Origin of the sequence: Bacillus sp. FSL M8-0350 (assembly GCF_038593345.1) — a bacterium.
Classification (GTDB): domain Bacteria; phylum Bacillota; class Bacilli; order Bacillales; family Bacillaceae; genus Bacillus; species Bacillus safensis.
In genome coordinates, this window is sequence record NZ_CP151985.1 from 629656 (window position 1) to 744998 (window position 115343).

At 41.6% G+C, this 115343-nt stretch carries 111 protein-coding genes, 2 pseudogenes, 2 riboswitches and 1 other annotated feature (1 of these 116 running past the window's edge); of the genes and pseudogenes, 72 read left to right on the forward strand and 41 right to left on the reverse strand.

Going from position 1 to position 115343, the window contains the following annotated elements; genetic code table 11:
- Nucleotides 1–549, forward strand: the end of a protein-coding gene (gene guaA / locus NSS80_RS03175; RefSeq protein ID WP_024424487.1) for a glutamine-hydrolyzing GMP synthase. It extends 993 nt beyond the left edge of the window; the window shows 549 of its 1542 coding nt (coding positions 994–1542); the start codon falls outside the window, past its left edge; its stop codon occupies nt 547–549.
- 55 nt (nt 550–604) lie between these two features.
- Here the strand turns inward: guaA and NSS80_RS03180 are convergent, their stop codons facing one another.
- The 4 genes from NSS80_RS03180 to NSS80_RS03195 form a co-directional block, all read right to left on the reverse strand.
- The gene (locus NSS80_RS03180) at nt 605–1114 is read right to left on the reverse strand and encodes a YbaK/EbsC family protein (RefSeq protein WP_317222170.1); all 510 of its coding nucleotides are present in this window, start codon (nt 1112–1114) and stop codon (nt 605–607) included.
- 100 nt (nt 1115–1214) lie between these two features.
- Complete coding sequence (locus NSS80_RS03185; protein ID WP_317222169.1) at nt 1215–2270, reverse strand: AraC family transcriptional regulator; 1056 nt, start codon at nt 2268–2270, stop codon at nt 1215–1217.
- A complete protein-coding gene (locus tag NSS80_RS03190) occupies nt 2271–3932 on the reverse strand; it encodes a 2-isopropylmalate synthase (protein ID WP_317222168.1) in 1662 nt (553 codons plus the stop codon).
- Nucleotides 3933–3989: 57 nt separating this feature from the next.
- Nucleotides 3990–4255, reverse strand: a binding site (T-box leader).
- A gap of 219 nt (nt 4256–4474) precedes the next feature.
- Complete coding sequence (locus tag NSS80_RS03195) at nt 4475–5362, reverse strand: helix-turn-helix domain-containing protein (protein WP_317222167.1); 888 nt, start codon at nt 5360–5362, stop codon at nt 4475–4477.
- Nucleotides 5363–5466: 104 nt separating this feature from the next.
- Between NSS80_RS03195 and NSS80_RS03200 the strand changes: the two are divergent.
- A pseudogene (locus NSS80_RS03200) lies at nt 5467–5655 on the forward strand (GMP synthase (glutamine-hydrolyzing)); the annotation flags it as partial.
- Nucleotides 5656–6467: 812 nt separating this feature from the next.
- On the opposite strand, the gene NSS80_RS03205 reads toward NSS80_RS03200, so the two are convergent.
- From NSS80_RS03205 to NSS80_RS03225, 5 genes are all read right to left on the reverse strand, one after another.
- On the reverse strand, nt 6468–6677 hold the full coding sequence (locus NSS80_RS03205) for a hypothetical protein (protein WP_342498409.1): 210 nt from the start codon (nt 6675–6677) through the stop codon (nt 6468–6470).
- 72 nt (nt 6678–6749) lie between these two features.
- Complete coding sequence (locus NSS80_RS03210; protein ID WP_024424493.1) at nt 6750–7220, reverse strand: hypothetical protein; 471 nt, start codon at nt 7218–7220, stop codon at nt 6750–6752.
- Complete coding sequence (locus NSS80_RS03215; RefSeq protein WP_024424494.1) at nt 7196–8044, reverse strand: SAR2788 family putative toxin; 849 nt, start codon at nt 8042–8044, stop codon at nt 7196–7198. Before NSS80_RS03215 ends, NSS80_RS03210 begins: the two co-directional genes overlap by 25 nt.
- Nucleotide 8045: 1 nt before the next feature.
- The gene (locus NSS80_RS03220) at nt 8046–8975 is read right to left on the reverse strand and encodes a S8 family serine peptidase (protein ID WP_024424495.1); all 930 of its coding nucleotides are present in this window, start codon (nt 8973–8975) and stop codon (nt 8046–8048) included.
- Nucleotides 8976–9723: 748 nt separating this feature from the next.
- Nucleotides 9724–10290 (reverse strand): GNAT family N-acetyltransferase, encoded by a 567-nt coding sequence (locus NSS80_RS03225; RefSeq protein WP_029707591.1) that lies wholly within the window; start codon nt 10288–10290, stop codon nt 9724–9726.
- A gap of 141 nt (nt 10291–10431) precedes the next feature.
- On the opposite strand from NSS80_RS03225, the gene NSS80_RS03230 reads away from it, so the two are divergent.
- Complete coding sequence (locus NSS80_RS03230) at nt 10432–10752, forward strand: hypothetical protein (RefSeq protein WP_342498410.1); 321 nt, start codon at nt 10432–10434, stop codon at nt 10750–10752.
- 294 nt (nt 10753–11046) lie between these two features.
- On the opposite strand, the gene NSS80_RS03235 is transcribed toward NSS80_RS03230, so the two are convergent.
- Entirely contained in the window at nt 11047–11220 is a 174-nt protein-coding gene (locus tag NSS80_RS03235; RefSeq protein ID WP_061418171.1) for a hypothetical protein, read from the reverse strand.
- A gap of 57 nt (nt 11221–11277) precedes the next feature.
- Nucleotides 11278–12462 carry an MFS transporter gene (locus tag NSS80_RS03240; RefSeq protein ID WP_342498411.1) on the reverse strand — a complete coding sequence of 395 codons (1185 nt, stop codon included), beginning with the start codon at nt 12460–12462 and terminating at the stop codon, nt 11278–11280.
- Nucleotides 12463–12562: 100 nt separating this feature from the next.
- On the opposite strand from NSS80_RS03240, the gene NSS80_RS03245 reads away from it, so the two are divergent.
- From NSS80_RS03245 to ablB, 21 genes are all read left to right on the forward strand, one after another.
- Nucleotides 12563–13459 (forward strand): LysR family transcriptional regulator, encoded by an 897-nt coding sequence (locus NSS80_RS03245; RefSeq protein ID WP_317222165.1) that lies wholly within the window; start codon nt 12563–12565, stop codon nt 13457–13459.
- A 115-nt stretch (nt 13460–13574) separates the two neighbouring features.
- Nucleotides 13575–13676, forward strand: a riboswitch (purine riboswitch).
- A 144-nt stretch (nt 13677–13820) separates the two neighbouring features.
- Entirely contained in the window at nt 13821–15146 is a 1326-nt protein-coding gene (locus NSS80_RS03250) for an NCS2 family permease (protein WP_024424502.1), read from the forward strand.
- 209 nt (nt 15147–15355) lie between these two features.
- Entirely contained in the window at nt 15356–15517 is a 162-nt protein-coding gene (locus NSS80_RS03255) for a hypothetical protein (protein ID WP_162860200.1), read from the forward strand.
- An 11-nt stretch (nt 15518–15528) separates the two neighbouring features.
- A complete protein-coding gene (locus NSS80_RS03260) occupies nt 15529–15708 on the forward strand; it encodes a YezD family protein (protein ID WP_024424503.1) in 180 nt (59 codons plus the stop codon).
- A 222-nt stretch (nt 15709–15930) separates the two neighbouring features.
- Nucleotides 15931–16722: a hypothetical protein gene (locus NSS80_RS03265; protein ID WP_317222164.1), complete on the forward strand. Its 792-nt coding sequence runs from the start codon at nt 15931–15933 to the stop codon at nt 16720–16722.
- A 204-nt stretch (nt 16723–16926) separates the two neighbouring features.
- A complete protein-coding gene (locus NSS80_RS03270) occupies nt 16927–17481 on the forward strand; it encodes a DUF2179 domain-containing protein (protein WP_024424505.1) in 555 nt (184 codons plus the stop codon).
- Nucleotides 17478–17678 (forward strand): NETI motif-containing protein, encoded by a 201-nt coding sequence (locus NSS80_RS03275; RefSeq protein WP_012009137.1) that lies wholly within the window; start codon nt 17478–17480, stop codon nt 17676–17678. The genes NSS80_RS03270 and NSS80_RS03275 overlap by 4 nt, the downstream gene beginning before the upstream one ends.
- A 79-nt stretch (nt 17679–17757) precedes the next feature.
- Nucleotides 17758–17859, forward strand: a riboswitch (purine riboswitch).
- 169 nt (nt 17860–18028) lie between these two features.
- Nucleotides 18029–18517 carry a 5-(carboxyamino)imidazole ribonucleotide mutase gene (gene purE, locus NSS80_RS03280; protein WP_024424506.1) on the forward strand — a complete coding sequence of 163 codons (489 nt, stop codon included), beginning with the start codon at nt 18029–18031 and terminating at the stop codon, nt 18515–18517.
- A complete protein-coding gene (gene purK / locus NSS80_RS03285; protein WP_317222163.1) occupies nt 18510–19652 on the forward strand; it encodes a 5-(carboxyamino)imidazole ribonucleotide synthase in 1143 nt (380 codons plus the stop codon). Before purE ends, purK begins: the two co-directional genes overlap by 8 nt.
- Nucleotides 19649–20944: an adenylosuccinate lyase gene (purB, locus tag NSS80_RS03290; protein ID WP_008355754.1), complete on the forward strand. Its 1296-nt coding sequence runs from the start codon at nt 19649–19651 to the stop codon at nt 20942–20944. Before purK ends, purB begins: the two co-directional genes overlap by 4 nt.
- A gap of 72 nt (nt 20945–21016) precedes the next feature.
- Entirely contained in the window at nt 21017–21739 is a 723-nt protein-coding gene (purC, locus tag NSS80_RS03295) for a phosphoribosylaminoimidazolesuccinocarboxamide synthase (protein WP_106051973.1), read from the forward strand.
- On the forward strand, nt 21732–21986 hold the full coding sequence (gene purS / locus NSS80_RS03300; protein ID WP_003214349.1) for a phosphoribosylformylglycinamidine synthase subunit PurS: 255 nt from the start codon (nt 21732–21734) through the stop codon (nt 21984–21986). The genes purC and purS overlap by 8 nt, the downstream gene beginning before the upstream one ends.
- Nucleotides 21983–22666, forward strand: a complete 684-nt coding sequence (gene purQ, locus NSS80_RS03305) for a phosphoribosylformylglycinamidine synthase subunit PurQ (RefSeq protein ID WP_024424510.1) — start codon at nt 21983–21985, stop codon at nt 22664–22666. The genes purS and purQ overlap by 4 nt, the downstream gene beginning before the upstream one ends.
- Nucleotides 22650–24881, forward strand: a complete 2232-nt coding sequence (purL, locus tag NSS80_RS03310) for a phosphoribosylformylglycinamidine synthase subunit PurL (protein ID WP_025092621.1) — start codon at nt 22650–22652, stop codon at nt 24879–24881. Before purQ ends, purL begins: the two co-directional genes overlap by 17 nt.
- Nucleotides 24857–26287, forward strand: coding sequence for an amidophosphoribosyltransferase (gene purF / locus NSS80_RS03315; protein WP_024424615.1), 1431 nt, complete (start codon nt 24857–24859; stop codon nt 26285–26287). Before purL ends, purF begins: the two co-directional genes overlap by 25 nt.
- Nucleotides 26288–26383: 96 nt before the next feature.
- On the forward strand, nt 26384–27424 hold the full coding sequence (gene purM / locus NSS80_RS03320; RefSeq protein ID WP_024424511.1) for a phosphoribosylformylglycinamidine cyclo-ligase: 1041 nt from the start codon (nt 26384–26386) through the stop codon (nt 27422–27424).
- Complete coding sequence (gene purN, locus NSS80_RS03325; RefSeq protein ID WP_234107623.1) at nt 27421–27990, forward strand: phosphoribosylglycinamide formyltransferase; 570 nt, start codon at nt 27421–27423, stop codon at nt 27988–27990. Before purM ends, purN begins: the two co-directional genes overlap by 4 nt.
- A 15-nt stretch (nt 27991–28005) precedes the next feature.
- The gene (gene purH, locus NSS80_RS03330) at nt 28006–29544 is read left to right on the forward strand and encodes a bifunctional phosphoribosylaminoimidazolecarboxamide formyltransferase/IMP cyclohydrolase (protein WP_342498412.1); all 1539 of its coding nucleotides are present in this window, start codon (nt 28006–28008) and stop codon (nt 29542–29544) included.
- 12 nt (nt 29545–29556) lie between these two features.
- A complete protein-coding gene (purD, locus tag NSS80_RS03335; RefSeq protein ID WP_342498413.1) occupies nt 29557–30831 on the forward strand; it encodes a phosphoribosylamine--glycine ligase in 1275 nt (424 codons plus the stop codon).
- A gap of 111 nt (nt 30832–30942) precedes the next feature.
- Complete coding sequence (locus tag NSS80_RS03340; RefSeq protein ID WP_342498414.1) at nt 30943–31071, forward strand: hypothetical protein; 129 nt, start codon at nt 30943–30945, stop codon at nt 31069–31071.
- Nucleotides 31072–31157: 86 nt separating this feature from the next.
- Entirely contained in the window at nt 31158–32003 is an 846-nt protein-coding gene (gene ablB, locus NSS80_RS03345; RefSeq protein ID WP_342498415.1) for a putative beta-lysine N-acetyltransferase, read from the forward strand.
- Here the strand turns inward: ablB and NSS80_RS03350 are convergent.
- Complete coding sequence (locus tag NSS80_RS03350; protein WP_342498416.1) at nt 31998–33656, reverse strand: PucR family transcriptional regulator ligand-binding domain-containing protein; 1659 nt, start codon at nt 33654–33656, stop codon at nt 31998–32000. The two genes, ablB and NSS80_RS03350, sit on opposite strands and share 6 nt — an antisense overlap.
- Before the next feature lie 191 nt (nt 33657–33847).
- On the opposite strand from NSS80_RS03350, the gene NSS80_RS03355 reads away from it, so the two are divergent.
- From NSS80_RS03355 to NSS80_RS03370, 4 genes are read left to right on the forward strand one after another with little or no spacing between them, the layout of a single operon-like run.
- Nucleotides 33848–35212 (forward strand): aspartate aminotransferase family protein, encoded by a 1365-nt coding sequence (locus NSS80_RS03355; RefSeq protein ID WP_317222161.1) that lies wholly within the window; start codon nt 33848–33850, stop codon nt 35210–35212.
- 9 nt (nt 35213–35221) lie between these two features.
- On the forward strand, nt 35222–35911 hold the full coding sequence (locus tag NSS80_RS03360; RefSeq protein ID WP_317222160.1) for a CoA transferase subunit A: 690 nt from the start codon (nt 35222–35224) through the stop codon (nt 35909–35911).
- Entirely contained in the window at nt 35887–36552 is a 666-nt protein-coding gene (locus tag NSS80_RS03365; RefSeq protein WP_317222159.1) for a 3-oxoacid CoA-transferase subunit B, read from the forward strand. The genes NSS80_RS03360 and NSS80_RS03365 overlap by 25 nt, the downstream gene beginning before the upstream one ends.
- A gap of 14 nt (nt 36553–36566) precedes the next feature.
- Nucleotides 36567–37832, forward strand: coding sequence for a peptidase (locus NSS80_RS03370; protein ID WP_317222158.1), 1266 nt, complete (start codon nt 36567–36569; stop codon nt 37830–37832).
- A gap of 32 nt (nt 37833–37864) precedes the next feature.
- Here NSS80_RS03370 and NSS80_RS03375 read toward each other — a convergent pair whose 3' ends face one another.
- On the reverse strand, nt 37865–38086 hold the full coding sequence (locus NSS80_RS03375) for a DUF2892 domain-containing protein (RefSeq protein WP_024424522.1): 222 nt from the start codon (nt 38084–38086) through the stop codon (nt 37865–37867).
- Nucleotides 38087–38211: 125 nt separating this feature from the next.
- Between NSS80_RS03375 and NSS80_RS03380 the strand changes: the two genes are divergently transcribed.
- Together NSS80_RS03380 and NSS80_RS03385 are read left to right on the forward strand one after the other, a co-directional pair.
- Complete coding sequence (locus NSS80_RS03380; protein ID WP_024426688.1) at nt 38212–39954, forward strand: adenine deaminase C-terminal domain-containing protein; 1743 nt, start codon at nt 38212–38214, stop codon at nt 39952–39954.
- 560 nt (nt 39955–40514) lie between these two features.
- The gene (locus NSS80_RS03385) at nt 40515–40829 is read left to right on the forward strand and encodes a YerC/YecD family TrpR-related protein (RefSeq protein ID WP_024424524.1); all 315 of its coding nucleotides are present in this window, start codon (nt 40515–40517) and stop codon (nt 40827–40829) included.
- A gap of 251 nt (nt 40830–41080) precedes the next feature.
- Here the strand turns inward: NSS80_RS03385 and NSS80_RS03390 are convergent, their stop codons facing one another.
- The gene (locus NSS80_RS03390) at nt 41081–42661 is read right to left on the reverse strand and encodes an FMN-binding glutamate synthase family protein (protein WP_041116087.1); all 1581 of its coding nucleotides are present in this window, start codon (nt 42659–42661) and stop codon (nt 41081–41083) included.
- Between the two features lie 139 nt (nt 42662–42800).
- On the opposite strand from NSS80_RS03390, the gene NSS80_RS03395 reads away from it, so the two are divergent.
- Entirely contained in the window at nt 42801–43031 is a 231-nt protein-coding gene (locus tag NSS80_RS03395; RefSeq protein ID WP_017366762.1) for a hypothetical protein, read from the forward strand.
- A gap of 23 nt (nt 43032–43054) precedes the next feature.
- Here the strand turns inward: NSS80_RS03395 and NSS80_RS03400 are convergent, their stop codons facing one another.
- The gene (locus NSS80_RS03400; RefSeq protein WP_041116088.1) at nt 43055–43420 is read right to left on the reverse strand and encodes a DUF2283 domain-containing protein; all 366 of its coding nucleotides are present in this window, start codon (nt 43418–43420) and stop codon (nt 43055–43057) included.
- Nucleotides 43421–43693: 273 nt separating this feature from the next.
- Here NSS80_RS03400 and NSS80_RS03405 point away from each other — a divergent pair, with 273 nt between their 5' ends.
- From NSS80_RS03405 to NSS80_RS03425, 5 genes are all read left to right on the forward strand, one after another.
- Nucleotides 43694–44386, forward strand: a complete 693-nt coding sequence (locus tag NSS80_RS03405; RefSeq protein ID WP_041108669.1) for a heptaprenylglyceryl phosphate synthase — start codon at nt 43694–43696, stop codon at nt 44384–44386.
- A gap of 57 nt (nt 44387–44443) precedes the next feature.
- Nucleotides 44444–46666: a DNA helicase PcrA gene (gene pcrA / locus NSS80_RS03410; protein WP_041116090.1), complete on the forward strand. Its 2223-nt coding sequence runs from the start codon at nt 44444–44446 to the stop codon at nt 46664–46666.
- 40 nt (nt 46667–46706) lie between these two features.
- Nucleotides 46707–48713, forward strand: coding sequence for an NAD-dependent DNA ligase LigA (gene ligA / locus NSS80_RS03415; RefSeq protein ID WP_041116092.1), 2007 nt, complete (start codon nt 46707–46709; stop codon nt 48711–48713).
- A gap of 42 nt (nt 48714–48755) precedes the next feature.
- Nucleotides 48756–49925, forward strand: a complete 1170-nt coding sequence (locus NSS80_RS03420; RefSeq protein ID WP_241770673.1) for a CamS family sex pheromone protein — start codon at nt 48756–48758, stop codon at nt 49923–49925.
- A gap of 127 nt (nt 49926–50052) precedes the next feature.
- Nucleotides 50053–51060 (forward strand): phosphotransferase, encoded by a 1008-nt coding sequence (locus tag NSS80_RS03425; RefSeq protein ID WP_034282815.1) that lies wholly within the window; start codon nt 50053–50055, stop codon nt 51058–51060.
- A 43-nt stretch (nt 51061–51103) separates the two neighbouring features.
- On the opposite strand, the gene NSS80_RS03430 is transcribed toward NSS80_RS03425, so the two are convergent.
- The gene (locus NSS80_RS03430) at nt 51104–51802 is read right to left on the reverse strand and encodes an MgtC/SapB family protein (protein ID WP_169510856.1); all 699 of its coding nucleotides are present in this window, start codon (nt 51800–51802) and stop codon (nt 51104–51106) included.
- A gap of 161 nt (nt 51803–51963) precedes the next feature.
- Nucleotides 51964–53445: a sodium/proline symporter PutP gene (gene putP, locus NSS80_RS03435; RefSeq protein ID WP_034282812.1), complete on the reverse strand. Its 1482-nt coding sequence runs from the start codon at nt 53443–53445 to the stop codon at nt 51964–51966.
- Between the two features lie 422 nt (nt 53446–53867).
- On the opposite strand from putP, the gene gatC reads away from it, so the two are divergent.
- Genes gatC through gatB form a run of 3 tightly spaced genes read left to right on the forward strand, consistent with a single transcriptional unit; the run spans nt 53868 to nt 57074 of the window.
- A complete protein-coding gene (gatC, locus tag NSS80_RS03440) occupies nt 53868–54158 on the forward strand; it encodes an Asp-tRNA(Asn)/Glu-tRNA(Gln) amidotransferase subunit GatC (RefSeq protein WP_024424549.1) in 291 nt (96 codons plus the stop codon).
- A 14-nt stretch (nt 54159–54172) separates the two neighbouring features.
- On the forward strand, nt 54173–55630 hold the full coding sequence (gatA, locus tag NSS80_RS03445; RefSeq protein WP_041116096.1) for an Asp-tRNA(Asn)/Glu-tRNA(Gln) amidotransferase subunit GatA: 1458 nt from the start codon (nt 54173–54175) through the stop codon (nt 55628–55630).
- Nucleotides 55631–55643: 13 nt separating this feature from the next.
- Nucleotides 55644–57074: an Asp-tRNA(Asn)/Glu-tRNA(Gln) amidotransferase subunit GatB gene (gatB, locus tag NSS80_RS03450; RefSeq protein ID WP_024424551.1), complete on the forward strand. Its 1431-nt coding sequence runs from the start codon at nt 55644–55646 to the stop codon at nt 57072–57074.
- Between the two features lie 179 nt (nt 57075–57253).
- Here gatB and NSS80_RS03455 read toward each other — a convergent pair whose 3' ends face one another.
- Nucleotides 57254–58099, reverse strand: coding sequence for a TetR/AcrR family transcriptional regulator (locus tag NSS80_RS03455; RefSeq protein WP_034282806.1), 846 nt, complete (start codon nt 58097–58099; stop codon nt 57254–57256).
- A gap of 131 nt (nt 58100–58230) precedes the next feature.
- On the opposite strand from NSS80_RS03455, the gene NSS80_RS03460 reads away from it, so the two are divergent.
- Nucleotides 58231–61449 (forward strand): efflux RND transporter permease subunit, encoded by a 3219-nt coding sequence (locus NSS80_RS03460; RefSeq protein ID WP_041116098.1) that lies wholly within the window; start codon nt 58231–58233, stop codon nt 61447–61449.
- Nucleotides 61450–61479: 30 nt separating this feature from the next.
- Here NSS80_RS03460 and NSS80_RS03465 read toward each other — a convergent pair whose 3' ends face one another.
- Nucleotides 61480–62433, reverse strand: a complete 954-nt coding sequence (locus tag NSS80_RS03465; protein ID WP_024426675.1) for a nucleoside hydrolase — start codon at nt 62431–62433, stop codon at nt 61480–61482.
- A gap of 182 nt (nt 62434–62615) precedes the next feature.
- On the opposite strand from NSS80_RS03465, the gene NSS80_RS03470 reads away from it, so the two are divergent.
- Both NSS80_RS03470 and rlmD read left to right on the forward strand, forming a co-directional pair.
- Entirely contained in the window at nt 62616–63524 is a 909-nt protein-coding gene (locus NSS80_RS03470; RefSeq protein ID WP_024424554.1) for a diacylglycerol kinase, read from the forward strand.
- A 61-nt stretch (nt 63525–63585) separates the two neighbouring features.
- Nucleotides 63586–64965 carry a 23S rRNA (uracil(1939)-C(5))-methyltransferase RlmD gene (gene rlmD / locus NSS80_RS03475; RefSeq protein ID WP_041116287.1) on the forward strand — a complete coding sequence of 460 codons (1380 nt, stop codon included), beginning with the start codon at nt 63586–63588 and terminating at the stop codon, nt 64963–64965.
- Between the two features lie 225 nt (nt 64966–65190).
- On the opposite strand, the gene NSS80_RS03480 is transcribed toward rlmD, so the two are convergent.
- Together NSS80_RS03480 and NSS80_RS03485 are read right to left on the reverse strand one after the other, a co-directional pair.
- A complete protein-coding gene (locus tag NSS80_RS03480; RefSeq protein WP_317222156.1) occupies nt 65191–65763 on the reverse strand; it encodes a hypothetical protein in 573 nt (190 codons plus the stop codon).
- Between the two features lie 55 nt (nt 65764–65818).
- A complete protein-coding gene (locus tag NSS80_RS03485; RefSeq protein WP_041116102.1) occupies nt 65819–66301 on the reverse strand; it encodes a hypothetical protein in 483 nt (160 codons plus the stop codon).
- Nucleotides 66302–66661: 360 nt separating this feature from the next.
- Here NSS80_RS03485 and NSS80_RS03490 point away from each other — a divergent pair, with 360 nt between their 5' ends.
- Together NSS80_RS03490 and NSS80_RS03495 are read left to right on the forward strand one after the other, a co-directional pair.
- Nucleotides 66662–67795, forward strand: coding sequence for a RapH N-terminal domain-containing protein (locus NSS80_RS03490; RefSeq protein ID WP_041116103.1), 1134 nt, complete (start codon nt 66662–66664; stop codon nt 67793–67795).
- The gene (locus NSS80_RS03495; RefSeq protein WP_255816864.1) at nt 67785–67916 is read left to right on the forward strand and encodes a hypothetical protein; all 132 of its coding nucleotides are present in this window, start codon (nt 67785–67787) and stop codon (nt 67914–67916) included. Before NSS80_RS03490 ends, NSS80_RS03495 begins: the two co-directional genes overlap by 11 nt.
- Nucleotides 67917–67967: 51 nt before the next feature.
- Here the strand turns inward: NSS80_RS03495 and NSS80_RS03500 are convergent, their stop codons facing one another.
- Nucleotides 67968–68123, reverse strand: a complete 156-nt coding sequence (locus NSS80_RS03500; protein ID WP_080769795.1) for an Arm DNA-binding domain-containing protein — start codon at nt 68121–68123, stop codon at nt 67968–67970.
- Between the two features lie 68 nt (nt 68124–68191).
- Nucleotides 68192–68380 carry a hypothetical protein gene (locus tag NSS80_RS03505; protein WP_041116104.1) on the reverse strand — a complete coding sequence of 63 codons (189 nt, stop codon included), beginning with the start codon at nt 68378–68380 and terminating at the stop codon, nt 68192–68194.
- Between the two features lie 457 nt (nt 68381–68837).
- Here NSS80_RS03505 and NSS80_RS03510 point away from each other — a divergent pair, with 457 nt between their 5' ends.
- Nucleotides 68838–69812, forward strand: a complete 975-nt coding sequence (locus NSS80_RS03510) for a tRNA-dihydrouridine synthase (protein ID WP_041116108.1) — start codon at nt 68838–68840, stop codon at nt 69810–69812.
- Nucleotides 69813–69921: 109 nt separating this feature from the next.
- Nucleotides 69922–70371, forward strand: a pseudogene (locus NSS80_RS03515) (SMI1/KNR4 family protein); the annotation flags it as partial.
- 135 nt (nt 70372–70506) lie between these two features.
- Here NSS80_RS03515 and NSS80_RS03520 read toward each other — a convergent pair.
- A complete protein-coding gene (locus NSS80_RS03520; protein ID WP_034623071.1) occupies nt 70507–71271 on the reverse strand; it encodes a MurR/RpiR family transcriptional regulator in 765 nt (254 codons plus the stop codon).
- A 148-nt stretch (nt 71272–71419) separates the two neighbouring features.
- On the opposite strand from NSS80_RS03520, the gene NSS80_RS03525 reads away from it, so the two are divergent.
- On the forward strand, nt 71420–73009 hold the full coding sequence (locus NSS80_RS03525; RefSeq protein WP_277722323.1) for an alpha-glucoside-specific PTS transporter subunit IIBC: 1590 nt from the start codon (nt 71420–71422) through the stop codon (nt 73007–73009).
- 17 nt (nt 73010–73026) lie between these two features.
- Complete coding sequence (locus NSS80_RS03530) at nt 73027–74352, forward strand: 6-phospho-alpha-glucosidase (RefSeq protein WP_025092656.1); 1326 nt, start codon at nt 73027–73029, stop codon at nt 74350–74352.
- 104 nt (nt 74353–74456) lie between these two features.
- Here the strand turns inward: NSS80_RS03530 and NSS80_RS03535 are convergent, their stop codons facing one another.
- Nucleotides 74457–74828, reverse strand: a complete 372-nt coding sequence (locus NSS80_RS03535; RefSeq protein WP_024426669.1) for a hypothetical protein — start codon at nt 74826–74828, stop codon at nt 74457–74459.
- A 184-nt stretch (nt 74829–75012) separates the two neighbouring features.
- Here NSS80_RS03535 and NSS80_RS03540 point away from each other — a divergent pair, with 184 nt between their 5' ends.
- Nucleotides 75013–75450 (forward strand): Rrf2 family transcriptional regulator, encoded by a 438-nt coding sequence (locus NSS80_RS03540; protein WP_024426668.1) that lies wholly within the window; start codon nt 75013–75015, stop codon nt 75448–75450.
- A gap of 65 nt (nt 75451–75515) precedes the next feature.
- The gene (locus NSS80_RS03545) at nt 75516–76427 is read left to right on the forward strand and encodes an NAD(P)/FAD-dependent oxidoreductase (RefSeq protein ID WP_034623079.1); all 912 of its coding nucleotides are present in this window, start codon (nt 75516–75518) and stop codon (nt 76425–76427) included.
- Nucleotides 76428–76437: 10 nt separating this feature from the next.
- Here NSS80_RS03545 and NSS80_RS03550 read toward each other — a convergent pair whose 3' ends face one another.
- The gene (locus NSS80_RS03550) at nt 76438–76638 is read right to left on the reverse strand and encodes a hypothetical protein (RefSeq protein WP_125587232.1); all 201 of its coding nucleotides are present in this window, start codon (nt 76636–76638) and stop codon (nt 76438–76440) included.
- Nucleotides 76639–76751: 113 nt separating this feature from the next.
- Between NSS80_RS03550 and NSS80_RS03555 the strand changes: the two genes are divergently transcribed.
- Complete coding sequence (locus NSS80_RS03555; protein WP_024426666.1) at nt 76752–77399, forward strand: DUF3885 domain-containing protein; 648 nt, start codon at nt 76752–76754, stop codon at nt 77397–77399.
- Nucleotides 77400–77432: 33 nt separating this feature from the next.
- On the opposite strand, the gene NSS80_RS03560 is transcribed toward NSS80_RS03555, so the two are convergent.
- Nucleotides 77433–78761 carry a 6-phospho-beta-glucosidase gene (locus NSS80_RS03560; RefSeq protein ID WP_024424565.1) on the reverse strand — a complete coding sequence of 443 codons (1329 nt, stop codon included), beginning with the start codon at nt 78759–78761 and terminating at the stop codon, nt 77433–77435.
- 197 nt (nt 78762–78958) lie between these two features.
- Here NSS80_RS03560 and NSS80_RS03565 point away from each other — a divergent pair, with 197 nt between their 5' ends.
- Nucleotides 78959–79690: a MurR/RpiR family transcriptional regulator gene (locus tag NSS80_RS03565; RefSeq protein ID WP_342498417.1), complete on the forward strand. Its 732-nt coding sequence runs from the start codon at nt 78959–78961 to the stop codon at nt 79688–79690.
- A 17-nt stretch (nt 79691–79707) separates the two neighbouring features.
- Here the strand turns inward: NSS80_RS03565 and NSS80_RS03570 are convergent, their stop codons facing one another.
- Nucleotides 79708–80907 carry an MFS transporter gene (locus NSS80_RS03570; RefSeq protein WP_046314073.1) on the reverse strand — a complete coding sequence of 400 codons (1200 nt, stop codon included), beginning with the start codon at nt 80905–80907 and terminating at the stop codon, nt 79708–79710.
- 145 nt (nt 80908–81052) lie between these two features.
- Here NSS80_RS03570 and NSS80_RS03575 point away from each other — a divergent pair, with 145 nt between their 5' ends.
- Nucleotides 81053–81532, forward strand: coding sequence for a YbaK/EbsC family protein (locus NSS80_RS03575; protein WP_034282772.1), 480 nt, complete (start codon nt 81053–81055; stop codon nt 81530–81532).
- Between the two features lie 34 nt (nt 81533–81566).
- On the opposite strand, the gene NSS80_RS03580 is transcribed toward NSS80_RS03575, so the two are convergent.
- Entirely contained in the window at nt 81567–82475 is a 909-nt protein-coding gene (locus tag NSS80_RS03580; protein ID WP_024424569.1) for a LysR family transcriptional regulator, read from the reverse strand.
- Nucleotides 82476–82579: 104 nt separating this feature from the next.
- Between NSS80_RS03580 and NSS80_RS03585 the strand changes: the two genes are divergently transcribed.
- Nucleotides 82580–83785 carry an MFS transporter gene (locus tag NSS80_RS03585; protein ID WP_342498418.1) on the forward strand — a complete coding sequence of 402 codons (1206 nt, stop codon included), beginning with the start codon at nt 82580–82582 and terminating at the stop codon, nt 83783–83785.
- A 59-nt stretch (nt 83786–83844) separates the two neighbouring features.
- Here NSS80_RS03585 and NSS80_RS03590 read toward each other — a convergent pair whose 3' ends face one another.
- Together NSS80_RS03590 and NSS80_RS03595 are read right to left on the reverse strand one after the other, a co-directional pair.
- Nucleotides 83845–84924, reverse strand: a complete 1080-nt coding sequence (locus tag NSS80_RS03590) for a DUF3900 domain-containing protein (RefSeq protein WP_034282768.1) — start codon at nt 84922–84924, stop codon at nt 83845–83847.
- A gap of 200 nt (nt 84925–85124) precedes the next feature.
- Entirely contained in the window at nt 85125–85274 is a 150-nt protein-coding gene (locus NSS80_RS03595; protein ID WP_072367870.1) for a DUF1540 domain-containing protein, read from the reverse strand.
- 356 nt (nt 85275–85630) lie between these two features.
- On the opposite strand from NSS80_RS03595, the gene rfbF reads away from it, so the two are divergent.
- The 5 genes from rfbF to NSS80_RS03620 are packed head-to-tail and all read left to right on the forward strand — an operon-like array spanning nt 85631 to nt 90412.
- On the forward strand, nt 85631–86395 hold the full coding sequence (gene rfbF / locus NSS80_RS03600) for a glucose-1-phosphate cytidylyltransferase (RefSeq protein WP_034282763.1): 765 nt from the start codon (nt 85631–85633) through the stop codon (nt 86393–86395).
- Nucleotides 86396–86399: 4 nt separating this feature from the next.
- Nucleotides 86400–87371 carry a GDP-mannose 4,6-dehydratase gene (locus NSS80_RS03605; protein ID WP_041116129.1) on the forward strand — a complete coding sequence of 324 codons (972 nt, stop codon included), beginning with the start codon at nt 86400–86402 and terminating at the stop codon, nt 87369–87371.
- Between the two features lie 12 nt (nt 87372–87383).
- Nucleotides 87384–88295, forward strand: a complete 912-nt coding sequence (locus NSS80_RS03610) for a putative nucleotide-diphospho-sugar transferase (RefSeq protein WP_024426658.1) — start codon at nt 87384–87386, stop codon at nt 88293–88295.
- Nucleotides 88292–89482 (forward strand): glycosyltransferase family 2 protein, encoded by a 1191-nt coding sequence (locus NSS80_RS03615; RefSeq protein ID WP_041116131.1) that lies wholly within the window; start codon nt 88292–88294, stop codon nt 89480–89482. Before NSS80_RS03610 ends, NSS80_RS03615 begins: the two co-directional genes overlap by 4 nt.
- The gene (locus tag NSS80_RS03620) at nt 89483–90412 is read left to right on the forward strand and encodes a putative nucleotide-diphospho-sugar transferase (protein WP_065215104.1); all 930 of its coding nucleotides are present in this window, start codon (nt 89483–89485) and stop codon (nt 90410–90412) included.
- Between the two features lie 31 nt (nt 90413–90443).
- Here NSS80_RS03620 and NSS80_RS03625 read toward each other — a convergent pair whose 3' ends face one another.
- Both NSS80_RS03625 and NSS80_RS03630 read right to left on the reverse strand, forming a co-directional pair.
- On the reverse strand, nt 90444–91682 hold the full coding sequence (locus tag NSS80_RS03625; protein ID WP_326135390.1) for an MFS transporter: 1239 nt from the start codon (nt 91680–91682) through the stop codon (nt 90444–90446).
- Between the two features lie 147 nt (nt 91683–91829).
- Nucleotides 91830–93869 (reverse strand): penicillin-binding transpeptidase domain-containing protein, encoded by a 2040-nt coding sequence (locus NSS80_RS03630; RefSeq protein ID WP_342498419.1) that lies wholly within the window; start codon nt 93867–93869, stop codon nt 91830–91832.
- 238 nt (nt 93870–94107) lie between these two features.
- Between NSS80_RS03630 and NSS80_RS03635 the strand changes: the two genes are divergently transcribed.
- On the forward strand, nt 94108–95553 hold the full coding sequence (locus tag NSS80_RS03635; protein ID WP_342498420.1) for a DASS family sodium-coupled anion symporter: 1446 nt from the start codon (nt 94108–94110) through the stop codon (nt 95551–95553).
- Between the two features lie 5 nt (nt 95554–95558).
- Here the strand turns inward: NSS80_RS03635 and NSS80_RS03640 are convergent, their stop codons facing one another.
- Nucleotides 95559–95906, reverse strand: a complete 348-nt coding sequence (locus NSS80_RS03640; RefSeq protein ID WP_046314051.1) for a hypothetical protein — start codon at nt 95904–95906, stop codon at nt 95559–95561.
- A 92-nt stretch (nt 95907–95998) separates the two neighbouring features.
- Between NSS80_RS03640 and NSS80_RS03645 the strand changes: the two genes are divergently transcribed.
- Nucleotides 95999–96226: a hypothetical protein gene (locus NSS80_RS03645; RefSeq protein ID WP_039177063.1), complete on the forward strand. Its 228-nt coding sequence runs from the start codon at nt 95999–96001 to the stop codon at nt 96224–96226.
- Here NSS80_RS03645 and NSS80_RS03650 read toward each other — a convergent pair.
- Nucleotides 96207–96686, reverse strand: coding sequence for an Hsp20/alpha crystallin family protein (locus NSS80_RS03650; RefSeq protein WP_024424582.1), 480 nt, complete (start codon nt 96684–96686; stop codon nt 96207–96209). The two genes, NSS80_RS03645 and NSS80_RS03650, sit on opposite strands and share 20 nt — an antisense overlap.
- Before the next feature lie 65 nt (nt 96687–96751).
- Here NSS80_RS03650 and NSS80_RS03655 point away from each other — a divergent pair, with 65 nt between their 5' ends.
- Both NSS80_RS03655 and NSS80_RS03660 read left to right on the forward strand, forming a co-directional pair.
- Nucleotides 96752–97009, forward strand: a complete 258-nt coding sequence (locus NSS80_RS03655) for a hypothetical protein (RefSeq protein ID WP_003213975.1) — start codon at nt 96752–96754, stop codon at nt 97007–97009.
- Nucleotides 97010–97015: 6 nt separating this feature from the next.
- On the forward strand, nt 97016–97249 hold the full coding sequence (locus NSS80_RS03660) for a hypothetical protein (RefSeq protein WP_008344178.1): 234 nt from the start codon (nt 97016–97018) through the stop codon (nt 97247–97249).
- A 36-nt stretch (nt 97250–97285) separates the two neighbouring features.
- Here the strand turns inward: NSS80_RS03660 and NSS80_RS03665 are convergent, their stop codons facing one another.
- Together NSS80_RS03665 and NSS80_RS03670 are read right to left on the reverse strand one after the other, a co-directional pair.
- Nucleotides 97286–98677 carry an amino acid permease gene (locus tag NSS80_RS03665; protein WP_025092665.1) on the reverse strand — a complete coding sequence of 464 codons (1392 nt, stop codon included), beginning with the start codon at nt 98675–98677 and terminating at the stop codon, nt 97286–97288.
- Nucleotides 98678–98857: 180 nt separating this feature from the next.
- On the reverse strand, nt 98858–99931 hold the full coding sequence (locus NSS80_RS03670) for a glycosyltransferase family 2 protein (RefSeq protein WP_024426649.1): 1074 nt from the start codon (nt 99929–99931) through the stop codon (nt 98858–98860).
- Nucleotides 99932–100063: 132 nt separating this feature from the next.
- Here NSS80_RS03670 and NSS80_RS03675 point away from each other — a divergent pair, with 132 nt between their 5' ends.
- A complete protein-coding gene (locus tag NSS80_RS03675; protein ID WP_070326792.1) occupies nt 100064–101947 on the forward strand; it encodes an ABC-F family ATP-binding cassette domain-containing protein in 1884 nt (627 codons plus the stop codon).
- A gap of 31 nt (nt 101948–101978) precedes the next feature.
- On the opposite strand, the gene folE2 is transcribed toward NSS80_RS03675, so the two are convergent.
- Nucleotides 101979–102875 (reverse strand): GTP cyclohydrolase FolE2, encoded by an 897-nt coding sequence (folE2, locus tag NSS80_RS03680; RefSeq protein ID WP_317222139.1) that lies wholly within the window; start codon nt 102873–102875, stop codon nt 101979–101981.
- A gap of 143 nt (nt 102876–103018) precedes the next feature.
- Here folE2 and NSS80_RS03685 point away from each other — a divergent pair, with 143 nt between their 5' ends.
- On the forward strand, nt 103019–103444 hold the full coding sequence (locus tag NSS80_RS03685; protein WP_024424586.1) for a MerR family transcriptional regulator: 426 nt from the start codon (nt 103019–103021) through the stop codon (nt 103442–103444).
- Nucleotides 103445–103500: 56 nt separating this feature from the next.
- The gene (locus tag NSS80_RS03690) at nt 103501–104691 is read left to right on the forward strand and encodes an MFS transporter (RefSeq protein ID WP_317222138.1); all 1191 of its coding nucleotides are present in this window, start codon (nt 103501–103503) and stop codon (nt 104689–104691) included.
- A gap of 228 nt (nt 104692–104919) precedes the next feature.
- On the opposite strand, the gene NSS80_RS03695 is transcribed toward NSS80_RS03690, so the two are convergent.
- Nucleotides 104920–106473, reverse strand: a complete 1554-nt coding sequence (locus NSS80_RS03695; RefSeq protein WP_024426645.1) for an ABC-F family ATP-binding cassette domain-containing protein — start codon at nt 106471–106473, stop codon at nt 104920–104922.
- 152 nt (nt 106474–106625) lie between these two features.
- On the opposite strand from NSS80_RS03695, the gene NSS80_RS03700 reads away from it, so the two are divergent.
- Nucleotides 106626–107768, forward strand: a complete 1143-nt coding sequence (locus tag NSS80_RS03700) for a DEAD/DEAH box helicase (RefSeq protein WP_024426644.1) — start codon at nt 106626–106628, stop codon at nt 107766–107768.
- Nucleotides 107769–107803: 35 nt separating this feature from the next.
- On the opposite strand, the gene NSS80_RS03705 is transcribed toward NSS80_RS03700, so the two are convergent.
- Nucleotides 107804–108808, reverse strand: a complete 1005-nt coding sequence (locus tag NSS80_RS03705; protein ID WP_034282733.1) for an NADP-dependent oxidoreductase — start codon at nt 108806–108808, stop codon at nt 107804–107806.
- 120 nt (nt 108809–108928) lie between these two features.
- Entirely contained in the window at nt 108929–109306 is a 378-nt protein-coding gene (locus NSS80_RS03710) for a YfmB family protein (RefSeq protein WP_024426642.1), read from the reverse strand.
- A gap of 221 nt (nt 109307–109527) precedes the next feature.
- On the opposite strand from NSS80_RS03710, the gene NSS80_RS03715 reads away from it, so the two are divergent.
- The 5 genes from NSS80_RS03715 (at nt 109528) to NSS80_RS03735 (ending at nt 115096) form a co-directional block, all read left to right on the forward strand.
- On the forward strand, nt 109528–109875 hold the full coding sequence (locus tag NSS80_RS03715; protein WP_024424592.1) for a general stress protein: 348 nt from the start codon (nt 109528–109530) through the stop codon (nt 109873–109875).
- A 959-nt stretch (nt 109876–110834) separates the two neighbouring features.
- The gene (locus NSS80_RS03720) at nt 110835–111491 is read left to right on the forward strand and encodes a methyltransferase domain-containing protein (RefSeq protein ID WP_317222136.1); all 657 of its coding nucleotides are present in this window, start codon (nt 110835–110837) and stop codon (nt 111489–111491) included.
- Nucleotides 111492–111772: 281 nt separating this feature from the next.
- Nucleotides 111773–112498: a GTP cyclohydrolase II gene (locus NSS80_RS03725; protein ID WP_024424596.1), complete on the forward strand. Its 726-nt coding sequence runs from the start codon at nt 111773–111775 to the stop codon at nt 112496–112498.
- A 32-nt stretch (nt 112499–112530) separates the two neighbouring features.
- Entirely contained in the window at nt 112531–113334 is an 804-nt protein-coding gene (locus tag NSS80_RS03730) for an SUMF1/EgtB/PvdO family nonheme iron enzyme (RefSeq protein WP_024424597.1), read from the forward strand.
- Between the two features lie 4 nt (nt 113335–113338).
- Entirely contained in the window at nt 113339–115096 is a 1758-nt protein-coding gene (locus tag NSS80_RS03735) for a WD40 repeat domain-containing protein (protein ID WP_317222134.1), read from the forward strand.
- Nucleotides 115097–115343 lie beyond the last annotated feature (247 nt).

A 115343-nucleotide genomic window follows, 5' to 3' on the forward strand; every position in this document is an offset into this window, starting at 1 on the left:
ATCATTGAGAGCGGAACAGCAACGGCACAAACAATCAAATCTCACCACAACGTAGGCGGTCTTCCAGAAGACATGCAGTTCGAATTGATTGAGCCACTCAATACGCTATTCAAGGATGAAGTCCGTGCCCTAGGTTCAGAGCTTGGCATTCCTGATGACATTGTCTGGAGACAGCCATTCCCAGGTCCAGGACTAGGTATCCGTGTACTAGGTGAAATTTCTGAAGAAAAACTAGAAATCGTCCGTGAATCGGATGCGATTCTACGCGAAGAAATTGCCAACTTCGGCCTTGAGCGCGACATCTGGCAATACTTCACCGTTCTCCCAGACATCCGCAGCGTAGGTGTTATGGGTGACGCAAGAACATACGACTACACAATCGGTATCCGTGCTGTTACATCTATTGATGGTATGACGAGTGACTGGGCAAGAATCCCTTGGGACGTGCTAGAAAAGATCTCAACTCGTATCGTGAATGAAGTGAAGCATATTAACCGTGTGGTGTATGATATTACGAGTAAGCCGCCTGCTACGATTGAGTGGGAATAATTGTAAAAGAGCTAAAAACCTTTGCGTATCAAGGGTTTCTAGCTCTTTTTTATTTTTAGCTGCACTTTTCCCTTCCGTCTTCATGTGTTAATGAATCATTCCATCCCTTACACACATCAATCCATTGTGAATAACCGGAGTATTTTTCTAATTGTTTTATTGTGAGTTCAATCGCACTGTTACTGCTCCCGCAGGCTGGATAGACTGTCTCAAAACGTTTGAGTGAAATATCTAAATAAACAGAAACGCCATTCTTTATAGCAAAAGGACATACTCCGCCAATTTCATGACCGACCAAGTCAACGACCTCATGAGGAGAAAGCATTTTAGCTTTTGTTTTAAAATATTCCTTGAATTTTTTGTTATCAACTTTTGCATCGCCAGAGGTCACAATTAAAATAGCTTGTCCATTTACTAGAAAGGATAGTGTTTTTGCGATTCTTTCAGGTTCGCAGCCCAATGCAGAAGCAGCCAAGTCTACGGTTGCACTAGATACTGAAAATTCTTGAATTCGAGTATCCATATCATATTGTTTAAAATAATCTTTTACTTGTTTGATGGACATGAGGATTTCTCCTTTTTATTTGTATTGATTTGAATTTTTCTCGTTTTTAAAATTGTACTTTTAAAGTACAATCTCTCCAAGTATTAATACAATAGAGTCATTATCTATTATTTAAACGATATTGATGTGGTGTTAGGTGATACTTTCTCTTAAATAAACGAATGAAATGCTCTACATTTTGATAACCAACGGCTGCCGCAATATGATCTACTTGTGAATTGCTGCCAGTGAGAATTTCGCAGGCTTTTTCCAATCTTATTTCTTGTCGAATCTCACGAAATGATTTGCCAAGCTTACGAGCTATATATTTTGACAGATAAGATTGTGAAAGGTTAAATTCCTCTGCCATCTCCTGGATGGTTATATGCTCACAACATTGCTGAATATATTGGAGCATTTCAATAATACGTATATCACGATATTGTTTGACCTGATTTACGTTCATATGACTTGGTTTGAATCTTAATAAAAGACATAATAATATCTCAAACAAATTATTCATAATCAACTGGTAACTAGGAAACTGATTATAATTTTCTGTAAATAGTTGAAGAGAGCAGTCTAGCAAATGTTTATCCAAGTGACTATGGAAAATAAGAATATTTTTATTTTCTTTTATATACAATGCATTCAAAAAGAATTCCGAAATGACATTATTTCCTTTTAACATTTTAAAAAACACTTTTTGAAAAGTACTCTTACGGATCATGATTTGCATGGCGATTGTATTCTCCATTACAATTGGCTTGTGTAGGGTGTCAGGTGGAATAAAGGCAATATCTCCTGATTTTAAAGTCATTTTTTTGTCTTCCACTTCTAAACACATCTCATTTTCCAGAACATAGATCATCTCAAAGAAATCATGGATAGCCGACAATTGAGGCATAAAACGGCTATACTTTCTCACTTCGATATCTTTCTCCTGACCTAACCACATGGTATCTTCCTTTTCAAATTCGTTCTGCCCATTTTGCAAAAATTCTTCTAAATATATTTGCTTATGCATTAAATTGTATTTATCATAATCCTTCAAAAATAATTGCAATGATTGATTGTCATGCTTTTTCTGTTGGTATTGTTGATAAAAGATTTCTTGCTCGTTATATTCTCTTAAATATTGCATCACTTCATGTTTTTCAAGTTTATCTTTTTCCATCTACATCCAAACCTCTAGTTTATTTACTGCAACCACCAGGGCCTTCACTGTTGCTTCTATAATATCTTTATCAATTCCAGCACCCCAATGCATGTTTCCTTGATATGAAATTCCAATTTGTGCACAGGCTTTTGCTTGAGAATCCTTGCCCAAAGAATTCTGTTCATAGACTTCTAAAACATATTCGAGATGAAAATATGCTTTTAACGCATTACTGATTGCATCTAAACTTCCAGTGCCAGTTCCTTGTATTTCAATTCGTTGATGATCTCTCAGCAAAGTTAAGGTAACTTCCTGCTTTTCTCCTTTATGAAATTGATAATCAAGCAGCTGGAAATGAGGGTGAAAATCAACATACTGTTCTTTAAAAACATGATATATTTCTTCGACAGACAATTCCCTACTTGTCTGATCAGATACTTTCTTCGCTGCATATCCCATGGCTTCATTCATTTGATAAGGAAGTTGAATGCCATAATTTGTTTCTAGTATATAGCCTATGCCGCCTTTTCCAGACTGGCTGTTGATTCGAATCACATCCGTTTGATAATTCCTCCCCAAGTCAACTGGATCTACTGGGATATACGGAACGTCCCATTTATCAACTTTATTTTCTTTTCTATATTTCATACCTTTAGATATCGCATCTTGATGTGAACCAGAGAATGCGGTGAAAACCATCTCCCCAGAATAGGGCTGCCTCTCAGGAACAGTGATTTTTGTTAGTTTTTCATATTTTTTACGAATAGCTTCTAGGTTATTGAAATTCAATTTTGGATCATAACCTTGTGAATACATATTCATCGCCAAGGTAATCAAGTCTACGTTCCCTGTACGTTCACCGATACCAAATAATGTACCTTCGACTCTTTCTGCGCCAGCCAGAACACCAAATTCTGCATCACTCACCCCAGAGCCGCGGTCATTATGAGGATGAACAGATAATGTCACACTGTCTCGGTAAGACAGATTTTTGTGTATATACTCAATCTGACTTGCAAAGATATGAGGCATTGAATATTCAACTGTTGTCGGAATATTGATGATTGCTTTATGAGTTGGTGTCGGTTTCCAAATATCTAAAACACTATTACAAATATCTAACGCATAATCAACTTCTGTTCCTGGAAAGCTTTCTGGACTATATTGAAAATAAATATCACTATTTGTTTTTTCGGCAAGTTCTTTTACTAAAATAGCTCCATCAATGGCAATTTGTTTAATTTCATCTTTTGTTTTCTTAAATACCTGTCTGCGCTGCGCTTCTGAAGTCGAATTATATAAATGAACAATCGCTTTCGGTACTCCCTTAATGGCTTCGAAGGTTCGGCGGATAATATGCTCTCTCGCTTGTGTGATCACCATAATCGTGACATCGTCTGGAATCATATGATGATCAATCAGTGTCCGTAATAGCCTAAATTCCGTATCAGAAGCAGCTGGAAATGCGATCTCAATTTCTTTAAAACCTATCTCTACTAATAACTGAAACATTTCCAATTTTTCTTCTAAGTTCATAGGAATAGGTAATGCTTGATTACCATCCCGCAAGTCCACACTGCACCATATCGGAGCACTTTCTAATGTTTCTTTCTTCACCCAATCATACGTAAGGTTCGGTGGCAAAAAGTATTTCTTTTCGTATTTTTTGTGGTTAAACATCATCGATTCCTCCTAGAAAATAGAATATAAAAAAAGCCTATCATCTCCAATATTTACCTTGGAGACGAAAGACTTCTGCTTACGCGGTACCACCCCTGTTTCATGATAACCATACATTATCATGCCCTTATTCGGATACAGATTGTTTGATCTGATATCCTTCCCATATAACGGTGGGGGGGCCGTCCTTAACTACATTGATACTTTTCATTTCACTAAGGCTACTCTAAGGTGAGTTCCCTGCCATTTTGTTGTTGCTTCTCATCAACCAGCAACTTTCTGAAAACATTTCGGCAAGTACTATTCCTTATCATCGCATTCTCATTTTTCTGATTTTTTCTATTATACCAAGTCTACAAAAAAGAGATAGTGATAGGGATATCTTTTTTAATTGATTTTTTTTGTTCTATGGGTGCTTATCTTTAATCCTCTTCACCAAATAAAAATCCAAGGCCACAAATAAAGGTGAGTGAATTCATAGCGAACAATAAAATCGCACCAATTTTTTTCATGGCAATGAACCTCCTCTTAAATTCAGTCTGCTAGCCTTCAAAATTTAAATTCACTGGTTCATCCTCTAAATGATCCACAGTATTTTGTTCTGTCACTGGCACACTTTCATCTACAATTTTAAAACTAAGTTCGTCCATCCAAATGTGACCTTGTCCATGTAGTAATATGCCAAACGCAATGACTTCACTTTTGACTGGAACATCCAATACTACACTAAAATGATTCCAGCCGTTTGTTCCTGTAATGGGGCGGTTCATCATGTTGTCAAACGCAAGAACTTCACCTGAAGAATGGTCAATCCTCATCCATAAACCAGCTGAACCTTTCACATCTTCGCTTTTGACAAAAGCAGAAAATTGAAGGCGATCTCCTCGGTAACGATCAGACTTAATTTGCTGCATTAAGGTCGCGAATCCTCGTGCTTTTTCATCCTTTGATTTCAGGTAAGCTGAGGTAGTACCACTGTGTACAATTCTGTCATCCAAACCTGTTTCATAATCAGATGGTGTTTCTCCCGTCATAATCCAGCCAGTAGGTGTGTTCTTATTTGCAGCCATATTCGTTTCCTCCTTATCAATGACATTCCTTAGTAATCTCCGATAACGTGCGGGTGACATGTCATATATCTTCTTAAAGGCTCTAGTGAAGGATTCCTGTGAACCAAAACGATACTGCAATGCGATATCAATCGCCCTCTGGTCCGTATGAATTAAATCCTTCGCCGCTTGGGTCATTCGACGTTCCCGTATATAGTCAACAACTGACTTCTTAATCACTTTTTTGAACATACGGTGAAAGTGAAACCTAGAATAACCAGCGTGTTTCGCTAGAGTTTGAAGCGGTAAATCATCTTTCAGATGCTGTTCAATATAATTCAATGTTTCTTGAATCGTTTTCTCATGTTCTTGATAGGACAACCGAGCACCTCCTTGCCTTACGAGTTTAGTATAGCGGAAATGCTCTTTAGGAAACTTGACTTTTTGTGCTGTGTTGCAATTATAGAATGGACCTTATAGTCCTAGGTTCAGGACTGGGTATCCGTGTACTGGGTGGAGTTTCTGAAGAAAATCTAGAAATCATCCGGGAATAAGATTTAATTCTACTCGAAGAAATTTCCATCTTAGGCTTTGAGTGAGACATCTGACAATATTTTGAGGTTCTCCCAGAAATCCACAACAAAGGTGCCATGGATGACGCCAGAATATACGACTAAACAATTGGTATCGGTGCTATCACTTTGATTAATTACAGTTTCAGCAGAACTGCAAAAAATATTTAATTAGATAAATGTAGGTTGAGGGATATTGAAGGAAAATCAGATGTGAAGGGGATACAATGAATGAACAACTTAAAATTATTATTGATCTCATAATTAAAGCAGATAATACAATTGAAAAGAATATCATATTCGAAAAATTTTTTAATAAATCAGATCATATAAAAATATTCAAATATTAATGAAAGTTTTAAAAATAGGGAAATTAACGGTTATAAAATATTTCTCCTGACTATACAAAAATGTGGATTCTTGATAGTAATTATATTGGAGGGGATTACCGAAAATAAAAGTTGGTAAAGTTGTACATTTTGATTTGAATATTTTGACGTATTTAAACAGGTTATTAAATGATTATAGACAAAATATTCAGAAGAATGAATTTCTCGATTATCTAAATTTTTTTAAAAATAATCAATTCAATTATAATATTACTACTGCATTAATGGAACGCTCAATGTCCGATATAAGTGGTGTTGATAAGAATATTTGGAGGGTACTCTAAAAAAACTGTTGAGCCCATTTTAAATACAGTTTGGGATATTTACCATGTAAGATTAATAGAACAATCTTTTTTTATAGATAATAGTAATAAGGAAGAGATATTTTTATCATAATTTCAGTTCAAGAGATGATGCTTTTAATGAGTTATCTAAAATAAATCAAATAAAGGTTTTTGTAATTAATGATGGAAGACCGCTTGCAATTCGAGATATAGGTATAAAAGATATTTGTAACGACGAATTTTACAATGAGCTTTCATTCTTCATTTTTATTGCTATTTTTGGGCATTCTTCTCTGTTTTGATTTATTAGCCATATCGATCCTACAAATATAGACATCCCAAACATCTTTAAAATAAAACTTGTCAAAAATGTATATCCTTCGATTTCAATACCTAGCATAATTGTGACTATTATGATTCCTATAAAACCAGCTAAGAAATATAAAATCAAAAATACACCTCCTCTAAAAACATCCTACTAAAACATTGAAAAGAACCCCTAACCAGGAGTTCCTTTCTCTATTCAATATTTTCTTAATGGGATATTTCCAATAAAGTTTTTTAGTGAAATTTTATAATGTTGTTCAATGTCACGTCCAAGGTTTTCATGTAATACCTTCATTTGTTCAATTATATAATTAAGATCGAATACATTATATAACTGTTGAGTTTCCCAAATAGTGGTGAGTCGAGCCTTATTATCAAATGGTATTACTGAAATAATGGGGTCGTCTTCCTCATACTCCATTGTGTAATATCTATACTCTGTAACTTTGTTTTTTTTCTTTATCTTTTTAATCCAGTCGTGCAAAGATGCATAAAATTCTAATAAGGCGATATTTTCTTCAAAATATACTTCGCCATTTATAACTATTTTAAACTCTCCCTCTACTCTTAGAGCTGTTGATGGATCTTTCTTCATGTTCTTTGGAATATCTTTCTCATCAGATGTGAACATATAATCAAATTCTACTTGATTGGATAAGCTGTCCATATTTTACCATCCCAACCTATAACTATTTTTATTTTTGTCTCACCTTTTGTTCCGATTTTCTTTTTCAGATTTGCAGTGATGACAAAGGATAGTTTTTTATTATTGTTTATAGTAAACGAAACATTTTTAGATTGTAAAGCTTCTTTTATCCATTTATTTACTGTGCTCTTGCTTTTGGTATCAAATTTTCTGTATCTACCTTTTGCATTACTAAGATGTTTGTTGCTAACAGAAAACTTAGAAACTTTTTTTATACCTTGTTTAATTACCTGTTTTTTAAAAGTTTTTATTATTAGCTTCTTTCCGTATTTTTTAATAGCATATTGAATACCAAACCTAGAAACAATTCCAACTATTATTGCTGGAACAATTGATGACTGAGCTTCTATGGTGCTAACTTTATACTCTTTTCCTGTTTCATCATCCACAAAGGTTGCTGTAAAATCATTTCCTTCAATCTCTTCAATTAACACGTTGAATTTGTTAGTTTCTTTTTCCCCATTTTCTAACTCTGTAATACCATCAACTGTGATTTCACCTGTCTCATGATTAATTTTCATGTCAGTTTGGACATTCATACTCTCAGCTTCAAGCTGAGTAGATATATTAACTTCATCTAGGCTTTCCTTAACTTCCATTAACATATCTTGTTCTAGCTCTATCCCCAATTCTTTTTCAACATTCACTTCATATTCTTTACTAGCATTCTCTTCTATTCTTAAAGCATCAGAATCAATTTCGCCTGATTTTGCACTTGCAAATTCAGGAACAACTCCACACAAAAACAATGTTAACACAAGAATTTTTATTAAAACCTTTTTCAATCTAATTCTCTCCCTTGTTACAAATAATCATCCCATTGCCATACTCTCTGTCATAACCTAGCTTTCCAAGATCAACTGTATTTTTCTTGAGTGTTTGATGAACATTCTCTTTAGATTTGTATTTTTTAGAATACAAACAGCCTATAGCACCTGTTGCAAACGCAGTTGCAAAGGATGTACCTTTTACCTTTGTATATCCTCCGTGTATATCAGTTGTTTTAATATTTACTCCAGGCGCAGAAAAGTCAATTTTTCCTTTTGCTGAAATTGGATCAATTTTTAGTTTTTCGTTAAGTGAGGATATCGATAAGACGCCTTCATATTTTGCAGGGTATTCAACAGTTAGACCTAATGTATTTCCAGAAGCAGCTGTAATTGTTATATTGTTATCTAAAGCAATTTTTATAACATTTCGTAATTCATCGTAGTCTTTTCCAAATCCGAAACTTATATTAATTATGTCTACCTTTTGCTCAATACACCATTTAATCCCTTTGACAACATCTTCAACTTTTCCTTTGCCATTTTTATTTAGTACCTTGACATCATAAATAATGGGATTCTGTGAAATACCTTTTATTTCTTCACCAGTTGCAGCGATTATTCCGGCAATTGCTGTACCATGACCATAATCATCTTCGATAGATTTTTTTGGTTTAATAGCATTGTACTCATAAAAAGTTAAATCTTTAAACTCTTTATGTGACTTATTAATACCGCTATCAAGGATAGCAATTTTGACATAATTCTTATGATTATTAGGTTTTTCATGACCTATAACTTTATATCCCCATAGCAGGTCTTTTTCCTTCTCTGTCTTGTATGATTTACTATTATCCTCAGAAACATCGCCAGATAGTCCCCAACATAATACAATTGCAAGAATCACTAGGCACGAAACAAATAGTAATAAGGCTTTTGACTTTTTCATTCAAGCTTCCTTCTCACATGCAGTATTTAGAATTAATACAGAATATACCTCCCTTCCCTTTTTACGAAATACAAGAATATATTAACCTATATTTATTTTGATGTAAATGTTATTTAAGGTAATATATCCTTATATATTTAAAATTTCCCATGCGTGTACTACTGTAAATATGCCAGTTCTTCTTCTTGACTCGTTTACTTAATAATTATCTATGATTTTTTGATTAAAAATGTTTTGCCACTGCCAACTATGACCTGATAACACAATGAGTTTATTCATTACTTGTTGTAACCTCACTCCAACTCCACATGTCCAACGTTCTCCAAAATTGAAAGCGAAACAAGTAAACGTAAAAATAATGTCACTAAAATAGATTTTGAAAATGAAAAATCTAAATTAATCAGTGAAATTGCAAATGGACAAAAGCTCTTTTTTTGGAATATGAATTATTCCAACTAAAACAGATTAAAGAATAGGCTATTTTTATTTGAATCTTGTACTTAGAAAAGAAAAGTAAGTGAAATAGTGTAATTACTTAAGTGTGGATCTGCATTTTGTTCAAAAATTTTTACTATTACTGATACTATAATTATAGAAAGGGTGTTGAATATTGCTGGAATTGTAAGTAAATTAGAAGGGTTACCATGCAAAGAAACTCTAGTCATAAACTTGACTAGAGGTTTCTTACTGGGTAATTGTGCAATTTTAATTCATTCACTTTAACGCTTCTGTTTAAAAATCATTCAGTTTATTTGAAATCCCTCTTCAAAATCGAATAAATAAACACATCATCAAACCCATTCTGACCAAGATCATACTCCCTTAATAAACCCTCTCGAACAAAATCAACATTCTCCAATAATTGAACAGAGGACGTATTTGCTGGATCAATAATCGCTTCAATCCGATTCAGATACATTTCCTGAAACCCATATCGTAACACCGCAGCAATTGCTTCGCTCATGATGCCTTTTCTCCAATGATCGTGGTGTAATTCATAGCCGATTTCCGTGCGGCAGTGCTGTTTTTCTAGATTGAGAAAGCCGCAGCTGCCGATGATCGCAGGATCATCTTTTAGAGAAATGCCCCAGCGGATGCCTGTTTGTTCTTTGAAGATGTCGTGATACCACTTGATTTCTCCTTTTGTGTCTTCAATCGTTTCATGAGCATCAATGCCCATGTAGCGGCACACGGTTTCATTGGATAAGTAGATGTGCATATCCTCAGCGTCTTCGATTGTTGCTTGTTTTAAGATTAGTCTTTCGGTATGTATGGTTGGAAATGATTGCGGGAATATCAGTTTATGTCTATACATATTTTTCTCCTCGTGCAATTTTATTTAAATTATACCTGTACTGGTCGATTTTGTGTAATGCTTTGGTATAATATGTGAGAATGTGATTGCGGGGATAATTCACAAACAGAATTCGATTAAAAGCAAAAGAGGATAATTGAAATGGGTATTTTTCTAATTATGATCGTCATCGTGATGATCATCGTATCTTTAGCGATCTATTTGTTTAAAAAGGGAATCATCCATTCTAAAGTGTTAGTGATTGTAGGTTCTGTTTTAGGAGGAACCGCACTATTTGTTTGGGTGGCTATGTTTTTTAATTTTCACTCTGTATCTTTAACAAATGAATCGCTAGGTCATTTTAAGATTGGTGAAAAATTTGAGAGAGATCATACTTTTGTGGAGAATACTCAATTCTCCCATCCTAAACAGAGGGTCTATATGGAAAAAGAAAATCAAGATTTTGTAGTATCAGTTGATTAACATCATCGAGTTACATCTATTTACAATCAGTCAAAACAGAAAAAACTCAAAACATCTAAGGGAATCACTATTGGAGACGATTATTCATCTGTGCTACAAACATATGGAGATCAATTCAAGAAGCTCTGGTTTGTCGAAGGGTATAGCAAAGGTATACAATATCAAGATCAATCAAACGGTATCATTCTGGAGTTCTTTTTCAATGACAATAAACTAGCACTCATTGAACTTCGTAGTAAGCGGAAATAAAAAAGTAGAAAGTAAAAACAAGCATTTCAATTGAAATGCTTGTTTTTATGTTTCTTTTCCATAACATGTCTTACAATAAAAAACCCCTTCATTCCTGAGCCAAGCCTTTACCTCTGTCATTCCTCGTCTCTTTGGATAGACCAGCTTGACGTACACTTCTTCGTTTCCTTCTATCTTTTTCTGACAGCTAGTACACGTGGGTTCTTCGAATAGAAACAAGTAAAAAACTCCTTTTTAACTCAGTTTCTTCCATCATACCAAAAATTGAAATGTTTTCTATGGGTTTTCCGGTGTCTTTCGTTGGGCACGTTCGTGTAAATAAAAAGAATACCGAATCAACATCAACGCCACAAAACTAGCTAATCCGCCAATCCAGCTTAAGTTCGTGACATTTGTATACTGTATAATCACACCGCCCATTGACGATCCAAGCATCATGCCGATGTTCATAATCGCTGTATTAAAGCTTAGCACGGTTTCTGATGCTTGGGGTTTAAGGGAGATCAGATAAAATTGCTTTGCTGGTGTTGTTGTCCATGTGGCGATGCCCCAAATGGCGAGTGTGATCAAGACGCTAATTGTTGAGAATTGCGTAAAGAATAAGGCAAAGAGAGCGAACATCTGGATCATGATGCTGATCGAAATGGTTCGGTTTGGTCCCCATTGATCGACGGCGAAGCCGCCAAAGCGTGAGCCAATAAAAGCAGAAATGCCTAAGACGAGCAAGGCCATGCTTGTCATTTCAATTGAAAAGCCGGCGGTCTGTCGTAATAAAGGAGAGATATAAGCAAAGACCATCGTGTAGCCTAAGATCCAAAAGACCGTCGTGGCTAAGCCGCTGATCACTCTGCGGTCTTGAAGAATGTGTAATTGCTGCTTTAATGGCAGATGTGAATGTCCCTCTATGCGTGGCAGCAATTGATAAAGAAGCAAGAAGAGACAAGCAGTACCTAGTGCAATGATGAGAAAAATATAGTGCCAATCCACATGACCTGATAGAAATGTCCCAATAGGCACACCAAGTACGAGTGAAACGGTGAATCCAGTGATGACAGTTGCCATTGCACTTCCCTTTTTTTCTGGCGGGGCGATCTGCGCTGCATAATTCGTGGCGACGACAATATATAAACCGCCGCTCATGGCCATGATGACACGAGATAGCAGGAGCAGCACAAAATGATGGCTGAAAAAGGCGAGCATATTGCCTAAAATAAACACAAAAATAGCTGATAACAAAACCTTTTTTCGGTTCAGCTTCGACGTTGCCATGACTAAAAAGAGAGCGCCCACTGCATAAAAAAGAGAATAGACGGTGATGAGCTGTCCGGCAGCAGGAATGGAGATGTGTAAATCAACAGCAATGATATCTAGAATGCCTGACACGACGAATTCTGACGTGCCTGTGACAAATGAACCGACAGCTAAAAGAATGATCAATAGCTGATGAGATGTGTTTTTCATTTTGAACCCTTCCTTCATGTTGATACGTTGTCTTTAGTTTAAATTCCGTGCTAACATAAGTAAAATTGATGTTTTTCATGAAGGAGATGAGTAAATACTCATGAGCTTTGTTCGCTTTGATATTATCGCAAAAGTTGTGGAGCTTGGCAGTTTTACAGCAGCAGCTGAAGCATTAAATATGACGCAGTCAGCTGTGAGTCATGCAGTGGCGAATTTAGAGTCAGAGTGGGGTGTGTCTTTATTCATTCGTGACCGAAAAAAGGGTATTATGCTGACGGACATTGGTCAAACGCTTCTCCCGCATATTAGAGAAGTGTTAAATAGAGTGGAGAAAATCCAGCAAGAAATTGCGTTAACGAAAAATATTGAAACAGGTATGATTCGTATCGGCACATTTGCCAGTGCCTCTGCTTGTTTATTGCCTAAACTGCTTGTGAGCTATCAGAAAAAACATCCAAAAATTGAATTTAAATTTTATGAGGGAACGTATGAAGAAATATTGGAGTGGCTGGATTCTGGCATCATTGATGTTGGATTTGTTGTAAAAGGTCATGCGGATGAAGCCTTTGATTTACGGCCGCTTATGAAAGATGAGATGGTCGTCGCCTATCACCCAAATCATCGATATGAACAGCAGCCCATTGTAGATATAACAGATTTGGCAGATGAACCATTTATTATGCCGACTGGCATGTATCAATCACATGTAGAGGACATTTTTTCAGAGGCGCAAATGAAGCCAGCTGTTTTATTTGAAGTTCATGATTGTACGACCATTGCCCGTATGGTCGGGGAAGGACTTGGCGTCACAATAGGCCCTGAGTTGTTTTTAAAAACGCAGCAGCTTGTGCATATTCGCCAGCTGAATGTCTCTCATCATCGTGAGGTTGCGCTCGCCTGTCCTTCGCTCTCTCAAGCTTCGCCGGCAGTGAAAGAGTTTTTCCATGTAGCCGAAGCGGTTTTTGCAAAAGAGAAGGATTTGGGGAAGGGTGTATAAAGAACTAGATGTGAATTTCCAAATTCGTGTAATAAGACGAATGAAGCGGACATTTCTTTGAAAAATGTTCGCTTTTCGTATTGTGTTTTAAAAATGAAGTTGGTACAATAGACACAGAAATCAAATAGATAGAAGTCGTATAATCGCGGGGATATGGCCCGCAAGTTTCTACCAAGCTACCGTAAATGGCTTGACTACGTCAATTCACACTCGTTTGATATAAATCATGCATTGTTCTTGTTTTATGTCACAGTCTGAATTCACATATGTAGTCAAGCGTCCCAAAATTGTTGGGGCGTTTTTTATTTGACTAGTGAATGGGGCAGGCTAAAGCAAAAGGACATGAAGGGAGTCAGTTGGCTTGAAACAGTTTTTTCAGTTTGATGAATTAGGTACGAATTACCGCAGAGAAATCATCGGTGGTTTAACCACATTTTTGTCGATGGCTTACATTCTGTTTGTTAATCCGATCACACTTGCATTAGTGTCTGTGCCGGATTTTCCAGATAAATTACGAATTGATCAGGGGGCAGTCTTTACAGCGACGGCGTTAGCTTCTGCTGCAGGGTGTATTCTGATGGGATTGATCGCCAGGTATCCGATTGCGATTGCACCCGGTATGGGTCTGAATGCGTTCTTCGCCTTTTCGGTTGTACTTGGCATGGGCATCAAATGGGAAGCTGCACTTTCAGGTGTGTTTGTTTCAGGATTGATTTTCGTTGCTCTTTCTTTAACAGGTTTCCGTGAAAAAATCATCAATGCCATTCCGGCTGAGCTGAAGCTGGCAGTTGGTGCGGGTATTGGTTTGTTCATTACGTTTGTCGGTCTTCAAGGCTCTGGCATTATCGCCAATAATGATAATACGCTCGTTTCGCTTGGAAATATTCATAGTGGTCCGGTTCTGTTAACGGTGTTTGGTATCGTTGTGACGGTCATTTTAATGGTACTTCGAGTGAATGCAGGTGTCTTCATTGGGATGCTTGTGACAGCTATTGCAGGGATGATTTTTGGTCTTGTGCCAGTACCATCTCAAATTGTGGGAAGTATTCCAAGCTTGTCTCCAACCTTTGGTCAAGCCTTGATTCACTTACCAGAAATTTTCTCTATTCAAATGCTTGTCGTGATTTTAACGTTCTTATTCGTTGGGTTCTTTGATACAGCTGGTACACTTGTGGCTGTGGCAACACAGGCTGGTTTAATGAAGAATAATGAGCTGCCTCGTGCAGGAAGAGCACTTCTGGCGGATTCTTCTTCTATTGTTGTAGGTTCTATTCTTGGTACATCTACAACAACATCTTATGTTGAATCTAGCTCAGGTGTTGCTGCTGGTGCGCGTTCTGGTTTTGCAGCTGTCGTCACAGGGATTTTCTTCTTGCTTGCGATGTTCTTCTCACCACTTTTATCCATCGTTACATCGAATGTAACAGCACCTGCTTTAATCATTGTCGGTGCACTGATGGTCGCTCCGCTGGCGAAGATTGCATGGGATCGTTTTGAAATTGCGGTACCAGCTTTCTTAACGATGATTATGATGCCACTGACTTACAGTATTGCAACAGGTATTGCGGTTGGCTTTATTTTCTACCCGATCACCATGATCTTTAAAGGGAAAGCGAAAGAAGTACATCCAATTATGTACGGATTGTTTGTCATCTTTATTCTATATTTTGCTTTCTTAAATCATTAATTGAACATTTGAAACAGCAGCTCATAGAAGCTGCTGTTTTTTTGTTAAAAAAATCAAAACATAGTTGACTTATAGGAATTATGTGTTTATGATAAAAAGACATAATTCGCTGATTGGATCACCAAAGGCGCTTTGATTTCCTTTTTTAATAGAAGGTTTCAGGGTGCCTTTTTTTTCTTGCAGACATTCAAAAGGGGAGGAGATGTCTTTTGTCACGCTGGCTTCGACAGGTGATTGAACGAAAAAAGCAGGTGCTGATTCAAAAGCTCCTTTTATGGGGGCATGAAGAAGGGCAGGAAGCGCTCATGCATTATACAATTCATGAGCTGGAAAATGAGGTTCTCTATTTAAAAGAGCGAAAACAAAAATAGGGGGATGAGCGATGGATGAACAAAAGCTGAATTATATTTTATCTGCCTTAAAAGGGATCGACTATGGATCAGTGGTCATCACCATTCATAATGGACATATTACACAGGTTGATACGACCAAGAAGACTCGGTTCCCCGCTCATCAGGAGAATCTCCGGGTCCAGCAAGGAAAGCGGAGTCAATATCGTTGACCATGAATTTCAACATTGATAAAAAGCTGATGGAGGCCGTCAGCTTTTTTGTTTTGTCTTATTTTCTCTCCATTTTAAAACCTCTGCTGCCTTTTATCCGTCTATTCGTATGAACGTCAAGGAATCTTGACTGAATAGAGAGACTCCGCTACTTTAAGAGGAGTCATCCGAACAGTTCATGCACTTTTCGCACTGTAAGGATTGGATAGGAGTTGATATGAGATGTTAGAGAAAGATCAAGATCAGGGGACATCTGAAAAGAAAAACGAAGAGTCATCAATAGATCAAGAAACAAGGCAATCCCGCCTCAGCCGCAGCGCTGCAAAACGTGGAAGATCCTCAAAAACAGCGGATGATGAGCGTTCAGCTATCCAGCGTATACTGCAAGGTGTAGGAGGCGCGTTTAAGCGTTATGGTTCATATGGACTGGCGATGTTAAAATCACCGAGTCAGGCCATCAATCAAGCAGAAACATTGCGTATGAAGTACGCCTGGATCTCGATTGTGTTATTCAGCGTGTTTTTTGCTTTAGGCAACTATGTTCAATTAAAGGCGTCAAAGACCCGTTTATTAGGCTTTGGCATTCATTATTCTTTTGGCGACGCCTTTTTGAAGGTAGCGGTCTTTACACTCATTGTGCTGACATTGATGATGCTTACCGTCTGGCTGCTCGGAAAGTACATGCTAAAAGGAAACATATCACTGAAAGAAGTGATCATGAAGTTTGGTGCTGCGCTTGTGCCGGTGTTGGTTTTATCCATCCTTTGGCTTGTATTTGCCATGCTGAATATTCCATATGTGACCGTCATAATATCCGTAATGATGTTTGTCGGCCTCCAGTTGATTGCGGTCGTGCTCTTTCGCTCGTTTCAATCGGAGCATGATGCCGTACGTGGAGATTTGATGTATGCGGGCTGGGTCTTTTTATTGGTTGAGCTTGTCATCATTGCGCTGCTCTGGGGCATAGTCGGGGAGTATTTGATTCCATCACTTGTTCCTGTTCGATTTGGATAAAACACACTGAAAACCTCCTTTTTTGAAAAAGGGGGTTTTCATGTTGAGAAAAGAAAAAAACGGGTAAACTCTTGGTAACAAAGACCACCCTTGTTGTCGAAAGATATATGTGTTTTGATCGCGTAAATTTGATTGTATCAAGGTATGTTCTCTAGTAGAATATGGGGTGCTTTATTTGATTTTTTAGTGCAGGGGGTTCGAATCGTGCTTCAACAACTTTTATCCAATGCGTTCACCATGGTTTTAATCATTTTAGTGATTAATATTGTTTATGTTTCTTTTTCCACCATGCGTTTGATTTTAACGATGAAAGGCAGACGGTACGCAGCTGCTTTTGCGGGTACGATCGAAATGCTCATTTATGTCATTGGGTTAAGTATCGTTTTAGATAACTTAGATCAAATACAAAATGTCATTGCGTATGCGCTAGGTTATGGGATGGGGATCATTGTCGGGATGAAAATTGAAGAGAAGCTGGCACTTGGCTACACAACTGTTAACGTGATCACAAAAGAATTGGATGTCGATCTCCCAAGACAATTGAGAGAAAAAGGATATGGTGTCACCAGCTGGGTAGCAGGCGGTCTTGAAGGAGACCGGACAGCATTGCAAATTTTAACACCGAGAAAATATGAACTGCAATTATATGAAACGATTAAGACGCTGGATTCAAAGGCGTTTATCATTTCATATGAGCCCAAATCGATTCACGGCGGCTTCTGGGTGAAGGCTGTGAAGAAAAGGAGAATTAAAGAATGACCGCAAAACCAAAGAAGAAAAAATTCTATGTGGAAGACAACATGACGATTGATCAAGTGTTGTCCCAGATGGCAGCGGAAGGCTACTCGCCTGTCCGTCGAATGGAGGAACCGATTTTTCAAGAAAAGAAGGAAAATGGGTCGATTCAGATCATTCCGATTGGGAAAAAAATCGTATTTGAAGGAAAAATAGTCTAAATCCGAACATTAAAACGACGACTTCATAGATTGTTCGATAAATCCGTTGACATCATGAACATCCGTTGTTAAGATAAACATGAAATCAAAACACGAGCCTCATATAATCTTGGGAATATGGCCCATAAGTTTCTACCCAGTTACCGTAAATGACTGGACTATGCAGGATAGTGAACAAAACTGACATGGCGTTTCAAAAGCGAACAGCGCTTACCATGGCCCGGTTTGTGTTGCTTCCTAACATTGCAATACAGACCGGGCCTTTTTGTTCGGCGTTTGACAAGCTGCTTAGGTTTGGGAAGCGTGTCAAACGATACAAAATCGAATAACAGCTTAAAGGTGGGGACAAAATGAAGCCGCTTGTAGGTGTCATCATGGGAAGTACATCTGATTGGGAAACAATGAAAAATGCGTGCGACATCTTAGAGGAATTAAACATTCCGTATGAAAAACAGGTAGTATCCGCACACCGGACACCTGACTTGATGTTTGAATATGCGACTGAAGCAAGAGGTAAAGGACTAAAGGTCATCATTGCCGGTGCTGGAGGCGCAGCACATTTACCGGGGATGGTCGCAGCAAAAACGACACTGCCGGTCATTGGTGTGCCTGTACAATCAAAGGCACTAAACGGGCTGGATTCCTTATTATCCATCGTTCAAATGCCAGGCGGTGTACCAGTTGCTACAGTAGCCATTGGCAAAGCCGGTGCAACAAATGCAGGCCTTCTTGCCGCACAAATGATTTCAGCATTTGATGAAAAGGTCGCAGCTCGCCTTGAAGAAAGAAGAGAGCAGACAAAACAGACTGTACTAGAAAGCAGTGATCAGCTTGGCTAAGCAGACCATTTTTCCAAACGCAACCATCGGGATCATTGGCGGCGGACAGCTTGGCAGATACATGGCTGTCAGCGCAAAGCAAATGGGGTACCGGGCAGCAGTTCTAGACCCAGTTGCACAATCTCCTTGCGGACAGGTTGCTGATAAAGAAATCACAGCCGCATATAGTGACCTTGAAGCGATTCGAAAGCTGGCAGACGTCAGCGATGTGGTGACTTATGAGTTTGAAAATATTGATTATGATGCACTCAATCAGCTGAAGGAAGAAGCCTATTTACCACAAGGAAGCGACCTTCTCCTTTTAACTCAAAATCGTGAGACCGAGAAAAAAGGAATTGTAGACGCAGGCTGTGAAGTAGCGCCTTACCGCATTATTCATGATGAAAAAGAGCTGGAAGAAGCATTGGACGTGCTCGGTTTGCCAGCCGTGCTGAAAACATGCAGAGGCGGCTACGACGGAAAAGGACAGTACGTCATTAAAGAAAAAGGACAGCTTCAGGAAGCAGCTGCACTGCTCACACATGGAACTTGTATTTTAGAAAGCTGGGTTCCATTCCAAATGGAGCTATCAGTGATCGTCACTCGTTCTGTTCATGGAGAGATTGCAGTATTCCCAGTCGCTGAGAACATTCATAAGCATAATATTTTGTTCCAAAGCATTGTACCTGCAAGGGTAGAGAACCGCATTCAGGAGAAGGCGAAAGATCTGGCAACAACACTGGCTGAAAAGCTGGGGCTGGTTGGTACTCTTGCTGTAGAACTGTTCCTGACAAATGACGGAAAGCTGCTCGTCAATGAACTGGCACCACGCCCGCATAATTCTGGTCATTATACACTCGATTTATGTGAGACAAGTCAGTTTGAACAGCACGTCCGCGCTATATGTGGTTTGCCGCTTGGCGGTACAGCCCTTTTATCAGAGGGAATGATGGTGAATTTATTAGGCGATGAAGTGGACATTCCAAAAGAGCATCCTGAGCTTCTCAAAGAAGCGAAGCTTTATCTATATGGAAAGCATGAAGTAAAAGCCGGCCGCAAAATGGGGCATATGACGTTTATGAAACAGCTCGATGATGAGTGGATGACAAACATCACAAAGATATGGACTGAAAGAGATGGAGGAAACGGGAAATGATCGAACGTTACGCACGACCAGAAATGTCAGCAATCTGGACAGAGGAAAACAAATTTAATGCATGGCTTGAAGTAGAAATTCTCGCTTGTGAAGCTTGGGCAGAGCTTGGCGTCATTCCGAAAGAAGACGTTGTGACAATGCGCAAAAATGCAAGCTTTGATATTGGACGTATTTTAGAGATTGAACAAGACACGCGCCACGACGTGGTTGCCTTTACGCGTGCTGTCTCTGAATCTCTAGGAGAAGAAAGAAAGTGGGTTCATTACGGATTAACATCGACAGACGTAGTGGATACGGCGCTTTCATATCTATTAAAACAGGCGAACGATATCCTGCTCAAGGACATTGAGAGATTTGTTGACATCCTAAAAGAAAAAGCAAAAGAGCACAAATATACCGTCATGATGGGCCGTACACACGGTGTACACGCTGAACCGACAACATTTGGCCTGAAGCTTGCTCTTTGGTACGAGGAAATGAAGCGTAACTTAGAACGTTTTAAACAAGCAAAAGCTGGCATTGAATATGGCAAAATCTCTGGAGCTGTTGGCACATATGCGAACATCGACCCGTTTGTTGAGCAATATGTATGTGAGAAACTTGGCATCAAAGCTGCACCAATTTCAACCCAAACCTTGCAGCGTGACCGCCATGCAGATTACATGGCTACTCTTGCTTTAGTCGCAACGAGCATTGAGAAATTTGCTGTTGAAATTCGTGGTCTTCAAAAGAGTGAAACACGTGAAGTAGAAGAGTTCTTTGCCAAAGGACAAAAAGGGTCATCAGCGATGCCGCATAAGCGTAACCCAATCGGTTCTGAGAATATGACGGGAATTGCCCGCGTGATCCGTGGATATATGCTGACAGCTTATGAAAATGTACCGCTTTGGCATGAGCGTGATATTTCTCATTCATCTGCTGAGCGCATCATTTTACCAGATGCAACGATTGCACTGAACTATATGCTCAACCGTTTCTCAAACATCGTGAAAAACTTAACGGTTTTCCCTGAAAATATGAAACGCAACATGGACCGCACACTTGGCTTAATTTACTCACAGCGCGTTCTTCTTGCATTAATCGATACAGGTATGGCACGTGAAGAGGCATATGACACGGTTCAGCCAAAGGCGATGGAAGCGTGGGAGAAACAAGTGCCGTTCCGTTCATTAGTAGAAGCAGAAGAAAAAATCACGTCACGCTTAACACCTGAACAAATCGCTGACTGCTTCGATTACAACTATCATTTGAAAAATGTCGATATGATTTTCGAACGTCTAGGTCTTGCGTAAGAAATGGGCCGCCTGCTTGCCAGGCGCCCAATCCTGAAAATTGCCAACATTCAAATTAGGAGGCCAACCTGAATGACTGTGAAACAAGAACTTCTCTACGAAGGCAAAGCGAAAAAAATCTATCAGACCGATGACGAGCATATTTTATATGTCGAATATAAAGACTCAGCTACAGCATTTAACGGCGAAAAGAAAGCCGAAATCGAAGGCAAAGGCAGACTGAACAACGAAATTTCGAGCTTAATCTTTCAAATGCTGCATGAGAAAGGAATCAACAATCACTTTGTGAAACGCCTTTCTGAAACAGAGCAGCTCATTCAAAAGGTGCAGATTGTTCCGCTTGAAGTGGTTGTACGAAATGTAGTGGCAGGCAGTATGTCAAAACGCCTCGGCATTCCAGAGGGAACGAAACTGGACACACCTTTGATTGAGTTTTACTACAAAGATGATGCGCTCGGCGATCCGCTCATTACAGAAGATCATATCCGCATTTTAGATGCAGCGACACCAGAGCAGGTCGAGGAAATGAAACAAATCACAAGACAAGTGAATGAAGAGTTAAAGCAAATCTTCTCAGACTGCCATGTGAATTTAATTGATTTCAAGCTTGAATTCGGAATAGATCACGAGAATCGTATTTTGCTAGCTGATGAGATTTCACCTGATACGTGCAGGCTTTGGGACAAAGATACAAACGAAAAGCTTGATAAAGACGTGTTCAGACGAAACCTGGGCGGCTTAACGAATGCATACGAAGAAATTTTCAAAAGACTTGGAGGCCATAAACATGTATAAAGTGAAAATTTTTGTCAGCTTAAAAGAGAGCGTTCTTGATCCACAAGGAAGTGCCGTGCAGCACGCTTTGCACAGCATGTCTTATCAGGAAGTAAAGGATGTCCGTATCGGGAAATACATGGAGCTTGTCATTGAAAAATCAGATCGTGATTTAGACACAGTCGTCAAAGAAATGTGCGAAAAATTACTTGCCAACACGGTGATTGAAGATTACCGCTATGAGGTGGAGGAGGTTGTCGCACAGTGAAGTTTGCAGTGATCGTCTTGCCTGGCTCTAACTGTGATATCGATATGTACCATGCGATTCAAGATGAGCTAGGTGAACAAGTTGAATATGTATGGCACGACGAAACGAGTCTTGACGGATTTGACGGTGTACTCGTACCAGGCGGTTTCTCTTATGGGGATTACTTAAGATGTGGTGCGATCGCCCGCTTCTCAAACATCATGCCGGCGGTGAAAAAAGCAGCTGAGGAAGGAAAACCTGTTCTTGGTGTTTGTAACGGGTTCCAAATTCTTCAGGAGCTTGGCATTCTTCCGGGTGCGATGAGACGAAATAAAGACTTGAAATTTATCTGTCGTCCAGTTGAACTCATTGTAGAAAACAACGAAACGCAATTTACAAGCGGTTATCAAAAAGGCGAATCCATTACGATTCCTGTAGCGCACGGTGAAGGCAACTTCTACTGTGACGAAGACACTTTAGCGAAGCTCATTGAACGCGGCCAAATCGCTTTCACTTATGGAGACGATATTAACGGCAGTGTAAATCGTATTGCAGGTGTAACGAATGAAGAGGGCAATGTACTCGGCATGATGCCGCACCCTGAGCGCGCGGTTGATTCATTACTAGGCAGCGCAGACGGACTTAAATTGTTTCAATCTATCGTGAAAAATTGGAGGGACACTCATGTCACTACTGCTTGAACCAAGTCACAAGCAAATTAAAGAAGAGAAATTGTATCAGCAAATGGGATTGAGTGATGAAGAATTCGCTTTAATCGAATCCATTATTGGCAGGCTGCCAAACTACACAGAAACGGGCATTTTTTCTGTCATGTGGTCAGAGCATTGCAGTTATAAAAACTCAAAGCCTGTTTTAAGCAAATTCCCGACAAAAGGAGAGCACGTCCTTCAAGGTCCTGGGGAAGGCGCTGGAATCGTTGATATTGGAGACAACCAAGCGGTTGTATTTAAAATCGAATCACATAACCATCCATCTGCGATTGAACCGTATCAAGGAGCGGCGACAGGTGTCGGCGGAATTATCCGTGATGTATTCTCCATGGGTGCGCGTCCAATTGCTGTATTAAACTCTCTTCGTTTTGGTGAACTGACTTCACCGCGCGTGAAGTACTTGTTTGAAGAAGTAGTGGCAGGGATCGCAGGCTATGGAAACTGTATCGGAATTCCAACAGTCGGCGGAGAGGTTCATTTCGATCAAAGCTATGAAGGCAACCCGCTCGTAAATGCAATGTGTGTTGGATTAATCAACCATGAAGACATCAAAAAAGGGCAGGCAAAAGGTGTCGGCAACACGGTCATGTACGTTGGTGCCAAAACGGGACGTGACGGAATTCACGGTGCAACATTTGCATCTGAGGAATTTTCTGATGAATCAGAAGAAAAACGCTCAGCAGTTCAAGTCGGTGATCCATTCATGGAAAAACTGCTGCTTGAAGCGTGCCTTGAAGTCATCAAAAACGATGCACTCGTTGGAATTCAGGATATGGGAGCGGCTGGCTTAACAAGCTCAAGTGCGGAAATGGCGAGTAAAGCAGGTTCTGGTATCGAGATGAATCTAGACCTTATCCCGCAGCGTGAAACAGGCATGTCCGCATACGAAATGATGCTGTCTGAATCTCAAGAGAGAATGCTTCTGGTCATTGAAAAAGGCCGTGAACAAGAAATCATTGATATTTTTGAAAAATACGATCTTGAAGCGGTATCAGTCGGACATGTGACAGACGATAAAATGCTTCGTTTACTTCATCAAGGTGAAGTAGTATGTGAGCTTCCTGTTGATGCCCTTGCAGAAGAAGCGCCGGTTTATCACAAGCCGTCAAGTGAGCCTGCATACTATCGTGAGTTTTTAGAAACAAAAGTTGAAGCACCTGCTATCACAGATGCAGCCGAAACGTTAAAGCAGCTTCTCCAGCAGCCGACAATTGCAAGTAAAGAATGGGTTTATGACCAATATGACTACATGGTTCGGACAAATACAGTCGTTGCACCAGGCTCTGATGCGGGCGTTTTAAGAATCCGTGGAACGAAAAAAGCCCTTGCGATGACAACCGATTGTAACGCACGTTATCTCTACCTTGATCCAGAGGTCGGCGGGAAAATCGCAGTCGCAGAAGCAGCACGTAACATTGTGTGCTCAGGCGCTCGTCCGCTTGCAGTAACAGATAACCTGAACTTCGGTAACCCAGAAAAACCAGAAATTTTCTGGCAAATTGAAAAATCTGCTGACGGTATTAGTGAAGCGTGCCGCAAGCTAAGCACACCAGTTATCGGTGGTAACGTCTCTTTATATAACGAATCAAATGGAACAGCCATTTACCCAACACCAGTTATTGGGATGGTTGGTTTGGTGGAAGATACAGCTCATATTACGACGCAGTCATTCCAGCAGGCTGGCGATGTGATTTTCGTCATTGGTGAGACGAAGGAAGAATTCGCAGGCAGTGAGCTTCAAAAGATGACAGAAGGCCGTATTTACGGAAAAGCACCAGAAATTGATTTGGATGTAGAGCTCACTCGTCAGGAAGCCCTTCTTGCTGCGATTCAAAACGGACTTGTTCAATCAGCTCACGATGTGTCTGAAGGCGGTCTTGGTGTTGCACTTGCTGAAAGTACATTTGGAACAGACGGTCTTGGCGCTCATATCCAAATTGATCTAAACAGCGAAGCTTCATTATTCAGTGAAACACAGTCACGTTTTGTCGTCACAGTGAAACCAGAGCACCGCGAAGCGTTTGCTGCGGCTGTCAAAGATGCGAAAGAAGTTGGAACGGTCACAAATGATGGGGTATTCACTGTCAAAAATCAAGAAGGACAACAATGGATTCATGCAGCGGTCAACGAGCTTGAACGCGCATGGAAAGGAGCGATCCCATGCTTGCTGAAATCAGAGGCTTAAACGAAGAGTGTGGCGTCTTTGGGGTTTGGGGACACGAAGAAGCCCCGCAAATCACATATTACGGATTGCATAGCCTTCAGCACCGAGGACAAGAGGGTGCGGGAATCATTGCAACAGATGGTGAAAACCTGACGGCACATAAAGGCCTTGGACTGATTACGGAAGTCTTTCAAAACGGTGAGCTAAAGGATCTGAAAGGCAAAGGAGCGATCGGACACGTTCGGTATGCGACAGCAGGCGGAGGCGGCTTTGAAAATGTGCAGCCCCTCTTCTTCCGCTCGCAAAACAACGGCAGTCTTGCCCTTGCTCATAATGGGAACTTAGTGAATGCAACGCAATTAAAGCAGCAGCTAGAGAACCAGGGGAGTATATTCCAAACATCTTCTGACACTGAAGTGCTCGCTCATTTAATTAAGCGCAGCGGCTATGTTGAATTGAAAGAGCAGATCAAAAATGCCCTGTCCATGCTTAAAGGCGCATATGCTTTCTTAATTATGACGGAAACAGAAATGATTGTGGCACTTGATCCGAACGGCTTACGTCCGCTTTCACTTGGTATGCTTGGGGACGCGTATGTGGTTGCTTCTGAAACATGTGCATTTGATGTTGTCGGTGCCACGTATTTACGAGATGTGGAGCCTGGCGAAATGCTGATCATTAATGATGAAGGCCTGAAATCTGAACGCTTCTCCATGAACATTAACCGCAGCATGTGCAGCATGGAATACATTTATTTCTCAAGACCTGACAGCAATATCAACGGCATCAACGTGCATAGTGCGAGAAAGAACCTTGGCAAAAAGCTTGCCGAGGAAGCGCATGTCGAAGCAGATGTCGTGACAGGTGTACCAGATTCGAGTATTTCTGCAGCAATTGGATATGCCGAAGCAACAGGTATTCCGTATGAGCTCGGTTTGATTAAAAACCGTTATGTCGGCCGGACGTTTATTCAGCCGTCTCAAGCATTGCGTGAGCAGGGCGTGCGCATGAAGCTGTCAGCTGTGCGCGGGGTCGTCGAAGGAAAACGTGTCGTGATGGTGGATGATTCCATTGTACGCGGAACTACAAGCCGCCGCATTGTGACGATGCTAAGAGAAGCGGGTGCGACGGAAGTCCATGTGCGCATTAGTTCACCGCCAATCGCACATCCATGTTTTTATGGAATTGATACGTCCACACATGAAGAGCTGATTGCTTCTTCTCATTCAGTGGAAGAAATTAGACAGGAAATCGGTGCAGACTCCATTGCATTTTTATCTGTAGACGGTTTAATGGACGGGATTGGCAGGAAGTATGATGATCCGCAGCGCGGTCAATGTTTAGCATGCTTTACTGGGAAATACCCGACTGAAATTTATGAAGATACTGTTCTTCCGCATGTGAAGGAAACAGCACTGACGAAATAATCGAATAAAGGAGCAGCAGTCAAGATGATTTGATATGCTGCTCTTTCATTCTGCTGAAAATAAATGGAAGAGAAGCAGCTAAAAGGAGTGAATGGGATGTCAGAAGCATATAAAAACGCCGGTGTCGACATCGAAGCAGGATACGAAGCCGTCAAACGAATGAAAACACACGTAGAACGTACAAAAAGAGCAGGTGTCATGGGTGCTCTAGGCGGATTTGGCGGTATGTTTGATTTATCTGAGCTGCCATACAAAAAGCCCGTTCTTGTCTCAGGAACAGATGGTGTTGGAACAAAATTAAAGCTTGCCTTTTTAATGGATCAACACGATACGATCGGTGTTGATGCCGTGGCAATGTGTGTGAACGATGTGCTGGCACAAGGGGCAGAGCCGCTCTTTTTCTTAGATTACTTAGCAGTTGGTAAAGCAGATCCGATAAAAATTGAATCAATCGTCAAAGGTGTGGCTGACGGCTGTGAGCAGTCTGGTTCAGCGCTTGTCGGCGGAGAAACAGCAGAAATGCCGGGTCTTTACACAGAAGATGAATATGATATTGCTGGTTTTTCAGTAGGCGTCGTTGAAAAGGATGAAATCGTGACAGGAGAGAGCATTAAAGAGGGGCACTTGCTTATTGGACTCAGCTCAAGCGGAATTCATAGCAATGGGTACTCCCTCGTTCGTAAAGTATTGCTGGAAGACGCTGGTCTGGACCTTCATCAAACGTATGAACCTTTTACAAGACCGCTTGGAGAAGAGCTGCTTGAACCGACCAAAATTTATGTGAAGCCCGTCCTCAAACAAGTGAAAGCCGGCAAGATTGACGGTATGGCACATGTGACAGGCGGCGGCTTTATTGAAAATTTACCACGTATGCTGCCTGAAGGGCTTGGCGTTGAGATTGATAACGGCTCATGGCCAGTACCGCCAATTTTCTCCTTTATTCAAGAAAAAGGACAGTTAAAGGCAGAAGAAATGTTCAACGTGTTTAATATGGGCATTGGTTTTGTCTTAGCGGTAAAAGAAGATGACCTTGTCGAAGTGATCAGAGGACTTGAAGAAGACGGAGAGAAAGCATTTCTCATTGGCCGTGTTCAAAAAGGAGAAGGCGTCACATTCGGCGGTGGAAGCCTCTCATGAAGAAGTTTGCGATCTTCGCCTCTGGAAGCGGGACGAATTTTCAAGCCATTATAGATACATTAAAAAAAGAACAGTGGCAGGCAAAGGCCGCCATTGTGATTTGCGATAAACCGGGTGCAAAGGTGCTGGAGCGTGCTGAGAAAGAGGGCATTCCCTCCTTTGCCTTTACCCCGAAGGCTTTTCCGAATAAAGCCGCTTTTGAACAAACGATCATTGAACAGCTTAGGCTGCATGAAGTGGAATGGATTTTCCTTGCTGGGTATATGAGACTGATTGGTCCGACATTACTTGAAGCATTCAGAGGGAAAATTGTCAATATCCATCCGTCCTTGCTGCCAGCCTTCCCAGGGCTGGATGCCATTGGACAAGCTTATCAAGCAGGCGTCAAAGTGGCGGGCATCACCGTCCATTTTGTCGATGAAGGCATGGATACAGGTCCGATCATTGACCAAGCGTCGATTTATATCGAACAAGGGGAAGAGCTTGAATCGATTGAAAAAAGAATGCATGAACTAGAACACACACTATATCCAAAAGTGATCAAATCACTTTTAGAATTATCTTAATGAGGTGACGAAGGCATGACGATCAAACGCGCATTAATCAGTGTTTCCGATAAAACGAATCTTGTACCTTTTGTGAAAGAATTAACAGAACTTGGCGTTGAAGTGATTTCAACTGGAGGTACACACAAGCTTCTTCAAGAAAACGGTATTGATGTCATTGGGATTTCAGAAGTCACTGGATTCCCTGAAATCATGGACGGACGACTCAAAACACTTCACCCGAACATTCATGGTGGACTTTTAGCAGTGAGAGAAAACGATGAGCATATGGCACAGATTGAGAAGCATGGCATTCAGCCGATTGATCTTGTTGTCGTGAATCTCTATCCATTCAAAGAGACGATCTCAAAAGACGATGTGACGTATGAAGAAGCGATTGAAAACATTGATATTGGCGGACCGGGAATGCTTCGTGCGGCATCAAAAAACCATCAAGACGTCACAGTGATTGTCGATCCTCGTGACTATGATACAGTCATTCAGCAAATCAAAGACGGCGGCGTGTCATTAGAGAAAAAACGTGAGCTTGCTGCAAAAGTCTTCCGTCATACGGCTGCTTACGATGCTCTGATTGCCGATTACTTAACAAACTTTGTGGGCGAAACAGAGCCAGAACAGTTCACTGTCACATTTGAGAAAAAACAATCTCTTCGTTATGGAGAAAACCCTCATCAAGCGGCGACTTTCTATGAAAATGCTCTTCCAGCGAAAGGTTCTTTAGCTACTGCAACGCAATTACACGGAAAAGAACTTTCCTACAACAACATCAAAGATGCAGATGCCGCTCTTCAAATTGTACGTGAATTCACGGAGCCAGCAGCTGTCGCTGTGAAGCATATGAACCCGTGCGGCGTTGGTACAGGAGAAACGATTGCAGAAGCTTTTGACCGAGCATTCAAAGCAGATGAGACTTCTATTTTTGGCGGCATTGTGGCACTTAACCGTGAAGTAGACAAACAAACAGCTGACGTGCTGCATACGATTTTCTTAGAAATTGTCATCGCCCCATCGTTCAGCCAAGAAGCGCTTGACGTGTTAACGGCGAAAAAGAACCTTCGTCTATTAACATTAGATGTAGAAGCGGATCTCGGGAAAAAAGAAAAGCAGCTGACAAGTGTCCATGGCGGACTGCTTGTTCAGGATATTGACACGTATGGCTTAGAGGAAGCAACTATCTCTATTCCAACGAAAAGAGAACCAACAGAAGACGAATGGAAAGACTTAAAGCTTGCTTGGAAAGTAGTCAAGCATGTGAAATCAAATGCCATTGTCCTTGCGAAAGATCAAATGACAGCAGGGATCGGTGCTGGTCAAATGAACCGCGTGGGCTCAGCTAATATTGCAATTGAGCAAGCAGGTGAAAAGGCAAAAGGCAGCGCACTAGGCTCTGATGCATTCTTCCCAATGGGCGATACAGTGGAAGCTGCTGCAAAGGCAGGCGTCACAGCGATTATTCAGCCAGGCGGATCTATTCGTGATGAAGAATCGATTCAAAAAGCAGATGAATACGGCATCGCCATGGTCTTCACTGGCGTTAGACATTTCAAACATTAAGGGGATGACAGTGTGAACGTACTAATTATTGGCAGAGGCGGAAGAGAGCATACCATCGCATGGAAAGTGAATCAAAGTGAACTTGTCAGCCAAGTATTTGTCGCACCCGGCAATGATGGAATGACAGATGCTGCGAAGCTTGTACCAATCGACGAAGGCGATCATGAGTCATTAATTCGTTTTGCAAAAGAAAACGAAGTCGGCTTAACCATTGTCGGTCCAGAGGTTCCTTTAATCGCAGGTGTCGTTGATGCATTTGAAGAAGCAGGTTTAAAAGTATTTGGACCGAATGCAAAAGCTGCGGTCATTGAAGGCTCAAAGGAATTTGCAAAAGACTTAATGAAGAATTACGATATCCCGACGGCTGCCTATGCTGCTTTTACATCGTTTGAAGAAGCAAAGGCATATGTGGAAGAAAAGGGTGCGCCGATTGTTATTAAAGCTGACGGTCTCGCCGCAGGAAAAGGCGTGACAGTGGCCATGACGCTTGAAGAGGCGGTCGATTGTCTGCATGATTTCTTAGAGGATGAAAAGTTTGGCGATGCAAGTGCATCAGTCGTCATCGAAGAATTTTTAACAGGCGAAGAATTTTCACTCATGGCCTTTGTCAATGGAGACAAGGTGTACCCGATGGTGATTGCGCAGGATCATAAAAGGGCCTTTGAAGATGACAAAGGGCCGAACACCGGCGGAATGGGCGCTTATTCACCAGTTCCGCAAATTTCAGATGAAGTGGTTCAAAAAGCGGTGGAAGATGTCGTCAAACCGGCAGCTCGCGCGATGGTGCAGGAAGGGCGTCCATTTACAGGCATTTTATATGCAGGTTTAATGCTGACACCAGAAGGCTCAAAGGTGATTGAATTCAATGCACGCTTTGGCGACCCTGAAACGCAAGTGGTTCTCCCTCGTCTTGAATCAGATCTAGTCCAAGTATTCCTCGATATTCTTGATGGAAAAGATGTGGACTTACAGTGGAAAGACACTGCGGCTGTCAGTGTGGTTCTTGCATCAGAAGGATACCCAGAAGACTATGCAAAAGGCACACCAATCGGTACTTTGCAAACGACTGTCTCTGATGTTGTGACCTTCCACGCAGGAACAAAAAAAGAAAACGATCAATTCGTCACAAATGGCGGCCGTGTAGCGAATGTGACCGCATTTGACGACACATTTGAAGCGGCAAGATCAAGAGTGTATGAAGCGGTTGAAGAAATCATTCAGCCAGGTCTATTTTATCGCCGTGACATCGGTGCCCGTGCACTGAAGGCTGCGGGGAAAAACGTTTAATCAAAACACCTTTCTATCTGACGAGATGGAAAGGTGTTTTTTGTTCATGAGAAGGGATGCCGGCGGAATATGAAGAAGTAGTATGGGATGACGAGTTTATGAGGAGGCAGCATGATCATTCAAGGAATCATTCTATTTGCAATCGTATTACTTATTTTATTTATACTGTTCTCAAATCTCATCATGTATGAAGCGAGAAAGCAAAACAAAGCCAAAAAAGCTCAGCCATTAGGTATATGATCATGCCGATTTTTTCTGGTATCGTCATTGTTTCATTTTCCATTTGGATTTTTTTTATTAGCTGATTGATAAGAGAGGATGAGTATATGGTGCAATTGAAGGAACTTGCGAACGAGCGTTTTTCTGCCTCGATCTGTATTGATTCATTTAATGAGCGAATCCGTTTGGATGACTACAGCGGCAGGGTGCGGGATGTGATTCAGTTGGTTCTAAAGGAAGCGGCGGACTGCAAGGCTTCTAAGGTCATTGTGAAAGTCAGGCGTGAGCATATGCCTCTTTTTTTAGAAAAAGGCTTTCGGCTTGAAGGCGTGTTTTCTCATTATTTCCTTGGAAGTGATGCGTACGGCATGTCGCTCTTTCTGACGGAGGATCGAATGAACAGCCCGTATTGGCTGAAGGAAGATGAAATTGTTGCGTCTATTCAAGAAAAGCCTCTCAAAAAAGACCAAGGCACATGGCAGGATGAGTATGTGATGAGGAAAGCAGATACGCAGGATATTCACAAGCTGGCAAAGCTCTATGATACCGTCTTTGAAACGTATCCTACGCCAATGAACGAGTCAGATTACATCCAAAAGGTGATGGAGGAAGGGACGGTCTTTTATGCCGTTGAACATGACGGGCACATTGTGAGTGCAGCATCCGCTGAAATCAATGCGCCGTATGGTCATGCGGAATTAACAGATTGTGCGACCCTTCCGACATACAGAAAACTAGGATTCATGCATCATTTGATTCTAGCACTCGAAAAAGAACTTCAATCCATGCACATCTATGTCTTTTATTCTCTCGCACGTGCACTGTCCTATGGAATGAATCAAGTGTTTTATCAGCTCGGCTATACGTATACCGGGCGTTTCCAAAACAACTGTTATATTTTTGACAAAATTGAAGATATGAATCTATGGGTGAAAACGCCGAATGAATCATGAAATGGTTCTCATCTGATCAAGCAGACCAGATAGGCGGTACGCCATGATACTGAGCTGCAGCTTCATCCGATCATCCATCGATTTGAGGCTGCAGCCAGTTCTCGTTTCAATTTGTTTCAGCCGGTAGCTTAATGTATGCCTATGAATAAACAATTCCCCAGCAGATTTTTGAATATTTTCATTGTGGGCCAAATACACTTCGAGTGTATGGATCAGGTCAGCCCCCTGTTTTTTCGTATAAAGCAAGGGACTTAACAGCTCCACGTAAAAGTCATGCAAATTCATACCCGCTTCATTCATTTCAAGAAGCATCCCGTATAAGCCGAGCTTCTGATAATGAATGATGCATTCGTCTGTCTTTAAAAGCGGAAGAAGCCTTGCTGCATACTGCGCTTCCTTCGCGCTTTTTGAAAAGAGACCGATCTGGTCATAGGCTCTCCCAATGCCAATCACAATCGGATGGACGGGAAAAAAATAAGACCAAGTGCTCCGGCACTCTTCTGCTGCACGATACCACTCCGCTTCTTGAAACGTTTTTTTTCCTGCTGGTGTAAGAACAAAAATGGAATCGAGCCTTGTCTTAAGTAAAAAAGGAATATGTCTGCGTTCAAATATCGACGTGAGTAATTGAGATAGGCGCTGCATCATTTGGTGATCAAGCTGTGTGTGCTGATGCTGAAATTGAAAGTAGATGACCACCTGCTCATCGCTCATATCATATTGCAGCTTTGTTGCTTGTTCGACCACATAGCTTTCTTCTGTGTATTGCTGCTGCAAAATATCATCTAACAAATGACCTTGCATTTGGTTTTCTGTATCTTGAATGGCTTTTTGCTTCAGCCATTCAATCGCATACACCGCCCCAGCATGCTCGATGGCAATCGCGTCAAGATGATGCCACGCATCCTTTTTCTTTAAAGATACAATAAACCCGAAAATATCGCCCATCGCAATCACCGGACATGCAGCGAGGACAAACGCACCGCACGTGTCATAAACGAGCCTTCCTTTCTCCTCAGCCTGCTTGAGAAGAGGCATCGTTTCGATTGGTTCACGATCTGTCAGAAAGCCAAAAGCAGGAGAGTACGTCACTTCATCTTTGATGAGATGAGCTGCGGTTTGATGTAAAAAAACATCTAGCACGACGATGTTTGCCGAAGTGAGATGTGCCAGCTCATCTGTAATTTGCGTGACATTTTTATTGCTTACATTTAAATGGGTCAGTCTTTGGTGAATAGCTGAAGAATATTTAAGCTGATGGAGCTGGCTGCTGACGATTTGCTCTAGGACGGCTTTTGTAATGTCTGAGAAGTTGACATGTGAAGGAATCTCGATGAGTGGAATGCCGCTGTTTTTGGCAGCTTCGATCAGTGATGCCGGAATCTCCGTTAAGTACACGCCTTTATAAATCGCAATGGCCGATAGACGATGAGATTGAATCAGCTCCTCAAGCCGGGCGCGCCTTTCCTTATTGTCTGCAAGTCCAAAGCCGGTTGTGACGAGCAGTTCCCCTTCTGAAAGCCTTGAAGTATCTTCGATAATTTCCACAATGGTCACCCACTGAATGAGGCGGTCCAGTCCATTTTCCCCAGCAAGCAGCTTTGTTTCCTTCATGATATCGAGCGAGAGTGCATCTTTGACGAGAATCGCCATAGACTCATGACCTCCTTTTGAACACTCTTATACACGATGTATAAAAAATACGTGTGAAATTCGGGCATGTGGCGAATGGAGGATGACTGCCCTCTTGATTAAGCTAATCTTATAACAAGTATACAAAATTTTCTTGCGATTCATGAAAAAAGAAAGATGCAGCTGCTGACGATAGAGGGAGGAATGACAAAGTGGAGACCCGGGATTACTTAATCAAACCGATGTTGAATCAGCATTATCCTGTGGCTGTGAAAGGAGAGGGGATTTATTTATATGATCGAGACGGGAAAAAATATTTAGACGGCTCATCGGGTGCTGTCACGGCAAGTATTGGACATGGCATACGAGACATCATTGATGCCATGACAGAGCAAGCGGAAAAGGTGAGCTTTACGTACAGGTCACAATTCACAAATGAACCAGCAGAAGAACTTGCCTATGAATTGAGTACGCTCTGCCCAGGGAATCTGAACTGGTCTTTTTTTGTCGGAAGCGGATCAGAGGCAACAGAGACCGCCATGAAAATTGCCATTCAGCATTGGCAGGAGCAGGGGAAGGCTGAGAAGAATCACATCATTTCAAGATGGATGAGTTATCACGGCATCACACTCGGTGCGCTGTCGATGTCAGGACATATTGCAAGGAGAGAGCGCTTTGAACCACTGCTCGAAAAACACCCGGTGCTGTCTCCGCCATACAGCTATCGTTCGTGGCTGCCAAAGGAAGAAAGCAAGCAGGTCGAATGGTATGTACAGGAATTTAAAACCGTCATCCAGCGTATAGGAAAAGAGAGGATTGCGGCTTTTATTGCAGAGCCGATTGTTGGAGCAGCGGGCGCGGCGCTTGTTCCGCCAGACGGATATTTTGAGGCGATGAAGCGAGTTTGTGAGGAAAACGATATTTTAATGATTGCAGATGAAGTCATGACAGGCTTTGGACGAACTGGGAAAATGTTTGCCATGGAACATTGGGGCGTCGTACCAGATATTATGGTACTCGGAAAAGGGATGAGCGCCGGCTATTCACCGATTGCGGCAGCTGTCTCAGCGGATCATGTGATTGCACCGATTCTCAGCGGTTCGGGCTCTGTAATGGCAGGCCACACTTATAGCGGAAATCCGCTTTCAGCAGCCGTCTCACTGGCTGTCATTCGATATATGAAAAAACACCAGCTTTCAGAACGAGCTGATCTGTCTGGCCGATATTTAATGAATGCTTTAAAAAATATGCAAACAAATCATTCCATTATAGGAGATGTGAGAGGAAAGGGACTGCTCATTGGCATCGAGTTTGTCGCAGACCGATTATCGAAAACACCATTTCCAGCCCATGCTCAAATGACGCACTTAGTTGTGGAGACGGCCAAACAAAATGGTTTGCTTGTTTACCCAGCAAGCGCTGGAGAGGATGGCGTAGGAGGTGCAGCGGTCATGATCGCACCGCCGCTTTCTATTACGCAGCAGGAGATGGATGAACTGATTCATTTATTCGGGCAGACAATGACGCAGGTCGAGCAAGAAGTCATCAATCGAGGGTTTTTCCCATCTGCCATGTAGGGAGGAAAGATGATGAACAAAATAGCGAACTTTGATGAAGTCATCACGCATTTTAGAGACGGAATGACCATCATGTTTGGCGGGTTTGGCGGTGTGGGTTCACCACCATCATTGATCGATGCCATTCTAGAAGCCAATATCAAAGACCTGACATTGATCGGAAACGATGCAGGCTTTCCGCAAATCGGTGTTGGCAGGCTGATCACAGAAGGAAGAGTGAAGAAAATCATTGCTTCTCATATTGGTTCAAATCCAATTGCCGGGCAGAAAATGCAAGCGGGTACACTAGACGTTCTTTTTTACCCGCAGGGCATTCTAGCGGAAAAGATCCGAGCAGGCGGGATGGGGTTAGCGGGCATTGTGACAGATGTCGGCATGGATAGTCTGAATCTTGATGAGAAACAATTGGTTCCGCTAGGCGGAAAGAAGTATATTCTTGAGCCTGCGCTGACTGCGGATATCGCGATTGTGAATGCCCTCAAAGCAGATGAAGCAGGCAACCTGATTTTTGATAAAAGTGCGCGGAATACAAATCCGATTGTGGCGATGGCGGGAGACTGGACCATTGCGGAAGTAGAGGAGATTGTGCCTGTGGGAGGGCTTCATCCAGAGGAAATCGTGACACCAGGCGTATTTGTGAACCAGATCGTGCAATCAAAAGGAGTGAACTGGACATGGGCATGGGAGACATCGATTTAAGACACCGCATAGCCAAACGCGCGGCACAGGAAATTGAAGATGGGATGATCGTCAATCTTGGGATCGGCATCCCGACCCTTGCAGCTGAATACATCCCAGCACATTACGAGGTGTGGCTGCATGCAGAAAACGGCATTATGGGGGCAGGCGGTTCACCAGTACAAGGGGAAGAAGATCCGAACTTGTGCAATGCCGGCGGTTTTCCCATTACGTTAAAAAAAGGCGGCTCATATATGGACAGCACAACCGCTTTTGGCATCATTCGCAAAGGGATGCTGGATATGACCATTTTAGGTGCACTTGAAGTCAGCAGTCATGGTGATCTTGCCAATTGGATTGTGCCAGGGAAACGAGTGCCGGGTATGGGTGGAGCGATTGAACTCGCGCAAAAAGCGAAAAAGGTGGTGGTCGTGATGAGCCATCTTGATAAACACGGAAAATCTAAGGTGAAAGCAGCCTGCACGCTGCCTTTAACAGCTAAGTCTTGTGTGGATCTGATTATTACGGATATGGCAGTCATTGAGGTCAAGTCACAGCTGCTCATTTTGCGTGAAGTCATGCCGCCGTTTCAGCCGGAAGATGTCATGAGGGCGACAGAGGCGCCACTCATTTTAGCGCCTGATGTCAAATCTGTTGTGTAGAAAGGATGACCGACTTGCAGCCAATTACACGTATCAGAAGCTGGATGAAAGAGCATAAGGAAGAAGCCGTGACGCTTCTTCAGCAAATGGTGCAATGTGACAGCACACAAGGAAATGAGCAAGACGTACAGCAAATCGTAGCAAATAAACTTTCTGCCATTGGCTTTGATGTTGACCTATGGGACATTGGCGGAGATGACTTGCTGAACCATCCGTATTTTTATTCCCCGAGGCGTTCCTTTAAAGGAAGTCCCAATGTCGCCGGACGATTGAAAGGTAAAGGCGGCGGCAAATCCATTTTATTAAATGGGCATGTGGATGTTGTCCCAGCAGGAGATCACAAACAGTGGACATATCCGCCCTACAGCGGGCATATCATAAACGGGAGACTTTATGGACGCGGGGCAACAGATATGAAAGGTGGAAACGTTTCTTTACTCTTTGCACTTGAAGCACTGCATGCACTTCAGATTCCGCTGAAGGGAGATGTCGTGTTTCATAGTGTTGTCGAAGAAGAGAGCGGCGGCGCAGGCACCCTTGCAGCCATACTAAGAGGATATACCGCAGATGCAGCCATCATTCCAGAGCCAAGTCATATGAAAATCTTTCCGATTCAGCAAGGATCTAAATGGTTCAGACTGCATATTAAAGGAAGGGCTGCTCATGGCGGAACAAGATATCACGGCGTTTCTGCTATTGAAAAGAGCACGATTGTCCTTTCACATATAGCGGCACTTGAAGAAGAAAGAAATCAGCGAATCACTGAGCCGTTGTTTCAGCATATCCCAATCCCGATCCCGATCAATATCGGGAAAATTCAAGGCGGTGATTGGCCATCCTCTGTAGCAGACCTTGTCACAATGGAAGGCAGGCTCGGGGTGATGCCGGGTGAAACGGTAGAACAGGCAGAGAAGGAATTAGAAAATTGGATGGCAGGACTCGGAGAAAAAGATGAATGGTTCCAAGAGCATCCTGTTGAGGTTGAATGGTTTGGTGCAAGGTGGCTTCCGGGTTCAATCGATACGGATCATCCGCTTTTAGGTTTATTGAAGGAACAATATGAAGCGGTCATGAATCAGCCGGCGAAGATCGAAGCCGCCCCTTGGGGGACGGACGGCGGATTACTGTCACAGGCGGCAGGTATTCCGATCATCGTGTTTGGACCGGGAACAACGGAGCTTGCCCACTTTCCGAATGAATCCATCGACATTGAGCATGTGATTGAAGCAGCAGAAATTATTGCAGGTACTATAGTAGAATGGTGTGAAGCAGCGGAATGAGATGAAAATGATCACATAAAAAGAAGGCTGCCTTACTCAGCCTTCTCTTTATGTGTGTCCTGCTGCTCACACATATATGTCACTGGACAAAAACGAAGAATACCAGATCCCAGTTTCATACCGCCAAACATGATGCCCAAAAGCAGCATTTTACTCCATGGTTTTCTAGCATATAAGGATCCAGCCACAGTACATATTGTCATTCCACAGGCAATTCTAATGAGCGCTTCCATTAAGCCGAGATTAGGTTTCATTGAAGGTGAATCTCCTTTTTTAAATTATTTTAAGTGTGATTTCAAGAAATTGTAACGTTTCATTAATGCGTAACATGGTTCGTTATGTTACGATAGGGCTAATACAAATGAAGGAGAGTATGTGAATGTCCGAACGTACTTTTAATTGGAGAAACAATGACATCCGCACACAAATCGATGTAGTCGACTCAAAAATAGTTCCAACACTCCTTTTAACGAATGGACTCGTGCTTAACCCGTTTTTGAAGCAATGGGTGAAGGCAAATATTTGGATACATGATGATCGAATTGTTTATGTCGGAGCAGAGCTTCCTCAAAATAAATCAGCTAAACGTGTGATTGATTGTGAAGGGAAATACATTGTGCCTGGGTATATAGAGCCTCACGCGCACCCGTTCCATATTTATAATCCCCAATCACTTGCAGAATATGTGTCTCAATTTGGCACAACAACAATGGTCAGCGATAACTTATTTCTTCTTTTGCAAAGCAATGAAAAGAAAGCGCTTTCCACTCTGTGTGAATTAAAAAAGCAGCCATTTCAGTATTTCTGGTGGTCCAGATACGATCTTCAAACGGAAGTCAGATATGAAGATGAGATGCTGCCAGTCAACTACCGGAAGGAATGGATTGATCATCCTGACGTCCTCCAAGGCGGCGAATTAACAAGCTGGCCAAGATTGATGGACGGTGATGATCTCATTCTATATTGCATGCAAGAAACAAAGAAGCAGAGAAAACGAATTGAAGGGCATTTCCCTGGAGCTTCTGAGAAAACGCTAACAAAAATGAAGCTGTTTGGCGCGGACAGTGATCATGAAGCGATGAATGCGGACGATGTGTTAAAACGCTTGTCCCTTGGCTATCATGTTTCATTGCGGCATTCTTCCATCCGTCCAGATTTAGTGAACATTTTAAGAGAACTGCATGAGCGTGACTTTAGACATTATGATCACTTTTTCTATACAACAGATGGTGCTGCCCCTCACTTTTATGAGGAAGGCATGATTAACCGCTTGATTTCAATTGCCCTTGAAGAAGGCGTGCCGATCATTGATGCGTATAATATGGCGACATTTAACATTGCAAAATACTATCAAATTGATGATTTACTAGGCGTTGTTGGTCCAGGCCGGCTGGCTTCATTGAATATTTTAGATGATCCAATGAACCCAAATCCTGAAACGGTCATATCTAAAGGGGTTATTCTCAAATTAGATGGCGAGAACCAGCATCAATTCCAAGAAACAAAATGGGAAAATGGCGGGCTGGCTCCATTAGATTTAAGCTACGACCTCACGATGAGTGATTTGCAATTCTCTATGCCGCTAGGTGTCAAGATGAGAAATGCCGTTATTATGGAGCCTTATACGGTGGAAATTGATAACTCAATCAACCAGCTGTCATGTGACCATGATCAAAGCTTCTTTAGCCTGATTGACCGAAAAGGCGAGTGGCGTGTGAATACGATGCTAAAAGGGTTCGCAAATAAAGTGCAAGGCTTTGTCAGCTCATTTTCGCTCACGGGTGATATTTTAGTGATCGGGAAAAATAAAGAAGATATGATGCTGGCACATAAGCGGATGAAAGAAATTGGCGGGGGAATCGTACTCACAGAGAACGGGAAAATTTTGCACGAAATTCCGCTGCAATTATCAGGCTGTGCATCGGCTGAACCGTTTGAGACTGTTCTTCAGCAGGAACAAACATTGCGCGAGCTGCTCATTGAGCGCGGCTATCCATTTGATTGCCCAATTGATACACTTGTCTTTTTCCAAAGTACACATTTGCCGTATATTCGAGTGACACCAAGAGGAATATTTGATGTCATGAAAAAAACTGTACTCTTTCCGTCTATAATGCGTTAAAATATAACAGAGTGGAGCTGTATCATCTTTGCCACATTTCTGACTGCTGTTATAGGGCAGAAGTGAGCCATGGTTCTCTTCACTGCCATGTAAGTGAAAATGATCTTATGTGGAGCTGTTGACAAAGCAGAGGGCTTTGACATGACGAATGAAGTACTCTAATTGTAAAATGAATCTGTCGGTTACGCTGACCGGCCAATATATTTTGAATGATTGAGCAAGGCGGGGCGCATATTTGTGGTCTCGCCGAGCTTTTCGCAAAGCCTGTATATAAGGGTAGAAGACCTAACCAAGCAGAAGTCATCTTTATACCGAAAGCAAACAAGTTTGTCAGATTGTCATACAAGGAAAATGACAGAACTTGTCGAATTTGTTTACGATAAAGAAGCTTCGGCTTACGAAAGAACCTGACGGCATTTTCAGCGTAGAACCAAACCTGTCATGATCTGTTCAAAGCTCATTGCTGAGGTTTTAAAAAAATTAGTCAGGAAAGATACCGCTTTCTCAGAAGAAGATCGTGCGAAGCGGTGGGGCAATAGTAAAGGAGAAGATGTATTAAGATGCAAATTGATAAATTAAGGGGCAAAAGCTTAGATCAGTTATTCAACTCCATCTTATCCCTTAAAGACCTGGAAGAATGTTATCGATTCTTTGATGATTTGTGTACCATCAATGAAATCCAATCTTTATCACAGCGTCTTGAAGTAGCACGTATGCTTCGCGAGGGAAACACGTATCATAAAATTGAGACGGAAACAGGTGCAAGTACTGCAACCATCTCACGTGTCAAACGCTGCTTGAACTACGGAAACGATGCCTATACGATGGCTCTTGACCGCGTAGCAGAACAGCAGGAAAATAACGAAACAAAATAAAGCAGCTTTCACTGTAAACAATCCTTTTTACGAAAAATGGACTTGTTTGCAGTTTTTTTATGAAAAGGCGGGCAGGGGCTGATAAAGTGTCCCTGTTTTTTTACTTTAGCTCGCCCATCAACCATCTTTCTCCTTCATAGGAGATGCCGTCTTCGCTTGAGATGATTTCCTTAAACTCTACTGTTTGCAAACTTAGTACGCGATTGATCAAATATATTAACAAAAAAGGCGCGTTTCCGCACCTTTTCGAGCTAGACAGATGGCTGTGTGCCTGAGAACATCGGCACTTCGCTTGTCTCGCCATTCTCTTGTCTAAAGATAATATGTTTTTCATTAAAATGAATAGGCGATTCTATTCCCGCAGCTGCGGATAAATTAAACAAACCTTCTCTAAGAGACAGGATATAATTGCACACTCGGTATTTTTTTTCTTCAATCGATAAACCCTTTTGCAGCTTTGGGTCAGTCGTGGCGACGCCGACTGGGCATTTATTCGTGTGGCAGACTTGGGCACGAATGCATCCGACTGAAAACATGAGACCTCTGGCAATATTCACAAAGTCAGCTCCCATTGAAAGGGCGATCGCAATTTTATCAGGCGAGAGAAGCTTGCCAGAAGCAAAGAGCTTCACCTGATGTCTGACACCGTATTCTTTCAATATTTGATGAACCATTGGGAGCGCCGTGAAAATCGGCAGCCCTGCGGAATCCGCCAATTCATGAAAGGACGCCCCTGTACCGCCTTCTCCGCCATCCACTGTAATGAAATCAGGGTGTTTCCCGCTTTTTTTCATATAGCTGGCGAGCTCTTCAATATTTTCTTTATGTCCGACAACAAGTTTGATTCCAACTGGCTTTCCGCCTATACTCCGCAGCTGTTCAATGAAATCAAACATGTCAGGAATGGAGTGGAACATCTCAAAGCTGTTTGGGCTGTCAATGGATTGGTGAGGCGGTAATTTACGGATATTCGCTATTTCTTCCGTGACTTTTTCGCCGTCAATATGACCGCCGCGTGTTTTTGCTCCTTGTGCCAGCTTGAGTTCAAAGGCTTTGACTTCCTCGTGTTCGCTTTTTTTCTTGAATTCTTCAAAGGAAAATGCGCCATCCTCTGTTCTAACGCCAAATAAACCAGGCCCAATCTGGCAAATGATATCTGCGCCGCCTTTGAGGTGATAAGGAGAAAGCCCGCCTTCACCTGTGTTCATCCACGTCCCGCCGGCCATTTTTAATCCTGAAGATAGAGCTGTAATCGCCCTGTCGCCTAAGGAGCCGTAGCTCATGGCAGATTGACCGATCAGTCCTTTCACATGGAAAGGCTTTTGACATGTATGTTCGCCAATGACTTGTACATCCTCTTGATGAAGAAAGTAAGGATTTGCTTCGACTTCTTTGACATGTTCACTTCTTCGCAGTAAATTGTCTTGATCAATCTGATACACTTTTGTTTTGATTTTTTCAGATTGATCGATGCGAAGTTCATTTCGCTGCTTTGGAAACAGGACGTTTCGAATATAATAGCCTGGCTTGTCAAAATCACGTTTTGATCCAAAGCCCATCGTCCGGCTTTTGTACTTCCCTGACATGACCGCCTGCTCGTATTCTCTTCTTGAGAAGGGCAGTTCCTCTCGGTCATTCAGAAACAGATATTGGCGAAGCTCAGGTCCTATTTTTTCAAAGATAAACCGCAGCTTTCCAATGACCGGATAATTTCGCAGAACTGAATGTTCCTCTTGTTTTTCATCCCTCATCCAAATCCAGATCAATAGAATGATTGGGATGATCAAACAAATGACTAGCAATGCGCCGATGACAATTAAAGTTGTTGTCACGAAGATCCCCTCTTTTCTCTTTCATTGCTGTTGTTATTCCACTTTTTAATGAAAGAGAAACCACATCAGCATATTGTGACGTTTAGAAATGAAAAGGCGGGGTAACTTACAAATAAGATCATAAGGGGAGGGAACATACATGAATAAGCGTCCAAATGCGTATGTACTTGCAGGATTAGGGGTTGGAGGAGCTGTGTTATTAGCGGTAAAAAATAAACAGCATCTGAAAAAATGGGCAAGCATGTTCCGTTCAGATGAAAAGGTTCCTGAAAAAGCCGGCCACCCAGATCCATTAGATATCCAAGACAACAAGATGGTCGACGAAGGGGCCATGACATCCGTCCATTACTTTAATGAAGTGAGACAATAGTTTGAAAAAACCGTTTTGAAAGATCAAAACGGTTTTTTTCTTGTGATGTTATAGCGAAGAGGATCGACAATAGTAAAACCGATCAGCCCATTGTGATCAGGTGTTGAGAATTGGAATTCAACGCCTGACAGTTGATAGGTTGAGAGAATTTCCTGATCCGTCAAACGTAAAGAAAGCTCATCCTCATAAACCGGTGTGTTCCGCAGCACTTTGGATTCTTCTGAAAATAACTCCAAGCCAGCCACTCGGCCCTCTTGGTCGATATCTACATTGACACATTCATTGACATCTAATTCAATGGTTTTTTTGATTTTCATATGCTTCGCTTGCGGGGTGATATAGATGTATCCGATGTCTATATTTTGTTCATATGTAATCGTTCTTTTCAATGGGGTCACCTCTGCTTAATAGATGGTTTTTAAATCTATAGTAAAATATCCCTTTATTGTATAATAGCATGTGACAAAGTGCCAAAATAACAACCTCTTTCAGCTCCTCTTTGAGTGAATTTTTTAACTATTCTCCAGCAATTTTTTCTAAAGTCACAATCACCCATTTTCAAAAGAATGAAACTTTTAGCTAAAGGAGGTTACCCATTTTTTGCGGCCTTTGATTTTGTTATAATATTTAAATGGAATGAAACGAATGGAGGAACGTTTTTCATGTATGATGTTACCGAGTGGAAGCATGTCTTTAAACTCGATCCAAATAAAGAAATTTCCGATGAACAGCTAGAAGCGATTTGCGAATCTGGGACGGATGCCATATTGATTGGCGGAAGTGATCATGTGACAGAGGACAACGTGCTTCAATTGATGTCAAAGGTCCGCCGGTTTCTAGTGCCATGTGTGCTCGAAATCTCCACACATGAGATGATTGTGCCTGGCTTTGATCTGTATTTCATCCCGACCGTTTTAAACAGCTCTCATCCTGACTGGATTGTTGGGCTGCATAAGGACGCAATGAAGGAATTCGGTGATTTGATGTCAATGGAAGAGATTGTGCCTGAAGGCTATGTGATCTTAAATGAAGATTGTAAAGCGGCCAAGCTTACAGAGGCAAATACAGCGCTGGATATTGATGACGTCAGGGCATATGCAAGAGTGGCAGAGCATTTGATGAAGCTGCCCATTTTTTATCTGGAATACAGCGGAACGCTTGGAGACATAGAGCTTGTCAAAGAAACAAAAGCAGTGCTTGATGAAACAGTTCTTTTTTATGGCGGCGGCATCCAGAACGCTAAGCAGGCAAAAGACTTCTCGCAGCATGCAGACGTTGTGGTTGTAGGAAACGTCATTTATGACAATTTCAAAGAAGCTTTAAAGACAGTCGAAGCAGTCAAAAAGTCATCATAGTCAAATAAGACGAAACGGGTTAAAATAGAACATAAGTTCGAATTGGCGGTGAATGGAATGAATGAAATATCGAATCATCTATTAGAAGGGCTGAATGACGCGCAGAAAGAAGCAGTCAAAGCAACAGACGGTCCTCTATTGTTGATGGCAGGAGCAGGAAGCGGGAAGACACGGGTGCTCACACATCGAATTGCCTACTTAATGGCAGAAAAGCATGTGGCGCCGTGGAACATTTTAGCGATTACATTTACAAATAAAGCAGCACGTGAAATGCGTGAACGTGTCCAAGCTATTTTAGGGCCTGGCGCAGATGACATCTGGATCTCTACGTTCCACAGCATGTGTGTCCGTATTTTAAGACGCGATATTGACCGTATTGGTGTGAATCGCAACTTCTCTATTTTAGACACATCTGACCAGCTTTCAGTTATTAAAAACATTTTAAAAGAACGGAATATCGATCCTAAAAAGTTTGACCCGCGCAGCATTTTAGGTTCCATCAGCAGTGCAAAAAACGAACTCATTGACGCAGAGGAATACGCCAAAACAGCGGGTGATTTCTATGATCAAGTGGTCAGCGATGTCTATACAGATTATCAAAAGCGTTTACTCAAAAACCAATCACTCGACTTTGATGATTTAATTATGATGACAATTCGTCTGTTTGAGCGCATTCCTGAAGTATTAGAGCACTATCAGCGGAAATTCCAATACATTCATGTGGATGAGTATCAGGATACGAACAGAGCACAGTACATGCTTGTGAAACTGCTCGCGCAGCGCTTTCAAAATATATGTGTTGTCGGTGACTCGGATCAGTCTATTTATCGCTGGCGCGGAGCGGATATTACAAACATTCTCTCCTTTGAAAAAGATTATCCATCCAGTGAAGTGATTCTGCTTGAGCAAAATTACAGATCGACGAAACGCATTTTGCAAGCCGCAAATACGGTCATTCAAAACAATGCAAACCGGAAGCCGAAAAATCTTTGGACAGAAAATGATGAAGGAGCGAAGATTGCCTATTATCGTGCAGATAATGAATTTGGTGAAGGACAATTTGTCGCAGGAAAGATTCGTCAGCTTCATCAGAGCGGAAAGCGCAAATTATCCGATTTTGCGATCCTTTACCGGACAAATGCTCAGTCTCGTGTCATAGAGGAAACGTTAATGAAAGCCAACATTCAGTACAATATTGTCGGCGGCACGAAGTTCTATGACAGAAAAGAGATCAAAGACATTTTGGCATACTTACGCCTAGTGGCAAACCCAGATGACGATATTAGTTTTGCGCGAATTGTCAACGTACCAAAGCGCGGAATCGGGGCGACATCTGTTGATAAAATTGCAGCATATGCGGAGATGAATGACCTGTCTATGTTTGAAGCACTTGGTCAGGTGGATTTCATTGGACTGAGTGCACGGGCAGCCAATGCGCTTGATGAGTTCAAACAGCTCATTGATCAAATGACGAACATGCAGGACTATTTATCTGTCACTGAATTAACAGAAGAAATTCTAGAGAAAACAGGCTATCGTGAAGCGCTGAAGCTCGAAAAAACGATTGAAGCACAAAGCCGCTTAGAAAATATTGACGAGTTTTTATCCGTCACTAAGAACTTTGAAGAACAAAATGAAGACAAGTCACTTGTGACCTTCCTGACAGATCTCGCCCTCGTCGCAGACATTGATAAGCTGGATGAGAATGAAGAAGAAGATCAGGATGCCGTTATCTTAATGACACTTCACGCCGCAAAAGGTCTAGAATTCCCTGTTGTTTTCTTAATGGGAATGGAGGAAGGGGTCTTCCCGCACAGCCGTTCATTGATGGAAGATGCAGAGATGGAAGAAGAGCGCCGCCTCGCTTATGTTGGCATCACACGGGCTGAAGAAGAGCTTTATTTATCAAGTGCAAAAATGAGAACACTTTTCGGCCGGACGAACATGAACCTTGAATCTAGATTCATTCGAGAAATACCAGCTGATTTATTGGACAACCTAAATGAGAAAAAAGAAACAAAAACACCGTTTGGCCAAACAAGAGAAAGACCGCAAAGACGGGGACCTGTCTCACGTCCGCAAACACAAACCATTCAAAACACAGGCGGCGGCAGTATTGGCTGGGCTGTGGGCGATAAAGCGGCCCATAAAAAATGGGGCGTTGGTACGGTTGTGAGTGTGAAAGGCAGCGGAGACAGCACAGAGCTTGATATTGCGTTCCCAAGCCCGACAGGCATTAAGCGTCTTCTCGCAGCATTTGCACCAATCGAGAAGCAATAAACTGATAGGACAAAACGGATGAATTGAAAGGAAGAAGCAGATGGATAAAGAAGCAGCGAAACGCCGGATCGAGGAACTGCACCAGATTTTGAATCAATACAACTACGAATATCATACACTTGATCGTCCAAGTGTTCCTGACGCTGAATATGATGCGCGGATGCGTGAGCTGATTTCTCTGGAGGAAGAGCACCCTGATTTAAAAGCAGCGGATTCTCCTTCACAAAGAGTAGGCGGCGCTGTTTTAGACGCCTTCCAAAAAGTGCGTCACGGCACACCGATGCTCAGCCTTGGGAATGCGTTTAATGAACAGGACCTTCTTGATTTTGACCGCCGGGTTCGTCAAGCAGTCGGTGACGATATCGCATACAATGTCGAGCTGAAAATTGATGGACTCGCTGTTTCTCTCCGTTATGAAAATGGCGTGTTTGTCCGAGGAGCGACACGCGGAGATGGAACAACGGGGGAGGATATTACTGAAAACCTCAAAACGATTCGTTCCATCCCGCTTAAAATCAAACGCCCTCTGTCGATTGAAGTGAGAGGCGAGGCATTTATGCCAAAACCTTCTTTTGAAGCATTAAATGAAAAAAGAATACAAAACGAAGAAGAGCCGTTTGCAAACCCGCGTAATGCGGCTGCAGGTTCACTTCGTCAGCTTGATACGAAAATTGCAGCGAAACGAAACCTTGATATATTCGTCTACAGTATAGCGGAGCTTGATGAAATTGGTGTTGAAACGCAAAGCGCAGGACTTGATCTTCTCGACGAACTTGGCTTTAAAACAAACAAAGAAAGACGGATGTGCCAAACGATCGAAGAAGTCATCGACCTCATTGAAACATTAAAAGTAAAGCGTGCCGATTTTTCATATGAAATCGATGGAATTGTCATTAAAGTCGATTCACTGGCTCAGCAGGAAGAACTCGGCTTTACAGCAAAAAGCCCGCGCTGGGCGGTTGCGTACAAGTTTCCGGCTGAAGAGGTCGTAACGAAGCTGCTTGATATTGAACTAAGCGTCGGGCGTACAGGCGTAATTACACCAACAGCGATTCTTGAGCCTGTCAAAGTAGCAGGGACGACAGTGCAGCGTGCATCTCTTCATAATGAAGATTTGATCAAAGAAAAGGATATTCGCTTGTTTGATCAAGTGATTGTGAAAAAAGCCGGCGATATTATTCCTGAAGTCGCAGGTGTCCTTGTCGATCAGCGTACAGGCGAAGAAAAGCCGTTTCACATGCCAACTGAATGTCCAGAGTGTCATAGTGAGCTGGTGCGAATCGAAGGCGAAGTGGCCTTGCGATGCATCAATCCAGAATGTCCTGCCCAAATACGTGAGGGACTCATTCACTTCGTTTCCCGTAATGCAATGAATATTGATGGGCTTGGCGAGCGGGTCATTACACAGCTCTTCAAGGAACAGCTAGTCTCTCGTGTGTCCGACCTTTACCGTTTAACGAAAGAAGAGCTCATTCAGCTTGAACGAATGGGCGAAAAATCTGTCGACAATTTACTGCGTTCGATTGAGCAGTCGAAAGAAAACTCTCTTGAGCGTTTACTATTTGGACTCGGCATTCGATTTATTGGTTCAAAAGCGGCAAAGACCTTGGCGATGCATTTCGAAAACATCGATCAATTAAAGCAAGCAACGAAAGAACAATTACTTGAAGTCGACGAAATTGGTGAAAAAATGGCAGATGCCGTCGTCACGTACTTTGAGAAAGAAGAAATACTCGATCTGCTGAACGAACTAAAAGAGCTTGGAGTCAATATGACCTATACAGGACCAAAGCCGATAAAAGCAGAAGAAAGTGATTCCTACTTTGCAGGAAAAACCATTGTGCTGACAGGAAAGTTAGAAGAAATGGCTCGAAACGATGCAAAAGCAGCGATCGAAGCGTTAGGCGGCAAGCTGGCAGGCAGTGTGAGTAAAAAAACAGACCTAGTCATTGCCGGAGAAGCAGCGGGGAGTAAGCTGACAAAGGCAGAAGAACTCAATATTGAAATTTGGGACGAAGCTAAAATGCTCGAGGAGCTAAAGAAATAAGAGGAGTGTTTTCTATTGAAAAAGTTGTTATTGCTGCTGACAATGCTCACACTGGTATTGTCAGCGTGTGCACCTTTTGGGGGAAAGGAAGAGGAAGAGGTCACACAAAAAACGGATGAAACGAAGGAAACAAAGGAAACAGCCATCATCCCGATGTACAATATCTCTGACTCCTATTACAAAATGGTGCTACCGTTTAAACAAGGAGCTGCGAGAGGTTTAACAGCGGAGCGTCTCAACACACGCTTGGACATTGATGAATTTGAAACAGGACTCATGCGCCTCGCAACAGAGTCATTTAATACAAACGACTATCTTTTCCAAGAAGGACAGCATTTAGATGAGGACACCGTTCTCAGCTGGCTAGCACGCAAAAAAACAGGCAGTGATCTGAAAAAGGCAGAAAAAGATGATAAAAACTTTAAGAATCTAGGCTTAAATCCTGCTCTTCCAAATTCAGGTTCAACAAAGTCTAAAAATGAAAATAGTCCCATCTACTTAGCTTCGATGCTAGAGCATAATTACTTAATTAGAAAAGACAAAAACAGCTTACAGCTTGGCGGAGTTGTCATTGGTCTTGCACTGAACTCTGTTTATTATTACCGTGAAAAGATCGGTGACCCGCAGCAAGAGGTGACCATCGATTCATCGAAAAATTCAAAGAAACTTTTAGCAGAGGGTGAAAAAATCGCTGAACAAGTGGTCAAGCGCATTCGTCAAATGGACGGACTGCAAAAAGTGCCTGTCATGATTGCCCTTTATAAGCAAGCACCAAAATCATCTATCGTTCCAGGCAACTTTATCGCCAAAACGGATGTGAAAGCAGGTTCTGCTGATATCGGAAATTGGGATACGCTCAATGAGGAGAATGTATTCTTCCCTTCAGATAATGCGAAAAGCAGCTACAAAGATGATTCAGAGCGATTTGACCGCTTCAAGACAAAGGTCGAAGACTACTTCCCGAATTACACTGGTGTTGTAGGAAAAGGCTTTTACAAAAACGGCAACCTGCAAAAAATGAAAATCGAAATTCCAATGCAGTTCTATGGAAAAACGGAAGTCGTAGCCTTCACACAATATTTAACGGGTGAAGTCATGGATTATTACAAGAGTACCAATATTGAAATCAACATCACATCTTCTGATCAACAAGAAGCCCTTATCACGAAAAATGCTGAAGACAAAGAACCGACTGTTCATATATATGACTAAATAAGAGGGATTTCCAAACTCTTGTCAAAATATTAGTAGAAACCAAGAAGAAAGGCAGGTATGTTGATGCTCGTATAATGCTGATTACCGTCAAGAACATTTAAAAAGACGATAAAGGAGAATCAGCATGCATAAAGAAGTAAAAGCACGATACGATGAACAGAAAGTCTTAAAGAAAGCGGCTCACTTGTATAAATTTCAGCTTGACCAAGTCACATTTCTAGCCGATGCAGAAAATTATGTGTATGAATATAAGGCAATGAATGGGGAGAATTATATATTAAAAATCACCCATACCATTCGTCGTTCACCCACATATATTTTAGGAGAAATGGACTGGATTCGATTCCTGTCTCATCATGGTATTTCCGTAGCAAAGCCGATTTCATCAGCAAGAGGAAAAGACGTTGAAACCATTCCTGATCAAGCCGGAGGCGCATTTTTACTCCGTGTGTATGAAAAAGCACCGGGGAGAAAAGTGAATGAAGGAGATTGGAATGGGGAGCTGTTTGAAGCGTTAGGGTCCTATACAGGACGAATGCATCAAATAACAAAACGATATCAAGTAAAAGACCCTCTTTATAAGCGTCAAGAGTGGTATGAAGAGGAGCAATTAAAGCTTGATCAATATATTCCGTCTGATCAAACGGTTGTTTTGCGAAGAAAAGATGAACTGATGCAAAAGCTTCACCAGCTCCGAATTTCGAAGGATGTGTATGGGCTGGTGCATGCCGATTTGCATCACGGGAACTTTCATTATCATCAAGGAGAGATTATCGCATTTGATTTTGATGATATTGGATATCACTGGTTTATCAATGATATTAGTATTTTGCTATACAATGTTCTTTGGTATCCAGTGATTCCATATGATGATAAAGCTGAATTTACGGCAGAATTTATGAGTCATTTTTTAAAAGGCTATCGACAGGAGAATGAGCTTGATGACGCGTGGCTGGCAACAATCCCTGATTTTCTCATGCTGCGTCATATGCTTATTTATGGGCTTTTACATCAAGCATTTGATCTCCAAACAATGACTTCTGACCAAAAAGCCATGCTGTCATGTTTTCGAAAGGAAATTGAGCAAAAAACACCAATTACTCCTTTTGACTTTCAACAGCTGGCCCGATAAAAGAAACCCCTTGCTGTGTCAAACAGCAAGGGGTTTTTTATGACTACACCGTATCACACTTCACGCCAACGACGCCTTCTAGATCTTTAATATCAAAGTACACATCGGTTGTATAGCGGTCTTTATGCACTCGTACACGTACTTCCATGATCGGATAGTCCTTTTCTTTTAAATCATCAATTCGTACAGAATGAATGCGGATATTGAGGGCTTTCATTTCTTTTAAAATATCGGTCATGCGGTTTCGGTCAGAAAGAGACATTCTGATGCGGATTTCTTTTTCCTGCAGACGAATCGGTCCGATCCGCTGGAAGAGCCATGGCAGAAATTCGACACTAATGAGAATAAAGAAAAGACTGAGGAAGGCTTCTTTATAAAATCCTGCACCTGTTGCAACCCCAAGTCCTGCTGCTCCCCATATCATCGCAGAAGTCGTGAGTCCTGAGATGACATCATTGCTTTTTCGAAGAATCACACCTGCTCCAATAAAACCAACACCAGATATAATTTGCGCCGGTAACCTGAGTGGGTCCATTTGAAGCTTAGAGACTCGAGGGAAATTGTAGGCTGCATCAATGCTGATGATGGTTAAGACGCAGGAGCTGACAGCAATGACAATACACGTTTTTAAGCCGAGGGGCTTTTTCTTCAGCTCTCGTTCAAGCCCGATAATCAGACCGATTAAGGTGGCCACGGCTAATTTTAAGACTGTATCCCATTCAATTGTCCAAAACATGCGTATCGCTCCTTTCACTTCATGTACGTTTCACAACATGTATATGATCTTCTCACAGCCCATATGGCTGCACAACTCTTATTTTATTCAGTTTCTGAAGAAAGAAAAGCTTTTTATTTTATTTAAAAAGAGAGTCATCCGCATAGGGCAGATGACTCTTCAATTCTTTATTTTGTTTCTTCTTCAAGATGATCTTCCATTTTGTGAAATAGCTGTTTTGATGCTTTTGACGGCTTACTTGTCAATAAGCTCACAATAATGGCAGCTAATCCACTAAGGGTAAAGCCTGGAATCATTTCATAAATACCTGTGGCATGGTTGAGGCCTGTTGTAATCCATGTCAGAACCACAACTGCACCAACGATCATTCCAACTAGGGCACCGTGATGATTCATTCGTTTCCAGTATAGGCAAAGCAAGATGACTGGACCGAATGAAGAACCAAATCCTGCCCACGCATAACCGACAAGGTCAAGAATGGTGTCACTTGGGTTAAGTGAAAGGCAGAGAGCAATCACAGCGACAACGAGTACAGACATCCGGCCAATCATGACGAGCTCTTTGTCTGATGCTGTTTTTCTAAAGAACGTTCTGTATAGATCTTCTGTCATGGCACTTGCTGTGACAAGCAGCTGAGACGAAATTGAACTCATAATCGCAGCTAAAATGGCAGAAAGTAAAAATCCAGTGATATATGGATGGAACAATACTTTAGAAAAAACGATAAAGATGGTTTCAGGATCAGCAAGATTCATACCCGTTTCATGAACATAGGCAACACCCACTAAACCGACAGACAGTGATCCAATCACTGAAATAATCATCCAGCTCATTCCAATTCGGCGTGCTGGTTTTAAATCTTTAACGGACGTAATGGCCATAAAGCGCACGATAATATGCGGCTGTCCAAAGTAACCTAGTCCCCAGGCAAGGAAGGAAATAATGCCAATGACGCTCGTTCCTCTAAAAATATCAAGCAATTTAGGGTCAATCTGTTGAATATCTTGGAATGTAGCAACAGGTCCGCCTAATTGTGTAAAGGCAACGATCGGCACGAGCACTAATGCTAAAAACATGATAGCTCCTTGGACAAAGTCCGTTAAGCTCACTGCCAAAAATCCGCCGAACAATGTATACAAAATGACAATACTTGACGTCAAAATCAGTCCAAACATGTAGTGAGCACCGAATGCTGACTCAAATAAACGTCCGCCTGATACCATCCCAGACGATGTATACAGCGTAAAGAAAATTAAAATGATGACGGCTGAAACAGCTTTTAATAAAGCAGATGAACCTTTGAAGCGTTTATCAAAGAAATCAGGAATCGTAATCGCATCATCCGCAATCTCTGTATAAGAACGTAAACGAGGTGCAAGAATGAGGTAGTTCAAGTAAGCACCAACGATTAAACCAATCGCAAGCCAGGCTGTCGATAAACCCGTTTTATACATTTCACCTGGCACACCCATCAGCATCCATCCGCTCATGTCTGCAGCACCTGCTGAAAGGGCTGTAACGAATGGGCCAAGCCCGCGTCCGCCAAGCATATAATCATTTAAATCATGTGTTTTCCTGAATGCATACCAACCAATGGCAAGCATCCCGATAAAATAAATAGATAAGGAAATTGTAACTTCAATACTCATTTTGTGTTCTCACCTTTTTCGTATTAATTTGACATCACCTCAATCAAAATATACAGAAGTGCGAAGGCAGCTTTTTTGCTTGACTGTCCCGCTCACTGCTATGGTTACTTAACCTAACAGAGTATTCCCAAGTGATCAACCTGCCTAAACCTCTTCATTTTGAAGAAAAAATGTACCGATCGATGATAAGAATCAATATGTAAGCGATTACAAAAATAAACAAAAGTAAAAATTTTCTGAAAAATAAAAGTCGCCTGATGAATATTTCTTTTATCGATTTGATAAAAAGACGTTTTCAAGAGAACGAACCTTTCACGGCACCTGCGTAAAGTTGCTTTAGAACAGTAAAATTTGATATGATAAAGTGTATATAACTTATGATCATGACCACGAGTACGCATCATTTTTGGAGGTGAACCTGCATGTCAAGAATTTCAATAGAAGAAGTCAAGCACGTTGCGCATTTAGCAAGGCTTGCGATTACAGAAGAAGAAGCTGAGATGTTTACAGAACAGCTTGATAGCATCATTTCATTTGCAGAGCAGTTAAACGAGGTAGATACGGAAAACGTTGAACCTACTACACACGTATTAAAAATGAAAAACGTCATGAGAGAAGATGTTCCGAATAAAGGTCTTTCCATTGAGGCAGTCGTCAAAAACGCGCCTGATCATAAAGACGGCTATATTCGTGTGCCATCAATTTTGGACTAAAGGAGGCCCGAGACATGTCACTGTTTGATCACAAAATTTCTGAATTAAAAGAGCTTTTACATAAAAAGGAACTGTCTGTTTCTGATTTAGTGGACGAGTCTTATAAACGAATCAATGAAGTAGACGGAAAAGTACAAGCATTCCTTGCACTGGACGAAGAGAAAGCACGTGCGTATGCAAAGGAATTGGACGAGGCAGTTGGTGAAAAGGACGAGCTTGGCCTATTGTTCGGTATGCCGATCGGTGTGAAAGATAACATTGTTACAAAGGATTTGCGTACAACAGCTTCAAGTAAAATCCTGCAAAACTTTGATCCAATTTATGATGCAACCGTTGTGAACCGCCTAAGAGACGCTGAAGCAGTCACAATCGGTAAATTAAATATGGACGAATTCGCTATGGGATCTTCTACGGAGAACTCAGGCTTCAAAGCGACGAAAAACCCATGGAATTTAAATACCGTTCCAGGCGGATCAAGCGGTGGATCAGCAGCTTCTGTTGCAGCAGGTGAAGTACCATTCTCACTTGGATCAGATACAGGCGGTTCAATTCGTCAGCCAGCATCTTTCTGCGGGGTTGTGGGTCTTAAGCCGACATATGGCCGTGTATCCAGATACGGATTAATCGCATTTGCTTCATCATTAGACCAAATTGGTCCGATTACACGTAATGTAGAAGACAACGCATATGTTCTTCAAGCCATTGCAGGTGTCGATCAAATGGACGCAACAAGTGCAAATGTCGATGTCCCAGATTTTCTTTCTTCATTAACTGGCGACATCAAAGGCTTGAAAATTGCTGTGCCGAAAGAATACCTTGGCGAAGGCGTTGGCGAGGAAGCAAAAGAATCTGTTCTTCAAGCGTTAAAAGTATTAGAAGGACTTGGTGCTTCGTGGGAAGAAGTGTCTCTTCCGCATTCTAAATATGCGCTTGCGACTTACTACTTACTGTCTTCTTCAGAAGCATCTGCGAACCTTGCTCGTTTTGACGGCATCCGCTATGGCTACCGTACAGATAATGCAGACAACCTGATTGATTTATACAAAAATACTCGTTCTGAAGGCTTCGGAGACGAAGTGAAGCGCCGCATCATGCTTGGTACATTCGCGCTAAGCTCAGGATATTACGATGCGTACTATAAAAAAGCGCAAAAAGTCCGTACATTGATCAAAAAAGACTTTGAAGATGTTTTCGAAAAGTATGATGTCATTGTAGGACCAACAACGCCGACTCCTGCATTTAACATTGGTGAAAAGACAAGCGACCCGCTAACCATGTATGCAAACGATATTTTAACGATCCCTGTTAACCTTGCAGGCGTTCCAGGAATCAGTGTGCCTTGTGGGTTTGCAAATGGCCTTCCGTTAGGACTGCAAATCATCGGCAAGCACTTTGACGAAGGAACAGTGTACCGCGTGGCTCACGCTTTTGAGCAAGCAACAGATCATCATAAAGCAAAACCTGAACTGTAAGGGGTGAATCAGAATGAACTTTGAAACGGTAATTGGACTTGAAGTCCACGTAGAGCTAAAAACACAATCGAAAATTTTCTCAAGCTCGCCGACACCTTTTGGTGCAGCTGCCAACACGCAAACAAGTGTCATCGACCTTGGATATCCTGGCGTACTGCCTGTACTGAACAAAGAAGCGGTGAACTTTGCGATGAAAGCGGCCATGGCGCTGAACTGTGAAATCGCAACAGATACAAAATTTGACCGTAAAAACTACTTCTATCCTGATAACCCAAAGGCGTATCAAATTTCTCAGTTTGATAAACCGATCGGTGAAAACGGCTGGATTGAAATTGAGGTAGAAGGCAAAACAAAACGAATCGGTATTACGCGTCTCCATTTGGAAGAGGATGCTGGGAAACTGACGCACACAGGCGACGGTTACTCACTCGTCGATTTCAACCGTCAAGGCACACCGCTTGTTGAAATCGTATCTGAGCCAGACATTCGCACGCCAGAAGAAGCGTATGCTTACTTAGAAAAATTAAAATCCATTATTCAATATACAGGCGTTTCTGACTGTAAGATGGAAGAAGGCTCACTTCGCTGTGATGCCAATATTTCTCTTCGCCCAATCGGCCGTGAAGAGTTTGGTACAAAGACAGAGCTCAAAAACTTGAACTCATTCGCTTTCGTACAAAAAGGCCTTGAATTCGAAGAGAAGCGTCAAGAGCAAGTATTGCTTTCTGGCGGATTGATCGAACAGGAAACCCGCCGTTATGACGAAGCGTCTAAAAAGACGATCCTGATGCGTGTCAAAGAGGGATCTGATGATTACCGCTACTTCCCAGAACCGGATTTGGTGGAGCTGTACATTGATGACGAGTGGAAAGAACGCGTAAGAGCATCGATCCCAGAGCTTCCAGACGAGCGCCGCAAACGCTATATCGATGAGCTTGGACTCCCTGCATACGATGCAATGGTACTCACGCTGACGAAAGAAATGTCTGATTTCTTTGAAGCGACCATTTCAGAAGGTGCAGAAGCGAAGCAAGCATCGAACTGGCTCATGGGTGAAGTATCTGCTTACTTAAACTCTGCTCAAAAAGAGCTGGACGATACAAAGCTAACGCCGCAAGGACTTGCTGGCATGATCAAGCTTATTGAAAAAGGAACAATTTCCTCTAAGATTGCGAAAAAGGTATTCAAAGAGCTCATTGAAAATGGAGGAGATGCAGAAACAATCGTCAAAGAAAAAGGACTTGTCCAAATTTCTGACGAAGGTGCACTGCTCAAACTTGTCACAGAAGCACTTGATAACAACCCGCAATCCATTGAAGACTTTAAAAATGGTAAAGACCGCGCGATTGGTTTCTTAGTCGGACAAATCATGAAAGCATCGAAGGGCCAAGCTAACCCGCCGATGGTGAACAAGATTCTCCTTGAAGAAATCAAAAAACGCTAAATCGCAAAAAACCGCCTGATGAAACAGGCGGTTTTTTTGCTTGAAATGACAGGGTCTTAACATAGATTCAGACCACCGCCGTATATCAATTTAGAGAATCTTTTCTTATAATGAAGCATAAGCGAAAGTGCACATTCGAAGGGGGAAAGGTGAGCTAAATCGAAAAACAGCACGACATGTTACTGAAGAAACAGCTTCAATTGCTCCACTGCTCTTAGAACAGCAGGCTCCTCACACTTTTCTAAATTCGTCAGCATTCCTTGGATGACTGGCTTTCGAGGTTCAGCTTTTGCCAGCTCTTCTTCAATCACTTCAATGGATACAACGGTATCATCTGAAAGCAGATGCTCAAGCTTTAACAAGCGAAGCTCCTCTTGAAGGGAAGCAGCACTCGGCGCTTCATCATCCCAAATGCTTTGCTTCAAAATCGGCTTCGTCTGAGAACGAAGCAAGCCGTGAACCAGATCATCAAACCGTTCGAGTATAAAGGATGAGAGCTCATCAAATGATAATTTCATTTGATCCTGTAAAAGCAGAACCTGCACATATGATTGGATAATTCCTTGAATCATGACTGACAGGTCAGTTATATATGGTTCGATTTCCTGTCCATAAGTGGTCAAGATGGAAATTTGAATTTCATCGTTCATTTGCTTTTTCACAGTTTTTGAATACTTTTTAATCTGCTGGTTTTCCGGAATAATGTTCTCGCTGAGGATCAGAATGATAAAATCCTTGTTCTCAGCAAAATGCTGAAACTGTTCAGCGATTTGTTTCTGAAAGATCTCTCTCGGCGCGAGATGCTGATTCTCTTTTCGAATCATTTCGATAGTTTGCATCGAAGTGTCGATATAATATTCAAACGCTCGGTTGAAAAGCTGTTCCTTTGATTTGAAATGTAAATAAAATGCGCCTTTTGATATTCCGCATTCATCTGCAATTTCCTGAATGGTCGTAGAAGAAAAACCCTTTTTCGCAAACAATTGGATGCTTGCTTTAATGATTTTTTCTTTTTTTTCGTTCATGAAATAAGGCCCCTTCAGCTTTAGAATGTTACGTCAAACGCAAGTGAAATGGTTGACGGCATTGTATATCACCGTTTATTATGATATAGAATGACCAGTCAGTCAATACATAAAGGAAAATGGAGGATATAATGAATTCGATCATCAATTTTGTATTAAAGAATAAGTTCGCTGTATGGCTCATGACGATTATCGTAACAGTTGCTGGTCTATATGCCGGATTGAATATGAAACAAGAATCAATCCCGAATATCAACACGCCAGTCATTACGGTTTCTACAACGTACCCTGGCGCAACGCCGGACGAAGTATCAGATAAGGTGACAGATCCAATTGAAAAATCGATTCAAAACCTCAATGGGGTCAGCGTGGTCACTTCTAATTCATTTGAAAATGCATCATCCATTCAAATCGAGTACGATTACAACAAAGACATGGATGAAGCAAAAAAGGAAATTGAAGATGCGATTAGCAATATCGATTTCCCTGAAAATGCAGAAAAACCTAAAATCGCACGCTTTAGTATTAATGCGATTCCAATCCTAGCTCTTAGTGTCTCTGGTGATAAAGAATCATTACAAGACCTTACACAAAAAGTAGAAAATGATCTCGTTCCTTCACTTCAAGGATTAGACGGTGTCTCTTCTGTCGAAACTTCAGGACAGCAAATCAAAGAAGTAGAATTTTCGTTTAAACAAAAGAAATTGAAAGAATACGGTCTAGATGAAGATACCGTCCAAAACATGATCAAAGGCTCTGATGTGAATGTACCATTAGGTCTATACACATTTGGCAACAAACAAAAATCAGTTGTCGTGGACGGCAATATTTTAAGCGTCAAAGATTTGAAAAACATGCGTATTCCAGTCACACCAAGTGCAGGCGGCGGTGCGGGAAGCGCTGGAGCTGGAGCACCTTCTAACGGCTCAGAAAACCCAGGTGCGCAAGGTGCGGAGCAGCAGGCTGGAAGTGCAAGCCAGCAGCAAGCAGCAGCTCAGCAGCAAGCAGGTGCAGCAAGCAGTCAATCTGTAGAGCTGCCGACGATCAAGCTATCTGAGATAGCAGATATTAAAGTCGTAAAAGATGCAGAATCGATCTCTAGAACGAATGGAAAAGACAGTATCGGTCTGCAAATTGTCAAAGGCTCTGATGCCAACACAGTGAGTGTAGCAGAAGAAGTCACAAAAGAGCTTGAGAAATTCAAAAAAGACAACAAAGGCATCAAAGTAAGCACCACATATGATCAAGCAGAGCCGATTAAAGAGTCTGTCAGCACAATGCTGAACAAGGCGATCATCGGAGCAATCTTTGCGATCATTATCATTATGTTGTTCCTTCGAGATATCAAATCAACATTAATTTCGGTCATTTCCATTCCGTTATCTCTGTTGATTGCTGTTTTATTATTAAATCAGCTGGATATTACATTAAATATCATGACACTTGGTGCCATGACCGTCGCCATTGGGCGTGTTGTCGATGACTCGATAGTGGTCATAGAAAACATCTATCGACGAATGGCATTAAAGGATGAACCATTAAAAGGCAAGGCACTCGTCAGAGAAGCCACAAAAGAAATGTTTATCCCGATTATGTCTTCGACCATTGTGACTATTGCAGTATTCTTACCGCTAGCATTAGTAGGTGGAATGATTGGTGAACTATTCATCCCATTTGCCCTAACGATTGTGTTTGCGTTACTTGCTTCACTGCTTGTCGCCATTACAATTGTTCCAATGATGGCACACAGTCTATTTAAAAAGAATCTCTACGGCACAGCGAAAAAAGTAAAAGAACATAAACCAAGCAAGCTTGCTGGCGGTTATAGACGTGTACTTAATTGGACACTCAACCATAAATGGATCACATCAGGAATTGCCATTCTTATGCTTGTCGGAAGCTTATTCTTAGCACCACTTGTCGGTGTCAGCTTCTTACCACAGGAAGCAGAGAAAACGGCCATGGTGACATACACGCCAGAACCTGGACAAACGAGAGAGCAAGCAATTGATGAAACGAAAAAAGCTGAAGAATATTTGATGAAACGGGATCATGTCAATACAGTTCAGTATTCACTAGGCTCTTCAAATGCTATGACCGCAAGTGTTGGCGGTAACTCTAACGGTGCGTTATTCTTCGTACAATATGATGATGACACGCCAAACTTTGATAAAGAAAAAGACCGCGTGGTCAAAGCTCTTCAAGACAAAGCGTCTAAAGGGGAATGGAAATCACAAAACTTCTCATCTGCTGGTGCAAATAATACCGTGACATACTATGTGTACGGGGACAAAGCAAGTGATATTGAAGGCACAGTAAAAGATGTTGAGAACATCTTAAAAGATGAGAAAAACCTGAAAAATGTCAGCACAAGCTTATCTGAGAAATACGACGAATATACGTTTAATGCAGATCAAGAAAAACTGGCGAAACTAGGTCTAACTGCTTCACAAATCGCTCAAGCGATTGCACCTCAAAATAGTGAAACAACACTGACGAAAGTCACAGAGGACGGCAAAGAACTTGATGTGAAGCTTCAAACGGAAAAAGATGAATATAAGAGCAAAAAAGATTTAGAAAACAAAAAGATCACCACACCAACAGGGCAAGAAGTCCGAATTGGTGATGTCGTCAAAGTAAAAGATGGGACGACAGCAAATACGGTGACAAAACGTGATGGAAAAATCTACGCAGAAGTGTCTGGTGACATGACAACAGACGACGTCTCAAGTGTAACGCAGGATGTTCAGAAGAAAGTCGATAAGCTTGACCTAAAATCTGGCGTAACGATTGACACAGGCGGCGTAAGTGAGGATATTGAGGAATCCTTTACACAGCTTGGCCTTGCAATGCTAGCAGCGATTGCCATTGTGTATCTCGTTCTCGTCATCACATTTGGCGGAGGTCTTGCACCATTTGCGATTCTATTCTCACTGCCATTTACGATTATTGGTGCGCTGCTTGGATTGTTTATAGCAAAAGAAACCATCAGCTTAAATGCCATGATTGGATTGCTCATGCTAATCGGTATCGTTGTAACTAATGCCATTGTCTTGATTGACCGAGTGATTCATAAAGAACAAGAAGGTCTCTCAACAAGAGAAGCGTTACTTGAAGCAGGTACAACAAGATTACGTCCAATCTTAATGACGGCACTTGCGACAATTGGTGCACTGCTGCCACTCGCATTAGGATTTGAAGGTGGAAGCCAGATCGTATCAAAAGGACTTGGTGTTACCGTAATTGGCGGTTTAACAAGTTCTACACTTCTCACATTGGTTATCGTTCCAATCGTGTATGAAATGTTAAGCAAGTTTAGACGTAAGAAAAAGTACGCAGAAGAAGAGTAAGAGGAAGCCCCGCCAATGAGCGGGGCTTTTTTATTTTGAAATCTGACAAACAGCTTTTCTCATAAGCTCTTCAAATGCGTGGAAAAAGGCATCACGATCGACATGGTCAATCACTTGAATTGATTTTCCATCTGGATGCTCTTCAGTGCGACCTTGTCTAGGCGTTTCGGTATAAACGATTGCGTTCACTTCTTTTGAGCGAGTAAATGAAGAGGAAGCAAGAGTGATCGTTGTCAGCACGTCCCATAAGTAGTAAGTCGAGTTCGTTTCATGATGAATGAGCGGCGGACAAAAGGCGTAGCACTGTCCGATAAAATCTATTCCAATATGAGAACGAAGAGAAGCCCAGCGCTGACGTACATCAAGTGTAAGCGGGACTTGATTTGTACTTTCAAGCGCGACCATTTCAATAGGAAACGGTTCCTGAAAGACAGTGCTGACAGCATAAGGGTCCCAAAAGGCATTCCATTCTGCTGTCCCATCATGCTCGGGTTCTTCAACATTGCCTTTTTCAAGGAACGTGCCGCCCATCCACACCAATTTCTCAATTTTATTAGAGATCGAAGGATCTTCTTCTAAAGCGCGTGCAAGATCTGTGAGCGGACCAGTAAAGAGCAGGGTGACAGGTTCTTTTGCCTTCTTAACCGTTTCAATCAGGTGAAGGTGTGCTGGCAGCTTGGACACTTTTGTATCAACATTGCCTTTTTCATTTAAAATTGGCAGAGCATCTACATAAAAAGCATGCATACGCCAATCCTTCGGAAACGGATTGACGCCTCTAGAAGTTGAAGCAGCGACTTCAATTTCATAAGGGCTGAATCGATCAATGATTTTTTGAGATGCACTGAGAGCAGGCTCTAAATAACAATCAGCAGGTATCACAGACATACCGATGACTTTCACATGTTCCATTTGAAGGAGAAGAAATAAAGAGACGAGGTCATCAACACCGCCGTCATGATTAAAATAGACAGGCTTTTTCATCGCATATCATCCTTTACAGCGTTTTCTTTTATCTTATCAGAATGCTTTCTTGCTGAGGGAGATTGGCTAGGAGATTTCACATAATTAGGTGGTTGTTTTGTTGCCATTTTCAAATCTCATAGTATAATTAAAGGTTGTTAGTGGTGAAAATAGATTGCATAATGAATATAGGATGATGATGAATGAAACGTGCTCGAATTATATACAATCCGACATCTGGGCGTGAACTCTTCAAGAAGAATTTACCGCAGGTTTTGCAAAAATTTGAACAAGCTGGCTATGAAACTTCTTGTCATGCGACGACATGTGCAGGAGATGCCACGCAAGCAGCAGAAAAAGCCGCACAGAGAGATTTTGATTTAATTGTAGCAGCAGGTGGAGACGGCACGATCAATGAAGTCGTCAACGGACTAGCACCGCTTGAAAAAAGACCGAAACTAGGAATTATTCCAGTTGGAACGACAAATGACTTCGCAAGAGCACTTGGCATTCCACGAGAAGGTGTTTTAAAAGCGACAGATGCCATTATTGAGGGTGTAGCGAAGCCGCTTGATATCGGTAAAGTCAATGGCCATTATTTTATTAATATTGCTGGCGGCGGCCGGTTAACAGAGCTCACCTATGAGGTGCCTAGCAAGCTGAAGACCATGCTTGGACAGCTTGCTTATTATTTAAAAGGCATGGAGATGCTTCCTTCTATCCGCCCGACAGAAGTCGAAATTGAATATGACGGCAAATTGTTTCATGGAGAAATCATGCTGTTTCTTGTTTCACTCACAAACTCAGTAGGCGGGTTTGAAAAACTAGCGCCAGATTCCATTTTAGATGATGGGATGTTTGACCTGATTATTCTAAAGAAGGTCAATTTAGCAGAAGCCATACGAGTGGTCAGCCTTGCTCTTAGAGGCGAGCATATTCATGATAACAATGTCATCTACGCAAAAGCGAATCGCGTGAAGGTAGATGTAAAAGATAAAATGCAATTGAATTTAGATGGTGAATACGGCGGCATGCTGCCAGGTGAATTTGAAAACCTGTATCGCCATATTGAATTTATTGTGCCAAAAGCAACAGCTGAAAAAATAGGGTGAAGACTGAACTTGGTTCCTTATGGCGGCCAAGTTTTTCTTTGCAAATGAGGTGATAAAATTGGTGAAAATGAAACCGCCTGTTGAAAAGAATGAATACTACAATGTAACCTTCGAAGACTTAACGCATGAAGGTGCAGGTGTAGCGAAAATTGAAGGATTCCCTGTCTTTGTACCGAATGCCCTTCCTGACGAACAAGGGAAAATCAAAGTCACACGAGTCAAAAAAGGATTTGCTTTTGGACGACTTATGGAGCTGACAAAGGAAAGTCAGCACAGGCAAGATGCGCCATGTCCCATTTACAAACAGTGCGGCGGCTGCCAAATTCAGCATATGAGCTATAAAGGCCAGCTGCTATTTAAACAGAAACAAGTAAAGGACGTTTTAGAGCGGATCGGCAAGCTTGATATGAGCCGTGTAAAAGTTCATCCTGTACTCGGCATGGAAGACCCTTGGAATTACCGAAACAAAGCACAAGTTCCAGTTGGCGAACGAGAAGGCGGACTTGTTGCAGGTTTTTATCAGCAGCGTACCCATGAAATCATTGATATGGAAAAATGTTTGATTCAGCAGTCAGAAAACGACGAAGTGGTACAGGCAGTAAAAGACATATGCAATGCGTTTGGCATCAAAGCATATAACGAAGAGCGGCACAAAGGCTGGCTGCGTCATGTGATGGTTCGCTACGGTATTGCAACAGGTGAAATGATGGTTGTGTTTGTTACTAGAACAGCTGACTTTCCGCAAAAGCAGCAGGTGATTGAGCAGATTATAGCACGCTTCCCACACGTTCGGTCAATTGTACAAAACGTGAATTCAAAGAAAACAAATGTCATTTTCGGAGACGAAACAACCGTTTTATGGGGCGAAGAATACATTTATGACACGATTGGCGACATCAAATTTGCCATTTCGGCCCGCTCATTTTATCAAGTGAACCCAGCTCAAACAAAGGTACTTTACGACAAAGCGCTTGAATATGCAGAGCTGCAAGGCGAAGAAACCGTCATCGATGCTTACTGTGGAATCGGTACGATTTCCTTATTTCTCGCACAAAAAGCAGGCAGAGTATATGGGGTTGAAATTGTTCCAGAAGCAATTGAAGATGCAAAAAGAAATGCTGCCTTAAACGGAATCAATAATGTTGAATTCGCAGTCGGTGAAGCAGAAGCGGTTATTCCGAATTGGTACAAAGAAGGCATCAAAGCAGATACCCTCGTCGTCGATCCGCCAAGAAAAGGCTGTGACGAAGCACTGCTTGACACCATTTTAAAGATGAAACCAAACCGAGTTGTTTACGTGTCCTGTAATCCAGGGACGCTTGCTCGTGATTTGAGAATTCTTGAAGATGGCGGATATGTGACAGAGGAAGTGCAGCCTGTGGATATGTTTCCGCATACCAACCATGTAGAATGTGTAGCAAGTCTTGTGATTAATCAGTAATGTATTGTGACATCCCGATTCTGTGAAAAACATCGATATTGGGATTTTTTTATTTTTGCATGTTCAATCGGCACTAAAAAATGATATTTGGAAGTGGAATCAATATTTTCGCCGCGCAATTCATCACCAAAAGTCCTTTTTTGCAATTTTGCCCGTTTCATATTAAAGTATAAAATCTATAGACATACGACTATAGATAGCGTTAAACAAGAACCCCTCTGTCCATTATTGGATGGGGGGGTCTTCTTCTATATTTTCATTTTTTTGATCCAGCGCAGAGGATATAATGTCAAGACCGATGTATAAAAAGCTAACAAAAAATGATAAAATCAATACGCCATTTCCCCATATAGAAACTTCAATTATCTCCGTATTAAGTACATATTTGATTGAAAAATAAATAAGAGCCCACGAAGCAAAAAATTCTAGAATATAAGTAATCCATTTTGGGACCTTCAATAAAAAAATGATTCCTTTCCCTATAAATAAAATTATAAATGACCAAAAAATCACGATGATGCTAACTAACAACGAAAAGGTCACCAAAGAGAAAAATGAATCATAAGTTATGTATTCGCCGAAAAGAAAATTTACTCCCAATGATACTAGGTAAAGCATGAAAGTCGGAATAGCAATAACGAAACCAAGGGAAAAACATATTAGTAAAATAAGAAGAACGGCAGCAATAGCACCTGGGGGTTCATCTACAACATTTTTTTTCCTTAAAAAAGTATAAAATATGATAGAAACTAAAAGGAGTATTAAAAAAGTCAATGAAATCACATAAGAAAAAGACAATATATACCCTCCATAAAAAAGCGCTATTAGAAAACTAATAGCACTTATTGTTTATTTAAAGAAGATTAATGATGAATTTTGCCAAAGTTTTAGCGACATCTTTAGGTGCACCCATTTTAACAAAAGCTTTTACAAACTGTTTTTCTGTCCACTTTTCCCCTTTATCCATTACCTTTGCTATTTTAGCAGATTTCTTTCTGATCCAAGCAGCAGCCTTTGGATTAAAGGGTTTCAATGCTTTTGATAGTAACCATCCACCAGAACGTAAAGCACCTCGGAATGCTTTATATGACCATGAAACAGCCCCTTGTGTAGAAACTTCCCCGTTTGCGGCTGTTTGAGTTGTTAAAGCATTTGACTGAATAGGGCTAGTGCTATTATTTGTTGCGGCTTGTTGTAAAGATGTTTTGTATACCTTTGTATGTACTGGTGCTATTGATTTAGTTGGCTCCGCTGCAAACGCAGTAGTCGCACCCAGACCGGAAGTTAATAAAGTTGCGCTTAATAGTACAGGAACAAACTTCTTTTTAAAAGTCATAGTAATTTCGCCTCCGAAAATTTAATGAAGAGGCTGTTTATAGTGCTAAAAAAACCTTGTTGTTCAAGCCTCAATTATAAAATACATCTTGAGAAAAAACAGTGGCATATGTCTTAAATTCTTTTAGGACTTTTATATAAGATAATCACTCCTTTCTTGATTTATATAAAAATTGTAACAACAACCAAATTAAGGGTAAATAGTATTTTAATACTGTATTTTCACAACATTATACATTTATGTGTCTATATAATTGTATTTTATCTTATGGAAAAATTGCGGTTTCTTTTCGGTGTGGAATTATTCCGAAAATGATAATATATGTCATTATAAGGAATAGTAAGGAAGGGGTAGGGTCTTATGGAGAAAGTGCTTTCTTCTCAAGTCGGGATGAAAATCAATGAATGGTATTACCATATTCAAAGATTTAACGTGCCGGACGCCGAGGCATATAAAGAAGAAATAAAATCTTTGCTCGATAATATGGAGGAAAACCAGGATTTATTATTATATTTCTCTCTTATGGAGTTCCGACATAAATTAATGTTGGATTATTTGAATCCATTGGAGAATGGAAAAGAGCGTGCCAACTTTAGAGAATTAGCAATGAAGATCAAAAGGGATCAAGAGAAATTAACAGGCTTACTTGATTATTATTTTAATTTTTTCTACGGCATGTACGAATTTGAAAACTATGAATACCTCAACGCCATTACCTTCTATAAACGAGCAGAAAAAAAGCTGTCTCTTGTCAGTGATGATATTGAACGTGCCGAGTTCAATTTCAAGATGGCTGAAATCTATTACCACATGAAACAAAACCACATGTCCATGCACCATATAGCCCAAGCGATAGAATGTTATCGAGAAAAAGAAACTTATACTGTTAGACAGATACAATGTTCCTTTGTCATTGGATTAAACTATATTGATATGGGTTGCCCCGAAAAAGCAAAACCACATTTTGAACACGCACTAGAAAAAGCAACGGAAAGCGACACCAAAAGATTAGTAGGGTCAGCGCTGTATAATTTGGCTTTAAGTTATTTCCACAATGATGAACTATTAATAGCTATAAAATACTTTAACGAATCAATCCATTCTTTTAAAGAACAAGGATACGAACATTTAAATAAAATTCTTGATCCGATGGTTATGTTGACAAAGTCATACTTTAAAACTGATCAAAATGATTTAGGATTATACGCTTTAAACGAGGGAATAGAATTGGCTGGAAAATTGAAAGACGACATATTTATAAATACATTCACTCTATTGAGAGCATTGTATTTAGAAAACAATGTTAATCGTATAAAAGAAGCAATGGCTTATTTGGAATCAAAATCTTTTTATGCGAATCTTGAAGATTTATCGAAAGATGCGGCGAAGCATTATAATAAAGCAGGAGATAAAGAGCACGCAAACGAATTTTATGAGAAGATTCTTTATTTCCAACACCAAATTAAGAGAGGGGAGTGTCTTTATGAAATTTAAGTCAGTTGCAGCCGTATTAATAATTGTCAGTGTGTTAGGTGCTTTTAGTTATGTTTCATCAAACGATATCCATAATGAAGCCCAGCGGGGACATACAACAAGCATTGGTTATTTCGCTTAAAAGCCCTTTTCGGAGGGCTTCTTTTTTATTTGAATATTATTTTCAAAGAATCTACATTTCTTTTAATTTTGCTTCTGCTGCTTTCATTGCTTCGTTTTTTGTTTTGAACCCTTTGCGAACAATCCTTTTTCTTTTCCCTGTTGCTTTATCGAGTGATTCTAGGATATACGAAAATGTGTTGTCTCCACATGGTTTTACACTAATCATGTTTTCCCCTCCTGTTTCCGTAATATAATAAATTCATTTTACTTAATATCCCATAAAAAGCAATATTATCAGAACCGCCATTCCTTTTTCTCTTTATCCCATCTAATCTCTTTTCGAGAAATAAAATTTTCAACTGCCTTACGAATCGCTGGCTCATCCCTGCCTGTTTTTCTTTTAAGTTCATTCATTGTTGGGTTTCGTCTAAAACGGCTCATATTATAGATGATCCTATATAGCTTTCTCTCAAGATCATTCATGAAATCACCACTGTGAACTATTTTATTTGAATATCTTTTTCATTAGCTTACCGGATGCTTTACCGGCAGCACGTCGCATAACACGTTTCCCAATAGTACCTTTTTGAACGGCGTTTACGTCTCCTAAAATTTTTGATATTTTATATAGTGCTGATCGTATTTTGTTTATGTTCATTTTTCGCTCCTTTTGCGTCTGTCCATTTTATAAAAACCTCCCCAAAACTTCCCCCAATCTTCCCCCAATCTTCCCCCAAAAGAATACTTTTAATTGCAAGATTTTGCAATGATTGAATATAGATGAATATGAGCAAAGCCTGTTATTATAAGGGTTCTAACGTCGAGAACGAACGTTTGCATTAAATCCTTAGTAAAGTATATAATGATAAAAATTGCTGAAAGAATTTACAGAAGGACATGCCCTTTAAGGCGCTATGTCATGAGAGGAATTGGATGAAAGATGAGTAAAAATTTCTGGCGTGATTTACCGCGGCCATTTTTTATATTAGCACCAATGGAAGAAGTGACAGATGTTGTGTTTCGTCATGTTGTGAGTGAGGCGGCGAGACCGGATGTGTTTTTTACAGAGTTTACGAACAGTGAGAGCTATTGCCACCCTGATGGTATTCAAAGTGTGAAGGGGCGTTTAACGTTTACAGAGGATGAGCAGCCGATTGTTGCTCATATTTGGGGAGACAAGCCTGAGAACTTTAGACAGATGAGCATTGGAATGGCGGAGTTAGGATTTCAGGGGCTTGATATTAATATGGGCTGTCCTGTCCCAAATGTCACGCAAAACGGAAAGGGCAGCGGATTGATTCTTCGTCCAGACGTTGCGGCAGAGCTGATTCAAGCGGCAAAAGCAGGGGGATTACCTGTCAGCGTCAAAACAAGACTAGGTTTTACTGAGGTCGATGAATGGCGCAGGTGGCTTAGACACATTTTGGAGCAAGATATTGTGAATTTATCGATCCACCTTCGCACAAGAAAGGAAATGAGCCAGGTGGATGCGCATTGGGAGCTCATTCCTGAGATTAAAAAACTTCGTGATGAAGTAGCACCTGATACGCTTTTGACAATCAATGGTGATATTCCTGATCGTCAAACAGGCTTAAAGCTCGCTAAGCAGTATGGAGTGGACGGCGTGATGATTGGGCGCGGGATTTTCCATAACCCATTTGCTTTTGAAAAAGAGCCGAAGGAGCATACAAGTGATGAACTGCTCGGTCTTTTAAGATTACATCTTGACCTTCATGATCAATATTCTTCATTAGGCTTGCGTCCATTCAAGGCGTTGCATCGTTTCTTTAAGATTTATGTAAAAGGATTCAGAGGAGCGAGTTTCTTAAGAAATCAATTAATGAACACATCATCAACAGATGAAGTGCGTGCCATGCTGGATGAATTTGAAGCGAGAAATCAAGAACAATCATGACCAACAAGAGGAGGAGGGGGAACCCTTCTCTTTTTTATTAAATAGAACTATTAAACTAGTTATCTTAAATGGTAAAATGAGATAGAAATAACAATTGGAGGTATTTTATTTGAAACCATTTTGGGATAAAGACAGAGAAAGCGAAGAAACATTTAAGAAAATCAATGAGAAAGACATTGCAGAAGCGGAAAAGAAGCTAGGCGTCATCCTGCCTGATACATATAAGCAACTGATCCTCGAACAAAATGGCGGTTATACCCTGCATAACGCTTTTCCAACGGATCAGCCGAATGGATGGGCAGAGGATCATGTATCATTTGATCATTTAAGAGGAATTGCCAAAGACGAAGGCATTATGGATAGTGATTATTTAATAGAAGAATGGGAATTGCCTGAGGGACTTGTGCTTATTTGTGGGGATGGTCATACGTGGATTGCATTGGATTACAGAGAAACAAAGGAGCATCCGCCGATTCACTACTTTGATCTAGAAGATGAGACGGATTTCAAATTAGCGGATTCGTTTGATGAACTGATTGCTGGGCATTATACTGCTGAATAGGAAAAGACAGCCGCTAGTAGATATAGTTCATTAAAATCGTTGTTATACAGTATTTTTTGAGAGAGACAAAAGAGTCTCTCTTTTTTTTGCGAAGCAACATTGAATCTCTCTCCAAAACTGTATTTGTTAAGTTTAAGTCTTATTATTCAATTGGTTCACTTTCCACTCACTAAATTTTCTGACGATAATATCTGCCACAATGTAAAATGGCAGAAAGCTGGAGTTGTCCACTTTGTTATATAAGTGAAACGGGGTGCTGCTTACATAGATGTTAAACATGGCATTTTGTGCAAGAAGGTTATTCCTTAATGTGGTCATGCTGATAAATTTGATATGTCTCGTTTTCACCAATTGAATGATTTCATCTAAATTCTTCGATTCACCAGATAAAGAAATGATAAATAAAAGGTCATCCTCACCAAATTCAATGATTCCATCTGTTAAGTCCCGCTTGCTTCGTAATACTTGAGATTTTTTATGCAGTGACCATAGCTGCCGCTGTACATCATTGGCCAAATCGAGCTGTGCAGTTCCTGTACCATAAATATAAATATACGGTGCGCGATCTATCAGTTGATTTAATTGATGAAAGTCCAGCTGCTCCATATATTTTCTTGTCTGGCGGATATCTTGATCAAGCAGCTGCATTAAATCCTGTGTGGTCTCTTCAGTGAAAGCATTTAATTTCACATAAGACTTTAAGTCACTGTAGCCGTCGAACCCTATTTTCTTAGCAAGCCGATGGATGGATGAGATGGAAGTATGAGCATAACGGGCAAGGTCCTGAATTTTCATTGTCTTCATTTCTTCAAGATGATCATGGATCGTTTTAATAATGTGCAGGTCATTCTTATTTAAATCTTCGAAGTGTTTATTAACCAGCTTGTCCAGTATCATGCGATGTGCCCTCCAACATGAAAATATTTTCTTCCTGTGAAAATATAATCTAATGTTACAACTTGATTTCTAAATACGTCAAACCTATTGGTTTTTGTAAGCGCTGCCTTTACAGTGATGTTATGGATCAAGCAAAGGGGTTATGCTTATGAATGCAATCAAGCGGTTTGGCAGTGCTATGGTAGTTCCTGTACTTTTATTCGCGTTTTTTGGTATTGTTGTCGGCCTCGCGACTTTATGTAAGAATCCAGCGATTATGGGGGAAATGGCTGGAGAAGGTACGATGTGGTACAAGGTCTGGTCACTGATTGAAAGCGGGGGATGGACGATTTTCAATCATATGGAATTAGCCTTTGTGATTGGATTGCCCATCTCACTTGCAAAAAAAGCGCAAGCACGTGCGACGCTCGCAGCTTTGATGATTTATCTTGTATTTAACAATTATATTCATGCTATTTTGACACTTTGGCCGTCTACTTTTGGCGTTGATTTATCGCAAGGTGTCGAGAACGTAGCGGGTGTAAAAGAAATTGCGGGTATACCTACGCTGGATACAAGTATCATTGGTGCGGTGATGATATCTGGAATCGTCATTTGGATCCATAATCGTTTTTATGATCAAAAGCTGCCTGAAATGCTTGGGATTTTCCAGGGGCTTGTATTTGTTGTCATCATCGGATTCTTTGTGATGATTCCTATTGCTTTTATCGTTGCTTTTGTATGGCCCTATGTTCAGCAGGGGATTCAATCTCTCCAAGGGTTCATGGCACAGTCTGGTTATATTGGTGTCTGGCTGTTTCATTTCTTGGAAAGGGTGTTAATTCCAACAGGACTTCACCATTTTATTTATACACCTTTTGAGTTTGGTCCAGCGGCTGTAAATGGGGGGTTAAAACCATATTGGATTGCTCACTTAAATGAATTTGCGTCCTCCACTTCCGATTTGAAGGATCTTTATCCATACGGATTTTTATTGCATGGGAATATTAAGATGTTTGGCTGTTTAGGGATAGCTTTAGCCATGTATTTTTCAACACCGAAAGAAAACAGAAAAAAGGTTTTGGCATTGGTATTACCCGCCACATTAACAGCGGTATTTGCCGGAATTACAGAACCGCTTGAATTTACATTCCTATTCCTCGCGCCTTATTTATTTGTAATACATGCACTTCTTGGTGCGACCATGGTGACAATCATGAATATGTTTGGTGTTGTCGGAATGATGGGTTCCGGGCTTATTGAAATAGCTGCATTGAACTGGATTCCGCTCTCTTCAAATCATGGAGGGACTTATCTGATCCAAGCGATGATTGGACTTCTTTTTACAGCCGTGTATTTTGTCATATTTAGATGGATGATTGTGAAATTCGATATTCCATTACCAGGACGAAAACATGAGGAGGAGACGAGGCTATATACAAAACAGGATTATGAGAATGCTCATAAAAAAGGTCATAACCAAAAAGAAGCGCCCGTTTATGCATCTGAGTATGAAGAGAAAGCCGTGTATTTCTTAGAAGGCCTTGGCGGTAAAGAAAACATTAAAGATGTGACAAACTGTGCCACACGTCTGCGTATTACAGTGATTGACCCTAGCTTGGTGAAAGATAGGGACTACTTTACAAAAAATAAACTGGCCCACGGCATGGCGAAGAGTGGTCAAAGCATTCAAATCATTGTTGGCTTAAGTGTACCGCAAGTAAGAGAGTCCTTTGAGACAAAACTTTCATTAGATTAAAAAAGGAGCTGGATATCATGAAAAAATTTAATATTACCATCGCTGGAGGCGGAAGTACATTTACACCGGGGATCATTTTGATGCTGTTAGACTATCTAGATGAGTTCCCAATTCATACAATTAAACTCTATGATAATGATGAAGCTAGACAAAAGACGATTGCAGATGCATGTGAGATTATGTTAAAAGAACGGGCACCAGAAGTGCGATTACTGGCAAGCACGGACCCAGAAGAAGCCTTTACTCAAGTCGATTTTGTGATGGCACATATTCGTGTCGGGAAATATGCAATGCGAGAATTAGATGAGAAAATTCCATTGAAGCATGGAGTCGTCGGACAGGAAACATGCGGCCCAGGCGGAATAGCTTACGGAATGCGGTCCATTCCAGGTGTATTAGAACTTGTCGATTATATGGAAAAATACTCACCTGAAGCTTGGATGTTAAACTATTCTAACCCTGCAGCGATAGTAGCAGAGGCAACACGTAAGCTAAGACCGAATGCCAAAATTTTAAACATATGTGATATGCCAATTGGTATTGAAGAATTAATTGCAAAAAATTTAGGCTTATCTTCGCGGAAAGAACTAGAAGTCGATTACTATGGTTTGAATCATTTTGGCTGGTGGACAGATATTCGAGATAAAGCAGGAAATAGCTTAATGCCTGAGGTGATTAAGCATGTAAGCCAGCATGGTTATGCAACAGATGGAACATCTGAGCTAGAACAGCAGAAGAGCTGGAACAGCACATTAAAAAAGGCCAAAGATATTCAAGCGCTTGATCCAAAAACGGTACCGAATACGTATTTGAAATACTATCTATTTCCAGATGAAGAAGTGGCACATTCAAATATCGAGTTCACGCGTGCCAATGAAGTGATGGAGGGGCGGGAAGCTTTTGTTTTTAGTGAATGTCAGGCCATCATTGATAAAGGAACTGCAAAGGAAACAAAGCTGACCATTGATGAGCACGCTTCCTATATCGTTGATTTGGCACGAGCCATTGCTTTTAATAAAAAGGAACGGATGCTGATGATCGTAGAGAACAATGGCGCCATTAGGAACTTTGATCCAACAGCCATGGTCGAAATTCCTTGTATTGTTGGCAGCAATGGTCCAGAAAAATTAGTAGTTGGAGAAATTCCTAGATTTCAAAAAAGTCTTATGGAGCAGCAAGTTGGCGTAGAAAAATTAGTAGTAGAAGCATTTGAAGAAGGGTCGTATCAAAAACTATGGCAGGCTATCACATTATCGAAAACGGTGCCGAGTGCTAAAGTAGCAAAAGATATTTTAGACGACTTAATTGTGGCAAATCAAGCATTTTGGCCAGAGTTAACATAACAAAAGAATAAGCAATATGGGCGTGACAGCGCTCATATTGCTTATTTGTTTTTTCAACCGATGTATTGTAAAAGCCTCCTTACCAAAAGGGGGCCGCCATTCCCTTACTCTGCGCTCTCCTCAACCTCACGGCTATCCTCTGTTTCACCAATATAAATAGGGCCGTTTGCGTGGTCGATTCGGATTGGCCATTCGTACGGAATTTGAAGACGTCTAGCAATGGCTCTCCAGAATTTTGTGGAATCCATTTCGAATTCTTGAAAGTCTTTTAATAAGTCTTTGTAAGACGAGCCATCGAATTGAATGAACATATCTTGAAGGCGCATGAACGCGACATGTCTCACTTCAAGTGCTGCTGCGGCATCCATTTCTTCTTCTGTTGCTTCTCCGATGATTGTACCTGCGGGCGGAAGCATGTCGTATACGTTAAATTCCTCTTCTTCTTCGTGTGCTGCATTGTGCTGTTGATCTGACATTTTTATTCACTCCTTCTCGTTCTCAATCAAAACTTTATTTCGTGCTTACTTCTATTATCGGAAGGAAATATGAAATGTGGAATGAAAAGTGGAGCAGATTCACAACTCTTGCTTTTTTCTCTTGAATCATCTATGATCAATTACAGATATAAAAGGTCTATAATAGATAGAAAGGAGTTTCCTCATGAAATATTCTAAAGCAACCAACTATGCGCTGCATACGATGGTGTTTTTAACTCTTGCACCAAAGGGTAAAGCGATTGGTGTTGAGCCTCTTGCTAAGATACAAGATCTTTCACCAACCTATTTATCCAAAATTTTAACAAAGCTTGTGAAGGCGGGATTGATTGAATCAACACCTGGTGCAAAGGGAGGTTATACCCTTATCAAACGAAAGGAAGACATTTCTTTTTTAGATGTCATTCAGGCTGTAGAAGGACAAACGAATTTATTTCGCTGCTCCTTAGAGCATGACTCCTTTATGCCTCATGATGGCTGTTTGATTGAACAAGTTATGCAGGATGTTGAAACGAAAATGCAGGAGACATTAAGTCAAAAACGGTTAATTGATATTGCGAGCCAAATTGAACAGACAGAAAAAAATCCATTTTTCAACATGTGATTTTTTTGAACTAATTATAGATATTAAGAGTCTTTAAAATCTTGAATAGAAAAGGAGAGATTGATATGTTATTAGATTGTGCCATTATCGGAGGCGGGCCAGCCGGATTAAGTGCAGCACTTGTTGTAGGGAGAGGCAGAAAGCAAGTCATTGTATTTGATGATGAGCTGCCAAGAAATCGAGTGACGCAGGAATCACATGGATTTATTACAAACGATGGAATGACACCGTTTGAGATCAGACGAGCGGGAGAGGCAGATCTTCAAAAATACCCTAATATCAAAATCAAACGAAGTCGAATTGTTGATATACAAAAGAAAGAGGAAAGATTTACGTTACTAACACACGAGGGGGATAGATTCGAAGCGAAAAAAATCATTTTGGCAACAGGTCTTCAGGATATACTGCCAGAGATCGAAGGAATTCATGATGTGTACGGAAAAACGTTGTTTAGCTGTCCTTTCTGTGATGGATGGGAATTAAAGGACAAAGCACTTGCCCTCATTGCAGAGAATCAGCGAGCCTTGCATATGGCTAAGCTTCTTTCCAATTGGACAAAGGATTTGATCGTGTTTACGAATGGGCACGTGTTGGCTGAAGAGGACAAGGTACTTCTGACGGCACATTCTATTCAAGTCATTGATGTGCCAATTGTATCGATTGATCATGACAATGGGCAGCTGCGCTCTCTCCAGCTTGCAAATGGGGAGACAGTAAAAAGGGAAGGCGGTTTTGTCGCAAGTGAATTCAAGCAGTCAGCTCCATTTGCTGAAAAACTAGGCTGTCAAATGACGAAGAATGCTGGTATTGAAACAGATATTCTTGGACGTACAACCGTCAGTGGTATCTTTGCATGTGGTGATAATCTAGGCGGTCCTGCTCAGTTAGTTCTCGCAGCAGCTGCTGGAAGCCAGGCAGGAATGGGTGTCATTCATGAACTTGTGCAAGAAGAGTTTCAAGAAAAAACATCTCTATGAAAAGAGATGTTCAGCGGAGAGCGGTTTTCCGTTTTGCTAAGACGTGAGCTGTCCATTCAAAAAGTGCGTAGATGACAAAGAAGATCAGGATCCAGCTGCTGACATCGACCCATACATTGGTGATCTGAATGACGTTCGCCTGATCAAGTCCAGCCTGTATCCACATGGTGATCAGTGCTGTAAGGAACACTTGTAAAAACCATTTTTTCAATTGGTCACACCTCCATCTCTTTCTATCATATAAGAAATGACAGTTAATTTCCAATTGTTTTCCTGTATGTTTCAACGGTAAAATGAAAAATAAAACGAGTGAAAGGAAAGCAAATGAGTGATCAAACAAATATGTTTCTAAAAAATCATTTTCCTCATCTTATCCTCACGCCGCCTCTTTTTTATGAGTGGCCTATTGGACTTCGGTTTGAAGTGGCAGATTGGTCATTAGGAAAAGAATCGATTGTATTAGAAAAAGCGGGAGATCGTGCTTTAGAGATTGTGAAATATGTTTTTGATCCAGAAGACGAGATGCTGCTTGTGACGGATGTGTATACAGATCATGAACATGAATTAACGAAGCGTAAGCTCCTTGTCTATCAAAAATATGTGCATCGGCAAGTGAGGAACAGATTGCGCCACGAGCTTTTGACTTATGTACGTCCAGAAGTAGAAGATTCACTGACATTAGAGAGATTTACACTCAAATGTCAGCTGCAAGACATTCGATTGCGTCCGCTTCTCCATGCGATGTGCCAGGAGGACTTCTATGCACCGAATCAAATCTTGAAGGGAAAACTGGGGTATGAAATTTACCTAATGAATCTCTCAAAAAAAATGATTTTTCACTTATATGATGATCGAGGCTGTGATCTCATTGCGGCAGATGCTGAGCGTCTACGCCCAGTCTATGAAGGCTTACAGCACTGGCTATTAGACTATGATCGTCCTCAGATGGACCGGCTGTTTGCAGCCAAATAAAAAAACCGCACTTTCGACAAGTGCGGCTTCTTTTTATGCTTCTACTTTATTGAAGAACTGTGGCAAATATTCTTTGTGAGCTTCTAGCATTTCATCTAGGATGCTTTTTGCAATGGCATCTGATGGGACAAGCGGGTTGATGGTCATTGCGACAAGAGCTGTGTTGTAATCGCCTGTCACGGCTGCTTCAGCAGCTACACGTTCAAAGGATTTAATTTGAGAAATAAGTCCTTTGACAGCGACCGGCATTTCACCAACAGCGATTGGTTTAGGACCGTCTTTTGTGATCACACAGTTGAGTTCAACCGCAGAATCATTTGGAATGTCACTAATAGCCCCGTTATTAATGGTGTTTACAGGCTGAATGTCATGCTTGTCGTTATAAATGGATGCAATCAAGTTACAAGCCGCATCACTGTAGTAGGCACCGCCTCGTTTTTCAAGCTGTGGCGGTTTGATGTCGAGATCAGGGTCTTTGTAAAGCTCGAACAAATCATTTTCTAATGCGCGAACGACCTCAGCACGAGTTCCTTCATTTGCTGCTGCTTTCTTTTCCTCAGCCAGCATATCACTTGTTTTGTAGTAGTAGCGGTGATACGGACAAGGAATGACGCCAAGCCCTTTTAAGAAATCAGCATCCCACGGAATCGCTTGAATGTTGTTCATTGACATGCTGGAGTTTGGATCAGCCATGTCTTCAATGACTTGATCCATGATGCTTTTGCCGTCTAAGAATACATTGAGTCCAAAGACCATATGGTTTAATCCAGCAAAGCTGACTTCGACTCTGCTTGCGTCGACACCAAGCCCTTTGGCGATTCCCATGCGAATGCCGATCGGCACGTTACATAAACCAACGACTTTGCGATGGTTTGAATAACGAAGAACGGCTTCAGTAACCATACCAGCTGGATTTGTGAAATTCACAAGCCATGCATTCGGGCAAAGCTCTTCAATATCTTTGACAATATCAAGAATGACAGGAATGGTGCGAAGTCCTTTGAATAGACCTCCTGGACCATTTGTTTCTTGACCAATGACATCATATTTTAAAGGAATGCGTTCATCCTTCATACGTGCTTCAAGAAGTCCGACACGGAATTGTGTTGTGACAAAATCAGCATCTACAAGTGCTTTCCTGCGATCTAATGTTAAATGAACCTCGATTGGGAGCCCTGCTTTTTTGACCATGCGTTTTGCAAGATTTCCGACGATCTCAAGCTTTTCTTTTCCCGCTTCAATATCAACGAGCCAAAGTTCGCTAATCGGAAATTCATCGTATCGTTTAATAAATCCTTCTACAAGCTCTGGTGTATAGCTTGATCCTCCGCCAATTGTGACAACCTTTAATCCTTTTGCCATGCTCTGCACCTCCGAATAATGTAACGCGCAATGTTATAATAGAGAAAAGTCTTTTTTATTGTGTACATCAATAGCTTATCGTGAGAGCATCGCGTGCGTAAATGACTTCAGCGTCTTTAGGCAAGGGTGCCCTATTTAGAGATTTGTTACATAAAAGAAACACATTGTGACATGTTGTTGGAGAAAGGGGAAGTCAGATGTTTTCAAGTGAGGTCATTTCCAGCTTTAATGAACTAGAAAGCGCTTTATACCGATATATCATGGAAAACAGTGAAAAGGTCGTGTACATGAGAATTCGAGACCTTGCAAATGCTGCACATATATCCACCTCGTCTGTCCTTCGCTTTTGCCGAAAAGTAAATTGTGATGGCTTTTCAGAGTTTAAAGTGAAGCTCAAAATGTATTTAGAATCAGAGCAGACACCTTCTTTAAAAAGCACACAGCACTTTCTATATGAATTTATTGAACGAACATTAAAGGGAGACTTTGAGGGGAAAATTAAGGAGGCAGCGAAGCTCATTGCTGAGGCAAAAAATGTGCTGTTTATTGGGACTGGCAGTTCTGGCATTTTGGCGCAGTATGGGGCGAGGTACTTTTCAAGTCTTGAGAAATTTTCATTTTACATCAATGATCCGTTTTTTCCGATGAATATGCAGTATTTAGACAATAGTGTCACCATTGTGCTGTCTGTATCAGGAGAGAACAGTATTACAATTGATCATATTTCGAAGTTAAAAAGAGAAGGCAGCAAGATCATTAGTATTACGAATAACCAGCACTGCACGATTTCGCGCATTTCAGATTTAAATATTGCCTACTACGTCACAGATGAACGGGTCCACAGAGCCAATATCACCACACAGACGCCAGTTGTGTATATTTTAGAAGCCATGGCCCGTGACATGTTTGCGATGTTAAAAGAAAAGTAAAAGAGCCGCTGCATACATCAGCTGCTCTCTTTTTTCTGCTTCATAAAAGCAAGGATGGCAATGCCGGAACAGACGAGCACAAACAGACCGCCTAGCAAATACACAGACCTCGCCCCGTATACATCTGCAATCAATCCAACAAAGAAAATAGACAAACCGACCGATACTGAAGAAAGGACGTAGTGAGCCGAATACACCTTTGATAAATCACGTACTGGCGTTTCCGTTTGAAGAATGGTTTGCTGCGAAACATCTCGGATTTGATAAGCAGGCCCCATCAAAATACAAAGCAGCAAAGCAAGCCACGGGAGGCTGTTCAGTGAATAGACAATGGTCAGCACTGCATAAATGAATGAACCAGCTGCCATAAAGAGGAGAAGCTGTTTTTGGATAAACTGACTCATCCATGCAGCTAAGAGCCCGCCTATGATGGCACCTGTATAATAAGCGGCATTGATAAATCCCCACCATTCCTCACCTTGCTTTAAATCATGGGTGACAAAAGCAAGCGTAATTGCTCCGATCCACACAGCACCCGCAATATTTTCACAAACATCCATAAATGTCAGGGTGCGCACCGTTTTATTTCTCCAAATGATCGTCCATCCATCTTTGAAGCTGTTCATCTTATTTGCCTTTCGAACCGTCTCTTCTTGCTTGAGAAGAGGAAAGACAGGGATGAATAATAGATAAGACAACACAATCATGACACAAGTGATCCACATTAAATAAAATGGCCCGATCCATAGGACGAGCATTCCAGTGAACGAATAGCCGGCGATTTGAATCATTTGATGTAAAATGGAGGCTGTACTGTTTGCTTTCACAAGCTGATTTGCTTTCACAAGCATCGGCATGATGGCCTGCATTAAAGGACTGATGAACCCGCCTGTGAGGGAAATCAAAATAAGCGCACTAAACAACCAGACCATGTGCTGCTGAAACAAATGAAATTGGGCTGTAAACACGATGAGCATCCCAAGACGTAAAAGCGGGACCCATTTTAATAGGCGGCCAGCTTGAAAGTAATCGGTTAAAACAGGAGAGAAGAGCCCAGCCAATAGCTGGCATATTGTTCTAATCAGCGGAAATACAGCCGCATAGGCAACAGATTGTGTATCTTGATAAATGACAAACGTGATCGTCATCACAAATAAAATATCACTCAGCATGAGAAGGCTTTTACTGCTTGTATAACACCAAAACTTGTTTCCCATATCAAACCGGCTCCTTTTCAAAAACAAGTTTAGTATAGCATGGTGATGAAGGGTCCATAGGCTTTCCATTGAAAAATACATCTTAAGGATGAGAAGATTGTGATAAGCTAAATGAAGGACATTGTAAGGAAAGGGGTTCAATCGATTGAAAAAATTACCGGCTCATGACTTTTTGGACAAACACGAGATCCCATATGAGATCAAAACATTTTCTGCCGAAACAGAGAAGGGAGCAGCAAATGTAGCGGCAGCTCTTGGTTTTCGTGAAAGACAAATGATTAAAACATTGATTTTTGAAACAGGAGAAGGAGAGCAGCTGCTTGTGATGGTTGGTGCTGACCAGCATATTAAGTCAGGGAAACTAAAGAAAGCCGCCGGCTCCCGTAATATTAAAATGGCTTCACCGGAGAAGGTTCTTGAAGTGACGGGCTATCGAATTGGCTCGATTCCGCCGTTTTGCTGGCAGCCAGAAGGATTCCGCACCATTATTGAGGCTTCGTTATTAGAAGAGGAGATATTAGGTGTTGGGGCAGGCGAATGGGGAAATGAAATCCTCATCACCCCAGAACAATTAGTGAAAGCCTCAAAAGCTGTACCGTTTGACATCGTGCAGCCAGCCGAATAGAAAAAAAGTGCCTGTTTCAGAAGCAGGCACTTTTTTAATTGGCAGCAGGCGTAGTAAATGGACCGATACCTTTCATTTGCAGGAAGGCATCCACGGTTCTATTTTCTTCAAGATCATTCGCCCGTTTGCACACAACAACCGGTCTGACGATCTCAATGCCTTCAATGTACACGCGCCCAATTTCTTGCCGCTTGAGACTGCCATGAACCGCATCACGGGGAACAAGTGTGATGCCATATCCAGCTTTGATCATTTGAATCGCTTCATGAACACCGCTGAATTGTAAATCAACGGTTGGTTTTTTGATCCCTTTCGAGGTAAAAAGAGAAAAGAGTTTATCTCTTGTGGAACTGCCTTCTTCACGCATCAAAAAAGGCTCCTGACTCAGGCGCTCTAGCGGGACAGTTTTTCCGTTCAACGGATGGTCTGCCGGCACAATAAAATCATAGCTTAAATTCGTTAAATGAGAGGTGAGAATCTCCTCATGGTGCAGATCCTCGATCACAGCGATGGCCACATCTGATTCATATTGAAGCAGGCTCTCTAAAACTTGAGCGGAGTTTCCGCTTTTTAATTCAATTTCTGTCTGTGGTGAAGATGTTTTAAAAGCAGCAAGCCAATCTGGCAGTAAAAAGTTGAGTGGTACATAGGTAGAAGCGATGCGGAGCCGCCCCTTTTTTCCGTTTTGTAAAAGTGTGATCTGATATTCTACTTCTTTTTCAGCCTCGAACACTTGCCGGGCATAAGGGTATAGAATTTTCCCCATTTCCGTAAGTGTAATGCCTCTGCCATTTCGTTTAAAAAGACGGAAACCGATCTCACTTTCAATGCTTCTAAGCTGAGCCGTCACAGCTGGCTGTGTCAAAGATAGCACGTCTGCTGTTTGTGTAACGCTTTTTGTCTCTGCGACCTTTGCAAAAATCCGAAGGGCATGTAAATTCAACTTTAACACCACCTATCAATTATTTTGATGGTTTAATCAAAAACATTCATTAGATTTATTATAAGGCATCCCTTATTGTAAAGATAGCGAAGGGGGAAGGGAAAATGGATCATCGTCAAAAACAAGTGGTGTCAATATCACTTATCACAGCATTTGCACTGATTGGGGATTCAATGCTTTATATTGTTCTTCCGATCTATTGGAAAGAGGTTGGTTTATCATCTATTTGGGAGGTCGGGCTGCTGCTGTCCATTAACCGATTCATCCGCATTCCGCTAACACCTGTCGTTTGGTGGCTTTATCGGTTTGTCCCAATGAAGACTGGTGTATTGATCGCTATTTTGATTGCGTCCGTGACCACAGTGCTTTATGGTGTGAGCGGTTTTTGGCTCCTGCTGATTTGCCGCTGCGCTTGGGGGCTGGCATGGACGTTATTGCGTATGAGTGGAATGAGATTAATTGCTGAGATGGAGGAAAGCTCTCAAGGGCATTATACGGGCATTTATAATGGGCTTTACCGGCTTGGCAGTTTATTCGGCATGTTATTTGGCGGAATATTCGCCAGCCTGATCGGCTTCCAGTCCATGACGCTTGTTTTTGGTTTACTCACATTACTAGGAATCATTTTTTATGTCACTTTGGATGAGATTGAAAAGGGAGAAGAGGGGCAGGTGTATCAAGTCATCAAACAGAGGTGGCTTGCACGGGATGTTGTAAAAGTATTAATGACAGGTATGCTGATCGCACTTGTGATCCAAGGGTTATTCGCATCAACACTCAGCCATGTCATTGAAGCAAGGATCGGTCATGGAGAATTTGCTCTGTTCGGCTTTGTCATCGGAGCTTCGGCTTTAAGTGGAATCATTCAAGCGCTCAGATGGGGGTGGGAACCATTTGTCGCACCGAAAACGGGCAGATGGTTTGATGGGCTTGTGATGAAGGAACGAACGCTTTGCTGGATGTTTCTTTCATTTGGAGGTCTCAGTTTTCTGGCGGTCATGCTGAAGGTAAGCGGCTGGTTTCTTGTGATGCTGCTTTTGATCCAGCTGCTCTCAACAATCTTAACGACATTAACGGACACGCTTGCTTTTCAAAAAGCGTCTGCTCAAACAGATAAAAACCGCTTCCTCGCAAGCTATTCCTTTGTTCAAGATATGGGAGCGGCTTTAGGACCCTTGTGCGGGTATACGATGATTCAGTTTTTTGGATCAAGCAGCGTCTTTTGGCTGATGCTCATCATAAGCTTATTGCTTGTCAGCATGTGGGCAAGAGGCAGGGAGCTGCATGTTTCTTCTGATCCAGCGTCATAAATCAAGCGTTATACAAAAAACTGCCTCATGCGCTGAATGCAAGAGGCAGTCGTGTTTTTTTATTCTAGATCTGAATCATAGGCTTTTTGCGTCAGCTGGCTGACCACCTCTTTTAACCCATTTGGTTTATGAAACTCAACAGGTGTGCTTCCCTTTTCGAAGACGATTTGATCTGCTTCAACGAGCACGACATATCGATTGTTGAGCTTTGCAATATGGATTGATTGGCCGAAGTCTGCTAGAAGACCTTTGATTTCCGTTTCGCCTAGACGCATTTTCATTGTGATATCAGGGGTTTGTTCAACAATATGGGAGGCCGCTTGTGTGACCTGTTCTGTATCGAGTGTTTCTCTAATTTCTCGCTTTTCACTCGCTTCCCATATTTCAAGATCCTCTTCAAACTGCTTTAATTCTTCACTTTCATCCTGTAATGTTTCAAAAACCTGTTCCTGTACCATATTCATGACCTGTGATTTCATGATTTCAGGCATGGATTCACCGTATTCGACGAATTTCAAAAAGTCCTCAAAATAACGAGCGTGTGAAGATTGATGAATTTTCACTTCAGCTTCCTCAGTCATGCCCTCTTCTGGCATAAACGGGTATTGAATTGATTTCATGTTTTTTGTCGTAATGGCCATTTCGACTTTTCTAATCAAGGTAGATGTATCAGCGATAGAAGCCACTTTCTGTTCGAAATCGCATTTCATAATAAAGACAAAGGAATCATCGAAATACTTTTTTGGAACAGCAGAAGCAACTAAAAAAACGCCGCCTCTGACAGCACTTGTATCTAAATATGTGCGAACAAACTGTTCACTGCATTCATTAAACAATTCTTTTGTATCTGCAAATCTCGTTTGATGAAATAGGTTGTAGTTGGGATTTGAATCGAGCTCATGACCGGGTTCTACAATAAATCGGCCAATTTTGGTCGGTACTTGTTCAGATTTAGGGTGCCTGTCCACTTTTCGTTTGACGATTTTTTTCAACTCACCGTCTAAAAAGTCCTTCAGCTCACTTTGTTCAAATTCTTCTTGATCTAGTGTTTGATAATGTTTAAACCGTTTATTTGCTTGTTCATCTTTGCCTTCGATTTCCACGACAAAGAATGATAGAAAACGTATCGTAAAATCCATTGATTGGTCACCACTTTTTCTTCTTCGGATATGTTGAGTATAGAAAAAGGAGTGAAAATCGTCAACGAATGGAGAAATATCGTGTCATTATTTCCCGAGAAATGTTTATTGAAAAACACTTGATAATAATTATCATTCTTGATAGAATGATAAAAGAAAAGAAGGAACCTGCCAGTTCCTTCATCTCAGAGAAAAATAGATTATTTTGTTTCAAATGTTTCGCAATCAGTTTCAGTATTACGAGTCACTTCAGTCATCGTGTTTTTACCAATTTTAATGGTAGAAGCGGTACAGCTGTTTTCAGCCCAAAAACGGCAAGAGTTCACTTCACAAAGAACGTTTTGTGCCATGGGAATTCACCTCCGTGATTCATATTGAGAATGAAGCAAGCTGCCACTTGAATTCATTCAATCTAGTAGTCTCTTTGTAGAAAGAGGCTGTTTGTGCTGATTATGCACATGTTTATCATACCATCTACCCTGAAAATATACAATTTAAACTTTGGAAGAGCGAGAATATGAATCTCGCTCTTTTTTTATTTGTAAAAATAGTTAAATGCTAGGTGGCACACTCTCTCATTTCGACATATGAATAGAGTAGATTCAAAACCTGATGTCGGACAAAGTATGGGGGTACATGTACTGACTTTCCGCATAAAGATAGGGTTTTTAATCAAAAAATCTTCATAGAGAGATGAGGGGAGAAGATGAAAGCAGTCATTCTCTGCGGAGGAAAGGGAACGAGAATGAGTGAGGTCACACAAGCGCTTCCTAAACCACTTGCTATGATCGGAGACCGGCCTATTCTATGGCATATTATGAAAATCTATCAGTATTACGGTGTAGACGAATTTATCCTATTGCTTGGATATAAAGGAGAGAAGATCAAAGAGTACTTTCTGAACTACGACTGGCAGCATCACAGCATGCAGCTCGATATGGCGACAGGAGAAATGAAGCTTTTAGGTAAATCGGAAAACTGGAAAATCACCTTTTTAGATACAGGTGAAAATACGATGACAGGCGGACGTTTAAAGCAGGCACAGGATTACATTGGTGATGAGACCTTTATGATGACGTATGGTGATGGACTGGCCAATATCAATATGTTTCATTTGCTGAAACGTCATCAGGATCTTGGAGCAGCTGCGACTGTCACAGGCATTGAAAAGAAGTCCCAGTACGGGACACTGAAGGTGTATAACGGGATGGCACAATCCTTCTCTGAGAAGACAGACAGTATCGGGATGATCAATGGAGGATTTTTTGTGTTGTCTTCAAAGGTATTTGATTATTTGACAGACGATGATCAATGCGTGTTTGAAGCAGAGCCTCTTCAAAACCTGGCGGATGATGGAGAGCTTGCCGTTTATGAGCATCACGGATTTTGGACAGCAATTGATACGTATAAAAACCTGAAGGAAATCAACGACATGTGGACAGATGGAAAACAACCATGGAAGGTTTGGTGACAGCATGAGCGGATTTTGGAATGGAAAGAACGTATTTGTAACTGGATGTACAGGGCTGTTAGGGAGCTATCTCGTTAAGGAATTGATTGATCAAGGGGCAAACGTGACTGGACTTGTGCGTGATCAGGTGCCTAGGTCGAATTTATATCAAGGCAGTCAATTTGAAAAAATGAATGTGGTGCAAGGCGCATTAGAGGATATGCAGACGATTGAACGTGCGTTAGGAGAATATGAAATTGACACCGTCTTCCATTTGGCTGCCCAAGCCATTGTTGGGGTCGCGAATAGACATCCTGTTTCTACATTTGAAGCGAATATCTTAGGGACATGGAATGTGCTGGAGGCTTGCAGAAGACAGCCGCTCATCAAACGAGTGATCGTGGCATCAAGTGACAAAGCCTACGGTGATCAAGAGCAGCTTCCATATGATGAAGACATGCCGTTAAACGGGAAACATCCGTATGATGTCTCAAAGAGCTGTGCAGATCTCATTTCTCATACGTACTACAACACATACGGTCTTCCAGTTTGTATTACACGCTGCGGTAATTTATATGGAGGCGGGGATTTGAATTTCAACAGAATCATTCCGCAAACCATTCAGCTTGTGTTAGAAGGAAAGGCGCCGGAAATTAGAAGTGACGGGACATTTATTCGTGATTATTTCTACATTGAAGATGCAGTGAAGGCTTATTTGCTGCTAGCTGAGAAGATGGAGGAAAAAGGGCTGGTGGGAGAAGCCTTTAACTTTAGTAACGAAATTCAACTGACAGTGCTAGAGCTTGTGGATAAGATTTTAAAGGCAATGGGAAGTGAACTGAAGCCTCGTATTTTGAATCAAGGAACACATGAAATTAAGCATCAATATTTGTCAGCAGAGAAAGCGAGAAAGCTGCTTGATTGGAAGCCTGATTACTCCATTGATGAAGGCTTAGAGAAGACGATTGAATGGTACCGCGAATTCTTTCAAAAATAGAGGTGTAAATAGATGAACAGCATATATTGTACGGTTCTTTCAAGTGGAAGACTTTATCAAGCCATTGCGTTTTTCTTATCGTTGAAGCAAGTAGAAGATGATGCTGTCATCAAGACGTTATGTATGGATGATGCTGCATTTGATTTGCTTCATCAAATGAATTTTCCGCATGTGGATCTTGTTCATGTACGGGAGCTCGAAACACCAGAGCTGCTGGAGAAAAAAGAGGAACGGGATGCATCGGAATATTGCTGGACCTTAAAGCCGATTTGGATTGAGTGGTTATTTGAACAGGAGCAGGCAGAGAGTGTGACCTATCTTGATGCGGATTTGTTCTTTTATGAGAGCCCTCAGGTGATTTTTCAACATCAGCCGAATGCTTCTGTTTTAATTTCGAGAGGGGATATTGTCATTCCAAGCTTTGATGCAGAGGAAGTGAAGATGCTTCAGAAGCTTTTAGGACGCTATAACTCAGGCTTTCTGCATTTTAAAGGAGATGAAGCCGGACGAAAATGCCTCAGCTGGTGGAAAGAAGAATGCTTAAAAGAATGTAAAAATGCACCGGGAGAAGGCAAGTTTGGCGATCAAGGATATCTAGATCATATGCCGAGACTGTTTGACAAAGTAGAAGATATTGAGACAAAAGGCGTGAATATTGGTCATTGGAACTATGGGCAGCATTCTTATCGGGAGGAGAATGGACGTATTCTTCTGGAGGATGGGCACCCGCTCATTTGCTATCATTACAGCGGCTTTCGGATTGTGAGCAAGGATGAGATGCAGCAAATTCATGAAAAAGGACGAAATGACCTGCCGTTTTTTCAAGAAGCCTATCGGCAAGTGCTTCGCCACGTGATTGAATCTGTGGAGCAGGTCGATCCGCTGTTTAACGGCTATGCCAAACGGGAGGAGGATGACGCATGAATGAAAAGCCAAAGGTAAGCGTCATTATTCCAAGCTATAATGCCAAAGAGCGTTTAGAGGGAAGCCTTTTTTCTTTAACGCTTCAGGAAACAGATATTCCATTTGAAGTCATTGTTGCTGATAATGGCTCAACGGATGGCACGATGGAAATGCTTGAGAATATTGAGGTGAACTTCCCGTTTAAAAAAGTGCGCATTCCTGTCAATCAAGGGATTGCAAAGGGACGTAATCATGCCATTCGCGAGGCGGAGGGGGATCTGCTCATTTTTCATGACAGTGATATGCTGGCAGAACCGAGATTTATTCAAAAACATGCAGAGGCTCATGCTGACAGGGAGAATCTTGTCATTTGCGGTGTGTGCTGGAAGCGGATTTATCGCTATTTTTACACAGCTTTTGATAAGGATCATATGAAGCGGTTGAAAAAGCAAGGACTGTATAAACGGAAAATGGAGGACAAAACGCCTCTTTTATCATTGGAAGAAGTCGAAAATGGTGCATTTCTAGAGAAAAGCTTCGATTTGCAGTCTGAGTTTATTGATATTCTGAAAGATATTTTGGAAACGTACCACTATGATTTAGGTTCTTATGAGCTGCCATGGCGCTTTTTTATTACAAATAACTCCTCTGTTAAACGTAAGCATGTCATGGCACTAGGGATGTTTGATGAAAATATCGTTCGGTACGGATTTGAGGACTATGATTTAGGAATTCGACTGAATCAGCTTGGTCTCTCCTTTGAATTGCGAGAGGATATTATGAGTGTGCATCAAGAGCATCCAAGTAATTTAACGTCATTTGATGACATCAAATACAACATTTTGTATATGTGTGAGAAGTATAACAATATTGATTCCATTGATGTCCATTTGGCTTTCTCTGGTCCGTTTTCTCACACTGTGACAAATGATATTGTGAAAGAAGTTCGGCAGCTGCGTGAGAATCCAGCATTTGATGACCTGTTATCCTATTTTTTAGAGCTGCTTCATTTGATCACAGAGCGGAATGTAGGCATCAAGCGGGATAAAAAAGATATGCTGACAGCCAAGCATGTTCCTTTGAAAAAGCTGGCAGAAGCGGCGCAGCTTGCACGTGAGGAGTATGGCTGCATGGTGCTTGTAGAAGCCATTCAAGGGCTGACGAAAGAGCTGTTGCGCGTTGATTTGTTCCAAGTGGATGTGTTGTAAATGGCGTCTTATCACTTTACAACCATTGTGTCGAATACCCATGTTTTTAAGCTTTTGGCGCTGATTCATTCGCTTGAACAAAACGCTCATGCCTTTAAGCTGTCCGTTTTATGTGCAGACCCTTTGGCTTTTAATGTATTAAAGGAGTTCCCTCACCCGCATGTTCAATATGAACAGCTTGAGGACATTGAAGATGATACGCTGCGAAAGGCAAAAGAAGATCGAACGTTTCATGAGTATTGCTGGACGTTAAAGCCTGCTTTTCTGCTCAAAATTCTTGAGTCCTCAGATGCGGATTATCTTGCCCATCTGGATACGGATTTGTATTTTTATCATGATCCGGAGGCGATTTTTGCAGAGAATCCAAGCGCTCATTTATTTTTGACGGATCATATGAATTCCAAGCGGTTCTATCATTTTTATGAGTTGTCTGGCCGCTTTAATACAGGGTTTGTAGGCTGTCGTAACACAGATGTTGCCATACAGGCAGTCACGCAATGGAAAGAAAATTGTCTTGCCCATTGTACAGTAGAAATGGATACAGAAAAAAAGACGTACGGAGATCAGCGGTATGTGGAAAGATGGGTTGATGATTTTGAAGGGGTTCATATCGTTGCATCTAAAGGAGCCAATGCGGCGATTTGGAACATTGAAAACTACAAGCTTTCAGTTGTAAAAGGAGATATGTATCTCGACGAATGTCCACTCTTGTTCTATCATTTTTCTGCCTTTACGATCATTGACGAGAATACCTTTAACCTTAATTGGTATTACTATATGAAAGAACAGAAGCTTGTGGATCATTTGTATATTCCGTATGCCGACTTGGTTCATCAAAAGATTAAGCAGGTGCAAAAGGTATTTCCAGAATTTAAGCAAGGATTTATTGCGAAGAAGCATGTGCCTGACACGCATTTTTATGAGAGATGAAAAACCGCTCATTGATTGAGCGGTTTTCTTTTTATGATTCATTCCATTTAGAAATGGTTTGGTCGCTAGGAAGTAGGAAGGCTAGGATGCCTAATATCGGTAAAAAGGCAACACCGATCATGGTAGGCGTTAAGCCGAAGGCATCAATGAATGAGCCGAGGGCAACCGATCCGATTGCACCCATACCAAACGCAAGCCCAACAGTTAAACCAGACATTGTGCCAATTTTCCCGGGAAATAGTTCTTGGGCATAAACCACGGTAACAGAGAAGCTTGATGTCAAAATGAGCCCAATCAGCCCGAGTAAAACATAAGCAAAAACGGGTCCGGCAAATGGCAGCAGCAGGGCAAGCGGGAAGGATGCCAATAAGGAAACTAAAATCACGTTTTTCTTGCCAAAGCGGTCTGCAAGCGGACCGCCTAAAAATGTCCCAATTGCACCTAGAATGAGAAATAAGAAGATATAAGTCTGTGATTCTTTAATCGTCAAACCGTATTGTTCAATCGCATAAAATGCATAGAAATTCGAAATGGCATTTCCATACCAAGAGCGGGCGAAGATGAGAAAGACGATAATGCCAAGTGCAATGAGTGCTGATTTACGATGAATATCAGATCTAGCCGCTTTTGCAGGTGTTTTTTTTGCTTGGGCCCGAATGGTTTGAAGTCTACCTGCGTACCATCTTGAAATATAAAGAAGGAAACCAACCGCAATCATTCCAACAATTGTAAACCAAGCCACGCCTGTCTGACCGAGCGGGACGAGCATTAATGCAGCGATAAGCGGAGCAAAGGCTTGACCTGTATTCCCGCCTACTTGATAGATGGACTGGGCAAGACCTCGTCTTGGACCAGCTGCCATGTTGGCAACACGGGAGCCCTCTGGATGGAAGATCGCAGAGCCGAGTCCGATAAAGACAACGCAAAGCAGAATGGTGGCAAAGGACGGAGCAAACGCGAGTCCGAATATACCGACAGCACTTGAAAATAAAGCAATCGGAAGTGCATAAGGCATCGGCCGTTTATCTGTGTACCACCCAATAGCAGGCTGCATCACGGAGGAGACCATATTTAATGTAAAGGCAATCAGCCCTAATTGTGTAAAGGTCAGCCCCATTGAGCGTTCCAAAATAGGGAACATCGCAGGAATAACAGCTTGCAATGTGTCGTTCAGCATATGACAAATACCAATAATCAATAAGATGGGATAAACCGTTGAGCCGGTAACAGAATGTTGAGGTTTATCCTTTGTACGAGCAGCAATGGCCAATGAGACTTCCTCCCTTCATTTATCTGTTTTCTGATTTTTGCATTCTTCTCATTTTATTCATAAGGTGAACTATAAAACAATAGCAAATTGTCATGATTTAGAAAAAAAGAGACACAAGCATTTGATTGAGCTTGTGTCTCTAAAGAGTTATTTGTAAAAAGAAGCAATCACAGGCTTCATTTTTTGAACGACAAGCCCACTGCCGCCGCGGTTTTTTACCCCTTCGATCATGCCGACGAGGACGTAATCTTCTTTTTTAGGATTAAACGCAAGTAAAAATCCATTTTCGGTGCCGTCTGTTGCACCTTGTTTGCTTTTTAACTCTGCCGTTCCCGTTTTAGCGGCAATATCCGCTCCTTCGATTTGTAAGGAGTGGGCTGTTCCGTTTGGACTGGTCACGACCTTAGTCAATGCATCTTTCACTGTGTCTGCCGAGCCTTCTTTGATGATTTGTTTTGGTGAAGCTGTTTTTTCATCTTGAATCACTCGAGGATAGACAAGCTTGCCTCCTGTAGCAAATGGAGAATAGGCATGTACTTGTTCAATCGGTGACATGAGTAATTCGCCTTGCCCATACGCCGAGTCAGCCAGTAAGATATCCGATTGAATGCCATCGTTCGATACTTGTGCAGGCTTCATTGTAAATGGCATGTGTAAGTCTTCGCCGAATCCAAATGTTTTCACTTTTTTCTCGTAGGTGGCTTTGCCTATTTCGAGTGCTTCCTGTCCAAAATAAATATTGTCTGAGTACACAAGGGCATCGACCATATTTACTTTTTCTTTATCGTGAACCCGGGTGATGCGATAATTTCCCCAAGATTGATCCTTTTGCCATTTCAGTCCGTGAATGGTGCGCACTTTGTCAGGCTTTGTGACACCTGTTTCCAGCCCAATGGCGGCTGTAATGGTTTTGAATGTGGACCCTGGTGCATACCGGCTCGCATATCGAGCTTGGAATGGAAGGTCTGGATTTTCACTGTATGCCTGATATTGCTTAGGTGTAATCCCGTTTGTCATGAGATTGACATCGTAGGAAGGGGTGCTGACAAGTGCTAATAGATCACCTGATGATGGATTCATGATCGTGACGGCCCCTTTTTCACCTTTCAGCTGATCATAGGCTTTTTTCTGTAAAGAAGCATCAATCGTCAGCTTCACTGTTTTTCCATCTTTTCGAGCTGATTTTTGCAATGTTTCTTCAATGCCTGTTTCATCATGGACGATGAGAATGCTTCCGCCATCTTGTCCGCGTAAGTTTTTGTCAAATGTGAATTCAAGGCCGGTTTTGCCGATGATTTGATCCGCCTTTAATGCTGGATTCCTTTTGATATCATCCGCATTTGCTTTTCCTACATATCCGGTGAGATGAGCGGCGGCTTTGTTATATGGATAGTAGCGCATTTCCTTTGATTGATAGGTAACGCCATTGACGTCCTTTGGAATTGGCTTTTGTTTTAACATCGATTTGAGCGGGACAAACGTGTCGTCTGTGACCCATGCTTGTTTCAGCTGATTGTTGATGAGTTCTTCCTCTATATCAAAAGCTTTGCTGATTTTTTTGATATTGCGTTCTTTTTCTTCTCCTGTTCCGAGCTTGCCCGGGATGATGCCAAGTGCGTTTCCACCAGTTGTTTCTGCCAGCGTACGTCCTTTTCGGTCGACAATGTTTCCGCGGACAGCAGGGTCTGATTTGACCTTGATGGTATCTCCTTTCTCCATTTGCGGGAAGATGAGATTTGGTTTCCAGTCCACTTTCCACTTGTCGCCCTCTTCAGAGAGAATGCCCTTGTAAGACAGCTTATGCAGCTTGCCAAGAGACGTTTTCATCGTTACATCATAGGAGAATTGATACCCATCTCCTTTGTCCTGTTTTTCAACGTTGAGTTTTGATATGTTCAGATCATAAGCACCAATGCCGTTGAAAATATTGTCGTATTTTTCGGCTAGTTGTTTTTTTGAAAAGTCATTGGCTTTCAAAGATGCACTTGTCACCTCATCTGCCAGCTTCGTAAAGTCTTTCTTCTCCATATGTTTCGTAAAGCTTTGAGCGGCTTTTAAAGCCTCTTTTTCTTTTGAGAAAAGAGTATCTTTTAAGAAAAAGAAAGCAGCAGCAACTACGATGATGCTAAGAAGAGGGATGATGACTTTTTTCTGTTTCCAAAATGATTTTTTTTGACCCGTATACAATGAAAACACCTCAATTTTTGATTAGATCCTCTATATTTTACAGTGATTGGTCGTGATTTGTATAGTTTCTCATAGAAACCTTGCTCGTTGGATGAGACAAACGAACCGTGATTTTGCCATTTGGGGTGCCGAATTTCCCTGTGTTAAACATGCCTTTCTACCTGTTCATCGCAAAAAGGAAATCACTTTAGATCATCGAAGGAACATAAGGACGAAATCGCTTGAAAGCGATGACAAAATGGAGGGATGTTTCATCGCATATCAAAAAGTCAATATCATAGGATTATTGCTTGGACCGTGTTTATTTGTCATCCTCATGCTGTTCATCCCAGAGACTGAACTGGCCTATGCGCCTAAGGTGGTACTTGCCGTTACAGCTTGGACAGCTGCTTGGTGGGTGACAGAAGCTTTGCCAATTCCAGCAACATCTCTTTTGCCGATTATTTTGCTGCCAACACTTGGAGGGCTGCCGATGGATGCAGCGGCAAAATCTTATGGTGATCCGATTGTCTTTATGTATATGGGCGGTTTTATGATTGCGATTGCGATTGAGAAGTGGCATTTGCATCGACGAATGGCGCTGCATATCCTCAGCTTCATTGGTACAAGAAGTGATCGTATCGTCCTTGGTATCATGGTATCTACGGCTTTTTTATCATTATGGATCTCAAATGCAGCGACTGCTTTAATGATGCTTCCTGTGGCACTGGCGATCATTAAAGAGGTGAAAGCGAATCAGATGTTGACAGGCCTCTCGCTTGAAAAGTTTAGTAAGAGCATACTGCTGTCCGTTGCGTATTCTGCTTCCATTGGCGGTTTGGCCACACTCGTTGGCACAGTACCAAATGCAGTGTTTGCCGCAATGTCCAAAAAGTTATTGGATCGTGAAGTTATGTTTTTTGAATGGTTTTTATTTGGCTTTCCTGTCACGGTCGTCATGCTGTTTCTTTTATATGTGTATTTAACAAAGATTCAGTTTCGAGTGGAGCATCGGAGTGATATGACAGCACATTTCATTCAAAAGGATTTGAAGGATTTGGGGAGGATTAAACAAGAGGAGAAGTGGGTTCTTACGGTTTTTCTCATGACAGCGTGTTTATGGATTTTTAAATCCCTTTTGTTTGGAAATCTCTATGTATCTGATACATCCATTGCGATTTTTGGTGCGATGCTGCTTTTTCTCATTCCATCAACTACTGGTGAGAGAATCCTAGAATGGCCTGATATGAAACAGCTTCCTTGGGGATTGCTGCTTTTATTCGGGGGCGGTTTGTCGCTTGCTACTGGATTTGCAGAAACCGATTTGACGGGCTGGATGGGGGAAAAGCTTCAACTGTTAAACGGTCTTTCTTATTTCATGATCGTTGTCATTTTAACAGCGGCTGTTCTTTTTATGACTGAATTTATGTCTAATACAGCTGTTGCCAATATGGTGATTCCAATCACTGTGGGGCTTGGTCTCGCAATTGGCATAGAGCCGTATGGTTTAATGGCCGCGGCTGCTTTGGCTTCCTCTTGTGCGTTTATGCTGCCGATTTCCACACCGCCAAACGCCGCTGTCTTTAGTGCGGACGTGCTGAAAATATCTGATATGGTCAGGGCAGGCTTTTGGTTAAACATCATCAGTATTGTTGCGATTGTTCTAGCAGTCTATTTCTGGCTGCCGGTAGTGCTGAAAAGCTGAGCGCCTTAAGAAGATGAAGGCTTTGATCGAATCGAGACAACCGGTGTTTTTGTTTCTTTTGGCTTCGGTGTTTGTGTGGATTTTTTGATGCATGTGTCCTTTGGCGTGTAATAGGTTGCCCCAATATTGAGCCTGCCTTGAAGCTGGTCAATAGAAAGCTCCCCAAATTCTAAATGGTAGTCAATTTTGTCCACTCGCAGGGATTCGATATGGATGTGTGTATCCTCTGAGACAGGAGCAGCTGGTGCAGACATTTTTTGCTCAAGAGCGGCGAGTCTTTTTTCTAGCTCAATGACAGATGGGGATGGATTGGATTCAATTTTTTTAAAGAGTGATTGAATGAAATGTTTCAAGTAGACCACAACCTTTTCTTCCGCCTTACTCTAGTCTATGGAAAAGCTGCCCCGTATATACTTATAGAGATGACAAGAAAGGGGAGAAGCATATGCTGCCTACTCAGATTCACATTGCCCATATGAAAACGAATTCGATTGGCACAGGATCATCTATGACATTTGGCTCGACGTTTGTTCGCAATCATTGCAGTACGATCAAACGAAACAATGGCTTTGGGGAACAGAATGCTGATGGCGTGATCACGATCCTGCCAATTGAAACAATTGATGATCGTGATCAAATAGACGCAGTGAGTATCAATATTCGTCATCTATGATGATAGCCGTCGCTTTTCCTTCATCCTTTTGCAGGCGGATGTAAAGAACACCGTCTTTAAAGGCAGCATTCATTTGACCAAGAATCATTTCTGGAAGGCGGATTTTCTTTTCAAACGGACCATACTTCCCTTGCTTTTGGCGAAAGTCCTGTTCATTAAAAAAGGAAAAACGCTGTCCTTTCACAACCAAATATTCACCATATGATAACACCTGAACATCTTCCTTTCGGTAGCCAGGCAAGTAAATTAAGTATTGAATTTCTGCATGGGTTTCCACCATGTCGATTGGAGGAAACGACGCATCTGAACCCCGCTGATCCTGCTGTGTGAATGTAAATGGAGATGGACCGTTTGCCATAAAGGGGGATCTTTGCTCATCATCGAAGATCATTTTCCAAAAATCATCTCCATGCATTTGCTGGGCAATATCCATCCACTGCTTCATTTTTTCGAAGTCCATGTGAAGACCTCCCGTTAACATACTTGATGGGTGCTTGCATATACCTATAAAAAGGAGGTTTATCTGTGGTTCAACCAACTCCGTATATCAATATTAATATTTTCATGTTAAAAATTAATTCCTTTGAAAATGCGTCGGCGGTGAATGTCGGACAAAATTTGTTAGCAGAGTGGCAAAACTCAGATAAAAAAAATCAGGGTTACGGACAGAATTTTGGAGATGCCAGCGGTTTTGTCGGTACAAAAAGCCATGTAGATGATCGAGATCAAGTGGACTCACCTGCCTCTTTTTCGCCAGCAGCTAAACCCATTCAAAGGAAGTGACGTGTGATGTTATTCTCACCCTCAGTCGTCAATGTCGGTGCTTTTAAAATCAATGCAATGGATCGGGGTGCATCACTGACGCTAGGACCTTATCAGCAGATTGATTATTTTCTCTCAATGAAATTGAATCAAGGTTTTGGTGAGGACAATGGAGATTGTTCACCGCTTGTCATTCCGATTTCAAGCGTGTTAGATCCAGATATGGTGGACTCAAATTCAGTCAAAAACAGCGTGATTTAAGCAAAAAAAGAGACCGGGAATCCCCGTGTCTCTTTTCTAATGTGTTTCATTAAGATGGCTTTTTCGTCTTGCATAGGTGAAATAGACAACAACACCGATGACGATCCAGATGAGGAAGGCTCTCCATGTTTCCCATTTCAGTGTGAAAGCCAAGATCATACAAATGACCGCACTAATTATAGGAAGGACAGGGACAAAGGGTACTTTAAAAGCTGTATTCATATTCGGATGTTTTTTCCGGAGTACGATCACAGCGATAGAGATCACCGTAAAGGCCGCAAGTGTACCGATGCTGACTAAATTAGCAAGTGTTGATAAGTTGACGAATCCAACGATACATGACGCAACAGCGCCTGTCAGCCAAGTGTTGGCAACCGGTGTCTTAGATTTTGGATGAACGTTTGAAAAGATTTTCGGCATGAGTCCATCTCGGCTCATGGCAAAGGTTAAACGAACCTGAGCGTAGACAAGTGCTATTAACACTGTCGTAATCCCGATAATAGCACCTGCGGATATAATGCCAGCGACACTATTCAGGCCAACCACTTGAAGAGCAAATGCGACAGGATCACTGACATTCAGTTTCGTATAGTGAACCATGCCAGTTAAGACGAATGAAACCCCGATATATAAAATCGTACAAACACCGAGCGCACCGATGATTCCAATTGGCATCGCCTTTTGCGGGTTTTTAACTTCTTCGGATGCATTAGCGATTGCATCAAATCCAAGGTAAGCAAAAAAGACAGTTGCCGCTCCAGCAATCACGCCATGGAAGCCCATTGGCATAAACGGTGTCCAGTTTTCAGGTTTAACGTAAGCAAAGCCTGAAATGATAAAGAGAAGGACGATGGCAATTTTGATCAGCACAATAATGTTATTCAGCTTTGTGCTTTCTTTGACTCCTCTTGAGACGATAAAGGTGATGAGCAAAATAATGAGTGCGCCTGGAAGGTTAAAGACGGCCCCGTCAGCGGCTCCAGGTGCAGCTGATAAAGCCTTCGGTATGTGCAGGCCAAATCCGCTGAGCAGTGATTGAAAATAGGACGACCATCCACTTGCTACAGCAGAGAGCGCAATGACATATTCAAGCATGAGATCCCAGCCCATTAAAAAGGCGAGAAATTCTCCAAGTGTTGCGTAGGAATACGTATAAACGCTTCCTGACACAGGAATGGATGAGGAGAATTCAGCGTAGCAAAAAGCAGCAAGGGCGCATGCAATCGCAGCCAAAATAAAAGATATAATAATCGCAGGTCCCGCATCATTTGCCGCAGCAACCCCCGTAATGACAAAGATTCCAGTCCCGACCACACAGCCAATGCCAAGCAAGATTAAATCAAACGTATTCAACGAACGGCTGAGCCGCTTTGTTTGACTTTCAAGCATGAGCTGGTCGAGAGATTTTTTTCTAAATAAAGAACTCATGTTGACCTCCTAATGGATAAATCTTTTCGTAAGACGAATGTTAGTATATGCGCAAATGACAATTTAGTCAATTGGTTGAAAAACGCTTTAAATCACTAAAGTGTTAAACGTCACAACCGAATAAGTGTATAAAAAGAGACATCCGCCGTGAGATCGAAGGCGGATGTGGTGTCAGACGATCTATGTCTGATCAGCAAATATTTTTTCATTGTACAGCACACTTGGATGAGTCGGATGATGGGCGGAGGAGGCATGGTGATGTATTTTGGCTTGCTCCAGGTCACCGAGCTGATAATAACAGTAGCAAAGCTGAAGGTGAGGATACCACGTTTTATATTGTGTAAGTGTGAAGGCTGTTTCGTTTTCAGGAGCCTTCAGCGCCTGCTCATACCAAAAGATGGCTGCCTGATGTTTATTTTGTATTTTTAAATGATCCCCGATCCGGCAGCAAAATTCTGGCCGGGGCTGATCATATAAGAAGGATCGTAATAAGGAGGATAAGGCCGCTTCCTCAAAGCCTGCCGCATAATAGCAGTCCGCTAAATATTGGCATGTGCGAATTTCATCCTCAATCCAGCACTGTTTTGTGTTTAAAAATTCATGATAAAAACGAATCGCTCTGACATGCTGCCCATTGTCTCTTAATTCATTGGCAAAATAAAAGAGATCACGGGGCGTCATGTCCTCTCCTTTTGCCAGCATGTCTTCATAAATTCGCAAGTTGCGCCCAGGCTCACCAGCAGTTGTTTTCTTGCGTTTTTGATGTGTGACGGCGATATCTGCTGGAAAGATGTTTCCATACACTTGAAGAAACTCATGAACGGCCCCGTACCACTGAAAGTTTAAGGAACGCTTCACAAGGCGATTTCTTCTATATTTGAAATTGACTTGACCGCTTTCATCGAAGCCCACATGATAAAACATCGAAACGGCATCCACTGAGGGATCAAGTGTCTGCTTGAGTTGAAGCAGTTTTTGGCGGTCTTCTTCAAGCAGAACATCGTCAGCATCGAGCCATAAAATATACTCTTTCGCTGCATGTGAGAAAGCAAAGTTACGTGCTTTTGCAAAATGCTGCACCCATTCAAAATCCAGCACCTTTGCTGAAAAGGAATGAGCGATCTCTTTTGTTTGATCTGTTGATCCCGTATCAACGATGATTATCTCATCGACAATGTCTTGAACAGAAGAAAGGCATTCCGCCAGCACTTCCTCTTCATTTTTCACAATCATACATAAGCTAATGGTTATCATCTTTAGATCACCTCTTCATAGTGTATCGAGCATCAAAAGGAAACATTCTTTTCAGCAGCGGGTTTTTTAAAACTAGTTTTCTGCTACTGGCTGATTTAAAATAAAGGAAGAATCTATGTAAGGGCTGATAAAATGAGTTTATTGAATGTTGAAGGATTATATAAAACCTATGGCGAGAAAACGCTGTTTGATCATATTTCGTTTCATATAGAACCGAAGGAACGCATCGGATTGATTGGACCAAATGGTACAGGGAAGTCAACACTTCTAAAGGTCATCGCGGGACTTGAATCGTTTGAGGAAGGTGACATCACGAAAGCAGGGACACTTGATATCGAATTTCTTGAGCAAGATCCTGAAATGACCGGAAATGAAACGATTCTTGACTACATTTTTTCTGGAACGGCACCAATGATTCAAACGATGAAGGCGTATGAACAGGCACTCGCCGATTTAGAGCATGACCCGCAAAATGAGGCAAAACAAGAGGCGCTGATGCGCATGCAAAATCGAATGGATCAGGAAGATGCTTGGGATGCGAACCTTTCAGCTAAAACGATTTTGACAAAGCTTGGCGTGAAAGATGTGAGCCGCTCTGTACATGCATTGTCAGGCGGACAGAAAAAACGTGTCGCCATTGCTAAAAATTTAATTCAGCCTGCAGGTTTGCTGATTTTAGATGAGCCAACCAACCACCTTGATAATGCCACCATTGAATGGCTTGAAGGATACTTAAGCCAATATAGCGGTGCTGTCATTCTCGTGACGCACGATCGTTATTTCTTAAACCGGGTGGTCAATCGGATTTATGAGTTAAATCAAGGGCAGCTTTATACGTATAAAGGAAATTATGAAGTCTTTTTAGAAAAAAGAGCGGAGCGGGAAGCAGAGGCTCAGGTGAAAGAAACGAAGCGTCAAAACTTGCTTAGACGAGAGCTTGCATGGCTGAGACGAGGAGCAAAAGCAAGAACGACAAAGCAGAAAGCACGTATCGGCAGAGTCGAAGAGCTGAAAGATCAAAAAGGACCTGATGCGAAGGGAGAGCTTGATTTTGCCATCGGCTCGCACCGCTTGGGGAAACAAGTGATAGAGGCAGAAGACTTATCAATTTCATTTGCTGGCCAGACCCTTGTGGAGCGGTTTACAGATTTAGTCGTGCCGGGTGATCGTATCGGATTCATCGGACCGAATGGAGTCGGCAAAACCACTCTGCTGAACTGTCTAGCGGGTAAGATTGAATCGACCTCAGGACAATTGACCATTGGACAAACCGTTCGTATTGGCTATTACACGCAGGATCACAAGGAAATGAATGCTGAGCTGACCATCATTGAGTATATCAAGGAAACAGCTGAAATCGTCAAGACGTCTGATGGCGTTATTGTCACAGCAGAGCAGATGCTAGAGAGGTTCCTTTTTCCAAGATCGATGCAGCGGACGTATATTCGTAAGCTGTCAGGGGGAGAACGCCGCAGATTGTATTTATTGAAGGTCTTAATGGAAGAGCCGAATGTTCTCTTTTTAGATGAGCCGACGAACGACCTTGATACAGAGACCCTCAGTATTTTAGAAGATTATTTAGAGCAGTTCCCTGGAGTCGTCATCACCGTGTCCCATGATCGTTATTTCTTAGACCGAGTGGTTCACCGTCTGCTTGTCTTTGAAGGAAATGGGCGCATTTCACACTTCCAAGGTGCTTACAGCGATTATATGGAACAGGAAAAAGAGCAGAAGCGGACAGAGACAAAGCCTGCTGAGAAACAAGTAGAAGCCGCACCTAAAAAGAGAAAAAAACTTTCTTATAAAGATCAGCTTGAATGGGACGGGATTGAAGACCGGATACAGGCATTAGAGGAAAAACATCAGCAGCTCGAAACCAGCATTGTAGAAGCAGGAAGTGATTTTGGAAAAATTCAAGAGCTGATGGACGAACAAAAAGCCGTTGCGGAAGAACTAGAACAAGCAATGGACCGCTGGACAGAACTGTCGCTTATGATTGAGGAATTAAATGAATAAAGAAGTGGAAATAAAAAACCTGTAGAGCAATCTACAGGTTTTTTTCATAGGAGCATTTGGCATACGCATCATGCTGGTGGATGGATTCCTCATTTATGCACTCGATTTGAAAGGATTTAATCCATGGCTGCTCATATAATTCGATGGCAATTAATCTTGTGATATCTTCTACAAAGCGCGGATTTTCATAAGCCTCTTCCGTCACTTTCTTTTCATCAGGTCTTTTGAGCACGGGATAAAGCGGTGCGCTTGCATTGGACTCAATGATATGTAAAAGAGCGGCCTTGATGTCGTCAGGATGCGATGCTTGTTCAAACAATCCTACTAGAATGGAAACAGATCCGCGCTGATTATGTGCACCATATTCACTGATTTCCTTGGAACAAGGACATAATGTCGTGACCTGTGCATTACAGCCGACGTGACAGGTCCATCCGTCCTTTTCATGAAAATGGACGTCATATTTGATAGTCGCATGTATCAAGCCTGACTGACCGGTGACTGGGCTCTGTTTTTCCATGTACCATGGAAAGGAAACTTGAACGGAAGCAGAGGGTTGACTCATTTTCCGGGCGATCGCTGCCGTCAATTCTTTTAGGGCATTCACATCAAGCGGCTTGCTGCTCTCATAAAACGAGTGCAGCTGTTCAGTGAGACGGCTCATATGAATGCCTTTTTGATGGGCTGGCAGGGAAGTACTCAGTGAAAATTCAGCAGTAGTTGTCTGGTGCTGTGGTGCTGTTTTAGATACGATATGCACCGGATAGGACATGCGGCAGATCCCGACTTGTTCAAGATGAAAATAAAAGTCCTGCTCTGTTTTTTGAATGTCCGTCATGTCCTCTTTTTGCCAAGGCTTTGTGCCAAGACTTGGCGGTACAGATCCGAATAGCTGGTGCCGCTCTTCTTTAGATGGAAATGAACGCATATATTACCTCCTATAAATCGTAATTATTACTATTTATTCTGCGATAAAACATAAAGGAAATCAAGGGTTAAAAATTTGACGTTTACGTTAAGGTTATAAAGGTGTATAATAAAACATGAATTGATGAGCAGGAGGCACTGGTGATGGAATGGATGAAAATTGATCAAGTGGCGAAAAGAAGCGGACTAACAAAACGGACGATTCGTTTCTATGAAGAGATTGGTTTATTATCAGCACCAAAGCGGACAGAGGGCGGAGTCAGACTTTACTCAGAGGACGACATGGAAGAGCTAGAGAAAGTGATGCAGGCAAAAGAGGTACTCGGCTTTTCTTTACAGGAGCTTCAATCGTTTATGGAAATCGGAAAGCAGCTAGAGCTGAATAAAGAAGGCTACTTGCTGTCGCTTGATCCAAAGGAACGATTAGAGAAGCTGTTAGATATTGAGGCGCAGCTGACTGTGCAGCATCAATTGATTTCAAAAAAGCTTGAAACTATTCAATCCTTTAAAAAGGATCTTGAAGCGATGAAAGAAAGAGCGGCTCATGCAATTGAGCAATTACAAAAATAAACACCTCTGCGTGTTTATTTTATTTTGTCAACATTTGAAGGAAAGGTTCTGATGGAATGAAGGAAGAAGAAGTGTTGAAACAGCGTACAAGTCTGCTTAGGCAGCCAAAAGCCGTTTGGGCTGTTGCCTTTGCGTGTGTGATTTCGTTTATGGGAATAGGACTCGTGGACCCGATTCTGCCAGCCATTGCATCGCAATTACATGCATCTCCAAGTCAGGTGTCTCTTTTATTTACAAGCTACTTACTTGTGACCGGCTTTGTGATGTTTTTCACCGGCTTTATTTCTAGCCGGATTGGTGCGAAATGGACATTATTAGTAGGACTCATTTTTATTATTGTTTTTTCTGCTTTAGGAGGTACTTCTTCAACGATTAATGAATTGATTGGCTTTAGAGGCGGATGGGGCATTGGGAATGCTTTATTTATTTCAACTGCACTCTCTGTCATTGTCGGTGTATCTGTTGGAGGAAGTGCAAAGGCCATTATTTTATACGAGGCAGCATTAGGTCTTGGGATATCGGTTGGACCGCTGCTTGGCGGTGAGCTTGGAACAATTTCTTGGCGCGGGCCTTTCTTTGGCGTTGCCGTATTAATGCTTATTGCACTTTTAGCGATTACCTTTATGCTACCACCTATGCAAAAGCCTAAGAAAAAAGTGAAACTATTTGAGGCTGTCGGAGCATTAAAATATAAAGGACTTTTAACGATGGCATCTGCCGCTTTCTTATACAATTTTGGTTTCTTTGTGCTTTTAGCGTATTCGCCATTTGTGCTCCATCTTGATGAGCATGGACTCGGTTATGTCTTTTTTGGATGGGGGCTATTTTTAGCTGTGACCTCCGTCTTCTCAGCACCGGTTATTCATCGCAAACTTGGGACATTGACTTCACTTGTGGTTCTGTTTGCTTCGTTTGCTGTAATTTTATTCGGCATTGGGATATGGACGTCTCATGTTGTGGTCGTGATCTGCGGAATTGTCATTGCTGGGGGAATTCTCGGTATGATCAATACAGTGCTCACAACAGCTGTGATGGGGTCAGCACCGGTTGAACGTTCAATTGCTTCATCCTCTTACAGTGCTGTACGGTTTATTGGGGGCGCGATTGCTCCTTGGATTGCCGGAGTTCTCGCTGAATCGTATACAGCAAGTACACCTTACTATGTCGGGGCTGGTGTTGTTCTTCTAGGCATGATTATTCTGCTCCTTGGACGTAAGCATTTGGTGAATATCCAAGCAGGTCATTAATTAGAAAAAAGTTCAGCGTGTAGACAAACCCTCGCATTCGGTGTCAGTTCCTGTGCGCCGATGCTCACGAATGTCAAATTCGCTCCGCAAAGGTAGCCGTCCTTCCTAGACTGCAAAGGTTTTCTATCACGCTGAAAGAAGACAAAGGGCTAAAATAAAGATCATTTTAGCCCTTTGTCACAATCATCTAAGCCTTATATCTTTTGAAGATATAAGGCTTTTTTGTCGTTATAATACTTTTGTCGTCCAAGATTCGCAATTCCAAGTTTCGGTTGCCACATCTTGATAAAATTCAGGTTCGTGAGAAATCAATAAGACGCTGCCTTTATATTCTTTTAATGCGCGTTTTAGTTCTTCTTTTGCATCGACATCTAAGTGGTTTGTCGGCTCATCGAGAACAAGTAAGTTGGTTTCTTCGTTGATCAGCTTGCAAAGACGGACCTTTGCTTTTTCTCCTCCGCTTAATACAGACACACGGCTTTCAATATGTTTTGTCGTTAATCCGCATTTTGCAAGAGCGGCTCTGACTTCATATTGCGTGTAAGAAGGGAAGGTGCTCCATACTTCTTCAATACAAGTATTGCTGTTTTGCTCTTTTACTTCTTGCTCAAAGTAGCCAATATGCAAGAATTCTCCACGTTCCACCTCACCAGAAATAGGTGTGATTTCCCCAAGAAGACTTCGGAGCAGCGTCGTTTTTCCGATACCGTTAGCACCGTACAGCGCAATTTTTTGCCCGCGTTCCATTTTCAAATTCAATGGGCGGGAGAGCGGTTCATCATAACCGATGACCAAATCTTTCGTTTCAAAAATCAGTTTCCCAGAAGTACGTGCCGGTTTAAAGTGGAATTCTGGTTTTGGCTTTTCTGCTGCCAGTTCAATCATATCCATCTTATCCAGTTTCTTTTGACGGGACATCGCCATATTTCTTGTGCTGACACGTGCTTTGTTTCTTGCGACAAAATCCTTTAGTTCAGCCACTTCCTGCTGCTGTCTTTTATAGGCTGCTTCGAGCTGCTGCTTTTTGACTTCGTACACTTGTTTAAATTGGTCGTAATCACCAACATAGCGCGTGAGCTCTTGATTTTCAACATGATAAATCAAGTTAATAACACTGTTTAAAAACGGAATATCATGTGAAATGAGGATAAACGCATTTTCATATTCCTGTAAATAACGCTTCAGCCACTCAATATGCTGCTCATCCAAATAGTTGGTCGGCTCATCGAGAAGGAGAATTTCTGGCTTCTCTAACAGCAATTTCGCTAGCAGGACCTTCGTACGCTGACCGCCGCTGAGCTCCGTCACATCACGGTCCAGTCCAAGATCCGTTAAGCCAAGACCTCTTGCAATCTCCTCGACCTTAGAATCAATGATATAGAAATCATTGTTTGTCAGTGCGTCCTGAATGACGCCAACTTCCTCTAACAGCTTTTCCAGCTCATCAGGATCGGCTTCACCCATTTTGCCATAAATGTCATTCATCGCGGCTTCCATGGAGAATAAATAATGGAATGCATCCTGAAGGACTTCACGGATCGTTCTGCCCTTTTCTAGCACGGTATGCTGATCAAGGTAGCCGACACGGACATTTTTCGCCCATTCGACTTTTCCTGCATCTGGCTCCAGCTTGCCAGTAATAATATTCATAAACGTTGACTTTCCTTCACCGTTGGCGCCGATTAAGCCGACATGCTCGCCTTTTAATAAACGGAAGGACACTTCGTGGAAAATGGCTCTGTCGCCAAAGCCATGACTTAAATCTTTAACAGATAATATCATTTTTTACACCTCAAATAGATTCAAAACGGCTAGTGCCTCTCATGATTATATCGAACTGTCCGGCTCGATAAAAGCATCAAAAGAAAAATTGCGTTTCAAAGCTGATTTTGAGATACTAAAGGATAGATTGAATGAGGATAAAGGAGATCGACATGACGGAAAATTGGGCATTTTTGAAAGAAGCAAAGCCATTTATTCAGGAAAACTTTCAAGCGGCTGGCTTCGAAAAACCAACAGCTATACAAGAAAAAACAGCAGAGTGGATTACGGAGAAGCGTGATGTGATCGCAGAATCGCCAACTGGAACGGGGAAGACACTTGCGTATGTTCTGCCGCTTTTAAATAAAATTGATGTCAATATTAAGCATCCGCAAGTCTTAATCTTGGCACCTTCAAGAGAGCTTGTGATGCAAATCTTTGATGTCGTGCAAGAGTTCAAACAAGGATCAGACATCAAAGCGGTTTCCTTGATTGGTGGAGCGAACATCAAGAAGCAGCAAGAAAAACTAAAGAAACATCCGAACATCGTTGTGGCGACACCTGGCCGAGTACAAGAATTAATCAAAATCAAGAAACTGAAAATGCATGAAGTCAAAACGATTGTATTAGACGAAGCAGATCAGCTTCTTGTGCCAGAGCATATGAAAACGATCCAAGGAATCATTAAGTCCACATTAAAAGAAAGACAAATCCTTTGTTTTTCTGCAACATTGAAAGAAGAAACCGTTCAGCTGATCAAAGAAATGACATCTGAACCAGAAGTATTGAAAATTGCTAGAAGCGAGGAAGAAGCGCAGAAAGTGGGTCACTATTATCTGTTATGTGATCAGCGTGACAAAGTGAAACTGCTGCAAAAGCTATCACGGCTTGAGGACATGCAGGCGCTCGTTTTTGTACGTGACATTACGAACTTAAGCATTTATGCAGAGAAATTAGCGTACCATCATGTCGACCTTGGTGTCCTTCATAGTGAAGCAAAAAAAGCTGAACGTGCTGTGATCTTGAAATCATTTGAACAGCGTGAATTCCCGCTCCTCCTTGCAACAGATATTGCAGCAAGAGGAATCGATATTGATGATCTGCCATATGTGATTCATGCAGATATGCCAAATGAAGAGGGCTACATCCACCGTTCAGGCAGAACCGGACGAGCAGGAAAAGAAGGCGCAGTCATCAGCCTTGTCACACCTCAAGAGCAATCAATGCTGAAAAAAATGGCGAAAAAGCTGAATCTTTCGCTTGAAGAAATTGTGTATAAGCAAGGCCAGCTGCACCTTGCGCCCAAGCAGGCATAAGAAAAGGACCCTTCCACATGGAGGGTCCTTTTTTGTTATGAAATTTTGACAAGCTGTTTTCCGACATTTTCTCCTTTGAATAGTCCAAGGAATGCGTCAGGAATGTTGTCAAAGCCTTCTATGATTGTTTCTTTATATGTGAGTTTGTCTTCTTTTACCCATTGTGCGAGATCCTTCGCTGCCTCTTCAAAACGGTCTGAATAGTTGGCAACGATGAAGCCTTGCATCAATGCGCTTGTTTTGATGAGTTTTGTTTGCACACGCGGTCCGATGTCCTCGCTTGCGCTAATATTATAAGAAGAAATGGCGCCGCACACTGGAATGCGTGCAAAACGGTTTAAATGATTCATCACCGCATCTGAAATCTCGCCGCCTACATTGTCAAAATACACATCAACGCCGTTAGGGCAGGCTTTTGCAATGGCATCATCTAAATCATTTGTTGTTTTATAATTAATCGTTTCATCAAAGCCCAATTCTTTTAAATAAGCGAGTTTATCGTCAGATCCGGCAATTCCCACGACGTGTGCGCCTTTGATTTTAGCGATTTGTCCCACAACAGAACCAACGGCACCTGCTGCTCCAGAAATGACAACCGTCTCGCCTTCTTTTGGCTGGCCAATCGCAAGCAGGCCGAAGTAAGCGGTTTGCCCTGGCATGCCCAAAATCCCTAAATAATAGGACAATGGCGCAATGGACGGATCAATTTTAGTCAGAGATTCAGCTTTGGCAGTGGAGTATTCTTGCCATCCAAGGAATCCAAGGACAAAATCACCCTTTTCAAATTGAGGCGATTTCGACTCAACGACTTCTCCGACGACACCGCCCTGAATCACTTCATTTAGCTTGAACGGAGGTGTATAGGATTTTGTATCCTGCATTCGTCCTCTCATATAAGGATCTACAGAAACATATTTCGTTTGAATCAAGACCTCTCCATCTTGCGGCACAGGTATATCTACTGTTTCAAAATGAAAAACATCTTTTGTAGGTAATCCTTTTGGACGTTTAGCTAATTGAATTTGCTTTTGTTGACTCATGTCAAATCCTCCCTTTCACTTACAGCCTAGATTTACATTAACATGATGCTTCTTTTCGTTCAAAACATACGGTCTTTTCAAAACACACACAAAAAAGCAGCCGCCATCTCATCTAAGGGACTACTTTTTCTGAAAAGATACAGAGAGGAGCGGCGGGAGACAGCCAAACAGCTGATACACATCCGCATCACGTTCTTTTAACAAATATTCGTTTGCATTTTGCATGGAGGCTTTCATCATATCGCGCGTCACAAAAGGAAAAAGGATATTCAAGTATGAGGACAACATGTCTTGTGGATCTTGTTCAATTGACTCGATATCTCCAATGTTAATAATGATGGAAAAGAGATAATCAATGGAGATGTGAAAGTGCTGTTCGGCAAACAATGTAAGCGGCTTTGTATTTGCTTCTTCAGGATTCCACTTTTGAAAAAGCTGTTTCACCAAATCACTGACAACCCAAGCATTAAACTGCTGCTCCGCTGAAAAGTAATACATCAGCTCTCCCTCATTTCTAGCCTCCAGTATAAGAATTGTACAACAAATCAACAGGATTGAACATAATAATTCAGAAAATTTAGTCATTTTTACAGGCTTTTTGTCAAAAATAAGTCGATAGACATGGTACGTCGATCAAGCAATTTGGATGTGCTCGTGGAAGGTTTAATGTCAAAAGTGACGGGTAAAAGATTCGTAAGACGTTAAAGGAGGAATATAAAATGAAACCTGTTGTAAGAGAGTATTCAAATGATGAAACACTTCAAAAAGATGTAGAGCAATTAAAGGCACTCGGTGTTGCAAGAGAGGACATTTATGTTCTGTCCCATGACGATGACCGAACAGAGCGTATTGCAAGTAATGCAGATGCCAATACGATTGGCTCAAGAGAAGTTGGACTCAAACATGCGGTTGGGAACATCTTTAGTAAAAAGGGCGATGAGCTCCGCAATAAAATTCATGAAATTGGTTTCTCAAAAGAAGAAGCTGAGACATTTGAAGAACATTTAGACGAAGGGAAAGTCCTTCTCTTTGTCACAGATCATGAAAAAGTGAAAAACTGGGCGTAAACGCCAACCGAAAAAGCCTCTTACTTTTGTAAGGGGCTTTTTTTCATGCTTCTATGTCTGAAAGAGAGACATATATCTTTTTTACGATAATAAGTAAATACAGAAGTATGGAATAAATAGTAAACTCTCTAATTGAAAATGCCGTTATACCAATGAAAATCAAGAAGAATCAGAAAAAATAGTCGAAATATCACAAAAAACCATTCGGGAAATAATTATTGCATCTTTCTATTTTGATTTAAAATTAAATAAAAAACTTGTGTAATTTAGTAGATAAATTTCTTAGTTCTATTGGTTTAAGTTGTATTTTTGTGTAGAAATAAGTGTTTTAAGGTCAAAAAACCACGAAAACTACCTTTATTTTCAATTAGAAAATTCATTTTAATGTTTAGGAAATAATTTGTTGACAAAATAAACTAAAAACAATATATTTGGCTTAATCCAGTCATTATGGAATTAGTTGTTAAATTTCTGGCAGGTTTATTCGAAGCATAATCTAGTGAAAGGGGGTGGCAAGAACCAAAGCGTAAGCGCCTCTTAGATACAAAAATGTCTACTAGAACTGAACAAATCGTCGTTTACTTGAAGAAAAAATGATCGCCATTCTAAACAGTAGATTGATCTTTCTACTAAAAGCACAGTGTAAGAGATTGTCCAAAAGACGTTAAGTCCTTATAAAAAAGAGAAAGCGGTTTCAATAAGAAATGTGAGTTGATCGAACGGTAAAGGAGGTGAACTCATATGAAAAAAAGAGAGAACAAGCTGAGGCGGTGCGGCCTTCGAACGGCTGCATATGAGGATGAATGCTGAAAAAGAAGAGTGAACATGTGGGGTGCTTCTCTCCTTTTTCAGAAAAACAGATTTTCCTAAAAAATCCATCTTTCATTTTATCATAAGGTTTTTGGCTTGAAAACCACCTTTGCCCGAAAAGAAGATTGTGAATTGAAGGAGGTTTCATGATGAAAAAGGCTTTGTACCATGAAGACAGTGGATTGTATTTAGAAAAGATGCGCTTGGCATTCCAAGAGCATTATGAGCAAAGAACAGATATGTGGTCTACTGATCCATCCTTAACAGACGCAGCAGTGATGTCATTAAAGGCATGGCGTTCAAGGGAAAAGAATGCACTTGCTTCTGTGCTGGATATCGGGTGCGGCAACGGCCGTGCACTAGAACATTTAAGCGGGCTTTCCGCATATGTCGGTATCGACCTGTATGAGCATGAGGAGTGGGCAGGGTTACAGAAAAGAGAAACAGTTCCTGTCCATTTTGTTCATCAAGATTTTATGTCATGGTCCATGGATCAGGGACGCGGGATGCAGTTTGATTTAATTTTAGATCATGGCTGCTTTCATCATCAACATCCTGATGATCATGAACGTTATTTAAAACAGGTCTCTTCTTTACTTCATGAAGGCGGTGTCTTTTCACTTGTTGTCTGGGGAGAACAGTGGAAAACAGGATTAATCGGAGAAGATGGCCGTTTCCATTTTTCATTTTCAGATTCTCAGCTTGGCGAAAAAATTTGTACATCAGGTCTTGAGCTTGTATCCATATCACCGTTACAAGCGAAGGCTGGAATAAGCCAGCATCATGTCATTGCCGTCAAAATCTAGTACAAAGGTGAGTGATTCAAAGCTAGCAGAGGAGTTCATGGGAAGAAAGAGCGTCTGCCAATCAAGAGCGTTTGCTGCTCTGACAGAAAATAAAGCATATGAACCAAAATTTCTGCTCCTTTGTACTGGAAAAGGACAAGGTCTAAAGCGATGAGAGACATCGCACACCCATTTTCTTCTGCGGGAGCACACAAGCTGAGGGAGTGCGTACACATATTCATCACTCCATCACTGCGCTATGGGAGTCGATTTGGGTGCAGTGATGAATAGGGGGGAGACTAATGAACAAGTTTGTAGATGAATTACAATCAATGATTCATCATTTTACCTTTCAAGATAAACACTATTTGCTCGTGGGGCCTGTGAATTTGCCAATTTCCATTCAACATGAAGAAGTGCCATTTAAGTGGTATGCCTTCGCGCCTGTTGAACGGGATACAAAACCAACGATCGAATCGATTGTCCAAATGAGTACCGCGCAGCAAACCTTTTCCTCTTGTCTCTTATTTGGCGACTTTGAAAATGAACGGCCGCCGCTTGTGCGAATCCATAGTGTCTGCCAAACAGGAGATGTGTTTGGGTCACTGAAATGTGATTGTGGTCCACAGCTTGCATTATCGCTGAAGAAAATCACCGATTACGGAAAAGGCATGCTTGTGTATATGGCCAATCAAGAAGGTCGGTCTATTGGGCTGATGGCAAAAGCGTTGACGTATAAATTACAGGAGATGCAGCTGGATACTTTTGAAGCCAACCGCCTGATCGGCTGCGGGGATGATGATCGGCATTACGAGGAAGCAGCAGCTGTTTTGCACTATTTAAACAAAGGGAAACCATTGCATTTACTAACGAACAATCCAGATAAAGTCGATTCTATTGCAGCTTATGGTCTTCCTGTTTTGCGGTTTGATCATACGGTCGAAGCCTCTCTCTACAATGAAGCCTATTTAAAGGCAAAAGCAGCCTCAGGGCATATGGTCGATGAGAAGAAATTAATTAATCAATAGACGAGTTTATTGAAAGAAGGCGGGAGAAAAGCGTGAAACCTGATATCAATTGGATTCAAATCCCAAGCGGCTATGCAACGATTGGAAGTAATGAAGAAGATATGAAAAAGGCAGCAGAATTCTGGAAGGACAAGCTGCTCAATCCAACCTACGGCCGTGAGAAAAAATTTCAAAAATGGCTGTACAAAGAATTTCCGTCCTATCAGCCGTATATCAACGAATTTTTTATCTCAGATACGGTCGTCAGCAATGAACTGTATCAAAGCTATTGTGATGAAACAGGCCAGACATACCCGGAGAGTTTAACGAACGAAGAGCTTGGCGGGGGAAAAGATCATCCAGCTTGGGGCATGGACATTGAGGATGCCTTCTCGTTCTGTCAGTGGCTGAGCGGGAAACTTGGGATTGATGTTTCGATTCCTACTGAAGAAGAATGGGAGTATGCTGCCCGGGGAAACACGAGAAATCAATACCCGTGGGGAGATGAGTTTGATCCTTCTTACTGCAATACGCACGAATCAAATATTGAAAAAACGACGCCTGTCCGTCATTACGAAAAGGGCCGATCCTTATTTGGTCTTTATGATATGGGAGGCAACGTCGAGGAATGGGTCAACACCAAATATCACGTATATGAAGGCGGGATCGAGGTCGTCGATGATTTAACGGAAACACTCGGAAGTGATTACTATATTTTAAAAGGCGGCTCTTTCGCAAGAGGCGGAGATTTATGCAGAGTCGCAAGAAGACACGGGAAGCACCCAGATCCCGTTTTTCGATTTACTGGTTTTCGTTTAGTGACTCGTCAAAAACAACATATAAAGGTGGGAGTGTAAAACTATGCATAGAGGACCAATTACATCTGTTTTATCAACTCAGCACGACCAAATTGTTTACACTGGCGGCTATGACCGCTGTATTTATCAGTGGAACCGGGAAACAGGAGAAGGAACGTTTATTGGCAGTCACGAGCATATCATTAACTCTTTATCTCTTTCTGAAAACGGAAAGTATTTAGCAAGTGCATCGTCAGACTATACGATTCAATTGTATGATACAGGCACAAATACTCGAATCCGCACGTTGTTTGGTCATGCAGATGATGTAGAAGCCGTCGCTTTTGCGAAGCAGGATACTTTACTTGTATCCGTGTCCAGAGATAGAAGATGCTTAGTCTGGGATATCGAAACGGGCGCTATTTTAAGAGAATTCCATGGCCATAGCAAAGATGTATTAGCTGTATGGATACATGGTGATAAAGCTTATACAACAGGTGATGATGGATATGTCCTTGTATGGCTGTATGAAACCGGAGAAATTGTAGGGGAAATCGGCCCGTTTGATTATGAGCTCGATACAATCAGCGGCAGCAATCAAAAAGAAGTTTTCGCACTTGGCAGAGATGATGGCACCGTTATTATTTACGATGCAGCTACTTTACAGGAGAAGAAAATCATCAAAGCCCATTTACAGGGCGTCAAGCGCGTGAATTTTTCTCCAAGCGGCAATTACTTGCTGACAGCAGGCTACGACCATTTAATTAAGCTGTGGAATTATGAAACAGGTGATTTAGTCGATACACTGCTGCCTCATAAATATCAGTGGGAGCGCTCGCTTGTCTGGACAGAGGATGAGAAGTCAATACTAGGAGCCAGCTTTGGAAAAACATATTGTGAATGGTCGATCGAAAAGGGCAAAGTCATATCAGATGAGATCGAAATGGCGACACCATCTATCAATGATATTGCGCTGACTGATGCAGGTGATATTATTACCGCATCTGATGATGGAAAATTCAGAAAAAACGGGATTGAAATTGCCAAATCGACGGGCGTTTTAACAAATGGAGTAGCTGTTGCACGGGATGGAAGCTATTATGCGTGGGGAGACCATGCAAGTCAGGTGCATATTGTTCATGAGTCATTAAAGCAAATGGTTTCGTTTGATCTTAACACAGGTCCGGTCAACAGCGTGTATTTCCACGAAGAGGATCGTCAATTTTATATTGGAACTTACGGCGGTTATGTCCATGTCATTTCGACAGAACACTTAAAGGAAATCGGCCGTTCCAAAGCACACGATTGTGCGGTTAAAGCATTAAAGGTAGAAGGAGATCTTATCATCACAGCAGCAGTTGAAGGAACCATCTGTCTTTTAGATAAAAAGAGTTTGTCCTTAAAAGCGGAATACATTGGTGCGACAGAGCTGTTAAATGATGTCTTTATTGATAGTAAACGAGACCGTATCGCCATTGTCAGCCGCGACAAGAATGTGAGATTGTTTGATTTGCATACAGGAAGAATTTTAGACCAGCATAACGAACACCAGTATTCGATTAAATCGGTCACAGTCACAGACTCAGGCTATATTGTAAGCGGTGATTATTGGGGCTATATCGTTGTGTGGAATCCAGAGCTGGATGTCAACACCGGCCCAATTAGAATTGCCCAAAATGGGATTAGTGCCATCAGACAATTAGGCAATGATGTATATGCAAGCTCATATGACGGCGGGATTTATCACGTTCGAGAAGATGGGACGCATACCGAAGTATTACGCTTATTTGAACAATTTCCGAAAGAAGTAATCTCTCATTAAGAAAAAGAATGTAAGCGGGGGATTCTCATGATAAGTGTTTGCAAGGAACATATGAAAAAAGGTCTGTCTGTACTCAATTGTCCGCATGTGCTCCTCATTAATAAATATGAATGTCGCAAATGCTGTTTTTGTAAACAACGAGCATCTTATAAACTTTTTTATTCCTTGCCTTACTATGATCGATCTGAAAAGAAACGGATGGAAAAAATATAGCACATGAGAATAGAACTCCTTCATTCCCTGAAGG

What these genes read in the sequence shown, in the direction of transcription:
- NSS80_RS03180 (WP_317222170.1), bottom strand. Translation starts at nt 1,114, where the DNA reads ATGTCCATCAAACAAGTAAAAGATTATTTTAAACAATATGATATGGAT.
- NSS80_RS03185 (WP_317222169.1), bottom strand. Translation starts at nt 2,270, where the DNA reads ATGGAAAAAGATAAACTTGAAAAACATGAAGTGATGCAATATTTAAGA.
- NSS80_RS03190 (WP_317222168.1), bottom strand. Translation starts at nt 3,932, where the DNA reads ATGTTTAACCACAAAAAATACGAAAAGAAATACTTTTTGCCACCGAAC.
- NSS80_RS03210 (WP_024424493.1), bottom strand. Translation starts at nt 7,220, where the DNA reads ATGGACAGCTTATCCAATCAAGTAGAATTTGATTATATGTTCACATCT.
- NSS80_RS03220 (WP_024424495.1), bottom strand. Translation starts at nt 8,975, where the DNA reads ATGAAAAAGTCAAAAGCCTTATTACTATTTGTTTCGTGCCTAGTGATT.
- NSS80_RS03225 (WP_029707591.1), bottom strand. Translation starts at nt 10,290, where the DNA reads ATGTATAGACATAAACTGATATTCCCGCAATCATTTCCAACCATACAT.
- NSS80_RS03230 (WP_342498410.1), top strand. Translation starts at nt 10,432, where the DNA reads ATGGGTATTTTTCTAATTATGATCGTCATCGTGATGATCATCGTATCT.
- NSS80_RS03240 (WP_342498411.1), bottom strand. Translation starts at nt 12,462, where the DNA reads ATGAAAAACACATCTCATCAGCTATTGATCATTCTTTTAGCTGTCGGT.
- NSS80_RS03245 (WP_317222165.1), top strand. Translation starts at nt 12,563, where the DNA reads ATGAGCTTTGTTCGCTTTGATATTATCGCAAAAGTTGTGGAGCTTGGC.
- NSS80_RS03260 (WP_024424503.1), top strand. Translation starts at nt 15,529, where the DNA reads ATGGATGAACAAAAGCTGAATTATATTTTATCTGCCTTAAAAGGGATC.
- NSS80_RS03265 (WP_317222164.1), top strand. Translation starts at nt 15,931, where the DNA reads ATGTTAGAGAAAGATCAAGATCAGGGGACATCTGAAAAGAAAAACGAA.
- NSS80_RS03275 (WP_012009137.1), top strand. Translation starts at nt 17,478, where the DNA reads ATGACCGCAAAACCAAAGAAGAAAAAATTCTATGTGGAAGACAACATG.
- purE (WP_024424506.1), top strand. Translation starts at nt 18,029, where the DNA reads ATGAAGCCGCTTGTAGGTGTCATCATGGGAAGTACATCTGATTGGGAA.
- purB (WP_008355754.1), top strand. Translation starts at nt 19,649, where the DNA reads ATGATCGAACGTTACGCACGACCAGAAATGTCAGCAATCTGGACAGAG.
- purC (WP_106051973.1), top strand. Translation starts at nt 21,017, where the DNA reads ATGACTGTGAAACAAGAACTTCTCTACGAAGGCAAAGCGAAAAAAATC.
- purS (WP_003214349.1), top strand. Translation starts at nt 21,732, where the DNA reads ATGTATAAAGTGAAAATTTTTGTCAGCTTAAAAGAGAGCGTTCTTGAT.
- purL (WP_025092621.1), top strand. Translation starts at nt 22,650, where the DNA reads ATGTCACTACTGCTTGAACCAAGTCACAAGCAAATTAAAGAAGAGAAA.
- purF (WP_024424615.1), top strand. Translation starts at nt 24,857, where the DNA reads ATGCTTGCTGAAATCAGAGGCTTAAACGAAGAGTGTGGCGTCTTTGGG.
- purM (WP_024424511.1), top strand. Translation starts at nt 26,384, where the DNA reads ATGTCAGAAGCATATAAAAACGCCGGTGTCGACATCGAAGCAGGATAC.
- purN (WP_234107623.1), top strand. Translation starts at nt 27,421, where the DNA reads ATGAAGAAGTTTGCGATCTTCGCCTCTGGAAGCGGGACGAATTTTCAA.
- purH (WP_342498412.1), top strand. Translation starts at nt 28,006, where the DNA reads ATGACGATCAAACGCGCATTAATCAGTGTTTCCGATAAAACGAATCTT.
- NSS80_RS03340 (WP_342498414.1), top strand. Translation starts at nt 30,943, where the DNA reads ATGATCATTCAAGGAATCATTCTATTTGCAATCGTATTACTTATTTTA.
- ablB (WP_342498415.1), top strand. Translation starts at nt 31,158, where the DNA reads ATGGTGCAATTGAAGGAACTTGCGAACGAGCGTTTTTCTGCCTCGATC.
- NSS80_RS03350 (WP_342498416.1), bottom strand. Translation starts at nt 33,656, where the DNA reads ATGGCGATTCTCGTCAAAGATGCACTCTCGCTCGATATCATGAAGGAA.
- NSS80_RS03360 (WP_317222160.1), top strand. Translation starts at nt 35,222, where the DNA reads ATGATGAACAAAATAGCGAACTTTGATGAAGTCATCACGCATTTTAGA.
- NSS80_RS03365 (WP_317222159.1), top strand. Translation starts at nt 35,887, where the DNA reads ATGGGCATGGGAGACATCGATTTAAGACACCGCATAGCCAAACGCGCG.
- NSS80_RS03375 (WP_024424522.1), bottom strand. Translation starts at nt 38,086, where the DNA reads ATGAAACCTAATCTCGGCTTAATGGAAGCGCTCATTAGAATTGCCTGT.
- NSS80_RS03380 (WP_024426688.1), top strand. Translation starts at nt 38,212, where the DNA reads ATGTCCGAACGTACTTTTAATTGGAGAAACAATGACATCCGCACACAA.
- NSS80_RS03385 (WP_024424524.1), top strand. Translation starts at nt 40,515, where the DNA reads ATGCAAATTGATAAATTAAGGGGCAAAAGCTTAGATCAGTTATTCAAC.
- NSS80_RS03395 (WP_017366762.1), top strand. Translation starts at nt 42,801, where the DNA reads ATGAATAAGCGTCCAAATGCGTATGTACTTGCAGGATTAGGGGTTGGA.
- NSS80_RS03405 (WP_041108669.1), top strand. Translation starts at nt 43,694, where the DNA reads ATGTATGATGTTACCGAGTGGAAGCATGTCTTTAAACTCGATCCAAAT.
- pcrA (WP_041116090.1), top strand. Translation starts at nt 44,444, where the DNA reads ATGAATGAAATATCGAATCATCTATTAGAAGGGCTGAATGACGCGCAG.
- ligA (WP_041116092.1), top strand. Translation starts at nt 46,707, where the DNA reads ATGGATAAAGAAGCAGCGAAACGCCGGATCGAGGAACTGCACCAGATT.
- NSS80_RS03420 (WP_241770673.1), top strand. Translation starts at nt 48,756, where the DNA reads ATGCTCACACTGGTATTGTCAGCGTGTGCACCTTTTGGGGGAAAGGAA.
- NSS80_RS03425 (WP_034282815.1), top strand. Translation starts at nt 50,053, where the DNA reads ATGCATAAAGAAGTAAAAGCACGATACGATGAACAGAAAGTCTTAAAG.
- putP (WP_034282812.1), bottom strand. Translation starts at nt 53,445, where the DNA reads ATGAGTATTGAAGTTACAATTTCCTTATCTATTTATTTTATCGGGATG.
- gatC (WP_024424549.1), top strand. Translation starts at nt 53,868, where the DNA reads ATGTCAAGAATTTCAATAGAAGAAGTCAAGCACGTTGCGCATTTAGCA.
- gatA (WP_041116096.1), top strand. Translation starts at nt 54,173, where the DNA reads ATGTCACTGTTTGATCACAAAATTTCTGAATTAAAAGAGCTTTTACAT.
- gatB (WP_024424551.1), top strand. Translation starts at nt 55,644, where the DNA reads ATGAACTTTGAAACGGTAATTGGACTTGAAGTCCACGTAGAGCTAAAA.
- NSS80_RS03455 (WP_034282806.1), bottom strand. Translation starts at nt 58,099, where the DNA reads ATGAACGAAAAAAAAGAAAAAATCATTAAAGCAAGCATCCAATTGTTT.
- NSS80_RS03460 (WP_041116098.1), top strand. Translation starts at nt 58,231, where the DNA reads ATGAATTCGATCATCAATTTTGTATTAAAGAATAAGTTCGCTGTATGG.
- NSS80_RS03465 (WP_024426675.1), bottom strand. Translation starts at nt 62,433, where the DNA reads ATGAAAAAGCCTGTCTATTTTAATCATGACGGCGGTGTTGATGACCTC.
- NSS80_RS03470 (WP_024424554.1), top strand. Translation starts at nt 62,616, where the DNA reads ATGAAACGTGCTCGAATTATATACAATCCGACATCTGGGCGTGAACTC.
- NSS80_RS03485 (WP_041116102.1), bottom strand. Translation starts at nt 66,301, where the DNA reads ATGACTTTTAAAAAGAAGTTTGTTCCTGTACTATTAAGCGCAACTTTA.
- NSS80_RS03490 (WP_041116103.1), top strand. Translation starts at nt 66,662, where the DNA reads ATGGAGAAAGTGCTTTCTTCTCAAGTCGGGATGAAAATCAATGAATGG.
- NSS80_RS03495 (WP_255816864.1), top strand. Translation starts at nt 67,785, where the DNA reads ATGAAATTTAAGTCAGTTGCAGCCGTATTAATAATTGTCAGTGTGTTA.
- NSS80_RS03500 (WP_080769795.1), bottom strand. Translation starts at nt 68,123, where the DNA reads ATGATTAGTGTAAAACCATGTGGAGACAACACATTTTCGTATATCCTA.
- NSS80_RS03505 (WP_041116104.1), bottom strand. Translation starts at nt 68,380, where the DNA reads ATGAATGATCTTGAGAGAAAGCTATATAGGATCATCTATAATATGAGC.
- NSS80_RS03510 (WP_041116108.1), top strand. Translation starts at nt 68,838, where the DNA reads ATGAGTAAAAATTTCTGGCGTGATTTACCGCGGCCATTTTTTATATTA.
- NSS80_RS03520 (WP_034623071.1), bottom strand. Translation starts at nt 71,271, where the DNA reads ATGATACTGGACAAGCTGGTTAATAAACACTTCGAAGATTTAAATAAG.
- NSS80_RS03525 (WP_277722323.1), top strand. Translation starts at nt 71,420, where the DNA reads ATGAATGCAATCAAGCGGTTTGGCAGTGCTATGGTAGTTCCTGTACTT.
- NSS80_RS03530 (WP_025092656.1), top strand. Translation starts at nt 73,027, where the DNA reads ATGAAAAAATTTAATATTACCATCGCTGGAGGCGGAAGTACATTTACA.
- NSS80_RS03535 (WP_024426669.1), bottom strand. Translation starts at nt 74,828, where the DNA reads ATGTCAGATCAACAGCACAATGCAGCACACGAAGAAGAAGAGGAATTT.
- NSS80_RS03540 (WP_024426668.1), top strand. Translation starts at nt 75,013, where the DNA reads ATGAAATATTCTAAAGCAACCAACTATGCGCTGCATACGATGGTGTTT.
- NSS80_RS03545 (WP_034623079.1), top strand. Translation starts at nt 75,516, where the DNA reads ATGTTATTAGATTGTGCCATTATCGGAGGCGGGCCAGCCGGATTAAGT.
- NSS80_RS03555 (WP_024426666.1), top strand. Translation starts at nt 76,752, where the DNA reads ATGAGTGATCAAACAAATATGTTTCTAAAAAATCATTTTCCTCATCTT.
- NSS80_RS03560 (WP_024424565.1), bottom strand. Translation starts at nt 78,761, where the DNA reads ATGGCAAAAGGATTAAAGGTTGTCACAATTGGCGGAGGATCAAGCTAT.
- NSS80_RS03565 (WP_342498417.1), top strand. Translation starts at nt 78,959, where the DNA reads ATGTTTTCAAGTGAGGTCATTTCCAGCTTTAATGAACTAGAAAGCGCT.
- NSS80_RS03570 (WP_046314073.1), bottom strand. Translation starts at nt 80,907, where the DNA reads ATGGGAAACAAGTTTTGGTGTTATACAAGCAGTAAAAGCCTTCTCATG.
- NSS80_RS03585 (WP_342498418.1), top strand. Translation starts at nt 82,580, where the DNA reads ATGGATCATCGTCAAAAACAAGTGGTGTCAATATCACTTATCACAGCA.
- NSS80_RS03590 (WP_034282768.1), bottom strand. Translation starts at nt 84,924, where the DNA reads ATGGATTTTACGATACGTTTTCTATCATTCTTTGTCGTGGAAATCGAA.
- NSS80_RS03595 (WP_072367870.1), bottom strand. Translation starts at nt 85,274, where the DNA reads ATGGCACAAAACGTTCTTTGTGAAGTGAACTCTTGCCGTTTTTGGGCT.
- rfbF (WP_034282763.1), top strand. Translation starts at nt 85,631, where the DNA reads ATGAAAGCAGTCATTCTCTGCGGAGGAAAGGGAACGAGAATGAGTGAG.
- NSS80_RS03605 (WP_041116129.1), top strand. Translation starts at nt 86,400, where the DNA reads ATGAGCGGATTTTGGAATGGAAAGAACGTATTTGTAACTGGATGTACA.
- NSS80_RS03610 (WP_024426658.1), top strand. Translation starts at nt 87,384, where the DNA reads ATGAACAGCATATATTGTACGGTTCTTTCAAGTGGAAGACTTTATCAA.
- NSS80_RS03615 (WP_041116131.1), top strand. Translation starts at nt 88,292, where the DNA reads ATGAATGAAAAGCCAAAGGTAAGCGTCATTATTCCAAGCTATAATGCC.
- NSS80_RS03620 (WP_065215104.1), top strand. Translation starts at nt 89,483, where the DNA reads ATGGCGTCTTATCACTTTACAACCATTGTGTCGAATACCCATGTTTTT.
- NSS80_RS03635 (WP_342498420.1), top strand. Translation starts at nt 94,108, where the DNA reads ATGGAGGGATGTTTCATCGCATATCAAAAAGTCAATATCATAGGATTA.
- NSS80_RS03645 (WP_039177063.1), top strand. Translation starts at nt 95,999, where the DNA reads ATGCTGCCTACTCAGATTCACATTGCCCATATGAAAACGAATTCGATT.
- NSS80_RS03650 (WP_024424582.1), bottom strand. Translation starts at nt 96,686, where the DNA reads ATGGACTTCGAAAAAATGAAGCAGTGGATGGATATTGCCCAGCAAATG.
- NSS80_RS03660 (WP_008344178.1), top strand. Translation starts at nt 97,016, where the DNA reads ATGTTATTCTCACCCTCAGTCGTCAATGTCGGTGCTTTTAAAATCAAT.
- NSS80_RS03665 (WP_025092665.1), bottom strand. Translation starts at nt 98,677, where the DNA reads ATGAGTTCTTTATTTAGAAAAAAATCTCTCGACCAGCTCATGCTTGAA.
- NSS80_RS03670 (WP_024426649.1), bottom strand. Translation starts at nt 99,931, where the DNA reads ATGATAACCATTAGCTTATGTATGATTGTGAAAAATGAAGAGGAAGTG.
- NSS80_RS03675 (WP_070326792.1), top strand. Translation starts at nt 100,064, where the DNA reads ATGAGTTTATTGAATGTTGAAGGATTATATAAAACCTATGGCGAGAAA.
- folE2 (WP_317222139.1), bottom strand. Translation starts at nt 102,875, where the DNA reads ATGCGTTCATTTCCATCTAAAGAAGAGCGGCACCAGCTATTCGGATCT.
- NSS80_RS03685 (WP_024424586.1), top strand. Translation starts at nt 103,019, where the DNA reads ATGGAATGGATGAAAATTGATCAAGTGGCGAAAAGAAGCGGACTAACA.
- NSS80_RS03690 (WP_317222138.1), top strand. Translation starts at nt 103,501, where the DNA reads ATGAAGGAAGAAGAAGTGTTGAAACAGCGTACAAGTCTGCTTAGGCAG.
- NSS80_RS03695 (WP_024426645.1), bottom strand. Translation starts at nt 106,473, where the DNA reads ATGATATTATCTGTTAAAGATTTAAGTCATGGCTTTGGCGACAGAGCC.
- NSS80_RS03700 (WP_024426644.1), top strand. Translation starts at nt 106,626, where the DNA reads ATGACGGAAAATTGGGCATTTTTGAAAGAAGCAAAGCCATTTATTCAG.
- NSS80_RS03705 (WP_034282733.1), bottom strand. Translation starts at nt 108,808, where the DNA reads ATGAGTCAACAAAAGCAAATTCAATTAGCTAAACGTCCAAAAGGATTA.
- NSS80_RS03710 (WP_024426642.1), bottom strand. Translation starts at nt 109,306, where the DNA reads ATGTATTACTTTTCAGCGGAGCAGCAGTTTAATGCTTGGGTTGTCAGT.
- NSS80_RS03715 (WP_024424592.1), top strand. Translation starts at nt 109,528, where the DNA reads ATGAAACCTGTTGTAAGAGAGTATTCAAATGATGAAACACTTCAAAAA.
- NSS80_RS03720 (WP_317222136.1), top strand. Translation starts at nt 110,835, where the DNA reads ATGAAAAAGGCTTTGTACCATGAAGACAGTGGATTGTATTTAGAAAAG.
- NSS80_RS03725 (WP_024424596.1), top strand. Translation starts at nt 111,773, where the DNA reads ATGAACAAGTTTGTAGATGAATTACAATCAATGATTCATCATTTTACC.
- NSS80_RS03735 (WP_317222134.1), top strand. Translation starts at nt 113,339, where the DNA reads ATGCATAGAGGACCAATTACATCTGTTTTATCAACTCAGCACGACCAA.